Origin of the sequence: Micromonospora sp. NBC_00421 (assembly GCF_036017915.1) — a bacterium.
In the GTDB taxonomy this organism is placed as follows: domain Bacteria; phylum Actinomycetota; class Actinomycetes; order Mycobacteriales; family Micromonosporaceae; genus Micromonospora.
Map to the genome: position 1 here is coordinate 4,435,436 of NZ_CP107929.1, position 113,616 is coordinate 4,549,051.

General features: G+C 70.8%; 117 protein-coding genes, 4 tRNA genes and 5 pseudogenes (2 of these 126 only partly in view). 91 read left to right on the plus strand and 35 right to left on the minus strand.

The annotated features are described in order from the left end of the window. From OHQ87_RS18340 to OHQ87_RS18360, 5 genes and pseudogenes are all read right to left on the minus strand, one after another. Positions 1–1,961, minus strand: partial view of a type I polyketide synthase gene (locus tag OHQ87_RS18340; protein WP_328339422.1) — the start only. The gene continues 3,865 nt to the left of window position 1, outside the view; the window shows 1,961 of its 5,826 coding nt (coding positions 1–1,961); its start codon is at positions 1,959–1,961; its stop codon lies beyond the left edge, outside the window. Further along, on the minus strand, positions 1,958–11,677 hold the full coding sequence (locus OHQ87_RS18345) for an SDR family NAD(P)-dependent oxidoreductase (RefSeq protein WP_442930842.1): 9,720 nt from the start codon (positions 11,675–11,677) through the stop codon (positions 1,958–1,960). Before OHQ87_RS18345 ends, OHQ87_RS18340 begins: the two co-directional genes overlap by 4 nt. A gap of 27 nt (positions 11,678–11,704) precedes the next feature. Beyond that, positions 11,705–13,642 (minus strand): annotated as a pseudogene (locus tag OHQ87_RS31415) (beta-ketoacyl synthase N-terminal-like domain-containing protein); the annotation flags it as partial. After that, a complete protein-coding gene (locus OHQ87_RS18355; RefSeq protein ID WP_328339424.1) occupies positions 13,642–15,549 on the minus strand; it encodes a type I polyketide synthase in 1,908 nt (635 codons plus the stop codon). The pseudogene OHQ87_RS31415 and the gene OHQ87_RS18355, both read right to left, overlap by 1 nt. 216 nt (positions 15,550–15,765) lie before the next feature. Then, positions 15,766–16,974: a cytochrome P450 gene (locus OHQ87_RS18360; RefSeq protein ID WP_328339426.1), complete on the minus strand. Its 1,209-nt coding sequence runs from the start codon at positions 16,972–16,974 to the stop codon at positions 15,766–15,768. A 491-nt stretch (positions 16,975–17,465) separates the two neighbouring features. Here OHQ87_RS18360 and OHQ87_RS18365 point away from each other — a divergent pair, with 491 nt between their 5' ends. Next, positions 17,466–18,698 carry a cytochrome P450 gene (locus OHQ87_RS18365; protein WP_328339428.1) on the plus strand — a complete coding sequence of 411 codons (1,233 nt, stop codon included), beginning with the start codon at positions 17,466–17,468 and terminating at the stop codon, positions 18,696–18,698. Further along, entirely contained in the window at positions 18,695–19,837 is a 1,143-nt protein-coding gene (locus OHQ87_RS18370) for a DegT/DnrJ/EryC1/StrS family aminotransferase (RefSeq protein WP_328339430.1), read from the plus strand. Before OHQ87_RS18365 ends, OHQ87_RS18370 begins: the two co-directional genes overlap by 4 nt. 45 nt (positions 19,838–19,882) lie before the next feature. Here the strand turns inward: OHQ87_RS18370 and abc-f are convergent, their stop codons facing one another. Next, positions 19,883–21,559, minus strand: a complete 1,677-nt coding sequence (gene abc-f / locus OHQ87_RS18375) for a ribosomal protection-like ABC-F family protein (protein WP_328348906.1) — start codon at positions 21,557–21,559, stop codon at positions 19,883–19,885. A gap of 382 nt (positions 21,560–21,941) precedes the next feature. Between abc-f and OHQ87_RS18380 the strand changes: the two genes are divergently transcribed. Continuing rightward, positions 21,942–23,054 (plus strand): cellulose binding domain-containing protein, encoded by a 1,113-nt coding sequence (locus OHQ87_RS18380; RefSeq protein WP_328339431.1) that lies wholly within the window; start codon positions 21,942–21,944, stop codon positions 23,052–23,054. Between the two features lie 180 nt (positions 23,055–23,234). On the opposite strand, the gene OHQ87_RS18385 is transcribed toward OHQ87_RS18380, so the two are convergent. The 4 genes and pseudogenes from OHQ87_RS18385 to OHQ87_RS18400 all read right to left on the minus strand — a co-directional run bounded on the left by OHQ87_RS18385 (position 23,235) and on the right by OHQ87_RS18400 (position 26,155). Then, positions 23,235–23,675 (minus strand): VOC family protein, encoded by a 441-nt coding sequence (locus OHQ87_RS18385; protein WP_088643425.1) that lies wholly within the window; start codon positions 23,673–23,675, stop codon positions 23,235–23,237. Positions 23,676–23,786: 111 nt separating this feature from the next. Continuing rightward, positions 23,787–24,194 carry a nitroreductase family deazaflavin-dependent oxidoreductase gene (locus OHQ87_RS18390; RefSeq protein WP_328339437.1) on the minus strand — a complete coding sequence of 136 codons (408 nt, stop codon included), beginning with the start codon at positions 24,192–24,194 and terminating at the stop codon, positions 23,787–23,789. A gap of 490 nt (positions 24,195–24,684) precedes the next feature. Next, positions 24,685–24,834, minus strand: a pseudogene (locus tag OHQ87_RS18395) (IS5/IS1182 family transposase); the annotation flags it as partial. Positions 24,835–25,153: 319 nt separating this feature from the next. Beyond that, positions 25,154–26,155, minus strand: a complete 1,002-nt coding sequence (locus OHQ87_RS18400; protein WP_328339439.1) for an SAM-dependent methyltransferase — start codon at positions 26,153–26,155, stop codon at positions 25,154–25,156. A gap of 158 nt (positions 26,156–26,313) precedes the next feature. On the opposite strand from OHQ87_RS18400, the pseudogene OHQ87_RS18405 reads away from it, so the two are divergent. Then, positions 26,314–26,559: pseudogene (locus tag OHQ87_RS18405) on the plus strand (hypothetical protein); the annotation flags it as partial. Positions 26,560–26,586: 27 nt separating this feature from the next. Further along, on the plus strand, positions 26,587–27,150 hold the full coding sequence (locus OHQ87_RS18410; protein WP_328348907.1) for a flavoprotein: 564 nt from the start codon (positions 26,587–26,589) through the stop codon (positions 27,148–27,150). A gap of 730 nt (positions 27,151–27,880) precedes the next feature. Here OHQ87_RS18410 and OHQ87_RS18415 read toward each other — a convergent pair. From OHQ87_RS18415 to OHQ87_RS18425, 3 genes are all read right to left on the minus strand, one after another. Next, a complete protein-coding gene (locus OHQ87_RS18415) occupies positions 27,881–29,782 on the minus strand; it encodes a hypothetical protein (protein WP_328339441.1) in 1,902 nt (633 codons plus the stop codon). Between the two features lie 709 nt (positions 29,783–30,491). Next, positions 30,492–32,342, minus strand: coding sequence for an exonuclease domain-containing protein (locus tag OHQ87_RS18420; protein WP_328339443.1), 1,851 nt, complete (start codon positions 32,340–32,342; stop codon positions 30,492–30,494). Between the two features lie 152 nt (positions 32,343–32,494). Continuing rightward, positions 32,495–33,889 carry a DUF4041 domain-containing protein gene (locus tag OHQ87_RS18425; RefSeq protein ID WP_328339445.1) on the minus strand — a complete coding sequence of 465 codons (1,395 nt, stop codon included), beginning with the start codon at positions 33,887–33,889 and terminating at the stop codon, positions 32,495–32,497. A 388-nt stretch (positions 33,890–34,277) separates the two neighbouring features. Between OHQ87_RS18425 and OHQ87_RS18430 the strand changes: the two are divergent. After that, positions 34,278–35,076: pseudogene (locus OHQ87_RS18430) on the plus strand (IS5 family transposase). On the opposite strand, the gene OHQ87_RS18435 reads toward OHQ87_RS18430, so the two are convergent. Beyond that, complete coding sequence (locus OHQ87_RS18435; protein ID WP_328339447.1) at positions 35,073–35,645, minus strand: hypothetical protein; 573 nt, start codon at positions 35,643–35,645, stop codon at positions 35,073–35,075. The pseudogene OHQ87_RS18430 and the gene OHQ87_RS18435 sit on opposite strands and share 4 nt — an antisense overlap. 72 nt (positions 35,646–35,717) lie before the next feature. After that, positions 35,718–36,572 (minus strand): TIGR02391 family protein, encoded by an 855-nt coding sequence (locus tag OHQ87_RS18440; RefSeq protein WP_328339449.1) that lies wholly within the window; start codon positions 36,570–36,572, stop codon positions 35,718–35,720. Positions 36,573–36,699: 127 nt separating this feature from the next. Here OHQ87_RS18440 and OHQ87_RS18445 point away from each other — a divergent pair, with 127 nt between their 5' ends. Next, a complete protein-coding gene (locus OHQ87_RS18445) occupies positions 36,700–36,996 on the plus strand; it encodes a transposase (protein ID WP_442930520.1) in 297 nt (98 codons plus the stop codon). Here OHQ87_RS18445 and OHQ87_RS18450 read toward each other — a convergent pair. Together OHQ87_RS18450 and OHQ87_RS18455 are read right to left on the minus strand one after the other, a co-directional pair. Then, a pseudogene (locus tag OHQ87_RS18450) lies at positions 36,956–37,213 on the minus strand (NUDIX domain-containing protein); the annotation flags it as partial. The gene OHQ87_RS18445 and the pseudogene OHQ87_RS18450 sit on opposite strands and share 41 nt — an antisense overlap. A gap of 281 nt (positions 37,214–37,494) precedes the next feature. After that, positions 37,495–37,570, minus strand: a tRNA-Lys gene (locus OHQ87_RS18455). A 186-nt stretch (positions 37,571–37,756) separates the two neighbouring features. On the opposite strand from OHQ87_RS18455, the gene OHQ87_RS18460 reads away from it, so the two are divergent. Further along, the gene (locus OHQ87_RS18460; protein ID WP_328339451.1) at positions 37,757–39,034 is read left to right on the plus strand and encodes a L,D-transpeptidase; all 1,278 of its coding nucleotides are present in this window, start codon (positions 37,757–37,759) and stop codon (positions 39,032–39,034) included. Between the two features lie 174 nt (positions 39,035–39,208). After that, positions 39,209–40,504 (plus strand): L,D-transpeptidase, encoded by a 1,296-nt coding sequence (locus OHQ87_RS18465; protein WP_328339453.1) that lies wholly within the window; start codon positions 39,209–39,211, stop codon positions 40,502–40,504. Positions 40,505–40,816: 312 nt separating this feature from the next. Here the strand turns inward: OHQ87_RS18465 and OHQ87_RS18470 are convergent, their stop codons facing one another. Both OHQ87_RS18470 and OHQ87_RS18475 read right to left on the minus strand, forming a co-directional pair. Continuing rightward, a complete protein-coding gene (locus tag OHQ87_RS18470; RefSeq protein WP_328339455.1) occupies positions 40,817–42,007 on the minus strand; it encodes a tyrosine-type recombinase/integrase in 1,191 nt (396 codons plus the stop codon). A gap of 7 nt (positions 42,008–42,014) precedes the next feature. After that, on the minus strand, positions 42,015–42,428 hold the full coding sequence (locus OHQ87_RS18475) for a helix-turn-helix domain-containing protein (protein ID WP_328339457.1): 414 nt from the start codon (positions 42,426–42,428) through the stop codon (positions 42,015–42,017). 132 nt (positions 42,429–42,560) lie between these two features. On the opposite strand from OHQ87_RS18475, the gene OHQ87_RS18480 reads away from it, so the two are divergent. The 60 genes from OHQ87_RS18480 (at position 42,561) to OHQ87_RS18775 (ending at position 83,987) form a co-directional block, all read left to right on the plus strand. Then, positions 42,561–42,803 (plus strand): helix-turn-helix domain-containing protein, encoded by a 243-nt coding sequence (locus tag OHQ87_RS18480; RefSeq protein WP_328339459.1) that lies wholly within the window; start codon positions 42,561–42,563, stop codon positions 42,801–42,803. After that, positions 42,800–43,015 (plus strand): hypothetical protein, encoded by a 216-nt coding sequence (locus OHQ87_RS18485; protein WP_328339461.1) that lies wholly within the window; start codon positions 42,800–42,802, stop codon positions 43,013–43,015. Before OHQ87_RS18480 ends, OHQ87_RS18485 begins: the two co-directional genes overlap by 4 nt. Beyond that, positions 43,012–43,482, plus strand: coding sequence for an HNH endonuclease signature motif containing protein (locus tag OHQ87_RS18490; protein ID WP_328339463.1), 471 nt, complete (start codon positions 43,012–43,014; stop codon positions 43,480–43,482). The genes OHQ87_RS18485 and OHQ87_RS18490 overlap by 4 nt, the downstream gene beginning before the upstream one ends. Before the next feature lie 66 nt (positions 43,483–43,548). Then, positions 43,549–44,352, plus strand: coding sequence for a hypothetical protein (locus OHQ87_RS18495; protein WP_328339465.1), 804 nt, complete (start codon positions 43,549–43,551; stop codon positions 44,350–44,352). Continuing rightward, positions 44,349–44,747, plus strand: coding sequence for a hypothetical protein (locus OHQ87_RS18500; RefSeq protein WP_328339467.1), 399 nt, complete (start codon positions 44,349–44,351; stop codon positions 44,745–44,747). Before OHQ87_RS18495 ends, OHQ87_RS18500 begins: the two co-directional genes overlap by 4 nt. Further along, entirely contained in the window at positions 44,747–45,619 is an 873-nt protein-coding gene (locus tag OHQ87_RS18505; RefSeq protein ID WP_328339469.1) for a hypothetical protein, read from the plus strand. The genes OHQ87_RS18500 and OHQ87_RS18505 overlap by 1 nt, the downstream gene beginning before the upstream one ends. Then, positions 45,619–45,837 (plus strand): hypothetical protein, encoded by a 219-nt coding sequence (locus tag OHQ87_RS18510; protein ID WP_328339471.1) that lies wholly within the window; start codon positions 45,619–45,621, stop codon positions 45,835–45,837. The genes OHQ87_RS18505 and OHQ87_RS18510 overlap by 1 nt, the downstream gene beginning before the upstream one ends. Then, positions 45,837–45,971 (plus strand): hypothetical protein, encoded by a 135-nt coding sequence (locus OHQ87_RS18515; RefSeq protein ID WP_328339473.1) that lies wholly within the window; start codon positions 45,837–45,839, stop codon positions 45,969–45,971. The genes OHQ87_RS18510 and OHQ87_RS18515 overlap by 1 nt, the downstream gene beginning before the upstream one ends. Continuing rightward, the gene (locus OHQ87_RS18520) at positions 45,968–46,324 is read left to right on the plus strand and encodes a hypothetical protein (RefSeq protein ID WP_328339475.1); all 357 of its coding nucleotides are present in this window, start codon (positions 45,968–45,970) and stop codon (positions 46,322–46,324) included. Before OHQ87_RS18515 ends, OHQ87_RS18520 begins: the two co-directional genes overlap by 4 nt. Next, on the plus strand, positions 46,321–46,977 hold the full coding sequence (locus tag OHQ87_RS18525) for a hypothetical protein (protein WP_328339477.1): 657 nt from the start codon (positions 46,321–46,323) through the stop codon (positions 46,975–46,977). The genes OHQ87_RS18520 and OHQ87_RS18525 overlap by 4 nt, the downstream gene beginning before the upstream one ends. Beyond that, on the plus strand, positions 46,974–47,402 hold the full coding sequence (locus tag OHQ87_RS18530) for a hypothetical protein (protein WP_328339478.1): 429 nt from the start codon (positions 46,974–46,976) through the stop codon (positions 47,400–47,402). Before OHQ87_RS18525 ends, OHQ87_RS18530 begins: the two co-directional genes overlap by 4 nt. After that, positions 47,399–47,677, plus strand: coding sequence for a hypothetical protein (locus OHQ87_RS18535; RefSeq protein ID WP_328339479.1), 279 nt, complete (start codon positions 47,399–47,401; stop codon positions 47,675–47,677). Before OHQ87_RS18530 ends, OHQ87_RS18535 begins: the two co-directional genes overlap by 4 nt. Beyond that, complete coding sequence (locus OHQ87_RS18540) at positions 47,674–48,510, plus strand: PD-(D/E)XK nuclease-like domain-containing protein (RefSeq protein ID WP_328339480.1); 837 nt, start codon at positions 47,674–47,676, stop codon at positions 48,508–48,510. Before OHQ87_RS18535 ends, OHQ87_RS18540 begins: the two co-directional genes overlap by 4 nt. After that, entirely contained in the window at positions 48,510–48,836 is a 327-nt protein-coding gene (locus OHQ87_RS18545; protein ID WP_328339481.1) for a hypothetical protein, read from the plus strand. Before OHQ87_RS18540 ends, OHQ87_RS18545 begins: the two co-directional genes overlap by 1 nt. Then, positions 48,829–49,671 (plus strand): hypothetical protein, encoded by an 843-nt coding sequence (locus OHQ87_RS18550; protein ID WP_328339483.1) that lies wholly within the window; start codon positions 48,829–48,831, stop codon positions 49,669–49,671. Before OHQ87_RS18545 ends, OHQ87_RS18550 begins: the two co-directional genes overlap by 8 nt. Positions 49,672–49,769: 98 nt before the next feature. Further along, positions 49,770–50,258 (plus strand): hypothetical protein, encoded by a 489-nt coding sequence (locus tag OHQ87_RS18555; protein WP_328339485.1) that lies wholly within the window; start codon positions 49,770–49,772, stop codon positions 50,256–50,258. Continuing rightward, positions 50,255–52,000, plus strand: coding sequence for a hypothetical protein (locus tag OHQ87_RS18560; RefSeq protein ID WP_328339487.1), 1,746 nt, complete (start codon positions 50,255–50,257; stop codon positions 51,998–52,000). Before OHQ87_RS18555 ends, OHQ87_RS18560 begins: the two co-directional genes overlap by 4 nt. Positions 52,001–52,577: 577 nt before the next feature. Next, on the plus strand, positions 52,578–53,096 hold the full coding sequence (locus tag OHQ87_RS18565) for a hypothetical protein (protein WP_328339489.1): 519 nt from the start codon (positions 52,578–52,580) through the stop codon (positions 53,094–53,096). Positions 53,097–53,106: 10 nt separating this feature from the next. Further along, positions 53,107–54,279 carry a hypothetical protein gene (locus tag OHQ87_RS18570; protein WP_328339491.1) on the plus strand — a complete coding sequence of 391 codons (1,173 nt, stop codon included), beginning with the start codon at positions 53,107–53,109 and terminating at the stop codon, positions 54,277–54,279. Between the two features lie 3 nt (positions 54,280–54,282). After that, entirely contained in the window at positions 54,283–54,444 is a 162-nt protein-coding gene (locus OHQ87_RS18575; protein ID WP_328339493.1) for a hypothetical protein, read from the plus strand. Continuing rightward, positions 54,441–54,623 (plus strand): hypothetical protein, encoded by a 183-nt coding sequence (locus OHQ87_RS18580; protein WP_328339495.1) that lies wholly within the window; start codon positions 54,441–54,443, stop codon positions 54,621–54,623. The genes OHQ87_RS18575 and OHQ87_RS18580 overlap by 4 nt, the downstream gene beginning before the upstream one ends. Next, on the plus strand, positions 54,620–54,853 hold the full coding sequence (locus OHQ87_RS18585; RefSeq protein WP_328339498.1) for a helix-turn-helix domain-containing protein: 234 nt from the start codon (positions 54,620–54,622) through the stop codon (positions 54,851–54,853). Before OHQ87_RS18580 ends, OHQ87_RS18585 begins: the two co-directional genes overlap by 4 nt. A gap of 9 nt (positions 54,854–54,862) precedes the next feature. After that, positions 54,863–55,561 carry a hypothetical protein gene (locus tag OHQ87_RS18590; protein WP_328339501.1) on the plus strand — a complete coding sequence of 233 codons (699 nt, stop codon included), beginning with the start codon at positions 54,863–54,865 and terminating at the stop codon, positions 55,559–55,561. 22 nt (positions 55,562–55,583) lie between these two features. Continuing rightward, positions 55,584–55,853 carry a hypothetical protein gene (locus OHQ87_RS18595; RefSeq protein ID WP_328339503.1) on the plus strand — a complete coding sequence of 90 codons (270 nt, stop codon included), beginning with the start codon at positions 55,584–55,586 and terminating at the stop codon, positions 55,851–55,853. Between the two features lie 57 nt (positions 55,854–55,910). Continuing rightward, positions 55,911–56,255: a hypothetical protein gene (locus OHQ87_RS18600; RefSeq protein ID WP_328339505.1), complete on the plus strand. Its 345-nt coding sequence runs from the start codon at positions 55,911–55,913 to the stop codon at positions 56,253–56,255. Between the two features lie 198 nt (positions 56,256–56,453). After that, entirely contained in the window at positions 56,454–57,026 is a 573-nt protein-coding gene (locus tag OHQ87_RS18605; RefSeq protein WP_328339507.1) for a recombinase family protein, read from the plus strand. Between the two features lie 93 nt (positions 57,027–57,119). Beyond that, entirely contained in the window at positions 57,120–57,992 is an 873-nt protein-coding gene (locus OHQ87_RS18610) for a GIY-YIG nuclease family protein (protein ID WP_328339509.1), read from the plus strand. 144 nt (positions 57,993–58,136) lie between these two features. Continuing rightward, a tRNA-Met gene (locus tag OHQ87_RS18615) sits at positions 58,137–58,209 on the plus strand. Positions 58,210–58,227: 18 nt separating this feature from the next. After that, complete coding sequence (locus OHQ87_RS18620; RefSeq protein ID WP_328339511.1) at positions 58,228–58,554, plus strand: hypothetical protein; 327 nt, start codon at positions 58,228–58,230, stop codon at positions 58,552–58,554. Continuing rightward, positions 58,551–58,736 (plus strand): hypothetical protein, encoded by a 186-nt coding sequence (locus OHQ87_RS18625; protein WP_328339513.1) that lies wholly within the window; start codon positions 58,551–58,553, stop codon positions 58,734–58,736. The genes OHQ87_RS18620 and OHQ87_RS18625 overlap by 4 nt, the downstream gene beginning before the upstream one ends. A gap of 132 nt (positions 58,737–58,868) precedes the next feature. Then, entirely contained in the window at positions 58,869–59,288 is a 420-nt protein-coding gene (locus OHQ87_RS18630; protein ID WP_328339514.1) for a hypothetical protein, read from the plus strand. A 10-nt stretch (positions 59,289–59,298) separates the two neighbouring features. After that, on the plus strand, positions 59,299–60,873 hold the full coding sequence (locus OHQ87_RS18635) for a hypothetical protein (protein ID WP_328339516.1): 1,575 nt from the start codon (positions 59,299–59,301) through the stop codon (positions 60,871–60,873). 13 nt (positions 60,874–60,886) lie between these two features. Beyond that, positions 60,887–62,305, plus strand: a complete 1,419-nt coding sequence (locus OHQ87_RS18640) for a phage portal protein (RefSeq protein ID WP_328339518.1) — start codon at positions 60,887–60,889, stop codon at positions 62,303–62,305. Continuing rightward, positions 62,292–63,353, plus strand: coding sequence for a VG15 protein (locus tag OHQ87_RS18645; RefSeq protein ID WP_328339520.1), 1,062 nt, complete (start codon positions 62,292–62,294; stop codon positions 63,351–63,353). Before OHQ87_RS18640 ends, OHQ87_RS18645 begins: the two co-directional genes overlap by 14 nt. 43 nt (positions 63,354–63,396) lie before the next feature. Continuing rightward, the gene (locus OHQ87_RS18650; RefSeq protein WP_328339523.1) at positions 63,397–63,903 is read left to right on the plus strand and encodes a hypothetical protein; all 507 of its coding nucleotides are present in this window, start codon (positions 63,397–63,399) and stop codon (positions 63,901–63,903) included. A 22-nt stretch (positions 63,904–63,925) separates the two neighbouring features. Then, positions 63,926–64,630: a hypothetical protein gene (locus OHQ87_RS18655; protein WP_328339525.1), complete on the plus strand. Its 705-nt coding sequence runs from the start codon at positions 63,926–63,928 to the stop codon at positions 64,628–64,630. Positions 64,631–64,644: 14 nt separating this feature from the next. Continuing rightward, the gene (locus tag OHQ87_RS18660) at positions 64,645–65,685 is read left to right on the plus strand and encodes a major capsid protein (RefSeq protein WP_328339527.1); all 1,041 of its coding nucleotides are present in this window, start codon (positions 64,645–64,647) and stop codon (positions 65,683–65,685) included. Further along, positions 65,685–66,119: a hypothetical protein gene (locus OHQ87_RS18665; protein WP_328339529.1), complete on the plus strand. Its 435-nt coding sequence runs from the start codon at positions 65,685–65,687 to the stop codon at positions 66,117–66,119. Before OHQ87_RS18660 ends, OHQ87_RS18665 begins: the two co-directional genes overlap by 1 nt. Positions 66,120–66,180: 61 nt before the next feature. Next, positions 66,181–66,564 (plus strand): hypothetical protein, encoded by a 384-nt coding sequence (locus OHQ87_RS18670; RefSeq protein WP_328339531.1) that lies wholly within the window; start codon positions 66,181–66,183, stop codon positions 66,562–66,564. Positions 66,565–66,566: 2 nt separating this feature from the next. Further along, the gene (locus OHQ87_RS18675) at positions 66,567–66,980 is read left to right on the plus strand and encodes a hypothetical protein (protein ID WP_328339533.1); all 414 of its coding nucleotides are present in this window, start codon (positions 66,567–66,569) and stop codon (positions 66,978–66,980) included. Positions 66,981–66,992: 12 nt separating this feature from the next. Next, positions 66,993–68,225: a hypothetical protein gene (locus tag OHQ87_RS18680; RefSeq protein ID WP_328339535.1), complete on the plus strand. Its 1,233-nt coding sequence runs from the start codon at positions 66,993–66,995 to the stop codon at positions 68,223–68,225. A gap of 9 nt (positions 68,226–68,234) precedes the next feature. Continuing rightward, on the plus strand, positions 68,235–68,618 hold the full coding sequence (locus OHQ87_RS18685) for a DUF6093 family protein (RefSeq protein WP_328339537.1): 384 nt from the start codon (positions 68,235–68,237) through the stop codon (positions 68,616–68,618). Between the two features lie 17 nt (positions 68,619–68,635). Further along, positions 68,636–68,968, plus strand: coding sequence for a hypothetical protein (locus OHQ87_RS18690; protein ID WP_328339539.1), 333 nt, complete (start codon positions 68,636–68,638; stop codon positions 68,966–68,968). Beyond that, positions 68,965–69,399, plus strand: a complete 435-nt coding sequence (locus OHQ87_RS18695) for a hypothetical protein (RefSeq protein ID WP_328339541.1) — start codon at positions 68,965–68,967, stop codon at positions 69,397–69,399. Before OHQ87_RS18690 ends, OHQ87_RS18695 begins: the two co-directional genes overlap by 4 nt. Further along, entirely contained in the window at positions 69,396–69,623 is a 228-nt protein-coding gene (locus OHQ87_RS18700; protein WP_328339543.1) for a hypothetical protein, read from the plus strand. Before OHQ87_RS18695 ends, OHQ87_RS18700 begins: the two co-directional genes overlap by 4 nt. Then, the gene (locus tag OHQ87_RS18705) at positions 69,620–69,808 is read left to right on the plus strand and encodes a hypothetical protein (protein WP_328339544.1); all 189 of its coding nucleotides are present in this window, start codon (positions 69,620–69,622) and stop codon (positions 69,806–69,808) included. Before OHQ87_RS18700 ends, OHQ87_RS18705 begins: the two co-directional genes overlap by 4 nt. 5 nt (positions 69,809–69,813) lie before the next feature. Continuing rightward, positions 69,814–70,392, plus strand: a complete 579-nt coding sequence (locus OHQ87_RS18710) for a hypothetical protein (RefSeq protein ID WP_328339545.1) — start codon at positions 69,814–69,816, stop codon at positions 70,390–70,392. Between the two features lie 82 nt (positions 70,393–70,474). After that, entirely contained in the window at positions 70,475–70,873 is a 399-nt protein-coding gene (locus tag OHQ87_RS18715; protein WP_328339546.1) for a hypothetical protein, read from the plus strand. A gap of 26 nt (positions 70,874–70,899) precedes the next feature. Beyond that, the gene (locus tag OHQ87_RS18720; protein ID WP_328339548.1) at positions 70,900–71,229 is read left to right on the plus strand and encodes a hypothetical protein; all 330 of its coding nucleotides are present in this window, start codon (positions 70,900–70,902) and stop codon (positions 71,227–71,229) included. A 4-nt stretch (positions 71,230–71,233) separates the two neighbouring features. Beyond that, entirely contained in the window at positions 71,234–75,439 is a 4,206-nt protein-coding gene (locus OHQ87_RS18725; RefSeq protein WP_328339550.1) for a hypothetical protein, read from the plus strand. Further along, positions 75,436–75,804 (plus strand): hypothetical protein, encoded by a 369-nt coding sequence (locus tag OHQ87_RS18730; RefSeq protein WP_328339552.1) that lies wholly within the window; start codon positions 75,436–75,438, stop codon positions 75,802–75,804. Before OHQ87_RS18725 ends, OHQ87_RS18730 begins: the two co-directional genes overlap by 4 nt. Beyond that, positions 75,801–78,953 (plus strand): glycoside hydrolase family 78 protein, encoded by a 3,153-nt coding sequence (locus OHQ87_RS18735; protein ID WP_328339554.1) that lies wholly within the window; start codon positions 75,801–75,803, stop codon positions 78,951–78,953. Before OHQ87_RS18730 ends, OHQ87_RS18735 begins: the two co-directional genes overlap by 4 nt. A gap of 1 nt (position 78,954) precedes the next feature. Continuing rightward, positions 78,955–79,386, plus strand: a complete 432-nt coding sequence (locus OHQ87_RS18740; protein ID WP_328339556.1) for a hypothetical protein — start codon at positions 78,955–78,957, stop codon at positions 79,384–79,386. After that, complete coding sequence (locus OHQ87_RS18745) at positions 79,386–80,525, plus strand: hypothetical protein (protein WP_328339559.1); 1,140 nt, start codon at positions 79,386–79,388, stop codon at positions 80,523–80,525. Before OHQ87_RS18740 ends, OHQ87_RS18745 begins: the two co-directional genes overlap by 1 nt. Next, complete coding sequence (locus tag OHQ87_RS18750) at positions 80,522–81,214, plus strand: hypothetical protein (RefSeq protein WP_328339561.1); 693 nt, start codon at positions 80,522–80,524, stop codon at positions 81,212–81,214. Before OHQ87_RS18745 ends, OHQ87_RS18750 begins: the two co-directional genes overlap by 4 nt. 10 nt (positions 81,215–81,224) lie before the next feature. Continuing rightward, complete coding sequence (locus tag OHQ87_RS18755) at positions 81,225–81,479, plus strand: hypothetical protein (protein ID WP_328339562.1); 255 nt, start codon at positions 81,225–81,227, stop codon at positions 81,477–81,479. Beyond that, positions 81,479–82,438 (plus strand): hypothetical protein, encoded by a 960-nt coding sequence (locus tag OHQ87_RS18760; protein WP_328339563.1) that lies wholly within the window; start codon positions 81,479–81,481, stop codon positions 82,436–82,438. Before OHQ87_RS18755 ends, OHQ87_RS18760 begins: the two co-directional genes overlap by 1 nt. Before the next feature lie 28 nt (positions 82,439–82,466). After that, positions 82,467–82,676: a hypothetical protein gene (locus OHQ87_RS18765; RefSeq protein ID WP_328339564.1), complete on the plus strand. Its 210-nt coding sequence runs from the start codon at positions 82,467–82,469 to the stop codon at positions 82,674–82,676. Between the two features lie 94 nt (positions 82,677–82,770). Further along, entirely contained in the window at positions 82,771–83,109 is a 339-nt protein-coding gene (locus OHQ87_RS18770) for a hypothetical protein (RefSeq protein ID WP_328339566.1), read from the plus strand. A gap of 236 nt (positions 83,110–83,345) precedes the next feature. Continuing rightward, the gene (locus tag OHQ87_RS18775; protein WP_328339568.1) at positions 83,346–83,987 is read left to right on the plus strand and encodes a hypothetical protein; all 642 of its coding nucleotides are present in this window, start codon (positions 83,346–83,348) and stop codon (positions 83,985–83,987) included. 66 nt (positions 83,988–84,053) lie between these two features. Here OHQ87_RS18775 and OHQ87_RS18780 read toward each other — a convergent pair whose 3' ends face one another. The 3 genes from OHQ87_RS18780 to OHQ87_RS18790 form a co-directional block, all read right to left on the minus strand. Then, positions 84,054–84,650 (minus strand): hypothetical protein, encoded by a 597-nt coding sequence (locus tag OHQ87_RS18780; protein ID WP_328339569.1) that lies wholly within the window; start codon positions 84,648–84,650, stop codon positions 84,054–84,056. A gap of 89 nt (positions 84,651–84,739) precedes the next feature. Continuing rightward, the gene (locus tag OHQ87_RS18785; protein WP_328339570.1) at positions 84,740–84,913 is read right to left on the minus strand and encodes a hypothetical protein; all 174 of its coding nucleotides are present in this window, start codon (positions 84,911–84,913) and stop codon (positions 84,740–84,742) included. 132 nt (positions 84,914–85,045) lie between these two features. After that, entirely contained in the window at positions 85,046–85,267 is a 222-nt protein-coding gene (locus OHQ87_RS18790) for a hypothetical protein (protein ID WP_328339572.1), read from the minus strand. A 155-nt stretch (positions 85,268–85,422) separates the two neighbouring features. Between OHQ87_RS18790 and OHQ87_RS18795 the strand changes: the two genes are divergently transcribed. The 7 genes from OHQ87_RS18795 to OHQ87_RS18825 all read left to right on the plus strand — a co-directional run bounded on the left by OHQ87_RS18795 (position 85,423) and on the right by OHQ87_RS18825 (position 89,866). Next, positions 85,423–85,608 (plus strand): hypothetical protein, encoded by a 186-nt coding sequence (locus tag OHQ87_RS18795; RefSeq protein WP_328339574.1) that lies wholly within the window; start codon positions 85,423–85,425, stop codon positions 85,606–85,608. A 79-nt stretch (positions 85,609–85,687) separates the two neighbouring features. Continuing rightward, on the plus strand, positions 85,688–85,840 hold the full coding sequence (locus OHQ87_RS18800; RefSeq protein WP_328339576.1) for a hypothetical protein: 153 nt from the start codon (positions 85,688–85,690) through the stop codon (positions 85,838–85,840). Beyond that, on the plus strand, positions 85,840–86,034 hold the full coding sequence (locus OHQ87_RS18805; RefSeq protein ID WP_328339577.1) for a hypothetical protein: 195 nt from the start codon (positions 85,840–85,842) through the stop codon (positions 86,032–86,034). Before OHQ87_RS18800 ends, OHQ87_RS18805 begins: the two co-directional genes overlap by 1 nt. Continuing rightward, positions 86,031–86,204: a hypothetical protein gene (locus OHQ87_RS18810; protein ID WP_328339578.1), complete on the plus strand. Its 174-nt coding sequence runs from the start codon at positions 86,031–86,033 to the stop codon at positions 86,202–86,204. Before OHQ87_RS18805 ends, OHQ87_RS18810 begins: the two co-directional genes overlap by 4 nt. Further along, the gene (locus OHQ87_RS18815) at positions 86,201–87,529 is read left to right on the plus strand and encodes a hypothetical protein (RefSeq protein ID WP_328339579.1); all 1,329 of its coding nucleotides are present in this window, start codon (positions 86,201–86,203) and stop codon (positions 87,527–87,529) included. The genes OHQ87_RS18810 and OHQ87_RS18815 overlap by 4 nt, the downstream gene beginning before the upstream one ends. A gap of 2 nt (positions 87,530–87,531) precedes the next feature. Beyond that, entirely contained in the window at positions 87,532–87,693 is a 162-nt protein-coding gene (locus OHQ87_RS18820; RefSeq protein ID WP_328339581.1) for a hypothetical protein, read from the plus strand. A gap of 85 nt (positions 87,694–87,778) precedes the next feature. After that, positions 87,779–89,866 carry a hypothetical protein gene (locus OHQ87_RS18825; RefSeq protein WP_328339583.1) on the plus strand — a complete coding sequence of 696 codons (2,088 nt, stop codon included), beginning with the start codon at positions 87,779–87,781 and terminating at the stop codon, positions 89,864–89,866. Between the two features lie 514 nt (positions 89,867–90,380). Here the strand turns inward: OHQ87_RS18825 and OHQ87_RS18830 are convergent. Both OHQ87_RS18830 and OHQ87_RS18835 read right to left on the minus strand, forming a co-directional pair. Further along, the gene (locus OHQ87_RS18830) at positions 90,381–90,566 is read right to left on the minus strand and encodes a hypothetical protein (protein ID WP_328339584.1); all 186 of its coding nucleotides are present in this window, start codon (positions 90,564–90,566) and stop codon (positions 90,381–90,383) included. Further along, a complete protein-coding gene (locus OHQ87_RS18835) occupies positions 90,563–90,730 on the minus strand; it encodes a hypothetical protein (protein ID WP_328339585.1) in 168 nt (55 codons plus the stop codon). The genes OHQ87_RS18830 and OHQ87_RS18835 overlap by 4 nt, the downstream gene beginning before the upstream one ends. A gap of 214 nt (positions 90,731–90,944) precedes the next feature. On the opposite strand from OHQ87_RS18835, the gene OHQ87_RS18840 reads away from it, so the two are divergent. The 3 genes from OHQ87_RS18840 to OHQ87_RS18850 all read left to right on the plus strand — a co-directional run bounded on the left by OHQ87_RS18840 (position 90,945) and on the right by OHQ87_RS18850 (position 92,367). After that, complete coding sequence (locus tag OHQ87_RS18840; protein WP_328339587.1) at positions 90,945–91,163, plus strand: winged helix-turn-helix domain-containing protein; 219 nt, start codon at positions 90,945–90,947, stop codon at positions 91,161–91,163. A gap of 66 nt (positions 91,164–91,229) precedes the next feature. After that, the gene (locus OHQ87_RS18845) at positions 91,230–91,634 is read left to right on the plus strand and encodes a GntR family transcriptional regulator (protein ID WP_328339589.1); all 405 of its coding nucleotides are present in this window, start codon (positions 91,230–91,232) and stop codon (positions 91,632–91,634) included. A gap of 382 nt (positions 91,635–92,016) precedes the next feature. Beyond that, on the plus strand, positions 92,017–92,367 hold the full coding sequence (locus tag OHQ87_RS18850) for a hypothetical protein (protein ID WP_328339591.1): 351 nt from the start codon (positions 92,017–92,019) through the stop codon (positions 92,365–92,367). Between the two features lie 82 nt (positions 92,368–92,449). Here the strand turns inward: OHQ87_RS18850 and OHQ87_RS18855 are convergent. Together OHQ87_RS18855 and orn are read right to left on the minus strand one after the other, a co-directional pair. Next, a tRNA-His gene (locus tag OHQ87_RS18855) sits at positions 92,450–92,522 on the minus strand. Positions 92,523–92,622: 100 nt separating this feature from the next. Next, a complete protein-coding gene (orn, locus tag OHQ87_RS18860; protein WP_328339593.1) occupies positions 92,623–93,213 on the minus strand; it encodes an oligoribonuclease in 591 nt (196 codons plus the stop codon). Between the two features lie 73 nt (positions 93,214–93,286). Between orn and OHQ87_RS18865 the strand changes: the two genes are divergently transcribed. Further along, positions 93,287–94,567 carry a glycosyltransferase family 87 protein gene (locus OHQ87_RS18865; RefSeq protein WP_328339595.1) on the plus strand — a complete coding sequence of 427 codons (1,281 nt, stop codon included), beginning with the start codon at positions 93,287–93,289 and terminating at the stop codon, positions 94,565–94,567. Between the two features lie 172 nt (positions 94,568–94,739). On the opposite strand, the gene OHQ87_RS18870 is transcribed toward OHQ87_RS18865, so the two are convergent. Together OHQ87_RS18870 and OHQ87_RS18875 are read right to left on the minus strand one after the other, a co-directional pair. Next, a complete protein-coding gene (locus OHQ87_RS18870) occupies positions 94,740–95,471 on the minus strand; it encodes a YcnI family copper-binding membrane protein (RefSeq protein ID WP_328339597.1) in 732 nt (243 codons plus the stop codon). A gap of 16 nt (positions 95,472–95,487) precedes the next feature. Continuing rightward, on the minus strand, positions 95,488–97,143 hold the full coding sequence (locus OHQ87_RS18875; protein ID WP_328339599.1) for a copper resistance CopC/CopD family protein: 1,656 nt from the start codon (positions 97,141–97,143) through the stop codon (positions 95,488–95,490). A gap of 343 nt (positions 97,144–97,486) precedes the next feature. On the opposite strand from OHQ87_RS18875, the gene OHQ87_RS18880 reads away from it, so the two are divergent. Genes OHQ87_RS18880 through OHQ87_RS18890 form a run of 3 tightly spaced genes read left to right on the plus strand, consistent with a single transcriptional unit; the run spans position 97,487 to position 99,865 of the window. Next, positions 97,487–98,011, plus strand: a complete 525-nt coding sequence (locus OHQ87_RS18880) for a MauE/DoxX family redox-associated membrane protein (RefSeq protein ID WP_328339601.1) — start codon at positions 97,487–97,489, stop codon at positions 98,009–98,011. Next, the gene (locus OHQ87_RS18885) at positions 98,004–98,720 is read left to right on the plus strand and encodes a thioredoxin domain-containing protein (protein WP_328339603.1); all 717 of its coding nucleotides are present in this window, start codon (positions 98,004–98,006) and stop codon (positions 98,718–98,720) included. The genes OHQ87_RS18880 and OHQ87_RS18885 overlap by 8 nt, the downstream gene beginning before the upstream one ends. Further along, on the plus strand, positions 98,717–99,865 hold the full coding sequence (locus tag OHQ87_RS18890; RefSeq protein ID WP_328339605.1) for a hypothetical protein: 1,149 nt from the start codon (positions 98,717–98,719) through the stop codon (positions 99,863–99,865). Before OHQ87_RS18885 ends, OHQ87_RS18890 begins: the two co-directional genes overlap by 4 nt. Here the strand turns inward: OHQ87_RS18890 and OHQ87_RS18895 are convergent. Genes OHQ87_RS18895 through OHQ87_RS18910 form a run of 4 tightly spaced genes read right to left on the minus strand, consistent with a single transcriptional unit; the run spans position 99,792 to position 102,500 of the window. Next, complete coding sequence (locus tag OHQ87_RS18895) at positions 99,792–100,556, minus strand: energy-coupling factor ABC transporter ATP-binding protein (RefSeq protein ID WP_328339607.1); 765 nt, start codon at positions 100,554–100,556, stop codon at positions 99,792–99,794. The two genes, OHQ87_RS18890 and OHQ87_RS18895, sit on opposite strands and share 74 nt — an antisense overlap. Beyond that, a complete protein-coding gene (cbiQ, locus tag OHQ87_RS18900; protein WP_328339609.1) occupies positions 100,553–101,323 on the minus strand; it encodes a cobalt ECF transporter T component CbiQ in 771 nt (256 codons plus the stop codon). The genes OHQ87_RS18895 and cbiQ overlap by 4 nt, the downstream gene beginning before the upstream one ends. Positions 101,324–101,337: 14 nt before the next feature. After that, complete coding sequence (locus tag OHQ87_RS18905; RefSeq protein ID WP_328339610.1) at positions 101,338–101,784, minus strand: PDGLE domain-containing protein; 447 nt, start codon at positions 101,782–101,784, stop codon at positions 101,338–101,340. Beyond that, complete coding sequence (locus OHQ87_RS18910) at positions 101,781–102,500, minus strand: energy-coupling factor ABC transporter permease (protein ID WP_328339612.1); 720 nt, start codon at positions 102,498–102,500, stop codon at positions 101,781–101,783. The genes OHQ87_RS18905 and OHQ87_RS18910 overlap by 4 nt, the downstream gene beginning before the upstream one ends. A 138-nt stretch (positions 102,501–102,638) precedes the next feature. Here OHQ87_RS18910 and bcp point away from each other — a divergent pair, with 138 nt between their 5' ends. From bcp to OHQ87_RS18925, 3 genes are all read left to right on the plus strand, one after another. After that, the gene (gene bcp, locus OHQ87_RS18915; protein ID WP_328339614.1) at positions 102,639–103,115 is read left to right on the plus strand and encodes a thioredoxin-dependent thiol peroxidase; all 477 of its coding nucleotides are present in this window, start codon (positions 102,639–102,641) and stop codon (positions 103,113–103,115) included. A gap of 905 nt (positions 103,116–104,020) precedes the next feature. Then, positions 104,021–104,106: transfer RNA gene (locus tag OHQ87_RS18920), tRNA-Leu, on the plus strand. Positions 104,107–104,171: 65 nt separating this feature from the next. Then, positions 104,172–104,699: a GNAT family N-acetyltransferase gene (locus OHQ87_RS18925; RefSeq protein WP_328339615.1), complete on the plus strand. Its 528-nt coding sequence runs from the start codon at positions 104,172–104,174 to the stop codon at positions 104,697–104,699. Positions 104,700–104,861: 162 nt separating this feature from the next. Here the strand turns inward: OHQ87_RS18925 and OHQ87_RS18930 are convergent, their stop codons facing one another. The 3 genes from OHQ87_RS18930 to OHQ87_RS18940 all read right to left on the minus strand — a co-directional run bounded on the left by OHQ87_RS18930 (position 104,862) and on the right by OHQ87_RS18940 (position 107,382). Then, complete coding sequence (locus OHQ87_RS18930) at positions 104,862–105,998, minus strand: expansin EXLX1 family cellulose-binding protein (protein WP_328339617.1); 1,137 nt, start codon at positions 105,996–105,998, stop codon at positions 104,862–104,864. 54 nt (positions 105,999–106,052) lie between these two features. Beyond that, positions 106,053–106,379, minus strand: a complete 327-nt coding sequence (locus tag OHQ87_RS18935) for a hypothetical protein (RefSeq protein ID WP_328339619.1) — start codon at positions 106,377–106,379, stop codon at positions 106,053–106,055. 169 nt (positions 106,380–106,548) lie between these two features. Next, positions 106,549–107,382, minus strand: coding sequence for an O-methyltransferase (locus OHQ87_RS18940; protein ID WP_328339621.1), 834 nt, complete (start codon positions 107,380–107,382; stop codon positions 106,549–106,551). A 125-nt stretch (positions 107,383–107,507) separates the two neighbouring features. Between OHQ87_RS18940 and OHQ87_RS18945 the strand changes: the two genes are divergently transcribed. The 5 genes from OHQ87_RS18945 to OHQ87_RS18965 form a co-directional block, all read left to right on the plus strand. Beyond that, on the plus strand, positions 107,508–108,548 hold the full coding sequence (locus OHQ87_RS18945) for an LCP family protein (protein WP_328339623.1): 1,041 nt from the start codon (positions 107,508–107,510) through the stop codon (positions 108,546–108,548). 71 nt (positions 108,549–108,619) lie between these two features. Further along, entirely contained in the window at positions 108,620–109,471 is an 852-nt protein-coding gene (locus tag OHQ87_RS18950) for a MurR/RpiR family transcriptional regulator (protein WP_328339625.1), read from the plus strand. 12 nt (positions 109,472–109,483) lie between these two features. Next, positions 109,484–111,139 carry a urocanate hydratase gene (gene hutU, locus OHQ87_RS18955; protein ID WP_328339627.1) on the plus strand — a complete coding sequence of 552 codons (1,656 nt, stop codon included), beginning with the start codon at positions 109,484–109,486 and terminating at the stop codon, positions 111,137–111,139. 55 nt (positions 111,140–111,194) lie between these two features. Continuing rightward, entirely contained in the window at positions 111,195–112,436 is a 1,242-nt protein-coding gene (locus tag OHQ87_RS18960) for an allantoate amidohydrolase (protein ID WP_328339629.1), read from the plus strand. Continuing rightward, on the plus strand, positions 112,433–113,616 hold the 5' portion of the coding sequence (locus OHQ87_RS18965; protein WP_328348908.1) for a formimidoylglutamate deiminase. The gene runs 172 nt beyond the window's last position; the window shows 1,184 of its 1,356 coding nt (coding positions 1–1,184); it begins with the start codon at positions 112,433–112,435; its stop codon lies beyond the right edge, outside the window. Before OHQ87_RS18960 ends, OHQ87_RS18965 begins: the two co-directional genes overlap by 4 nt.

Here is a 113,616-nt window from a genome sequence, read left to right on the forward strand (position 1 = left end):
GGCTCGGCGAACATGACGTCGCGCAGCGGCCGGCCCAGGTGCCTGTCGAGTTCCGCGAGGACGCCGTCCAGGGACTGCGCGAAGGCGGGATGCCTGGCGTACAGCTCCCGGCCCGCGCCCGGTCGCTGACTGCCCTGACCGGTGAAGAGGAAGGCCACGCGCCGATCCGGCACGGCCCGCCCGGTGACGAGCCCCGGAGCGCTGTGGCCCTGCGCGAGCGCCTGGAGGCCGTCGAGCCGCGCGGTGTCGTCCCGGCCGAGCACGGCGGCCCGGTACGCGAACGCGGCACGGGACCGCACCAGGGCACGGGCCACGCTGTCGGCGGGCTCGGGCCGCGGCCGGGACGTCAGGTGGGTGTGTAGCAGCCGGGCCTGCGCGTGCAGGGCCGCCTCGGTCCGTCCGGACAGGACCCAGACCGGGTCGTCGCCGGCCGTCCCGACCGGTCCGGGGCCGGCGGGCTCCGTCGTCGCCGCGTCCGGGGCGGGTTCGTGACCGGCGGGTGCCGGCGTGGCCGCGAGGTCCGCTGCTCCGGCCGTCGCCTCGGGGACGCTCTCCAGGATGACGTGTGCGTTGGTGCCGCTGGCACCGAACGAGGAGACCGCCGCCCGGCGCGGCCGGTCGCCGTGGTCGGGCCAGGGCTGGCCTTCGGTCAGCAGCCGCACCGCACCCGACGACCAGTCCACCCGGGTCGAGGGGCGGTCGACGTGCAGGGTCCGGGGCAGCCGGGCGTGCCGCAACGCCAGCACCGTCTTGATCACCCCGGCGACCCCCGCGGCGGCCTGGGTGTGACCGATGTTGGACTTCAGGGATCCCAGCAGGAGCGGCCGGTCCGCCGGCCGGCCCTGGCCGTACGTCGCCAGCAGCGCCTGCGCCTCGATCGGATCACCCAGCCGGGTGCCGGTGCCGTGCGCCTCCACCGCGTCCACCTCGTCGGCGGCCAGCCCCGCATTGGTCAACGCCTGGCGGATGACCAGTTGCTGGGCCGTACCGTTCGGGGCGGTCAGGCCGTTGCTCGCCCCGTCCTGGTTGACCGCACAGCCCCGCACGACGGCCAGCACCCGGCGACGGTTGCGGACCGCGTCCGAGAGCCGCTCCAACAGCAGCATCCCCACGCCCTCGCCGAACCCGGTCCCGTCGGCGGCGTCCGCGAACGCCTTGCAGCGGCCGTCCAGCGCGAGACCACGCTGCCGGGCGAAGTCGACGAACATCGTCGGCGTGGCGAGCACCGTCACCCCGCCCGTCAGGGCCAGCTCGCACTCGCCCGACCGCAGCGCCTGCACGGCCAGGTGCAACGCGACGAGCGACGACGAGCAGGCCGTGTCGACGGTCACCGCCGGCCCCTGCAACCCCAGGGTGTACGCGATCCGACCCGACGCGACGCTGCCCGCGCTGCCGTTGACCAGGTAGCCCTCCAGGTCCTTGGGAACCTCGGACAGCCGGCTGCCGTAGTCGTCGTACATCACCCCGACGTAGACCCCGGTGCGGGTACCCCGGGCCGAGTCGGGGGCGATCCCCGCCCGCTCGAAGGTCTCCCAGGCGGTTTCCAGCAGTAACCGCTGCTGCGGGTCCATCGCCAGCGCTTCACGTGGCGAGACGGCGAAGAACTCCGGATCGAACTCGGCGCAGTCGTAGAGGAAACCACCCTCGCGCACGTAGCTCGTGCCCGTCGAGTCCGGATCCGGGTCGTAGAGCTTCCCGACGTCCCAACCCCGGTCGTCGGGGAAGCCCGAGATCGCGTCGGTACCCGCCTCGACCAGCCGCCACAGGTCCTCGGGCGTGCTCACCCCACCCGGCAACCGGCAGCTCATGCCCACGATGGCGATGGGCTCACGCGCGCTGTCCTCCAGCTCACGCAGGCGTCGCCGCGTCCCGGCCAGCTCGGCGGTGACCCGCTTGAGGTACTCACGGATCCGGTCCTCGTTCGCGGTCACCTGCCGGTCCTCTCCGCGGTCGGGGCTCACAGCTGCTCCTCGATCAGGGCGAAGAGTTCGTCGTCGGATGCCGAATCCAGTCGCTCGGCGACCGTGGCATCCACCAGCCCGCCGCCCGCCGACCCGGACCGTGGACCGCCGACCAGGGCGAGCATCTCCTCCAGCCGCCGGCGGACGATGTCCCGGCGGACGTCGTCCGTCCTCATTCCGCCGAGCGCCGAGGCCAGGGCGTCGAGCCCGTTCAGCGCCGCCGCGCCCTCGTCGACCACCCCCTCGGCGGCGAGGTGGTCGTCGAGGTGCTCGGCCACGGCCAACGGGGTCGGCTGGTCGAACACCAGGCTCGGCGCCAACCGCAGGCCGGTCGCCGAGCCCAGCCGGTTACGCAGTTCGACTGCGGTCAACGAGTCGAATCCGAACTCGCGGAACGGCCTGTCCGGGTCCACGACCGCCGCCCCCTCCGGCAGGGCGAGCACCCCGGCGACCTGGGTGCGTACCAGATCCAGCAGGTGCCGTACCCGCGCCTGGGCTTCCTTCCCGGCCAGTTGCCCGCGCAGCTCGTCCGCCTGCTGTGGCGCGGCGGCGGCGGGCGCGGGCACCCGGCCGGCAACGCTCGACGAGGCCGCGCGGCGGAGCGGGGCCGCCGGCACCAGGCCCCGCAGCAGGACCGGAACGGCGTCCGGTCCGTTGGCGGCCCGCTCCCGGCGCAGCGTCGCCAGGTCCAGGCGTGCCGGTACGAGCACCGGCTCGTCCCGGGCCCGGGCGAGAGCCAGGTCGAACAGTGCAAGGCCTTCCCCGGCGGTCATCGGGGCGATACCGGAGCGCCGCATGCGCCGCAGGTCCTGCTCGCCCAGATGGCCCGTCATGTCGCTGGCCAGCCCCCACAGGCCCCAGGCGAGGGAGACGCCGGGCAGGCCCCGGGCCCGCCGGTGCTGCGCCAGGGCGTCGAGGAAGGTGTTCGCCGCCGCGTAGTTGGCCTGGCCGGGCCGACCCAGGATCCCCGCTGCCCCGGAGAACAGCACGAACGCGGTAAGCGGCAGCCCTGCGGTCAGCTCGTGCAGGTGCAGTGCCGCGTCCACCTTCGGCCGTAGCACCGCGTCGACCCGCTCGGGGGTGAACGCCTGCACCGCCCCGTCGTCGAGTACGCCGGCCACGTGCACCACTGCGGTCAGCGGATGCTCGGCGGGGACGCCACCCAGCACGTCGGCCAACGCGGCGCGATCCGTGGTGTCGCAGGCGACCAGCGTCACGTCGGCGCCGAGCCCGGTCAGCTCCTCGGTCAACCGGTCGGCACCGGAGGCTCCCGGACCGCTACGGCTGACCAGCAGCAACCGGCGTACGCCACGGGTGGTCACCAGGTGCCGGGCGAGCAGCCCACCGAGCGTGCCGGTCGCACCGGTGAGCAGCACCGTGCCGTCGGGGTCCAGGACGGCACCCGGCCCGGTTCCGGCGCGCACCGGCTCGGGCCCGGCCTGCTCCGGCCCGGCCTGCTCCGGCCCGGCCTGCTCCGGCCCTGGCTCGGGTCCCGGTCTCACCAGCTCGATCTCGGGCAGCAGGATCTCGCCGGCCCGCACCGCCAGTTGGGGCGCGTCCATGGCGAGAGCCGACGGCAGCGCCGCGATCGACCTGTCGTCCCCGTCGACGTCCACCAGCACGAAGCGGTCCGGGTGCTCGGACTGAGCCGACCGCAGCAGGCCCCACAGCCCGGCGTGGACGAGGTCTGGCACGTCCTCGTCCGGCCCGACGGCAACGGCCCGTTCGGTGACCACCACGAGCCTCGCCGCGACGAACCGCTCGTCGGCCAGCCAGCGTTGCAGCAGATCCAGTCCGGCCCAGGTCTCCCCCCGGACGGCCCCGGCCCGGGCCTCGCCCACCGCGCCGCCGGCTACCACGCCGTCGCCCACCGCGCCGCCGGCACTGCGGCCGGCGGTGCTGCGGCCGGCGGTGCTGCGGCCGGCGGTGCTCCGGCCGGCGGTGCTCCGGAAGTCGGCGAGGACGACGGCGGGCAGGTCCTCGCCCGCGTCCAGGGCCATCCGCAGCGAGTCCACATCGGAGTGCACGTCGACGGTGGCGACCGGCCACCGGTGCAGTCCGGCCGCACCGTTCGCCTCAGCGTCGTCCGGCCCCACCACCGCCCACCGCTGGTCGGCTGACCCGGCAACGGCGGTCCCCCGGCGCCAGCCGACCCGGTACAGCGCTCCGGCTCCGGACCCGGCCGGCAGCCCGAGGCGTTCCCGGTCGAGCGGACGCAGCACCAGGGCGTCCAACGAGAGGACCGGAGCACCGGCCGGGTCCACCGCATGCAGGGAGACTGCCGAATCACCGGACCGGCCGATGCGCACCCGCAGCGTGTCGGCGCCGGTGGCGTGGAGCACGATGCCCTGCCAGGCGAAGGGCAGCAACACACGGCCCTCGGGCACGTCGACGAGGTCGCCCGCCAACCACCCTTGCAGGGCGGCGTCGAGCAGTGCGGGATGCAGTCCGAAGCGGATGGCCTCCGCGCCGACCCGGTCGGGCAGTCGTACCTCGGCGAACACCTCGCCGTCGCCCCGCCAGAGCCCCTGCAGCCCGACGAACGCCTCCCCGTACTCGTAGCCCAGCGTCGCGAACCGCTCGTACAGGTCGGCAACGTCGACCGGCGCGGTGCCCGGAGGTGGCCAGGCGTCGGTGTGCCAGAGCACAGCCGGTTCGGGCCGCGACCGCGAGGCCAGGACGCCCACCGCGTGCCGTGTCCAGGCGGACTCCGCAGTCACCGAGTCGTCCCGGGAGAACACCCGCACCGAACGCCGTTCGGATCCGTCGTCGAGCTCGTCCACGAGCACCTGGAGCCGTACCCCGCCCTTGGACGGCACCACCAGGGGAGTCTCCAGCCGCAGTTCCTCCACCTCAGTGCAGCCCGCCACAGAGGCGGCGTGCAGGGCCAGTTCCACGAAGGCCGTACCGGGTAGCAACACGGTGCCGGACACGGCATGGTCGGTCAGCCAGGCATGCGAGGCGAGCGACAACTGCCCGGCCAGAAGCAGGCTCCCGGACCCACCGACCGACAGCGCACCGCCGAGCAGGGGATGGTCCTCCCATTTCATGCCGAACCGAGCAGCTGCGGCCGTCCCGACGCCGGCGGGAGAGGTCTGGGCCCAGTAGTGGCGTCGTTGGAACGGATACGTCGGCAGATCCACCACCCGCGCACCCGAACCCGCAAACACACTCGCCCAATCCACCCCCACCCCACCGACGAACCCCTCACCCACCGACCGCAAGAACCGATCCCAACCACCCTCACCCCGCCGCAACGACCCCACCACCACCGGCCGCAACGCCGGGTCCACCGCAGCCACCGAATCCAATACCCCACCCACCAACACCGGATGAGCAGAGCACTCGACAAACCTGGAGAACCCATCACCCACCAACCGGCTCACCGTGTCAGAAAACAACACCCGCTCCCGCAAATTCCGATACCAATACCCACCATCCAAACCCGCCCCATCCACCAACCCACCCGACACCGACGAATAAAACGGCACCACCCCCGAAACAGGACACAACCCCTCAAGCAACACCCCCAACCGCGCCTCCACCGCCTCCACATGCACCGAATGCGACGCATAATCCACCGCCACCCGCCGCACCCACACCCCATCCCGCTCACACTCACCAACAAACCCCTCCACACCCTCCACATCCCCCGACACCACCACCGACGACGGACCATTCACCGCCGCCACACCCAACCGCCCACCCCACCCCACCAACCGACCCTCCACAACACCCACCGACAACCCCACCGACACCATCGCACCCCGACCAGCAAGCACCTCACCAACCACCCGCGACCGCACCACCACCACCCGCGCACCATCAACCACCGACAACACACCCCCCACCACCGCAGCCGCCACCTCACCCTGCGAATGCCCCACCACCGCATCCGGCACCACACCCAACGACATCCACAACCGCCCCAAAGACACCATCACCGCCCACGACACCGGCTGCACCACATCAACCCGACCCCACAACCCCTCACCCCCCACACCACACACCACCTCACGCAAATCCCAATCCACAAACCCCGCCAACGCCCGCCCACACTCCACCATCGACGCCGCAAACACCTCCGACTCCCCCCACAACACCGCACCCATCCCCACCCACTGCCACCCCTGCCCCGGAAACACAAACACCACCCCACCACCACCCGAACCCGAACCCGAACCCGAACCCGAACCCACCACCGAAGACCCCACACCCGACCCCTGAACCGAACCCGAACCCGACGTCCCGGAAACCGGCACCGCCACACCAGACGCCACCACATCCAAGCCCGCCACAACCTCCGCGACATCCCGACCCAACACCACCGCACGATGCTCAAACACCGACCGCGACGACACCAACGACCAACCCACATCCACCAACCCCGCACCAGACCCCGCACCAGCGCCCGCACCAGAGCCGGCATCGTCGCTGGTAAGACCCGCACACAACTCCCGCAACCGCGCCGCCTGCGCCCGCAACGCCCCCACCGACCGCCCCGACACCACCACCGGCACCACCGACATGGCCCCACCAGCACCACCTTCGCCACCACCAGCGGCATCGGCATCGGCATCGGTGGACCCAGCGGCCATGGCCTCATCAAACTCCGGAGCCTGCTCCAAAATCAGATGCGCATTCGTCCCCGAAATCCCGAACGCCGACACCCCCGCACGACGCACACGATCCACCACCGGCCAATCCCGAGTCTCCGTCACCACCTCCACCCCACCCGACGACCAATCCACCAACGGCGTCGGCACATCCACATGCAACGACCCCGGCACCACCCCCGCCCGCAACGCCATCACCATCTTGATCACACCCGCCACACCCGCAGCAGCCTGCGCATGACCAATATTCGACTTCAACGAACCCAACAACAACGACCCACCCACACGACCACGCCCATACACCCCCAACAACGCCCCCACCTCAATCGGATCACCCAACCGAGTCCCCGTCCCATGACCCTCCACCACATCCACCCCAGACGGCCCCAACCCCCCACTCGCCAACGCCGCACCAATCACCCGCTCCTGCGACGGACCCGACGGCGCCGTCAAACCATTCGACCCACCATCCTGATTCACCGCAGAACCCCGCACCACCGCCAACACCCGATGACCACGCTCCCGCGCCACCGACAACCGCTCCAACACCACCACCCCCACACCCTCCCCCCACCCCGTCCCATCCGCACCACCCGCAAACGCCCGACACCGCCCATCACCCGACAACCCACCCTGCCGAGAAAACTCCACAAACAACCCCGGCGCCGCAATCACCGTCACCCCACCCGCCAACGCCACATCACACTCACCCAACCGCAACCCCTGACACGCCAAATGCAACGCCACCAACGACGACGAACACGCCGTATCCACCGAAATCGACGGACCCTCCAACCCCAACACATACGACACACGACCCGATGCGACGCTCACCGACTTGCCGGTGAGCAGATAGCCTTCGAACTCCTGCGGAGCCTCGTGTAGTCGGGCGGCATACTCCTGGTGTGTCAGGCCGGCATACACGCCGGTCCGGCTGCCCCGCAGGCCCGCCGGATCGATCCCCGCGCGTTCCAACGCCTCCCACGACGTCTCCAGAAACAACCGCTGCTGCGGATCCATCGCCACCGCCTCACGCGGCGAAATACCAAAGAACTCCGCATCGAACATCCCCGCCTCATACACAAACCCCCCCTCCCGCACATACGACTTCCCCACGGCGCCCGGCACCGGATCGAAGAAGGAGTCCACGTCCCAGCCCCGGTCGTCGGGGGCTGGGCCGATGACGTCAGCCCCGTCCAGCAGGAGATCCCAGAGCTTCTCCGGAGTGTCGGCCCCGCCGGGGTAGCGGCAGGCCATGCCCACGATGGCGACAGGTTCGTCGGTGGGCACGGTCGCGGCAGCCACCAGGACTTCCTCGGCAGGAGCGCCGACGAGCACGCCCCCCACGAACTTCGCCAACGTGGACGGGGTGGAGTGGTCGAAGACCACCGTCGAGGGCAGGTTCAGGCCGGTCGTACTGTTCAAGCGGTTACGCAGTTCGAGTGCCGTGAGCGAGTCGAAGCCGGCATCTTTGAAGGCCCGGTTGGGCGCGACGGCATCCACCGTCTCGTGTCTCAGAACTGCCGCTGCCTCTGCCCGTACCGTCTGGAGAAGGACTCGCTGCCGATCCGCGTCGGACATCCCCGCCAACCGCTGTGCGAGGCCCTCCGTTGACGATTCGGCGTCCGCCCGCCGTGCATCGAGCGCACTCCTGGCTTCGGGCACACCGTCGAAGAGCCGTGCCGACCGCAGTTCGGCGAGGCGCGGCGCGAAGTCCGCCCATTCGACGTCGGCCACGGTGACTGACACGTCATCACGGTCGAGGGCCTGCTGCAGAGCGGCGATGCCGTGTTCCGGGTCCATGGCCGCGATGCCGCGACGGTTCAGGTTCTGCTCGCCGATCCCCTCGGCCATGCCACCGCCACCCCACAGTCCCCAGGCAATGGAGGTGGCGGGAAGACCCGCAGCACGACGCCGCTCCGCCAGGGCGTCCAGCGACGCGTTCGCCGCCGCGTACGCCGCTTGACCGCCGTTGCCCCAGACTCCGGTAACCGACGAGAAGAGGACGAAAGCCTCCAGATCCTGGTGCTGGGTGAGTTCGTCGAGTAGCAGCGCGGCGGCGGTCTTCGGGCGGAAGACCTCGTCGATGTGTTCGGAGGTGAGAGTGTCGATCACCCCGTCGTGCAGCACTCCGGCGGTGTGGAAGACCGCAGTCGGCGGATGCGCCGCCAGGACGTCGGACAGTGCAGCCCGCTTCGCAACGTCGCAGGCGACGATGGTCACCGTGGCACCGAGCGCACGAAGATCAGCTTCAAGTTCCGCCGCGCCGGGGGCATGGACACCCCGCCGACTGGTCAGAACGAGGTGCTGGGCACCGTTCCGAGCGAGCCACCGGGCCACCCGGCCACCCAGACTTCCCGTACCTCCGGTCACCAGGATGTTCCCGCGGGGGCGCCATGTCCGGCGCACAGTGCCCGCCGCTCGCGTCACCCGACGTCCATAGACCCCTGAACCGCGGATCGCGATCTGATCCTCGCCGTCCGCCGCGGCCAGAGTGGTGGCGAGCTGGTCCAGCATCCGGACGTCCGGTACGGACGGAACGTCGACCAGGCCGCCCCAGCGGTCCGGCAGTTCCAGGGCCGCCACCCGCCCGAACGCCCACACCTGAGCGCCGAACACCTCCGGCATCTCCTGGGGCGTCACCGCCGCCGCCTGGCGAGTCACGCTCCACAGGGGGGCCTCGATCCCGACGTCACCGATGGCCTGCACCAGCGCCAGCGACGCGACCAGACCCATGCCGATGGAGGGGTGTTCAGGATGTGCGTCCTGCATGAGCCCGAGGAGGGACACGGCACCGGACAGCGGCACCGACCCGTCCGTCGTGGTAGCGAGTAGTTCGACTATCCGGGCCCGGTCCGCGAGTGGGTCGACGGCCAGCAGCTCGACCTCGGCACCCCTACGTACGAGCGCTGCCTTGATGTCTGCGGCGAGTTCCGAGCCGGCGGTCTCCGGGTCGGCGACCAGGAGCCAGCGGTGGGTGAGGGGTCGGGGGTCGCCCGTCGGCAGCGGCTTCCACACGATCCGATACCGCAACTCCCCCACCGGGTCGGCACCCACGACCGTCGTGGTGGCGGAGCCGGTCGGAGTAGGTGCCCAATAGTGGCGTCGTTGGAACGGATACGTCGGCAGGTCCACCAACCGCGCGTTCGTGCCCGCGAACACCCCACCCCAGTCCACGTCCATGCCACCCACGAACGCCTCACCCACCGACGTGAGGAACCGACCCCACCCGCCATCGTCACGCCGCAGCGACCCCACCACCACCGGCCGCACACCCGCATCCACCACCGCCGCCGACTCCAACACCCCACCCGCCAGAACCGGATGCCCCGAACACTCCACAAACCCCGAGAACCCGTCCGCCACCAACCGCCCCACAGCATCCGCGAACAACACCCGCTCCCGCAGATTCCGATACCAATACCCACCATCCAGAGCATGACCGTCGACCAGACCACCCACCAGAGAGGAATAAAACGGCACACTGCCCTGCTGCGGGGACAAACCATCCAGAAGCCGCGACAGCTCCCCCTCCACCGCCTCCACATGCGCCGAATGCGACGCATAATCCACCGCCACCCGCCGCACCCACACACCATCACGCTCACAGTCGGCTATGAACCCCTCCGCCGCCTCCACGTCCCCCGACACCACCGTCAACGACGGACCATTCACCGCCGCCACACCCAACCGGCCGTGCCACCCCACCAACCGGCCCTCGACAGCAGCCACCGCAAGCGCCACCGACACCATCGCCCCACCACCGACCAACACCCCACCAATCACCCGCGACCGCAACGCCACCACCCGCGCACCATCAACCACGCTCAACACACCCGCCACCACCGCAGCCGCCACCTCACCCTGCGAATGCCCCACCACCGCATCCGGCACCACACCCACCGACACCCACAACCGCGCCAACGACACCATCACCGCCCACGACACCGGCTGCACCACATCAACCCGACCCCACAACCCCCCACCCGCACCGCCACGCACCACCTCCAACAAATCCCAATCCACAAACCCCGCCAACGCCCGCCCACACTCCACCATCGAACCGGCAAACACCTCCGACTCGTCCAACAACACCGCACCCATACCCACCCACTGCCACCCCTGACCCGGAAACACAAACACCACCCGACCACCACCAACCGCCACACCCGAACCCACCGAACCCACCACCACCGAACCCGAACCCGGCCGCTCCACCACCGAACCCGCCACCACCGAACCCGACGCCACCTCATCCAAACCAGCGACAACCTCCCCCACACCACCGCCGAACACGACCGCACGATGCTCGAACACCGACCGCGACGACACCAACGACCAACCCACATCCACCAGACCGGAACCACCGTCAGCCAGTCCCGCGCACACCTCACGCAACCGGGCCGCCTGCGCCCGCAACGCCCCCACCGACCGCCCCGACACCACCACCGGAACCACCGACATGGACCCACCAGCACCACCCTCGGCATCGGCATCGGCATCGGTGGACCCAGCGGCCATGGCCTCATCAAACTCCGGAGCCTGCTCCAAAATCAGATGCGCATTCGTCCCCGAAATACCGAACGCCGACACCCCCGCACGACGCACACGATCCACCACCGGCCAATCCCGAGTCTCCGTCACCACCTCCACCCCACCCGACGACCAATCCACCAACGGCGTCGGCACATCCACATGCAACGACCCCGGCACCACCCCCGCCCGCAACGCCATCACCATCTTGATCACACCCGCCACACCCGCAGCAGCCTGCGCATGACCAATATTCGACTTCAACGAACCCAACAACAACGACCCACCCACACGACCACGCCCATACACCCCCAACAACGCCCCCACCTCAATCGGATCACCCAACCGAGTCCCCGTCCCATGACCCTCCACCACATCCACCCCAGACGGCCCCAACCCCCCACTCGCCAACGCCGCACCAATCACCCGCTCCTGCGACGGACCCGACGGCGCCGTCAAACCATTCGACCCACCATCCTGATTCACCGCAGAACCCCGCACCACCGCCAACACCCGATGACCACGCTCCCGCGCCACCGACAACCGCTCCAACACCACCACCCCCACACCCTCCCCCCACCCCGTCCCATCCGCACCACCCGCAAACGCCCGACACCGCCCATCACCCGACAACCCACCCTGCCGAGAAAACTCCACAAACAACCCCGGCGCCGCAATCACCGTCACCCCACCCGCCAACGCCACATCACACTCACCCAACCGCAACCCCTGACACGCCAAATGCAACGCCACCAACGACGACGAACACGCCGTATCCACCGAAATCGACGGACCCTCCAACCCCAACACATACGACACACGACCCGACACCACACTCGGCGACGTCCCCGTCAACAAATAACCCTCAAACCCACCCCCCGACTCCACCAACCGCGGCCCATACTCCTGACCCATCACCCCCACATACACACCCGTCCGGCTGCCCCGCAAACCCACCGGATCAATCCCCGCGCGTTCCAACGCCTCCCACGACACCTCCAACAACAACCGCTGCTGCGGATCCATCGCCACCGCCTCACGCGGCGAAATACCAAAGAACTCCGCATCGAACATCCCCGCCTCATACACAAACCCCCCCTCCCGCACATACGACTTCCCCACCACCCCCCGCACCGGATCAAACAACCCCTCCACATCCCAACCCCGATCCACCGGAAACCCCGACACCGCATCCCCACCCCCCACCACCAAATCCCACAAACCCTCCGCCGACACCACACCACCCGGAAAACGACACCCCATCCCCACCACCACCACCGGATCATCCACAACAGCAACCGAAGTGACCTGCCGAACCTGCTCCGGCTGTCGGCCATGGAGTTCGTCCTGCAGTTTCCGGGCAACGGCCATCGGAGTGGGATGGTTGTAGACAAGCGAGGCTGGCACCCGGATTCCGGTGCTGTGGCTCAGATGGCCACACAGCTCGACCGCAGTGACAGACTCGAATCCCTGTTCCTTGAAGGTGCGCTCCGGATCGACCGCCTGGGCCGAGTCGAGTCCCAGGACGACGGCGGTGCCGGCGCGGACAACGGCCAGCAGTCGAATCAGCTGCTCGGGCTCGGCCAACGTCAGCAGTTCGGCGCGAAGCCCCGACTCTGATTCGGCTGGTTCGTGCTCCCGCTCTGCGTGGTCGTCCAGGACGGGAGCAGGTACGCCGTCGGTGTTCGGTGCCCAGTAGTGGCGTCGTTGGAACGGATACGTCGGCAGATCCACCACCCGCGCACCCGAACCCGCAAACACACTCGCCCAATCCACCCCCACCCCACCGACGAACCCCTCACCCACCGACCGCAAGAACCGATCCCAACCACCCTCACCCCGCCGCAACGACCCCACCACCACCGGCCGCAACGCCGGGTCCACCGCAGCCACCGAATCCAATACCCCACCCACCAACACCGGATGAGCAGAGCACTCGACAAACCTGGAGAACCCATCACCCACCAACCGGCTCACCGTGTCAGAAAACAACACCCGCTCCCGCAAATTCCGATACCAATACCCACCATCCAAACCCGCCCCATCCACCAACCCACCCGACACCGACGAATAAAACGGCACCACCCCCGAAACAGGACACAACCCCTCAAGCAACACCCCCAACCGCGCCTCCACCGCCTCCACATGCACCGAATGCGACGCATAATCCACCGCCACCCGCCGCACCCACACCCCATCCCGCTCACACTCACCAACAAACCCCTCCACACCCTCCACATCCCCCGACACCACCACCGACGACGGACCATTCACCGCCGCCACACCCAACCGCCCACCCCACCCCACCAACCGACCCTCCACAACACCCACCGACAACCCCACCGACACCATCGCACCCCGACCAGCAAGCACCTCACCAACCACCCGCGACCGCACCACCACCACCCGCGCACCATCAACCACCGACAACACACCCCCCACCACCGCAGCCGCCACCTCACCCTGCGAATGCCCCACCACCGCATCCGGCACCACACCCAACGACATCCACAACCGCCCCAAAGACACCATCACCGCCCACGACACCGGCTGCACCACATCAACCCGACCCCCCAACCCCCACCCCCCACACCACACACCACCTCACGCAAATCCCAATCCACAAACCCCGCCAACGCCCGCCCACACTCCACCATCGACGCCGCAAACACCTCCGACTCCCCCCACAACACCGCACCCATCCCCACCCACTGCCACCCCTGCCCCGGAAACACAAACACCACCCCACCACCACCACCACCCGAACCCGAACCCGAACCCACCGAACCCACCACCACGCCCGAACCCCCCACCACACCCGACACCAAACCCGAAACCGAACCCGACGTCCCGGAAACCGGCACCGCCACACCAGACGCCACCACATCCAAGCCCGCCACAACCTCCGCGACATCCCGACCCAACACCACCGCACGATGCTCAAACACCGACCGCGACGACACCAACGACCAACCCACATCCACCAACCCCGCACCAGACCCGGCACCAGACCCGGCACCAGCGCCCGCACCAGGGCCGGCATCGTCGCTGGTAAGACCCGCACACACCTCACGCAACCGCGCCGCCTGCGCCCGCAACGCCCCCACCGACCGCCCCGACACCACCACCGGCACCACCGACAAACCTCGATCACCCACACCGACAGCCGGCTTCTCCACCATCACGGGAGCCTGTTCGACAATCAGATGGGCATTCGTACCGCCCATGCCGAAGGAACTCACCCCGGCAGTACGCGGGCGGTCCGTCGCGTGGCCCGGCCACGGTTGCAGTTCCGTGTGGACCCGCAGGTTCAGCTCGTCGAGGGGGATGTCCGGGTTCGGCGTACGGAAATTGAGGCTCGGCGGCAACACTCCCTCGCGTACGCACAGCACGACCTTCAGCAGGCCGGTGATGCCGGCGGCACCCTCCAGGTGACCGATGTTGGTCTTGACCGATCCGACCGCGAGGGGGTTGTCGCAGTCGCGGCCGGCACCCAGCACCGCTCCGAGGGCCGCCGCCTCGACGGGGTCGCCGACCCTCGTCCCGGTGCCGTGCAGCTCGACGTAGTCCACGTGTCGGGGGGGCACCCCCGCCCGCTCGTACGCCCGGCGCAGCAGGGTCTCCTGTGCCTCCCGGTCGGGATGGGTAAGGCCGGGGCCACCGCCGTCGTTGTTGACGGCGCCGCCCCGGATGACGCAGTGCACCCGGTCGCCGTCCTCGACCGCGTGGGCCAGCGGCTTGAGGACCAGGGCCACACCACCCTCACCACGGACGTAGCCGTTGGCCCGGGCGTCGAAGGTGAAGCAGCGTCCGTCAGGGGACAGTGCGCCCATGCGTGCCATGCCGGCGGTGCTCTCGTCGGCCAGGATGAGACTCACCCCGCCGACGACGGCGACCGCGCTCTCGCCCCGCAGCAGGCTTTCGCACGCCAGGTGGACGGCGACCAGCGAGGACGACTGCGCCGAGTCGACGGTGAAGCTGGGGCCACGCAGACCCAGCAGGTAAGACAGGCGGTTCGCCGTGAGGCTACGGTTCAGGCCGGTCGCGGTGTGGCTGCCGATCGGCGTTCCGGAGCGGTGCAGCAGGGTGGCGTAGTCGTCGGCGGTGAGCCCCACGAAGACGCCGGTGTCGGAGCCCCTGAGGTCGGTCGGTCGGATGCGGGCGTGCTCCAGGGCCTCCCAGCCGAGTTCGAGCATCAGGCGCTGTTGCGGGTCTACGGCGGCCGCCTGGCGCGGGGACATCCCGAAGAACGCTGCGTCGGATTCGCCCTTTCCCTCCACCACCGCCCGCCAGCTGCCGTCGGACTGGCGGTCGACCGCGCTCCGACCGCCGCACAGCAACTCCCAGAACTCGTCGATTCCCGGTGCGTCAGGAAGGCGGCAGGACATTCCGATGACGGCGATGTCGCTGTGCCGCAACACGTCACCTTGCTCGGTCATGACGTCTCCTGGGTTCGAAAGAAACGATGCTCGGAAGCACACTCCCGGCCCGACCGGACGGCTACGCTGCGCTGCCTGCGTCTCCGCCCACAACTCGCGTTGTCCCGGCGGGCACGTACGACGACGGGTTTCGGTTCCACCGGGCCGGCGTCAGCTCCGGGCCGGCCGTGCCGGTGCGTTGACCCGATCGTCACCTGATCCGGCGCCCAGGCCGGGTCACCACGTCACCGGCAGGGCCACGAGGCTGCGTACCATCATTCCGCGGTTCCATTCGAGTTCGCTTTCCTCGACGGCCAGGCGGAGACCGGGAAGTCGCCTGACCAAGGCACCGACGGCGGCCTGTATCTCCCATCTGGCCAGTGCCGCCCCGATGCAGTAATGGGGCCCGTGCCCGAACGCGATGTGCGGGTTCGGGTCACGGTCGAGCACGATGTCGGCGGCCTTCGCGAAAGCGTCGTCATCCTGGTTGGCGGAGGCCAGTGAGAAGACGACGGCGTCGCCGGCCCGGATGGTCGTCCCGTTCAGTTCCAGGTCCTCGGTGGCGATACGGGTGGGGCCGACCGAGGCCCAGAGCGGGGCCGCCCGCAGCAGTTCCTCGACTGCCGTGGGGATCAGCTCCGGGCGGGCGTGGAGTTGCGCATACCGGGTGCGGTCGCGCAGCAGGAGGAAGACCTGCGAGGCGATCTGGCTGGCGGTGGTCTCGTGCCCACCGACGAGCAGCCCGCCGGTGAGCATGACGAGTTCCTCCTCGGTGAGCCGGTCACCGTCGTCCCGCGCCTCGACCAGGGCACCGAGAAGGTCGTCGGTGCGGTGCGCGCGACGCTGTGCAAGGAGGCCGCCCAGGTACTCGACGAAATCCTGTACCGCGCGGTCGACCTGGTCGGCCGTGTATCGGGTGGAGGACATCAGGGCGTCGCTGAAGGCACGGAACAGGTGCTGCTCGTCGTACCCGATGCCCATCATGTCGCAGATGATCATCACCGGCAGGGGGAGCGCGAGCTGCTGCACGAGGTCGGCCGGCGGCCCGGTCTCGACCATGTCGTCGAGGATCTGGTCGGCGAGTTGGACGACGCGCGGGGCGATGTCCCGTACGCGCTTCGGCGTGAACGCCGTGGCGACGAGTCTGCGCAGGCGGGCGTGCGCGTCGGGGGGTAGGCCCATCAGCCCGTCGGGTTCCTGGAGACGGGGAGAGGCACGGGGTACGTCCCGCCCGGCGCCGGCGGCGATGCTGAGCCGGGGGTCGGAGAGTCCCTTCCTGACGTCGGCGTGCCGGGTGACCAGCCAGGCATCCCCGCCGTAGGGCATCCGGACACGGGCGACCGGCTCTTTTACGCGCAGTTCGCCATAGGTGGGATCGATATCCAGGTCGGTGCGGTCACTGAAGGGGTAGGACCTGCTGGAACCGGCCGTTACTGGGTGCTCCATGGCAGCTCTCCTCCAGGCAGGGGTGCACTTTTGCATTGATCAAGGTCAGGGTCCAGGAATTGATCTTGACAACGCCACCCTCAAACAGCGCGCCCCTTTCACTGATTCAGCCAACACCGATCGATGACCATTGTCACGAAGCCGCAGAAGACTATGTCAGGTCTCGACCAGAAACCGGTCCGAGCATTGCCAACAATGACCGTGATCGACCAATAAAAGGGGTGGCCCGAGCGTTGTAGATGGCACTATGTCAGGTCCAGTCTTGCGGCCGTCACGACTGGGACCGAAACTTACGACGCCCGAGCGAATCACGGCACGCCCCGCCCGCCACCACAGCCCGGACTCGCCGCCCGGCACGATGCCGAGTCCACGACGACACGTCCCGCACCTCGTGATCTCCACAGCAGTTCCGATTCCGCGTCACCCTCGCGAACCAAGGTTCTCTTTCCCTCCGGCCCGACGGCCGAGCCCACCGAGGAGATGAGCACGCCATGACGCAGACCCCGAACGCTCCGGCGGGACCGATCGACCTGCCCAAGGGCGCTGACGCCCAGGGGCTGTTGGACTGGTTCGCGTACATGCGGAAGAACTGGCCCGTGTCCTGGGACGAGACCCGCCAGGCCTGGCACGTGTTCTCCTACCGGGACTACCAGACCGTCACCACGAACCCGCTGATCTTCTCCTCGGACTTCACCTCGGTCTTTCCCGTACCGTCGGAGCTGGCCCTGCTGATGGGCCCCGGCACCATCGGCGGCATCGACCCACCGCGGCACGCGCCGCTACGCAAGCTGGTGAGCCAGGCCTTCACCCCCCGCCGGATCGCCCAACTGGAGCTGCGGATCGGGCAGATCACCGCCGACGTGCTGGACCGGGTACGCGACCAGGACACGATCGACATCGCCAGCGACCTCGCGTACCCGCTACCGGTGACGGTCATCGCCGAGTTGCTCGGCATTCCGACCGAGGACCACGAGAAGTTCCGCGACTGGGTGGACATCATCCTCAGCAACGAGGGCCTGGAGTACCCCAACCTGCCCGACGACTTCACCGAGACGGTGGGGCCGGCCATCGAGGAGTGGTCCGAGTTCCTGTACGCGCAGATCGCCCAGAAGCGTGCCGCACCGAAGGACGACCTGATCAGCGGCCTCTGTGAGGCGGAGGTCGACGGGCGTAAGCTGACCGACGAGGAAGTCGTCAACATCGTCGCGCTGCTGCTCACCGCCGGGCACATCTCCAGCGCCACGCTGCTCAGCAACCTGTTCCTGGTGCTGGAGGAGCACCCGGAGGCACAGGCGGCGGCACGCGCGGACCGCAGTCTCGTGCCGGCCGTCATCGAGGAGACGCTGCGCTACCGGTCCCCGTTCAACTGCATCTTCCGAATTCTGAACGAGGACACCGACATCTTCGGCCACCCCATGCGCAAGGGCCAGATGGTCATCGCCTGGATCGCCTCCGCGAACCGCGACACCGAGGTGTTCACGGACCCGGACGCCTTCGACATCCGACGCGAGTCCAACAAGCACCTGGCGTTCGGCCACGGCATCCACCACTGCCTGGGCGCGTTCCTGGCACGGCTGGAGGCGAAGGTCTTCCTCAACCAGACACTCGACCAGTTCACCGAGTTCCGGATCGACCATGACGGGGTCGAGTTCTACGACGCCGACCAGCTCACCGCACGACGACTCCCCGTCCAGGTAGTGCGCGACGGACAGCATCCGAGGTGAGGGCAGTCGTTCCCTTCCTGGATCTGAACGCCGGCAACGACGAGGTACGGGCCGACCTGGACGCCGCGTACGCCCGGGTGTCCGCCTCCGGCTGGTACCTGCTCGGGCCGGAACTGGACGCGTTCGAGGCGGAGTTCGCCGCGTACTGCTCGGCGCGCCACTGCGTCGGGGTGGGCAACGGACTGGACGCCCTGGTGCTGGCCCTGCGGGCGCTGGACGTCGGCCCCGGCGACGAGGTGATCGTGCCGGCGCACACGTTCATCGCGACCTGGCTGGCGGTCTCGGCCACCGGGGCCCGGCCGGTGCCGGTGGAGCCCGACGAACGCACCTACGGCATCTGCCCGGACAGATTGGCCGCGGCGTTCACCCCCAGGGTCAAGGCGGTCCTCGTCGTGCACCTGTACGGGCACCCGGTCGACCTGGACCCGGTACGGGCGGTCGCCGACCGGCACGGCGTACCCGTGGTGGAGGACGCGGCGCAGGCGCACGGTGCCGCCTACCGGGGACGGCCCGTCGGTGCCGGCGGCGTCGTCGCCTTCAGCTTCTATCCGGCGAAGAACCTCGGCGCGCTCGGCGACGGTGGGGCCGTCGTCACCGACGACCACCGGGTCGCCGAGCGGGTCCGGCTGCTGCGTAACTACGGCTCGGTCCGGAAGTACGACCACCAGGTGCAGGGCTACAACTCGCGGCTGGACGAGTTCCAGGCCGCGGTGCTGCGGGCCAAGCTGCCCCGCCTCGACGAGTGGACCGAGCGGCGGGCCCGGGTCGCCCGACGTTACACGGAGGCGCTGGCCGGTCTACCGGATCTCGTCCCGCCCTCCGTCGCGCCCTGGGCGACGTCCGCGTGGCACCTGTACGTGGTACGCACCCCGCACCGCGAGGCGCTGCGGGCCCGGCTGGCCGCCGCCGGGGTGGCGACGCTTGTGCACTACCCGGTCCCGGTGCACCGTTCCGGGGCGTACCGGGACACCGAGGACGTGCGTCGGGCCGGGCCGCTGCCGATCAGCGAGCGGCTGGCCGAGGAGGTCCTGAGTCTGCCGATCGGTCCTCACCTGCCCGACGAGGGCGTCGACACGGTGGTGGCTGCCCTGCGCGACATCATGGCCGACCTCCACGGCGCTGGGCACCTTCCCCGGTGAGATCCGCACCGCCCCGGGCGTGACCAGGGGATCCCGGGCGGATCGTCACGCCCGGCCCGCCCCGATGGCCACGCCCTGGCGCAGGTCCAACCGGGCCCCGATGAAGGTGCTCCGCATCCGCCGGTCGTGCGTCACCACGACCAGCGCTCCGGCATAGCCGTCCAGCGCCTGCTCCAACTCCTCCACGAGCAGGGGTGCGAAGTGGTTGGTGGGCTCGTCCAACAGCAGCAGGTCGGCCGGGCGGCTGACCAGCCGGGCCAGGTCGATGCGGCGGCGCTGCCCGACGGAGAGCGCCCCGACCGGCATGCGCAGGTCCTCGGAGCGGAACAGACCGAGGTCGAGCAGCTCGTCCGCGTACTCGTCGGGGTGCCCCGGCCGACCCGACGCGTACGCCTCCAGCAGGGAGCGCCCCGGCTGCCCGACCGTCACGTCCTGGCGCAGGTGACCGACCCGGGCCGGCAGTCGCACCGTCCCGCCGTCGGGGACGAGTTCCCCGGCGAGCACCCGCATCAGCGTGCTCTTGCCCGCGCCGTTGGGGCCGGTGACCAGCAACCGTTCGGCGGGACCGATGATCAGCTCGGGTACGTGCAGGCGGCGGCCCACCCGGACGTCGGTCAACTCGACGCGGCGGGTGTCGACGTCCATGGTGTCCGAGGCGACCGACGCGGTGAAACGCAACGGGTCGGCGGGGCGCGGTACCGGATTCTCCCGCAGGCGGTGCAGTCGCTCGTTGGCGTTGCGGGCCTTCCGTGACGTCGCCGTCGACGAGGAACGGGAGCGGTGGGCGCCGGCCCCGCTGAACGCCGCCGGTCCCTTGCGGGAGATCGACCGGAGCATCGTCCCGGCCCGCTCCGCGAGCTGGGACTGTCGCTCGATCTCGGCCAGCCAGTCCGCGTACGCGCGCTCCCGGCCCGCCCGGAGAGCGGCCTTCGCCCGGAGGTAGCTGCTGTAGCCGTCGCCGTACCGGTGCACGCCCCGGGTGTCGGTGTCGACCTCGATGATGGTGGGGGTGACCGACTCCAGGAACATCCGGTCGTGGGTGACCACGACGACGGTGCCCCGGTGCGACCGCAGGTGGTCCTCCAGCCACTCCACGGCCTCGGTGTCGAGGTCGTTGGTGGGCTCGTCGAGCAGCAGCAGTTCCGGGTCGGCGGCCAGGGTCGCCGCGAGCGCGAGCCGGGACCGTTCCCCGCCGGAGAGCGTGTCGACGTCCCGGTCGCGATCGAGTTCGGCCAGGCCGAGACCGTGCAGGGCGGCGTCCACCCGGGCGTCGGCCTGGTAGCCGCCGCGGGCCTCGAACTCGGTGAGCAACGTGCCGTAGGTGTCCAGCTGTTCGGGCGTGGCGGTGGCCAGGTCCGCCTCGGCAGCGCGCAACCGCGCCTCCAGGTCGCGCAGGTCGGCCAGCGCGTGGTCCACCACGTCCCGTACGGCGCTGCCGCCGGCCGGCAGGCGAAGCCGCTGGGCGAGGTAGCCGATCCCGCCGGGCGCCGAGACGGTCAGCTCGCCGTTGTCCGGAGTCTCCAACCCGGCGACGAGCCGCAGCAGGGTCGACTTCCCCGACCCGTTCTCGCCGATGACACCGACCCTCTCCCCCGGCTTGACGGAGAGCGAGACCCGGTCCAGGACGACCCGTTCGGCGTAATGCTTGGTGACCTCGTGCAGGACGAGCTGCGAATGAGCTGACGGCGGGCTGTTCTGCAAACGGGCCTCCTGTGTCGCCATTGGCACGTCGGAAACGGTCACGGACCGGAACCGCCTGAAGGAGGCTCCTCGCACCAATGTCCGTTTTCCACCCCAGTCAACCATGTGAGCGTCCGCCCCGCCCCCGCACCGGCCCGGAACACCGGTCGCCACCGTCCCACGCCGCACCGTTGGACGTCCCAACCACCGAACGACACCTTGACGTACATCGATTTGTAGCGACATCGTCCATACATGGTGGACGCGAGTCCCGGCTCGTTGTTCCGTCACATGTCGCCGGCCGTCGTGGTCACGGCCACGATCAGACTCCCGTCGGCGGGTTCATCGCCAGCAACACCGCGCCACCGCGCTTCGCGCTCAACGGCGCGTCCTGTGCCACCGCCTGACGAGAGAGGAGCAGCCTGTGTACGGGGGCTCTCTGTTCCGCCGCCTGTGGCCGGCCTTGGTGGCCGCCGCCACCCTGCCGGTCACGGTGCTGGGTGTGGGTCTGGTAACCACACCCGCGGCCGGTGCCGACACCGTGTCGACGCTGGCCAGCACCGTTCCGCCATCGACCCCGCCCGTCACACCGGCGCCACCGGCCCCGCCCACGCTACTCAGGGCCACCCAGGTGACCTCCACGTCGGTCACCCTGAGCTGGACCGCCGCCGTCCCCGGCTGCTGCGACATCACCGGATACACGATCGGTTACTTCCAGGCGTTCTACGACCTGGGGGAAACCGCCCGGGTCGGCAACGTCACCACGGCCACGATCACCCTCAAGCCGGCCACGCAGTATCGCTTCTACGTGCAGGCCAGTGACTCGGGCGGGCACAGTTCACCGTCGTCGAACCCACTCACCATCGTCACCCCGGCGACCGACGCCGGCCCCGACACCGTGCCGCCGAGCGCCCCGGGGACGCTGACCGTCAGCGACGTGACCGCCACGTCCGCCACGCTGAACTGGACGCCTTCGACGGACAACGTCGCAGTGACCGGCTACAACGTCTACCGCTGGGACGGTGTCTTCGTCTCGACGCTGGTGGCCACCGTGCCGGGCACCAGCCACACGCTGTCACTCGCGCCGTCCGTGCCCAACCGCTACTACGTACGGGCCCGGGACGCGGCAGGCAACGTGTCGATCGCGACAAACGACGTCCGGATCGACCCGCCGACCGGCCCGACCACCTCGCCCCCTGGCCCCACCACCTCACCGCCCGGCCCCACCTGCGCGGTGACCTACCAGAAGCAGTCGGAATGGCCCGGCGGATTCGTCGCCAACGTCACGGTCAAGAACACCGCCACGACCGCCGTCACCGGCTGGACCCTGGCCTTCACGTTCCCGGGCGACCAGCGGATCACCACGCTCTGGAGCGCCACCTACACCCAGTCCGGCTCCGCCGTCACGATCCGCAACGCCGGCTGGAACGGCACCATCGCGGCCGGTGCCAGCGTCTCGTTCGGCTTCCAGGCCACGTGGAGCGGCAGCAACGCGACCCCCACCAACTTCTCCCTGAACGACACCCCCTGCCGATGAGGAACGGCCCCCTGCTACCGCTTTCCGGGCGGCAGGGGGTTCTTCCTCACCTCCGGGCCGCTCGTGGGTTCCTCAGGGGCTACCGGGCCCCGCGCCGACGACGCGCGCGCTCGAACTCCGCGACCTCCGACACCCAGGGACCATGCTGTTCGAGTACGGGCGATCCGGGCGCGGGGCGGCTCAGCCGATCCGCTCGGCCAGCGAGACGACGATCCCCTCCGGCCCCCGGACGTAGGCCATCCGCCACGCGCCCTCGTACTCGCCGATGCCACCGACCAGTCCGTAACCCTCGCCTGCGGCCCAGTCGACGACCGCCCGCACGTCGTCGACCTCGAACGACACGTTACGCAATCCCAACTCGTTGGCCATGGCCGCCGGCGAGCCCGGCACGGCATCCGGCCGGACGAATCTCGCAAGCTCCAGACGGGCACCACCGTCGGGCGACCTCAACATGACGATCTCGGTACGGGAGTCGGGAATGCCGCACACCGTCTCCAGGAACTCCCCCTCGACGAACGCCCTCCCCTCGACCTCCAGGCCGAGCGCCACGAAGAAGGCCGTCACGACATCAAGATCCGCCACCGTGATGCCGACGTGGTCGAAGCGTCGCACATGTGCCATGGACCGTGCCCCCGTCGTATCGATCAGGCTTCCGTCCCGCTGACGCTACCCGCCCCGACCGCCGGTGATCTGCGACGCGCGGTCCACGACAGGAGCGGAGCCAGCCTCCACCTACGGAGCGGGTTCCAGCACGACGACGGGGATCTGGCGGGCGGTCTTCCGCTCGTAGTCGGCGAAACCCGGGTACGCGGCCTTCTGCGCGTCCCAGATCCCTTCCCGCTCCTCCCCGGCGGCGACCCTGGCGACCAACTCGACCGTGTCCGTACCGATCTCCGCTCGGACATGCGGATGGACGAGCAGGTTGTGGTACCAGTCGGGATTGGTGGGCGCACCGGCCTTGGAAGCGAACACGGCGTAGCCGCCGTCCACCTCCTGGTACATCATCGGGTTCACCCGGGGCTGACCGCTCCTGGCACCGACGGTGTGCAACAGCAGCAGCGGGGCACCGGCGAACTGGCCACCCACCTGTCCACCGTTCGCGCGGAACTCGGAAATGATCTTGTCGTTCCAGTCACTCATCGACTACTCCTCGCCCCGAACGGCCGCTTTCCGTACCGCCATCCTGCCAGCTCCCGCCAGGACGAGACGACCAGAGCTTCGACAGCGTCAGGAAGCCCGGAGCTACTTTGACGTCCGTCAAGCTCGACCGTCGCTGCCGAGAGTGCATTGCTGGCTCTGCGAAGCGGCACGCGAACGCCTTCCGGTAGCCGTTGCCGGGTGAAGGAACAAAGGCCGGTGCACCCAGATGCCGCGCTCCACCGCACGCGTACCCCTTGGATGACGATCACGCCCTAACCATGGCCCGCTGACCGCACGCCTCGCCAGCCGATATCCGCCATGCCTCGAAACGCCCGCTCCGCGTCGTCACGGTCGGCCGCACAGGGCGCTCGGCTACTGTGCCACGCGTGCCCGTGGCCGTGGACCTGGCGAGTCCGGCTCCGCGCCGGGAAGCACTCCGGATGGTGGACGTCGGTGACCCCGTCCCCACCACAGGATGCTGCGGGAGATTCTGGGTGCAGGTGTCGCCGTTGCGCGGATGGGCCAGGAGGAGTAGGGCCTGTCGGCCTGGGTTCAGTCGCCGCCAGCGGGATCGGCGCTGCAGGCGGTGGGCGCGGCTGCGGTCGGCGAGGTGGTTCAGGGTCCGGTTGGACAACGGGATCGTGGCGGGTAGGACAGCATGGCGACACTCCCGGTCGGGGGCATCGGGCTTTGGTCGATCTGCTGTCCTACCTGGAGCCTCGCGCCCGTCGATCACCTGGTCCGCCACACCCGCCGAGCTGCAAGATCAGCTTGAAAGGCTCATTGGATGGAAGACCGTCCGCTGATGCGGTACGCCGCCATTCGTCTGGCTCGACGACGAGATCGCCGACACCGATTGCCGGTGGGGCGCCACGCACCACCGGCTTCCCGCGTTGCTGCGCCGTGTCGTTCCGCAGCACGGGTCGACGGGCGCTGATCTCGACACCGTTCATCAGCAGCTACGTAGTGATCCTGCCGAGCGCGCCGTAGCCGAGCTGCCGCGACGGCGTCTGGGCATCCACGTCCAGACCCGGGTCCGGACGCCAGTCCGCCATCAGGGTCACCCCCGGATCAATCAGTTCCATACCTTCGAACCAGGACGCGAACGTCGCCTTGTCCCGCACGTGCAGGGCCGCACCGACCCCGGCTTGGTAGGCGGCGACCATTCGGTCTACCTGCGCTCTTGTTTCCGCGTCCACCGTGTCGGCGGTGAGGTGGGAGATCGCGAGGTAACTGCCAGGCGCCAGGGCGTCCCGGTACGCCGCGATGAGCCCCTTCGGATCATCCTCGTCGGAGATGAACACGAGCAGCCCACCCATGATGATCCCCACCGGCTGAGACAGATCGATCAACTCACGGATTGCTGGGTGCGCCCATACCTGCTCAGGGTGCCTCCCATCGGCTTCCGCCATGGCGGCGAGCGGCTCCTTCGCGAGGATTTCCTCGCCGTGGATGACGGTCGATGGGTCGTTGTCCACGTAAATCACCCGCGCGCGGGGGTTGAGGGCGTGCGCCACCTCGTGCGTGTTGTTGGCAGTCGGCAGACCCGCCGCGATGTCGATGAACTGCTCCACCCCCTGCGCCACCAGATACCGCACGGATCGGCGCAGCCAGTCCCGGTTACCGCGAGCCAGCAGGTCGACGCTGGGTAGCGTCAGCTTGATGCGCTCCGCTTTCTGCCGGTCGATGGCGAAGTTGTAGAGGCCTCCCAGATAGTAATCGTAAATCCGTGCGATATTGGCGTTTTCCAGGTCAGCTACCGCCCTATCCGGGCGGTTGGCGATTGCCGTCATTCGAGCCCTTTCGGAGGTTTCTACGGCGCGGAACCGGCTCGCCGTTCCGCCACATGATAATCCGACAACCATGGACATCGGAATGCTGCGTCCACCATGGATTCGACCGTGCGGACGTTGTGACGGCAGTCGCCGCTGGTGGTCGTTGCTGAACTTCGTGGTTGTCATGAGCCGATGGGCTCCATCCAGGGCCCTGACGCGCGGCGCACCCGGGAACCCAAGGTGCCGGGTCCTCCAAGCCGGGGCCTGGATTGGAGACGGCGTTGACAGGTCGGCTCCCCTCGGATCATGGCAGGATACGGCGGCATGACGAGGCTCCCGGCCGAGAGCAGAGCACCCGCGCCGCCGCGACGAGTCAGGACCCGGTCGCCGTCGCCGCGAGCGCACGGATCATGACCCACGCCCTGATGAGCAACAACCACGACGACCAGGCCGTGACCCTCGCCGCATCCGCAGCCGGCGTGCTCGACCGGGACACCCGCCTCGCGTCGACCGACGCGGTCGCCGTGTACGGCGCCCTCGTCCTACGCGGTGCCGTCGCCGCAGCCCGCCGCGACGACCGGGACACCGCATTTCACCCAGACAGCCGGGATCCCCCGGTGACCGCAGGGCACCTCCAGATCGTCGTCTGCGCCGCCGGCCCCGCACCCGACGTCACCACCCTGATCAACACCGCACACCAACGGTCCTGGACCACGACGGTCACCGCCACACCCCACGCGATGGACTTCATCGACATCCCAGCCATCGAAAAACTGACCGGCACACCCGTGCGATCCGACTACCGGGCATCCCCGGGCGTCCGCCGCCCGCTACCCACCACCGACGCACTGGTCATCGCACCCGCGACCTACAACTCGATCAACAAGATCGCCCTCGGCCTCGCCGACAACTACGCCATGACCACCATCGCCGAACTCATCGGACGACACATACCCACAGTCATCGTCCCCTTCGTCAACACCGCCCTCGCCACCCGACACCCCTACCGCCGCGCCGTCACCAGCCTCCGCGACGAAGGCGTACACATCCTCCTCGGACCCGAACACAACTGGGAACTACACCCACCCGGCACCGGCAACGACCGCCGGCTCACCTTCCCCTGGACCACGGCGTTCCACGCAGCCGCCGCACTCGCTGAGGAGAAACAGCCGCGGAATTAAGCAGCCCGGGGTCAAACCCGATCACATCCGTCGACCGACGGCCCGGTGCCCATACCACCCGGGCATGCAGCAAGATCATCAGACGACGGCCGGAAGAACGCATAGGCGAGGCTGGGCGGCTCCGACGTCCACCCACATGCCGTTCGTCCACCGGAAGCCGTAGCGGTCCAACGGCTCCCGAGCACCCACCGAGACACCGAACCACCAACAGCAACGCCAAAAGGCTCCGACCCAGGGTGAAACCCCAGGTCAGAACCTTTTTGATGGTGCGCCGCCAGGGACTCGAACCCCGAACCCGCGGATTAAGAGGTTGATCTTGGTCGAGTCATTCGGTCCGACAGAGGGACGTGAGTCCATCTGCTCGCGGTCAGGCCCCAGTTTCAGCGGACGGCTTCCCGGATCAGTCCATCGCGCGCCCGCCTCGTCTATCCCGCCGGAGCACCGACGGAGCACCCCACGAGACGCCACGCGGATGATGACCCGCCGCCGACCATCGGGGCACGGTCAGCCCCTGGCCAGCTGGCGCTGGCCCCCTCTCCGTGGACAGCGCCCACTCTCGGTCACCGATCGGTGGGCTACACGCAACTGAACGTCCCGCAACGACAGTCGGTCGAGCCATGTCTCACCGCCTGGGCGACACCTAGAGTGTTGCGGCGCTGACCCTCGGCGTCGATCTCGCAGCGGCGGACGTGCGCACGGCGATGGCCACCATCGCATGGCTGTCGGACCGCTACTGCGTTGACGCCGAGGCGAATTGTCGCCACCGCATCACAGTCTCTGCGTTCCAGCTAAGCCGATCTGCGATATATGAGGCATGCAGATCCTCGACAGTCTGGTCGAGGATCGCCCGATCGAGGTGCGCGCCGAGATTGGTCATCAGCTCGATCTCGCGATCGGGTGTCAAGGCAAAGTTGTCGATATCGGTGAATATTTCCAGGACATCGCGCCAGAATATGGCAGGGTCGATGCCGGAGGCACGCCAGTCGAGGTGGCTGAAACGCAGAACTATCTCAGAGATCGCCTCGCCAACATCGCCATAGGAGTCGTTGCAGGCGCGAGGGAGCAGTGAGGCGATGGTAAGCCCGGCTCGCCGAACTGCCAGGAGTCGACGCGGGTCATCACTGTTTCCGGCATCGAGCATTGCCAACTCTTGCAATATCGGGTCAATGTCGCGATATTCCCACGCTGAGTCTTCCACGTCGAACGGCGCGGCTGCGACCAGTTGTTGGTAATAGGGTTGGGGCGAGACCGGGTAGCGGTTCCAGGCGCCGAAGCGTGCGCGGTGTAGGAATCGTTCACTCGGCAGGTCGCGCATGGCGGGCGATAGATGCTTGTCGTTGACACCGGTGTGCTCGACGACCTTGGCACGAGCCTTGGCCAACGTTTTGCGGTGGCGAACCAGATCACCGACGAGTTCGGCGGCACTCAACCCGGAAGCGTCGAGGCGCCGTCGAAGGTCGAGAATCTGACACCACAATGCCTCTCCGAAAGCTCTGTCGGAAATCCTATGGGTTACCGCAGCATCCAGACGATCCCAGTCACCGCCGTGATCGGCGACGCAGAGAACACAAAGCCACAGATCCCAGCAGATCCAGTCCGTACCCCCGACCGTGTCCCACACCTCCGGCCCGTACGCGGTGAAACCGCACGGTTGGGCCTGCGTGGGTCGCTTTCCCGGCATCGCCAAGGGCTTACCGGCGGCAACGAAGCTGACGAGGGCAAGGCTGTCGGCATCAGCTGGCGATGAGCGGTACACCTTGTATCCGTTCTGTTTGACGACCTCCCAGCCTGCTCGTGCCGGTTCGGTGGACTCGATGTAGTCGAGGCGCCAGCCGTCGGGCAGGCCTACGCAGAAAGGACTCGCCAACTCGGCCAGGTTCCGATCCGGGCAGGTTGGACCGTTCGGCGTCACCTTCCAACCTGGCCTCTCGACAGTGCCCGCCGATTCACCGCCCGCGCGGGCGGGCATGCTCGTCGCCACGATCACACAGTCTCGCCGGTGCTCCACGGTCGCGTTAGCCAGCACGACCGGCCTGTGCGCCTCGCTCGCCGGGACGGTCAGCGCACGGTACTCGGCGCGGGCGGTGTCCGGGTCGGCACCACTCAGCAACAGGCTGGCAAGGTCAGCGACGGGCCAGGTCATCAAGGTGCCCGACGACGCGAGATAGATCCCGAGCCTGCGGATGCGGTAGACATCGGCGATGTCGAGCCAGGCGTACGCGACGAGGCGGCGGAGCCGGTCGGCCATATCGGACCGGCCGCCGAGGCTTACCGAGACCAAGGTGTCGCCGATGACCAAGTCACCCTCCGCGCAATCGGCAACGAACACGGGATCGGCCACGCCAAGCGACGACGACGCCTCGGCCAGTAGGTCGCCCAGGGCACTGGGCAGCTTCGCGACGAGACCTGCCAGCTCATGTACCTCGTCGTCGGGGACGCTTCGGTGGATACCCTCAACGGTCAGGATGTTGCGGTAGATACTCCCATCAATTGCACCCTGCCCGGGTACGAGCCCCGCCTCGAACCGAGCGAGCAGCAGGCACAGCCGTGACAGTCCCGCCTCGACGCCGGCGCGCCCGATGACACCCACAGTCGAGTGCTCGGTGAAGTAGCGACGGATCCGCTCCAACAACTCAGACAGGACATCGTCGAGCGGTCGATGGGAGGACGCGCTGCCGATAGAAGCGAGGGGATCTGGTACCGGTCGTCGCGGAGCTATGTCGACCCACTTTCCCGCAACAGGACGCAAGTCGACAGCCTTGCCTCGGAACGGCAACGTCAGACCGCCATGCGACTCGTAGCGCCGCGCCATCCGGTCAGCCCAGCTATCCGGGACAACCGGCTGGAGGCCACGCAATGCCCGGTACGGTGGCGCGTCCTGCACGACGGCGCACATTCTCAGCGCCAGAGCCCGCCGCATGTGCGTCGAATAAGCTTGATTGGGGCCCATCGGTAGTCGTTCGGCCAATACTGTAGCTCCGCATATGGCTCGCGCATACCAATCCTCGAGCACGCTCTCGATTCTCGAAACCGATGTAACGGCCATCCGCATCCTCCAAAACAGCAGCATCACCGAACCGGCGACAGGCGGAGTCTCTACTGATCGACTCCTCCAGGATGACAGCGCGGCACGGGAGCCTCAACCGGTGGAGAACTCGTCGCCGACGCGGCAGGCGCGGGCACTTCCCGACCGATCAGGCCGCGATGAAGGTCCTCCACCTCGTCGTCTACAACCTCGATCACACCACAGGCCCATACACGGAAATCGACGCACTCCCACGGGAGTCCGGCTGCCTACGCGCCGCCGGCGGCGAGGACCGAAGACTCTTGCCGGCCCGGGTTCAAGCGTCGCCATCAAGATGATTGCTGGGTGCAGTGGCGGTGGCCTGGTGCCGCCTGCGAAGGCGATCGAGGAGTCTGGCAGGCGTGGCCCCGGGAGCATGTTTCTGTCGGGCGAATCGTTCGAGCACGGCAACTTCGGCGGCGGAGTCGCCCAGCCGGGCGAAGATGATGGCGGCCCTTTCGTAGTACCAGGGAGCCACCCCGTATCCGTTGGTACGTGAGTCGTTCTCCACCGCGTCGATGCATCGAACGGTCAGAAGCAGTGCCGTGTGGACGTCGATCTTCTGCGTCGACATGATCTGGTCCGTGAGGGTGTGTGGCTGATGGCCGTCGACCAGGCCATCCGTCGTGGGTGTACACCACAGCGGCAGGCCGGTGCTGTCCGACCACGTACGGCCGTCCCCGGCGCTGACCTTCTCGGTCCAGTGTTGGCCGTCCCAAAAGCGGTAGGTCCACCGCCCCGACGGGTCCAGGTACCAGCCAGCGATGACCTGCGGCACTCGTTCAGTGGGCACGGGCGCCACGGCGACCGGCATCGGCTCGGAACGGGGCCCGGTCAATTCTACGTCGCCGACGGCTGTGCTGGCGGGTTGCTGCGATACCGGGGAAGACGTGGCGACGGTCCCCAGCATGTCGTCGAGGGCCAGTTCGGAGCGGATCGGTATGGAGAGTTCGCGTGCTCGCGCGACTTTCGTGGTGTCCTGGTCAGCGGTGGCGACAACGGCGGTGACGACGTTGCGGGTCAGGTTCAACGCTATGACGAAGCCGGCCTGGGTGAGGCGGTCACGGACGTCGGCGGACACGGATGGGCTGCACCAGACGCGTTGCCCCTTCTGCTTGGCGGCCGGGATACGGCACGTGGTCTCTACTCCTGGCGCGAAGAGATCCGCGAAGTAGTCCGGATCCCCGAGCAGTCGTGCGGCGGTAACGAGCTGTCGGTACTCGGTGCTGGTCAGGATGTCATCGGCGAGTGCGGCGTCCCGCAGTCCGTCGAGGTAGCGGTGGTGCAGGGCCCGTACCTGCTGGGCGCCCATGCCGGCCTGTCCGGCCAGTCGCGCCAGCACCTTGGCTTCGGCACCGGTCAGTTTGCCGTCGCTGAGCGCGCTCCCGACGGCAGCGAGGTACGCCTCGGTAGCGGCGGGCTCGGCGTCGCCGGTGGAGTAGGGCAGTTTCCCCAGCAGCGAATGGATCCAGCCGTCCGCGCCCTTGCGTAGGCCGGTGACCCGGGTACGGGGTTGGGCGAGGCGCGGATACCGCGGCAGCGGGACAGGGGCGGAGGGGAACCGCAGGGCGGGCGCGTTCGCCAGGAGCCTGGTGAGGAGCTGAGCGGTGGCCCGGGTGTCACCGAGAGCGGTGTGGGCGTCGTGCAACTCGATACCGCACACGGTGCAGCAGGACACGAGCTGGAAGTTCGGCGCGGCCAGGACCTGTCGGGCCAGCCGCTGGGTGCACACCGCCGGCAGGGGGGCGGTGCTGATGCCGACCCGGGCGAACTCCTGCGCGATGAATCCCTCCTCGAAGCGGGCGTTGTGCGCCACCGCCACGGCACCGTCGAGCCTCGACAGGATCTCACCCGCCGCGTCGGCGAACGTGGGCGCTCCGGACAGCATGTCCGCAGTGATGTGATGGATGAAGGTTGGCCCGGGGTCGCGGCCGGGGTCGACGAGCGTGGCCCACTCGTCGACCACCCGGCCCCCTTCGACGCGAACCAGGGCGATCTCCACGATCCGGTCGGACGTCGGCGACAGCCCTGTCGTCTCCACGTCCACTGCGACGAACGGCACCTCACCCAGGTCGACACCTGCGTTTCCGCCCGCTGACCCGTAGGCGAACAGTCCGACCGACGACATACGAATCTCTCCATCCCGACTATCCCGGTTGATCTTGACCGAAGCGGCTGGCCGGCGACCGTTGCTGCTGACAGTTGTCAGAACGGCTGCGGGCGCGACTGATCCGTTGGACCCGCCGGCTCAGCAGGTGCCCGCCGCCCCACCTCTGCATTTCATGTGGTCTTTACCGGCTTCTCCTGGGCCTGGGTGAGGCTCTGCCGGTACTCCAGGGCTTCCGGGACCTGCTCGTACTGCAGCAGGCTGCCAGTCAACGCCAGCAGGTGTTCCTTGGCCTCCTCCGGCGTGGCGTAGAAGAACTCGCGACGGTGGTTGACCAGGTTGACCCGCCGGTCAGCCAGCCGTGCGTGCATCTGCGCCTCGATACCGACAGCGTCGTCGGAGAAGAACAGGGCGTGCACATCGAAGTTGAAGGGCACCGAGGCGTCACTGAGTTCGCGCACCCGGTCCAGCGGGTCTAGGCGACGGGTCATGCCGACCTTGACCATCTTCTCGCCGAACGCGCCGAGGTTGGAGATCACGTACACGTAGCCCGCCCGGACGTTGGCGGCCCGATGGTCCACGTCCTGGATCGCGGTGTCGATCTGGGCCAACCGGTCCTGCATCTGGGCGGCCCCATCGGCATCACCCTTGGCCTGCAAAGCGGCCAGGGCGTTGGCGTAGTGCTGGCGTTCCTTGTCGAGCCGGGCGCGTTCGCGTTCGATCTCCTGCTGCGCGCGTCGCTCCTCGCGCAGCCGGGCCTTCTCCTCCCGGTCCCGCTCCTTCTCCTCGGCCAACTTCTCCTGGTAGTCGGCGGTGAGTTCCAACTCCTTGACCCGCAGGCGGTGGTACTCCCCGGCAATCCGGATCTGCATCGTCTTACCGAGCTTGGCAATGGTGACCGTCACCTTCCCCAGCCGGTCCACAGCCGAGTCGAGCTTGTACGGCTTCAACCCGCGAACCAGATTGTCCGCCTCGGCGTTGTAGGCACGGAGCATCAGCTTGGAGAAATCCCGGACCATGACCCGCCCCTCGGCGGCCGAGCCGTTGACCGTCCATCCGGTGGCGGCCTTGACCGCGCCCCCGTCCTTCTTGGTCATCGCCTTGATCTGGTCCTGAAGCCGGCTGAGCTGACTCTGATAGGCGACCGCGTCCGACAGGGGATGCCGATACCGATAGACACCGGCTTCCTGCAGCAGTGCCGTCTCCTCAGTAACCACAATCTGCTGCCGGAGCTCGCGCAGATGCCGATCGAGCTCGACCTTCCGCGCCCCGCCCTTGGCTGTCAGGTCGGCAACCTCACGGGTCAGCCGGTCCCGGTGCTGCTCCAACTCCATCGCTGACAGCACACCGAGCCGTGACATCTCCGCCCTCAAGCCCGTCAGCTCGACGCGCAACTGGTCCAGCTCGCTGCGGAGCTGCGCATTCTCCACGGCCAGTTCACGCGCCTTGCCCCGAGCACCGAACAGAGGAATATCCGGACTCCCGTTACGCTGCGGCGGGACGACGGCAGGAGCACCAGCATCCTGCGCGGCGGCCGTAAAGGATGCCGCCTGTGCCGGAGCCGGCAAGTCCGGAATCCACAGCTGCCACCCCGACGGCGGAGGGCCCCAGGCAGGATCCGGAGTCCAACCCGTAGGCGGCATCCACCCAGCAGGCGGCGTCGGCCAGTTCGGCGGCGCGTTGAAGCGATATCCCATTGCTCTCCCCAGGCATCATGACTGCCCGACGAAAGTAGCGCCGTAGCCGCTGACCGGACATCGACGACTCAGATCAGCAGAGCAACCATCCAGCCAACCACGGATACCCGAGCGAGGACTTCAGTCTGGTTGCCGACAGAAATTGGCAGTTCACCTCCGGCCGTTCCTAACTACTCCTAACTCAATGAGGTTGGGCGTTACCAGGCGGACGTGAGGATCGTTCTGTCTGAACGTGAGGAGGGGTGCGCAGCCGCCGTGGATCGTCTCGGACGAGTTGCGGGCCGAGGTCGAACCGCTGCTGCCACCCCGCCCGCCTCGCCGGTACCGCTACCCCGGGCGGAAGCCCTTGGACCATCGCCAGGTGCTCTGCGGGATCCTGTTCGTGCTCTACACCGCGATTCCATGGGAGTACCCGCCCCAGGAACTCGGCTTCGGCTCAGGGATGACCTGCTGGCGCAGGTTGCGAGACTGGAACGACGCCGGCGTGTGGCAGCAATTGCACGAGATCCTGCTCGGCAAGCTCGGGGCCACCGGGCAACTGGACATGTCCCGGGCGGTGATCGACGGCTCCCACGTCCGGGCGCTCAAGGGCGGCCCAAAACCGGTCCGAGCCCGGTCGACCGCCGCAAACCAGGCTCGAAACACCACGTCATCACCGACGCGGGCGGCATCCCCCTCGCCACGGCGCTGACCGGCGGCAACCGCCACGACGTCACCCAGCTCTGCCCCTGGTCGACAAGATCCCACCGGTCAGAGGCACCCGAGGCCGACCACGACAGCGGCCGGCGCGGCTCTACGCCGACCGCGGCTACGACTACGACTGCTACCGCCGCCAACTCCGCGCCAAGGGCATTACACCGGTCATCGGCCGACGCGGCACGGGACACGGCTCCGGACTCGGCACCCGACGCTGGGTCGTCGAGCAGACCATCGCTCTACTGCACTGGTTCCGCCGCCTCCGCATCCGCTGGGAGATCCGCGACGACATTCACGGAGCCTTCCTCACCCTCGCCTGCGCCATCATCTGCTGGCGCCGACTCCAACGCTCAAAGAGTTAGGAGCAGTTACTCGGCTTCCGTTTGGCGAGAATTTCGATCCGGTCGTGGGTCTTGATCCGCCGACGGTTCCCGCCGGGACTGCGCGTACTGGCCGTCTGTGGAACGCCCTGTGCGGTCAGTAGTTCCTCGACGACGACCCGGAGCCTGTTCGCGGCATCAGACGGATCGACCCACACGATCTCCGCAGCGGCGCGGCAGGCCGTCGTCACAGGGTCGGGTGTACCGAGCGGGCGATTAACCAGGGTCAGCGCCGGCCGCGCGTAGGTCAACCGCACCACGTCAAGGTATGGGCCCGTCCCGTCCGGAGGCATCGCGACGCGCCAGGCACCGGTGACGGCAACCCTCTCTTGGCAGGTGTCGCGTGGGCACTTCAAGATCCCGGTGAAAACGCTGGTGATCCAGTCAGGGTCGAAGTCATCAGCTCCCTGGCGCTGTGCCTCGGTCGTCGCTGCGTCTCCGCCGGTCACCCACTGCTTCGGTGCGGTCAGATGCCCGATCCGGCACGTCGGGCAGATCAGATCCGGCAGGTCGACGAACTCATCGGCCAGGGCCAGCAGCGGGTGAGGCATGCCGGGTACCGTACCGACCCCCACCGAACATCCGCGTACCGATTTGCACGGTCCTTTAGGGCAGACGCTGGCCTATTCGCCGCTTTCTTGAGGTGCGGCCTCGATCAAGTCGCATTCGTCGACCCATCGAGCCAGCAGACTCAGCGCGGCGAGCCGCTCTACTGCGGCTTGTTCCCCGAGCTGCCCCACACCGTGGGAGACGGTATTGCGGATGGTCATCTGTACGCCCGGCGCGAAGAACCGCAGGCCGCTGTTCATGGTGCCGACGTCACGGCTCTCCGGATCTCCTGGCCAGCGCAGTCGGGGCTTGCCGGGCTCGGGTTCCTTGTTTGAGAACGCCTCCTGCCACAGCGCGGCCTCGGCGATGTCGTTGCGCCGGGTCCGGGTCTTAACCATCAGGACAACCGCCTCTGCCGCTGCCGCCACGGCCTCCCGAAAATGGCCGTCCCGCCACAGCCGTGAGGCAGAACCCCACACCAGTGGGTGCATCGCCTCGGCACCGACGGCCGGAGGACGCTCCGCCTCCGCCTGCAGGACCAAGCCCTCCAGCCGCCCGAGGGCCTGATCGCAGGCGTCCAAGACGTCAACCGCTTCCAGAAGCGGCTTGGGGCGCGTGATCGTCTGCCAAGCGGAGATCGGATCGACCGCGCCGAAGCCCTGCACCATGACAGCCACGTGCGTCAGCGGCACAGCAGCGGCGGCAAGCCCTGCGGCCCGGGAAACACGGGAATGGCGCCGAGCGATCTCTTGCGGGTCCGCACCGTCACGTCGCAGTACAGCCGGGGCAACGCCCCGCGCTACACCACCGAGCCCACCAGGCTCGCCATTGCTCACGTGGAGTTCCAGAAACGCCACCAGCGCTTCGCGGAAGTCGGTAACCGCCGCCACCAGGGCCTTCAGGTACTCCGGGTTCTTGCGCGCCTCCATGCGTAGATCGTTTCATCGCTCGACCTTCCACGTGCCGGTGGGTGCTGGGGGCCGGCGATGAGATCCAGCCAGTATGCCGAGGGCAACCCACGACCACCTTGAGCACCGTTGCGGTCACGAGCGTTGTATGACGCCCCTCGCATGCGGGCTGCTGGACATCGACCGGTTGCGTACCGCTGTCGCCGGGGTGCCGCTGCCGCAGGCGGCTGACGGGCGTCTCGTGCTGGCGGTCGACATCACCCTGCTGGCTGCGGCCGGACACACACATACCTCGCCGCAGCGGATCCTGTGCCACACCTATGGGCGCGGGAAGGACCAGATGGTCATGGCCCCGGGCTGGCCGTACGCGATGGTCGTGGCCTTGGAGTCGGGCCGCAGTTCAAGAAGTGCTGGACGAAAACGCCCTCACCAGCGGAGGCGGTGAACAGGAACACGTGGGTGAACGGGTCCGCCTCGGCACCGAGTTCCTCGTGCAACTCGCGGCGAAGCGCCGCCTCCAGGGAGACATCCGTCGACTCCAGACCGCCACCTGGCGTCGTCCAGTACGTCACCTGGCCGAGCTTGATTCGCTTGATCAACACGAGACGGTCGTCCTCATCCAGCAGAACAGCCCGCACCGACCTACGTACGATCTGACGCACGACTTGCCCCTGTCGGCACCCAAGATCACTAATAGTCACGAAAAGTACCCGGTTGCGGTTTTAGCCGCACAACGAGGTACCTGGCAAGCCGGACCCGCCGACGCAGACATGACCGACGCCACCCGCCAGGCAGTTGATCCATCTCTCCACTGACGCCACCCGTCTAGCGGAAGCCGGAACGGTCCAACGGCTCCCGAGCACCCACCGAGACACCGAACCACCGGCAGAAACGCCAAAAGGCTCCGAACCAGGGTGAAACCCCAGGTCAGAGCCTTCTTTGGTGGTGCGCCGCCAGGGACTCGAACCCCGAACCCGCGGATTAAGAGTCCGCTGCTCTGCCAGTTGAGCTAGCGGCGCTCGTTGGCAACGGAGAGAACCTTAGCACGGGCCATGAGCGGGGTTCCAATCCGCTACCCGGCTCCCCTCTTCGGTCGAGCTTAACGGGCAAAAGCTACCAACTCTCCCACTGAACGCCGCGCGGGATCGAGCCGGTGGCCGGGATGGGGCACGATGTCCGCCAGGTACGCGAGAACAGAGGTGGGGATGGGCAGGTTAACGCGGGGCGGGGCGATGGCGGGCGCTCTAGTCCTGGCGGCGTCGCTGGCACTGGCCGGGTGCGGCGGCGACCCGAATAAGAAGGAAGCCGAGTTCGTCGGCGGCACCGAGACCTCGTCGAGCGCCGAGGCGGTGACCCCGACGCAGTCCGACGGGACGACGTCATCGACGCCGACGGCCGCCGACCTGGCGGTCAGCCCGGCCGACGGCGCGAAGAGCAGGCCGGTCAGCACCGAGATCAGCGCCAGCCTTCCGGGCGGCGGGAAGGTCTCCTCGGTCACCCTCACCACGGGTGACGGCAAGCAGGTCGACGGCAGGATGCGGCTGGACGGCAGTTCCTGGGTGCCGTCGTCGGCCCTGAAGTACAGCACCAAGTACAAGGCCACGGTGACCGGCACCGGCGCGGACGGCCAGCCCCGGCAGGGGGTGAGCACGTTCACCACGATGGCCAAGCCGAGCTCGATGATCGGCTCCGGCCTGTATCTCTTCGACGACCGGACGTACGGCGTGGCCATGCCGGTGGTGGCCGAGTTCAGTCCGGGCATCCCGAAGAAGGACCGGGCGGCCGTCCAGAAGCGGATGTTCGTCAAGACGGACCCGCCGCAGCCGGGGGCCTGGCACTGGGTCTCCAGTGGCACCCAGGCGTACTACCGGGCGCCGGAGTACTGGCAGCCGGGGACGACGTTGAGCGTCCGGATCGCGCTGGCCGGGATTCCGTTGAGCAACGGCCGGTACGGCAACGTCGACCGGTCGGCGACCGCCAAGATCGGGCGGTCCTTCGAGATGAAGGTGGACAACGCCACCAAGCAGATGCAGGTCTTCCAGGGCGGCCAGTTGGTCAAGACGCTGCCGGTCAGCCTGGGGAAGAAGAGCACTCCCTCGTCCAGCGGCACGATGGTGGTGATGGAGAAGAAGGAGAAGACCGTCTTCGACACCATGGACGAGCCGGACCCGGCGAACCAGTACCGCACCGAGATCGATTTCGCCCAGCGGCTGACCTGGGGTGGCGAGTACATCCACGCGGCTCCGTGGTCGGAGGGGGTGCAGGGCCGGCGGAACGTCTCGCACGGCTGCGTCAACGTCTCGATGGCGATGGGCCGGTGGCTCTTCGCGCAGACGAAGGTCGGTGACCCGATCACGGTCACGGGCACCCCCCGCAAGCTCGAAGCGGGCAATGGCTGGACGGCGTGGAGCCTGACCTGGGCGGAGTTCGTCAAGGGCAGCGCGTCGCCGGTTCCGCAGGGCGGCTCGGGCCCACTGGTCTGACCGTCGGTCCGGGGCGGCGCGGTCCGCGCCGCCCCGGACCGACGTGGGCCGGTGACGCGCCGTCGTCGTACCCCGCTCGGCGGCGTGTTTCAGTTCACCCTTCGCAACCGACGGGCGTTGCGGCGCGTCAGTGAGGGACGATGGGATATCGGGGACCACGACTGTGAGGGAATCATGCGAGTTGTCCAGGACCACCTGACCGGGCGTACCGGTCGCCGCCGGGTGCTCGCGGCGGGGGTCCTCGCCGCGGCGCTGGCCCTCACCTCCGCCTGCACCGGCTCCGGCGGCGACAAGCCGTCGAGCTGGCACGGCGGCGGCGAGGAGAGCGCGCCGAAGGCCACCGCGACGATCACCGAACCGAAGGCCGACGCCACCGACGTCCCGGCCTCCACCGGCATCGTCTTCACCGCCAAGGACGCCAAGGACACCACCGTCGCGCTCACCGACGCTGCTGGTAAGGCCGTCGAGGGCAGGCTCGCCGCGGACGGCGCGAGCTGGCTGCCCGCCACCGCCCTGGAGTACGGCGGGAAGTACACCGCGACCGTGACGGCGACCGGCGACGACGGCAAGGCGGCGACGGCGACCAGCGCCTTCACCGTGATGGCCAAGCCGGACAAACAGGTACGGGTCACCAGCTTCCTGGGCGACAACCAGGTGGTCGGCGTGGGCATGCCGCTGATCGTGAAGTTCGGCCGGGACATCCCGGAGGACTACCGCGACGACGTGCAGCGCCGGATGACTGTCACCAGCACCCCGGCCCAGGAGGGCGTGTGGCACTGGGTCAGCCCCACCGAGGTCCGCTACCGGCCGAAGGAGTTCTGGAAGTCGGGCACCACTGTGTCGTACCGGGTGCAGGCCGCCGGGGTGCCGATGGGCGGCGGCTGGTACGGCCGGTCCGACCTCAGCGTGGACATCAAGATCGGCCCGGCGGTGGTGATGCAGGTCGACAACAAGACGAAGAAGATGACTGTCACCAGGGACGGCAAGGTCGTCAAGACCGTCCTGGTCAGCCTGGGCAAGAAGAGCACCCCCTCGTCCAGCGGCACGATGGTGGTGATCGAGAAGCTCCGCAAGACGGTTTTCGACACCATGGCGGAGCTGGGCCCCGAGGAGGGCTACCGCACCAAGATCGACTATGCCCAGCGGCTCACCTGGGGTGGCGAGTTCATCCACGCCGCCCCCTGGTCGGAGGGGCAGCAGGGCACCACGAACGTCTCGCACGGCTGCGTGAACGTGTCGATGAAGGACGGTGCCTGGCTGTTCGCCAACACGAAGATCGGTGACCCGATCACGGTCAAGGGCACCGAACGCAAGCTCCAGAACGGCAACGGCTGGACCGACTGGAACATGAGCTGGGACGAGTACGTCAAGGGCAGCGCCCTGCCGTACGACCCGGACGCCGGGCAGCCGGACGCCGACGCCAGCCCCGACGACGCCTCCGGGACGCCGAGCGCCGAGCCGACGACCTGACCCCTCCGGGACGCTCCGACAGACCACCTGACGACGCTCCGAAAGACCATCCAACCGGCCCTCGCCACCTGGCGGGGGCCGGTGTGCGTCTGGGGTGGCGCAGGCCCGAGTCACCCCAGACCCGGCCCCGGAAACGACTCAGGCCCCCTCGGAAGAGGAGGCCTGAGTGCGGCGGAAGAGATCCACCAAACGGGTGACTGATGGGAATTGAACTCGCCTGGGCAGCCTGGTCAGGGGGCCGACACCGCTGCTGACCTGCACGGGAGGGGGTGCGTTGGGTATCAGCGGGTATCGCGGGGTAGACCGTTTCCCCTACCTCTCCCCTACGTCCCCAGCCTCCTCCGTCAGGATCTCGCCCGCGGTCTCTTCGCTCATCTCCGCCGCAAGCGCGTCCGGGTCGATGTGCTCCAGCGCCTCTGCGACCGCTCTCAGGATTCCGGCGTCGACCTGCGGTAGCAGGTGGCCGTAGATCCCGTCCGTGACCGCGATGGAGCTGTGCCCGAGGCGCTGGGAGATGGCCGACAGCGGCACGTTCGCCGAGATCAACCACGCCGCCTGGGTGTGCCGCAGGTCGTGGATGCGCAACCCGCCGAACCCGGCCGCCGACGTCCATTCCAGCCAGCCCCGCCGGAAGTTCCGTGACCGCACCGGCTTGCCCGTCGGCGTGGCGAATACCAACTCGTCGCGCCCCTTGTCGACGACCAGCGGCGCCAGCGCCTGCGCGACCTTCGGTGTGAACGTCACCGTTCGTCGGCCCCTCGCGGTCTTCGGCGTGCCGAAGATGAGCGACCCGTCGGACATCTCGTGCATCGCCCGGACGACGGTCAGCCGACCGCCGAGCACGTCAAGGTTCTTGAGCTGCAGTCCCACTGCCTCGCCCCACCGCAGCCCGGTCGACACGAGCAGCAGCACCAGGGGCCGCCAGTGCTCCGGCACCGCGGCGTGCAGCCGGCCCACCTCGGGCTCGGTCAGGAACCGCATCTCCCGGGGCACCAGCTCGGGCAGCTTCGTGTCCCCGCACGGATTGGTGCGGATCTTCCTGGCCTGCACGGCCGCCTTCATCAGGCTGTGTAGCAGTCCGTGGCACGACCGGGTGGTCTTCGCCGACAGCGGGCGGCGCGCCCACTTGCCCGGCCGTTCGAGATCCGGCAAGCCGGCCATCAGCTTGCTGATCCACGCTTGGATGGCCAGGTTGTCAACCTCGTCCAGGGCGAGGTGTCCGAGCAGCGGCACGATGTGCATGCGCACCCGGGAGCCCTCCGACTGGCGGCTGGTCGGCTTAAGCCCGGTCTCGTGGCCCGGCCACCACTGCCCCACCCACTCGGCAACAGTGAGCTTCCCGGCCCGAGGGTCGATGAAGTCGCCGCGTAACCGGTCGGCTTGCAGAGTGGTAAGCCGCTTCTTGGCCGAGGTCTTGTTGGGCCACCCCTTCTCCAGGGTGACCTTCTTGCCTCCCACCAGGTCCCTGATGCGGTAGGTCGGGCCGTTCTTCTCGATCCACACGCTGCGGTCAGCCTCGTCGGAACAGGTCGATCATCCGTCGAGTGTCCTCCAGGGCTGCGGCCTTGTCGCGCTCTCGACGTTCGAGGATGAGCGCGATGATCCTCTCGCGCATCTCCTCGGTGAGCTGAGGGTCCGTCCGCACAAGATGGATCTCCTCATCGAGGATGACCGGGTCTGCCGGCTCGGTGGTCGGCTCGCCTCCAGCCAGGATCGCGTCGATGCTCCCTGGCTGCCAGCCGAGTGCGCGCTCGATACCGGCGTAGTTGTGCTCGGCGGTGCGGCGGGCACCTGTTTCCGCGTTAGACCAGGTAGCCCTGTCTATACCTGCTGCCTGAGCGGCCTTGCTGGCACTGAGACCGCGCTCCAGACGTCTGGTCCTGATCAGATTCGCCAGCCGTTCGCGCTGACCCAGTTCATCCATGCGGCACAGTGTGCCAGCGGAATCCGGCTGATCATAGCCGTACGTTGCACGACACCTGACCGTTCGACCGAATTCAGCAGAGTTCAGCATCATGCGTTGCGGAACCCTGCTGAATGTGGCTAGAGTTGCCGCATGATGAACCCACGGCCCGCCGCCGTCGAAATCGACGGCGCGAAGCTCAGAGAGCTTCGCCAGCTCAGGGGCGAAACGCTGGCCGAGTTCGCCGCGAGCTGCGATATCAGCCTCCAATACCTGTCCCAGGTCGAGCGGGGTGACCGCCCCCGCGTCTCCCCGCCCGTGTACGCCCGGATCTGCCGGACGCTCCGGCTCACCGGTCCCCGGCAGCGCCGAACCCTGCTGAAGGCTGCGGCATGAGCGGGCAGGCGTTCCTCAACATGCAGCAGCTCGCCGACCGGTACGGCGTGTCCAAGGAGTGGGTGAAGATCCGCGTCAAGCGGCGCGAGATCCCGTTCACCCGACTGCCCGGCGGTCGGCTCGTCCGGTTCACCGCCGAGCAGGTTGCACAGATCGATCAGCTCGCCACTCCCGAACCGGCCCTCAATGGTCCGTTGGGGCGTGCGGCGTGATCACCATCGACCGGCGCCGGCTTCGCGCCTTCATCACCCAGGTCGACAGCACGGCCGGCCCCGAGGGCTGCTGGCTCTGGCGCGGCAGCAGCGACCAGGACGGCTACGGCCGGTTCGGCAAGCAGGCCGAGGGTGCCCACCGGGTGGCCTACGAGCTGATGGTCCGGCCGATCCCCGAGGGCCTGCACGTCGACCACACCTGCCACAACGCCGACACGACCTGCCCCGGTGGGGTCGGCTGCCGGCACCGGCTGTGCGTCAACCCGGCGCACCTGGAGGCGGTGACGCAGCGGGACAACCTGCTGCGCAGCCGCCACACGATGCCGCACCACAACGCGGCGAAGACCTGCTGCCCGCAGGGCCACGAGTACACGCCGGCGAACACATACACCCGGCGGACCGCGAAGGGCTACGCGCGGCGCGAATGCAAGACGTGCCGGCGCGACCGGGTCGCTGCCGCCGCCTGACACACGACAGAGCCCCTACCGCACCACCGGCAGGGGCCCCACGCAACGGACAACAGAGGAGTCCAGATGCACCCCGAAAGCTACACGACCACCCCGGCGGCCGAGCCGGCCCGGGACCTGACCGCCGCCACCGGCCTGATCCGCCGCCTGTACGCCGCAGGCTGGGAGGGCGACTACGTCACCCCCGTGCACCTCGGCACCGAGTACGCCGTGCATCACGGCACGGGCCGGCGGCTGACCGCGCTGGTCGACCGCGACGGCCAGGTGGCGGAGCTGCGCATCGCCGGCGGCCTGACCCTCGACCAGGCGGTCGGCGCGGTGGACGCCGCCGGCTTTGCCCCGACCGCCGACCCGCAGCCGTCCGGCCGCCTGCTGGCCGCTGTCCGCGAGGTGATCGCCGCCGGGCACCTGGATCCGGCGGACGGCGGTGACGTCGAGGCCGTCCAGGGTGAGGCGCACGCCCGGCTGGTCGCCGCGTACGAGGCGGTCACCGGCGGGGCGGCCGACACGTCGCCGGACTACTGGACGGGGCTCGCCGCCGACGTGCACGCCGCCGCCGACCGGATCGCCGCCCTCGCCGGCACCAGTCGCCAGCCGACCAGCGTCACGCTGGACATCACGGTCACGGACCCCGACAACACCGACCTCACCGCCGTCGCCCTGGGTGAGCGCCTCGCCGAGGGCTTCGCGGGCGGCCAGCTGACCGTCGAAACCGTGAGCCTCTCCTCGGGAGGCCGGGTCCACCAGGTGCGGACCAGGGTCGGCGCGCTGCGGGTGGAGGCCGACACGTACCTGCCGGGCGAGCTGGCCGCCGCGCAGGCCCGGATCGCCGAGCTGGAGGCGCAGCTCGCCGCCGGGGGCACCCGGTGAGCCCGGCGCAGTTGGCCGCCGACCCGACGCCCGACCCGGACCTGCCGCCGGTGCGCCCCCTCGGCCCGATCCCGGGCACCGGCGGTCGGCCCGGCCCCGACTACGCCGACCCGACCGGGCTGCGCTACGACCGCGCCGACACCGTCGACACCGTGCCGACCGAGGTGCCGGCCGGGGTCGACGGCTGGACCGTCACCGGCCGCACCGACCCCCCGCCCACCCTGGCCGACCTCGGCCTCACCGCCGACCCGGTCGCCCTCGTGGTGTCGCTGCGGAAGCAGATCGACGCGTTGACCGCCGACGCCGACGCACTGATCGCCGGCATGACGGCCGAGGAGCGGGCCGACCTGGCCCAGTACGACCGGCCCACCCGGCACCTGAGGAGCGCCGCCTGATGCTCAAGCTGCTGTCCCTCGGCGCCGGTGTGCAGTCCACCGTCCTGGCCCTGATGACCGCCGACGGCACCCTGCCCCGGGTCGACGCCGCGATCTTCGCTGACACCGGGTGGGAACCCGCCACGGTCTACCGGCACCTGGACCGGCTCGCGGTGGTGCTCGACGCGGCCGGCATCCCGCTGCACCGGGTCAGCAACGGCAACCTCCGTGCCGACAGCCTCGACCCCGCCCACCGGTACGCCAGCATCCCGTACTTCGTCCGGAACCCGGACGGCTCCGACGGCATGGGCCGTCGGCAGTGCACCGCCGAGTACAAGCTGGCCCCGATCGGCCGGAAAGCCCGGGAGCTGCTCGGTGCTCAGCCCCCGCACTTCCGCAGGGTGCCGAAGGGTGCGGTCGCCGAGCAGTGGATCGGTTTCTCCACCGACGAGATCAGTCGGGTGTCCGACCGGGACGGCGTGTCCTACATCCGGCGGCGGTACCCGCTGCTGGAGCTGGGCATGTCCCGCAAGGACTGCCAGCGGTGGCTGACGGCTCGGGGGTGGGGGAACACCGCCAAGAGCGCCTGTGTCGGTTGTCCGTTCCACGGCAACGCCCAGTGGCGGGACCTTCGCGACAACCACCCCAGCGAGTGGGCTGACGCGGTCGCGTTCGACGAGGCGATCCGCAAGGGCGGAGCACGGGGGCTGCCGCTCAACGGTGAGGCGTTCCTGCACCGCTCGCGGGTGCCGCTGTCGGCCGCCCCGATCGACCGGGTGACCCGACGGGAGTGGGCTGACCGGTCGCCGGACATCTTCGACGCGCTTGCCGAGCTGGGCGACCCCGACGGCTGCTCGCCGTACGGCTGCCGCTCAGGAACGGCGGTGGCGTGATGCCGAGCCTCGACCGCCTCGACGCCGGCATGCACACCGCCCGGGTGTCCGCCGCCGAGCAGGACCGCATCCACCGCGAGCAGCGGCAGGCCGACGCCCGCCGGTGGCTGCTCGACCGCGGCCACGCCGACATCGCCGAGATCCTCGGCCTGACCGAGCCGGCCGTCCCCGTCAAGCGGGGGCGGTCCCGGGTCGGCGGCAGCAGGCGGGCCGCCTGATGGCCGACGACCTGCGCACCCTCGCCGCCCTCACCGCCATCGTCACCGTCTGCCTGGCCCTCTGGGCGCTGGCCTACCTGGTGCTGGACGTGGTGTGGACCTTCCTCCTCTTCCTGATGGGAGCAGCAGCATGACCGACCTGACCCCCCGCGACATCCACGAGCTCGACCAGACCGCCGTCGCCGCGTTCGCCGACGTCGACGCCCTCGCCGCCGACCCGGAGACCGCCCGCCGGCTCGCCGAACGGGGGGAGGCCGTCTACGGCTTCGAGCTGACCCGCGATCTCCACAACACCCTCGACGGGCGTCCGATGAGCCTCGCCGGGTGGGCGGCGCTCGCCACCATCCGCCTGGTCCAGGCCCGCGCCGAGCTGGCCGAGGTGCGCGCCGAGCGGGACGCCATCCGGGCCGAGTTCGCCGAGTGGTGCGCGCTCACCACCGTCCGCCTCGTCGGCGGCGACGGCGACGCCGAGGCGGTGACCCGATGAGCCAGATCGTCACCACCACCGGCAGCCTCGCCAAGATCCTCGGGGCCGTCACCCCCTTCGTCAGCCGCGACGTCACCCTGCCCGCCCTCAACTGCGTGCAGCTCCGGGCCGGCGACGGCATCCTCACCGCCAGCGGCACCGACCGGTACGTCATCGGCCACGCCCGCCAGCCCGCCACCGGCCAGCCTGTCGGCCCCCTGCACCTGGCCCGGTGGGACGCCAAGCGGCTGCGCCACGAGCTGGCCGCCTTCATCGAGGACCGGGAAACCGCCGCCGACGAGGCCACCATCACCCAGGACGGCGAGTTCCTCACGGTTACCTTCCGGGGCGTCACCATGCACCTCCGGCAGGTCGAGGGCAAGAACTACCCCGACCTGGGGAAGATCCTCTCCGCGCTGCCCACCCGCGACGCGGAAGGGCTGCATGCGCCGGTTGGTCTGACCCACCGAGTCATCCGCCCGCTGCTGAAGGCCGCCGAGCTGGACCCGTTCAACTCGCCACGGTGGACCTTCGACGGCCCTCGTAAGCCGGTCCGCGTCGAGATCGGCGACTGGTTCATCGCCGTGCTGATGCCGGTGAAGTTGCAGGGGGACGAGCAGCCGGTCTCCGTGGAGATGCCCGGCCACGCCGCAGCCGAGGCGGTGGCCCGGTGACGACCACCGACCCGAGCCCCGTCACCGCCTGGCATGCCCGCCCGCCGATTCACCGTCGCATCGCCGCCTGGCTCACCGGCCAGCAGCCGGCCGCCGACACCGTCGAGCACCGGGACGCCGACGAGACGTGGTCACCCATCGCCGACCTCAACGACACCGCCCCGGTCGGCCGGCACCACCCGGAAACCGTCCAGCGCGTCGACCGCAGCTACCGGCTGTCCCCGGCCGCCCTCCAGGCCGTTACCCGGGAAACCGCGCTCATCCCCGGCGGGCCGGGCGACGCCACCGGGCTGCTCAACACGCCCAACGTCGTGCGCCCCGCCCCGCCGCAGTGGCCCGGACCGGCCGGCGACACCAGCACGGTGCTCGCCGACCTGCGGGCCGCCCTGGGCGGGCCCGACGACACCACCGGCGGGCCCCGGTGACGACCCCGCTGCTCTCCACGGAGTGCACCCAGTGGCGGGCCGGCCAACCGTGCCGGTCCACCACCGGGGTCCGCCCCTACCTCACCGGCGCCGCCTGCCGCACGTGCCGGCCCGCCGGAGACCCGGCACCGCTGGCCCTGTGCCCGGTGTGCGGCGGCTACCTCGACCCCGCCGCCCGCGCCGGCCAGGACGGCACCCCCGACGTGTTCGACCGGCACCCCGGGTGCGAGGCCGGCGGACAGCAACTGCGACTCATTCAGGGAGGACGGCGGTGAGGTTCACCGACACGCCGGTCGTCGTCACCGAACCCGGCCTGCACCCGGCGATGCCCGACGCGGTGTACCACGCCGACCCGGTGCCCGCCGGCAGCCTGTCGTCGTCCGGCGCCAGGAAGCTGCTCGCCACCTGCCCGGCCCGGTTCGACTACGACCGCCGCAACCCGCCCGCGCCGTCCAAGGCGTTCGACGTGGGGCACGCCGCGCACCAGATGGTCCTCGGCACCGGCCCGCACCTGGAGGTCGTGCCGGGCGACCGGTGGGACACCAAGGTCGCCAAGGAGCACGTGAAGGCGGTCCGGGAGGCCGGCGGCATCCCCCTCAAGCAGGACACCTACGACCAGGTCACCGCGATGGCCGACGCGATCGCCGACCACCCACTCGCCAGCGCGCTGCTGACCAAGGGCGAGCCGGAGCAGTCCCTGTTCTGGGTCGACGACCGCACCGGCGTGTGGCGGCGGGCCCGCGCCGACTGGCTCCGGTCGGACGCCATCGTCGACCTCAAGACCTGCGAAGAGGCCGACGCCGACCACATCACTCGGGCCGTCACCCGGTACGGCTACCACGGCCAAGCCGACTGGTACCAGGCCGGCACCGCCGCTCTCGGTCTCGGCGACCTGCCGTTCGTCTTCGTCTTCGTCGAGAAGGCCGCCCCGCACCTCATCCACGTCGTGCAGCTCGGCGAGGACGAGCTGGCCGCCGGCCGCCGCATCAACGACCGGGCCATCGACCTGTTCGCCGAGTGCACCAGCACCGGCGACTGGCCGGGCTACCCGGCCGACATCACCACCATCTTCCTTCCCCCCTACGCCCTCCGCGACCAGGAGTTCTGATGACCCGAGGTCGAACCGTCCACGGCTACGTCCAGTTCCGGGACGGCAGCCGCATCCCCTACCCGGTCCCGCCTAACACCTTCGACCCGCGGTACATCGCCTGCACCCAGCACCGAGTCGCCTGCGACTGCCGCGAGGCGGAGCTGGCCGAGGACCGCGCGGACCTCAACGCCGAGCTGAAGAGCCTCCGGGAGGTGTTCCGGCGGGTGCTCGGCGACCACCCGAACGGCTGCATGTGCACCGGCTGTCAGGTCTTCCGCGAGTCCCGCCTGCACTTCCTCATCGACGACACCCTGCCCGGACCCATGGAGAAGACCAATGTCTGACATCGCCATCCGCACCGACCAGCAGTTGCAGGTGCCCGCCGCCGGCCAGCCCGGCACCGCCGCCCTCGCCGAGTGGGCCGTGGCCGCCGACGCCGCGTACCGGCTCGCCGAGGGTCTCTGCTCCACCCAGTTCGCCCCCGTCGCGTACAAGGGCAAGCCTCAGGAGGCCGCCGCGGCGATCCTCGCCGGTGCCGAGGTCGGCCTGTCCCCGCTCGCCTCCCTGCGGGCGTTCGACAACATCCAGGGCACCCCCGCCCCGAAGGCGCTCACCCTGCGGGCCATCGCCCAGGGCCTCGGCCACGAGGTGAAGATCCTCGAATCCACGAACGAGCGGGCCGTCGTCGCCGGCCGCCGCCGCGGTGACACCGACTGGCAGACGTCCACCTGGGACCTCGACCGGGCCCGCGCCATGGGACTGCTCGGCAAGGACCAGTGGAAGCGGCAACCCGCCGCGATGCTGGTCGCCCGCGGCACCGCCGAGGTGTGCCGGTGGATCGCCTCCGACGCGATCATGGGCATGCCGTACACCGCCGAGGAGATCCGCGACCAAGGCGTCACCGCCGTCGCCGGCCGGCCCGCGCCCCGGATCGTGTCCGCCGCTGATTTCCTGCCCGCCGACGAGCCGGCGCCGGCCGCCATCGAGGCCACCGCCGAACCGGCCGACCCGCAGCCCGGCGAACCGCTCACCGTCGACGACGTCCTCGCCGAGATCGACGCCGCCGACACCCAGGCCCGCCTCGACGAGATCAAGGCCCTCTGCCTGGGGGCCCGCATCCGCGACCCGCAGGTCACCGCCGCCTGGTCCGCCCGCTCCCACCAGATCGCCCAGGCCTGATGGCCGGCCCTGACACCGGAACCGGCCGGGACACCCGCGCTCACGTCGCGGCAGGGCGCCACCCACACGACCAGGACACGCACAACCAGGGGGACCTGATGCACCAGACGCACAGCACCAACGAGGTCCACGCCCTGCCCTACGCCGACGCCGCCCAGCGGGCCGTCGCAGCCCTCACCGGTGGCCAGGAGACGTTCACCCGGGACCAGGTCGCCTACCTCACCGCCCTGGCCTTCCAGATGGGTGTCGCCGCCGCCGAGCCCCAGCCCGCCCCGGCCGTCGAGGACATGGCCTATCAGGCGGGCTACACCGACGGCGTCAACGACGGCCATGAAGGTGCGCTCGGCGAAGTGTGGGAAGACCTCCGGTTCGCGTTCAGCGGGCCACGCCGGAAGGCCCGCAGGGGCACCCGCGGCAACCTCACCGCCGCCGACGCCCTCTGGTGGCACCACCGGGCCGTCGACCAGCGGGACGCCCGCCGCGCCGCCGACCGGGCTCGGCCGAACGTCCACGACCATCCCGGCGGCCCGGTGGATTGGGAGACCGGTCGGCCTATCCCCACCCAGCAGCTCCGGAGCGTCGCGTGACCAGCGAACGACAGCAGCACCTGACGGTCGTCGGCAAGGCCGAGAGCGACACCGCCCGACGCGCCCGCGAAACCCACGAACGGCACCTCGCCAAGCAGGCTGAGAAGGTCGAGAGGGCGAAGAAGGCCGAGAACCGCCGCGCCGAGATCAAGGCTCGCGCCGACCAGCTCGCCGCCAACGGCCAGCCGCGGGTGCACCTCGACACCGACCCGGCGGCCATCCGCGCCATCGCCACCGCCATCGACGACGGTGCCATCCCCGACACCTACGTCCGCGCCGGCACCGTCGTCGTCGTCGAAAGCCCGTCCGGGGCCATCGCCACCGACGACGACCCCACGCAGATCATCACCATCGTCGACCAGACCCGCCTCGCCCGGCTGCTCGCCGACCACACCTTCACCTACGAGTTGGTCAAGGAGAAGCTCGCCGACGGCGACACCGAACTGGTCGAGACCGAAGCCACCCCGAAGGGGCACGTCGCCGCCGCAGCCCTGTCGTCGGCGCACTGGCCGAAGCTGGCCCCGCTCAACGGCATCGTCACCACCCCCGTGTTCCGGCCCGACGACGGCAGCCTCGTCCAGACCCCCGGCTATGACCCGGCCACCGGCCTGATCTACGCGCCGAAGCTGCCCCTTCAGGTGGTCCCGGACAGGCCCACCAGCGAGCAGCTCACCGCCGCCCGACGGTTCATCATCGACGAGCTGCTCGCTGACTTCCCCTGGGTCGGGCCGTCCCGCGCCAACTACCTCGGGATGCTCGTCGCCCCTCTGCTGCGCCCGTTCCTCGGCGGGGTGCCGGTGCCCCTGGCTGCGGTCGACGCCACCTCACCGGCGACCGGCAAGAGCCTGCTCACCACCATCATGACCAAGGTCTTCTCCGGGTATACCCGGCCCTGGGTCGGCGACGACGTCGAGCTGCGGAAGGTCATCACCTCAATCCTCGTCGACAAGGGCGGGGCGGTCGTCTGCCTCGACAACGTGGGCAAGGCCGAGAACGTGGACCAGCCGACCCTCGCCGCGCTGCTGACCGCCACCGTGTGGTCTGACCGCATCCTTGGCGTGTCCACCACTGTGCGGGTGCCCAACGACCGGGTCTGGTTCGTCACCGGCAACAGCCTGTCCATCGGCGGCGACATCGCCTCCCGGACCGTGCTGATCCGCCTCGACGCGCAGATGCCCAACCCGGCGATGCGCCCACCGAGCAAGTTCGTCCTCGGCGACCTTGAGGAGTGGCTCGGCGACCCGGTCAACCGGGCAACGGTCCTGTACCACCTGCTGGTCCTGGTCCGCGGCTGGATCGTCGCCGGCGCCCACCGGGTGGAGACGCCGATGCGGACGTTCACCCCCTGGGCGTCGGCGACCGCCGGGTTCCTGGACTGGCTGCGGGAGCCGGGGTTCATGACGAACAGCGGCAGCTTGCACGAGGTCGACGAGGAAGAGGCCCAGTACGGGGCGTTCTACTCCCGCTGGCACGAGCTGTTCGGCGACGAGCAGCTCACCTCCAAGCGGCTGCACGACTCCACGACACCGGGGATCGACGGCCGGGAGTGGAAGGGCACCTTCCTGGTGCGGCGGAAGGACGGCCAGGTCCCGTCGGCGGTGGGCCTGGGGAAGATGCTCTCCGCCGAGCGGGGCCGCTACCGGGGCGGGTTCCGGCTCAACGGCTTCTACGACACCGACACGAAGGTGTGGTCGTACTCGGTGACGCCGATGGCCGCCGGGGTGCCGGAGGGGGCGCAGTGACGCCGCGCCGGGGTTCACGGGGGATAGGCGAGACCTACCCCCCGGGATCTGACACCCAACCCCCGTACGTCCCGGGGGATAGAACGGACACCTTTTCCTACCACCCGGAAAGGTCAACTTATGTTATGCCTGCTCACGGGCACAAATCCATCGACGTTACGGGTGATCCGGGTGATAGAACGCTGATTTCAACCCCCCGGGACGTGCGCGAAGAAAAAACTCACACCCAAGACGCACCCTGTGACCCCATGTGTCCACGTTTAGACCGTGCACTTTTTTCTACGCACCACGAGAAGGGTCTGAAACTACCCCCGGATCACCCGGAACCCCCGGCCCATCGATGCATTTGCCGCCCTGAGCAGCACATCGACCCGGCAAGCGCGCCGAACCTACCCCCCGGCGAGCCCGGAACTATCCCCCGGGAGCCCGAACCCGTCGGCCCTCTTGCCGCCAAGTACCTGGACCACCTCGCAGCGCAACAGGCCGACGACGACCTCGCCGCCCGGCGCCGCGCCGTTCTCGGCCGCCTCGCCCGCGCCCACCACAGCAGCCCCCTCACCCCCGAGGAGCACAAGCCGTGACCCAGCCCCGCGTCGTCGGACTCGACCTTTCCATGACCGCAACCGGCATCGCCTGGTGCGACAACACCACCTACACCGTCACGTCGAAGACCACCGGCGACCGGCGGCTCGTCGCCATCGTCGACGAGGTCGTCCGCGCCGTCGACGGCCGGAACATCGACCTGGTCGTCATCGAAGACCTGCCCACCCACGCCAAGGCCGCCGGCATCACCGGCATGGTCCACGGGGCCGTCCGCGGCTACCTGCTGCGCCTCGGCGTCCCCTACGCCCTCATTACCCCGGCCAGCCTCAAGAAGTACGCCACCGGCCGGGGCAACGCCGGCAAGCCCGAGATGGCCGTCGCCCTCTACAAGCGCCTCGGCCGCGAACTCGGCGACGACAACCAGGTCGACGCCCTCTGGCTTCGCGCCGCCGGCCTCGACCACCTCGGCCACCCACTCGTCGCCATGCCCGCCGCCCAGCGCGCCGCCCTCGACGCCGTCACCTGGCCCGCCACCCAGCCCACGACCGCCTGAGGAGATCGCCGTGCCCGCCGCCGACCGGACCCTGCAGCTCATCGCCGACACCCTCGCCGCCACGGAGGCCCCCATGCCCGACCAGCCCCGCACCGACGACCGCATCCCGCTGCGAACCACCGAGCTGTCCACCGCCGGCCTGCTCGACCACGTCACCCGCGACCGCGACGAAGCACGCACCGACCTCGGCCAGGCCCTCGCGCAGCTCACCGACGCCTGGGCCGCCCTCAACGCCGCCGGCTACGCCCACCCCGTCGCCTCGGTGGCCGACCTGATCCGGCAGTGCGCCGCCGACCGGGACGCCGCAGTCAGCCGGCTCAACCACACTCGCACCACCGCCCACAAGCTGGAGGTCGAGCGCGACGACCTGCGCATCCAGCTCGGCCGCGCCGAGGGCGACAACCGGGCCATGATGCGCGACCGCGACGAGGTGATCGCCGAGCGCGACAAGGCCCGCGCCCAGCTGGCCGACGCCCGCGCCGACACCCACCGCGACATCGCCCGCCAGATCCGCATCCTCGCCGACGACCCCACCGTGCTCCGCTGGTGGCTCGACACCTGCGACCCGACCCCGACCGGGTTCGGAGAGCTGCTCGGCCACCTCGCCGAGAAGATCGGCAGAGGCGACACCACGCCGTCCCCCGGTTCCGGCCCGACCCGCGTGCACGAGCTGCCCGCCCTGGTCTTCAACGCCATCAGCCGCGCCTTGCAGGACGTCTGGCCGATCAGTGTGCCGCTGCCCGTGGTGCGGGAGCGGTGCACGGCAGCTGTCCTGGCGGCCTTGGACGCCGAGCCGACTCGGGCCGCACCGGAGCAGCCCGGCCACGACGACCAGTGCACCCCGCCCCTGTGCGCCGCCTGCGGCTGCTGGTGCCACGGCGTCGAGCAGGCCGTGGCGCAGATCGCCGCCGAAGCCGCCCAGCACCAGGCCGACGTGGCCGCCGGGCGCGTCGACGACCACCTCGGCGGCCCGCCCGCCGGCTACCACATCACCCGAGGCGCCGGACCCACCGACCTGGAGGCTGGCTGCCCCTGCGGCAAGGCACCCTGCGGCAGCGTCGACACCCGGCGGACCGACCCGGCGTGCGAGCAGCACCCGGCGGACCGGGCCCGGACGATGCGGCAGATGCACCTCGCCGACCAGTGCCCGGCCAACAACCCGGCCAACACGCGGGAGGGCTGACCGGTGCCGCGCAACAACCGCTACGACCACCGCTGCGACTACTGCGGCCGGTACATGCCCTGGGCGTGGGTGTCGACCTGGAACTGCTTCGCCGGCTACGCCAAGGGCTGGTGCCAGCGCCTCGCCTGCGGTCGGGCCGCCGACCGGGACCAGGGCCTCGCGTGATCCGCCGCCTGCTGGCCGTCCTCGCCGCCGCACTGGTGGCGGGGACGGCCGCCACCCTCGGCCTCGCCGCAGCCGCCGACGCCTGGACCCAAGACGGCGCGGTCGTCCTCGTCGCCCTCGCCGCTGTGTGGCTGCCCTGCACCATCGTCGCCACCCTCACCACCCGGAGGACCCGGTGACCGGCCTGCTCACCAGCGACCAGGCCGCCGCCCTCATCGGCATCAGCCGCCACCACGTGCCCGCCTGGACCGCCGCCCGACGCATCCACCGGGTAGCGGACGGCCGCCGCTACCTGTACCCCGCCGCTGCCATCCGCGCCGCACTCGCACCCCGGCCCGCACTCGCCGCCGAGGTGCAGGCCGTCCGCTTCACGCGCTTCGTCCGCAACCCGCTCAACCGCGTCGCCTGAGGAGCCCCGTTGACCCCGCACCACCTGCACGCCACCGCCGCCGCCGACTCCCTCGCGGACGCCCTCGCCCGCCTGGAGGCCCGCGCCAAGGCTGCCCTCGCCGCCGCCCGCGACGGCGACCGAGGCAGCATCGAGATCAGCATCCCCAGCCAGGTGTTCGGCCGCCGTCACGGCCTCGGCGGGCACGGCGACCCGGTTGCCGACCTGGCCATCGGCGCGTGGGCCCCGCGCCGGCCCGACCCCAACGCCGCAGCCCTCGGGGACCTCCTCCGCGCCCTGGACCCCGTCGCCGGCACGCTCCCCGGTGCGCCCGGCATGGACCCGGTCACCCGCATCCGCCGAGCCATCCCCGGCATGAGCCCCCACGCCGCCCAGCGGACCGCTGAGGCCCTCACGGTGCTCGACCAGTCCGCACGGAGGGTCCTCGGCATCGGGGCCGCCCGCGCGCCCCTCAGCGGCTCCGTCCCGCCCCGCTGCCCCGCCTGCCACGCCCGCACCCTCACCGTCCAGACCGCCGGCCCCGAGGACGCCTGGACCGTCGTGTGCGACGGCACCCGGCCGCCCGGCGGACCCCACCGGCCGTGCCTGTGCACCGGCACCGGATGCCCGTGCGGGATGCCCGGGGCTGTGGAGGGCGTGGCGCACATCTGGCCCCGGGCCGCCGTCCTCGGTGCGGCCGCGGGGGCCGTGCCGAGCCCGACCAACTGACCACCGACCGAAGGAGAGATCCGTGCCCACCGAAGTCCCGACCGGCTCCGACTACGTCCGCGCCGTCGCACAAGCACTCATCGCCCGAGGCGTCGCCCTCAACCTCGCCGAGGCCGACCTCGATGAGGAGCAGTGCAACATCCCCACCGCCCACGGTGAATGGCTGCGCTGGCTCGACGACCCCGAGCACGGCTGGCACACCACCGACGACCGGGGCCGCCGCACCGCACCGATCTGCGCCCCGGACACCCCGGTCGAGGAGGCCGCCCGGATCCTCGCCAGCTACGTCTGACCCGTCCGGCCCGGGGTGCACGCGCGCCCCGGGCCACCCGACCCGAGAGGACCGACCGTGACCGACCTGCCCGCCCACGTAGGCCGCCGCACCGACGACGAGACCGGCTACGCCCTCGTCTGCAACGCCACCCCCGACGGCAACCCGCACACCGACCCGATCTGCGGCCAGCCCGCCACACACCACCTCCGGTGGGAGGAGCGCACGACCGAGAACGGCTTCGCCTGCGACGAGCACCTCGGCTTCGCGCTCAACTTCGGGCCGTACGACGTCCACGGAGTGGAGGACTCGGCGTGCGGCATGCCCGGAGCCCACTGGGTCACCGGCCGGCCGTCGCACTGCGCCATGACGGTGCTCGACGAAGAGCCGGCCCTGGTCGGTGCCGCCGAGGCATGTCGCTGACGGACGGACCAGATAACTGCCACTATCGGCCGATTCCAGGGCTGTGCCACTTCCAACGAAGTGGCACGGGCACGCAGAGCACGGAGCCACACACGCTCTGACCGCCCGAACATCGGGCCACAAGTGGGGCCACAACTACAGGGCCAAAACCACATCACAGAACGGGATAGAGACACAGTGAGCGAACCACACGTCGGCATGGAACTCGGCTACGCCCGCGTCTCCACCACCAAGCAGCACCTCGACCGACAGATCGACGCCCTGGAGCAAGCCGGCATCCCCACCGACCGCATCTACGTCGACAAGAAGACCGGCTCCACCGTCGACCGCGACGGCCTCAAGAAGCTCCTCGCCTACGTCCGCCCCGGCGACACCATCGTGGTCTACACCCTCGACCGCCTCGGCCGTAACCTGCGCGAAGTGCTCAACCTCGTCCACGACCTCAACGACCGGGGCGTCCGCGTCCGCTCCCTGGCTGACCCGATGCCCATCGACACCAACGCCACCGGCATGGGCCGCATCGCCTACCTGCTGCTGGTGATGATCGCCGAGATGGAACGCATCTTCACCGCCGAGCGCGCCGCGCACGCCCGCGCCGTCGCCCAGGCGCAAGGCCGCCAGGTCGGCCGACCAATGGCACACAGCCCCGCGCAGATCGAGCACGCCCGGCTGCTGCGAAAGAAGGGCGACAGCTTGTCTCAGATCACGACGAAGACCGGAATTCCGAAGTCCTCACTGCGTCGATACCTCGCCAGCGAAACCGTGAAGTGACAGCCGAACCTGTCGCACCCGCCTGGGATCATGAAGGACCCCGGCGGGTGCTCGAACACCCCCGGGGCGTGGCCAACCTGATGAGAGGTCGACATGGAAGAGCCTAACCCGAGCTACATGGTCATCGCCGGGGTCCAGTACGTCACCACCGACGAAGCCGCCAAGCGCCTCGGCGACGACGTCACCCCCGACATGATCCGAGACTGGACGAAGCGCGGACTCCTCAAGCCCGTCGGACGGTACGGCGGCCGAGCCAACATCTACCGGCTCGCCGACGTCGCCCACGCCGAGATGCGCACCCGCACCGCCCGACACGGCCGGGCGCGGAAGGCCGGAGAGTTGCAGAAGGCGGCTGAGTGGGGGCACAATCTCCCAGCAGATGAGCAGGCGGACTCTGCCCAGAAGCCGGTGAAGGTGCCCCGGTGCAGCGTTGTTCACGAGAGTTCCCGCGAATGCAACCGCTTCGCCGTCCCCGGCATCCCGTTCCGCATATGCCGGGAACACGCGCACGAGGCGTACCTGCACTGGAAGGACCACCACCCTGAAGCGCCTCGCGTCGAGGTAGTCATCCAGGGCCCCGAGTGCATCTCCAGGGGGGAGTGCATCTCCAAGATCGAGAAGCGGCAGCTTGTCCCCAGGATCGAAACGCGCCAACCGTACGTCTACTACATCCGCTTCGGCGACCGCATCAAGATCGGCTACTCGCGCAACCTCTCCGGCCGCCTCGCCAACCTTCCGCACGACGAAGTTATGGCGATCGAACCCGGACCGATCGAGCTGGAGCAGATGCGGCACCGACAGTTTGCCGTGCATCGGATCACCAGCAGGGGCGAGTGGTTTCACATGCACCCGGACCTACTCGCGCACATCGAGATGCTGGTCCAACACTTCGGCACCGCCGACGCCCAGATCGTCGCCATGAACATGGGGCCGAGCGGGCAGGTGCCGACCAAGCACCCCGCCTGATTCCAGGCGAGGTGTGCCCACAGCCCGGCAGGTCGACCACTCAGGTCCCGCCGGGCTGTCGTGTGTCCGGGGACGGGACGTGCGTGGGGCGCGGGGAGAGCGGGCCGGGCACTGGCGGCGGTGCCCGGCCCGCACACCCGACGGCGCGACGTGGAGCAGCTGGTAGCTCGCCTGGCTCATACCCAGGAGGACGCGGGTTCGAGTCCCGCCGTCGCCACGAACAGGCGAGGTAGCCATGCCGCGCGCACTGAAGGTCTGTGCCAGCCCCGGCTGCCCGGAGCTCGTCCGCACCGGCCGGTGCCCCACCCACACGCGGGCCACCGACCGGGCGCGCGGCACCCGGCAGCAGCGCGGGTACGGCCCTGCCCACGAGCAGGAGCGGGAACGCTGGCGGCCGGCTGTCGAGCGCGGCGAGGTGGACTGCGCTGCCCCGACCTGCGTCATGCCCGAACGGCGCATCAAGGTCGGGCAGCTGTGGGACCTCGGGCACACCGACGACCGCACCACCTGGCGCGGACCCGAACATCAACTGTGCAACCGAGGATGGAGGCGCGACCGATGACCAGCGATGACATCCGCCGCCTCGCCGACTTCCTCGCGATACTCAACGACGCCACCACCAAGCACGGCATCGAAGTCGGCGCGTACGGTCCGGCCGACCTCCGCATCGACGAGGACACCGTGATGCAGATCAGGTGGGACGAAGAACGCGGCGAGTACCTCGCTGCACCGCAGACCGCCTGACCAACCCTCACGCTGAGTCACCGGGGGTGGGGGGAGTCCCCCATGGACCCCTAGGTCAGAGGACCGCCGGGGAGGTGGCTCGCTGTCCAGACCCCTGAGTTCTTCTACGGCTCCGATCGGAGGTGACCTAGCGTGACGAAGGCTCCGGCCGGACTGGGTGCCGGCGGCCGGCAGTTGTGGCGTTCGATCGCCGACGATTACGAGTTGGACGCGGTGCAGCAGGTGCAACTGCTGGAGGCGTGCCGGGCGAAGGACCGGCTCGACAAGCTCGACGGTCTGCTGCGCGGGAATGTCGATGTGTGGGTGCGGCTGACGCACCGGCTCCAGACGGAGGACTACGAGCTGAAGGTCGACGCGGCGCTTACACAGGCGAACGCGACGGCGAACCTGATGAAGCAGCTGTTGGCCGCGTTGCGGCTGCCGGATGCGAAGACGGGCAAGCGCCCGCAGTACCGGGGCCCTCGGGGTGCTCAGGCACCGTCGGTGCCGGGCGGGAAGGGCCCGGGGACGGTGACGGCGTTGGAGAAGTTCCGCCAGGCGTCCGGGGGCTGACGTGCCGTGGGTGCCGCTGTTCGACGGGCACGTTCCGTCGTTGGGCTACGAGGTGGCCGACTGGATCACCGCGTACTGCTGCCACGGCCCGGGTGACATCGCCGGAGAGCCGATTGAGCTGGACCGAGAGTGGCTGAGGTTCCTGGTCGAGGCGTACCGGATCGACCCGGTGACCGGGCGTCGGCTGTACGACGAGGCGGTGTTGTCGCGGCCGAAGGGCCGGGCGAAGTCGGAGCTGGCGGGCTGGATCGGGGTGGCCGAGGCGCTGGGCCCGGTGCGATTCGACGGGTGGTCCGCTGATGGTCAGCCGGTCGGCCGCCCGGTGCGGACCCCGTTGCTGAAGTGCCTGGCGACTGAAGAAAGCCAGGCCGGGAACACCTTCGAGAACATTGCGTGGATCTGCGGTGAGTGGGGCAAGGACAACCACCCCGAGGTCTACACGGGAATTTCCGGCGCCCGCCAGTACCAGTCGGCGACGGCGCTGTACCTGCCGCAGGGTGGCGAGATTCGGGCGTGCACGTCGGGCTCGGCCAGTAAGGATGGCGGCAAGGAAACGTGGGTGTGCGCGGACGAGACGCACCTCTACGTGTTGCGCGAGCTGAAGAGCATGTACGGCACGGTGAGCCGGAACCTGGGCAAGCGGGACCAGCCCTGGTTGATGCAGACGTCAACGGCATACCGGCCGGGTGAGCAGTCGGTGTTCGAGGACACCTTGACCGCCTGGCGCAAGGGCGAGCTGTCGTCCTCGGTGCTGATGGATCACCGGGAGGCCAAGGGCCGCATCGACCTGGACGACGAGGCCCACACGAAGGCGCAGTTGCGGCAGGTCTACGGCGACGCGGCCAGTTGGTTGGACCTGGACCGGATCTACCGGAACATGCGGGACCCGCGGATCTGCCGGGACGAGGCGGAGGCCGCCCGGTACTACCTGAACCGGCCGCTGTCGACGAAGGACGCGTGGATTCCGCTGGACGTGGTGGAGCGGCAGGCCCGCCCGGAGCCGGTTGCTGCTGGCGAGGCGATCGCGTTGGGGTTCGATGGTTCGCTGCGGGACGACGCGACGGTGCTGATCGGGTCCCGGATGTCCGACGGGTTCCTGTTCCCGGTGGGGATCTGGGCGAAGCCGTCGGGCCCGGAGGGTGCGTGGTGGGAGGTTCCCCGCTCGGATGTGCTGGCCGCTGTGCGGGAGGCGTTCACCCGGTACCGGGTGGCCCGGCTGTATGCCGACCCGCACGAGTGGCGGTCGGACGTTGACACGCTCGCCGAGCAGTTGGGCGCTGAGCGGGTCCTGTCGTGGGAGACGCGACGCGACGTGCAGATGGCCGCCGCCTTGGACCGGTTGCGTACGGACCTGGTGACCGGGGCGGTGTGGCACTCCGGGGATGCGGTGTTCGTGGAGCACTTCGGTAACGCGTACGTGCGTCGCAAGGGCGGGCACCGGCTGGTGCGCAAGGAGCACGACCAGTCGAACCGGAAGATCGACAGCGTGGTGGGTGCCGCGCTGGCGTACGAGGCCCGAGCTGACGCGATTGCTGCCGGCTGGTCTGCTGCGCCTCCTGATACGACCGTGCTGGTCTTCCGATGACCGAGGAGGGGTAGTGGCTCTGACCGACGACGAGCGCCACCTCCTCGGTCGCCTCCTGATCAAGGTGGGTCGCACCAGGAACCGCAATCGGGTGCTGGAGGCGTACTACGAGGGTGAGCAGCGGGTCGAGCAACTGGGCCTGGCGATCCCCCCGGAGTTGCGCCGGTTCCTGACGATCGCGGCCTGGCCGGGGACGTACGCCGACGAGATCGCCGCCCGCACCACCCTGGAGGGGTTCGAGCTGCCGGACGCCACGGAGGCGGACGAGGAGTTGTGGCGGATCTGGCAGGCGAACGGGCTCGACGCCGAGTCGAAGCTGGGCCAGTTGGACGCGATCGTGCGGGGCGGCAGCTTCCTGACGATCGGTGCTGGCGACGCGGATACCCCGGACGCCCCGTCGCCGGAGGGTGGTGACGACGACCGGGAACGCACGGCGGAGATTCCGCTGATCACGGTGGAGTCGTCCGACGAGATGGCGGTGGAGCTGTCGCCGAGGACGCGGCTGCCGATCGCCGCGGCGAAGTTCTACACCGACGACGACGTTGCCCACGCGACGCTGTACCAGCCGGGCGAGACGATCTGGCTGGAGCGACGCAACGCGACCTGGTCCGAGGTTGACCGAGACGTGCATGACCTGGGTGTGGTGCCGGTGGTGCCGCTGGTCCGGGGTGCCCGGTTGGCGAAGCGCGACGGGCGGTCGATCTTCACGCGGATCATTGGTCTGACGGACGCGGCTGCCAGGGCGCTGACGAACGGGCAGGTGGCCACGGAGGCGCTCGCGGTTCCGCAGCGGTGGGCGGCTGGGTTGACGCCGGCTGACTTCCGGGATCCGAAGACGGGTGAGACGCTGCCGACGTGGGAGGCGTACTTCGGTGCGTTGTGGGCGTCGGCGAACCCGGAGGCCAAGTTCGGGGCGTTCTCGGCGGCTGACCTGGCGAACTTCGACACCATCGTCAGCCTGTACGCGAAGCTGGTGTCCGGGGTGTCGGGGCTGCCGCTGAGGTACCTCGGCCAGGCGACGACGAATCCGCCGTCGGCGGAGGGCATCCTGGCTGACGAATCGCGGGTCATCAAGCAGGTCGAGAACTTCCAGACCGAGTCGGAGGCGGCGTACGAGCGGGCCATGAGGATCGCGGTCCGCATCCGGGATGGCCGATGGGATCCGCGGATGGAGCGGCTGGAGACGCAGTGGCGTTCGGCGGCGACGCCGACCCGGGCGCAGGCCGCCGACGCGGCGGTGAAGCTCGTACAGCAGAAGATCATTCCGCGTGAGGCCGCCTGGGTGGATCTCGGCTACTCGGCGGCTCGGCGGAAGAAGCTCGCTGAACTGTTCGCGGCCGAGGAGGCCCGGGACCCGGTGGCGGAGATCGCCCGCGGGTTGGCCGGCAACGTGCCCCCACCGGCGCCGACTGACGCCGATGTCGGCGGCTGAGGTCGCCCAGGATCACTCGGCGGCCCGCCGTCGGCTCGCTCTGGCGGTCGCCGCCGAGGCCGGCCGGTTGTGGGCGCTGGTGGACCCGGTGAGGATCGGCGATTCTTGGCTGGAGTCGCTGGCCCGGCTGCTGGTGCTGCTGACGGGGGCGCAGGTCGCCGCGGCGGGCCGGGCGGACGGGTACCTCGACGAGGTGCTCGACGCGCAGGGTGTCGTGTCGTCGGCGGCTGGCCGGGTGTCGCCGCAGGCTCTGGCGGGTGTCGCGTCGGACGGCCGCGACCTGGGTGACCTGCTGTATCAGCCGGTGGTCACCACGCTGGTCGGTATCAAGGCGGGAGCGCCAGCGGATCAGGCGCTGGCCGGTGGTGCGGCGACCCTGGACATGATCGTGCGGACGCAGGTCGCGGATGCGGGTCGGGTTGCGGACCAGGTGGCGATGGTGGTGCGGGATGTGCCCGGCTACCGGCGGATGCTGGTGGGCCGGTCCTGTGCCCGGTGCGTGGTCTTGGCGGGCCGCTTCTACCGGTACAACGCCGGGTTCAACAGGCACCCGCGCTGTGACTGCGTGCACGTGCCGGCCCGGGAGGACACGGCGGAGGAGATCCGCACCGACCCGAAGAAGTTCTTCGCCAGCCTGTCCCGCGCCGAGCAGGACCGGGTGTTCACCGCAGCCGGCGCGGAGGCGATCCGGCTCGGCGCGGACATCTCACAGGTCGTCAACGCACGCAAGGGTGCTCGCGGGCTGACGCCGGCCGGGGCGCGGATCACGGCCGCTGAGGCGCGGATGCTGCGCGGTGGTCGGGACCGCGGCCGGCTGGAGGCGGTCGACGTGTACGGCCGGCAGCTGTACATCACCTCGGAGGGTGTGACGACCCGCGGGCTCGCCGGTGTGCGGCTGGGTGCGAAGCAGACCGGGGTGAAGCTGGAGGGCCAGCGGTACCGGTCGGCGAAGACGCCCAGGCTGATGCCGGAGAGCATTCTGCAGATCGCCGGAGGCACCCGCGACGAGGCGATTCGCCTGCTCAAGCGGTTCGGCTACCTGCTCTGACGTTCCCGCCGTGAGGGCGGGCGAATGCAAGGAGACGGCCGCGATGGCGACCACCGAGGCGACCGAGAGGGCCGCCGACGACACCACCACCGACACCACGGAGCAGCCGGGCGGCGAGAGGCCGCAGGACGTGCCACCGGAGGTGAAGCGGGCACTGAGCAAGGCCAACAAGGAGGCGGAGACGCTCCGGCTGAAGCTCAAGGAGTACGAGGACCGCGACAAGTCGGAGGCGGAGAAGACCGCCGAGCGGCTCACCGCAGCCGAGCAGCGCGCCGAGCAGGCGGAGCTGCGGGCGTTGCGCCTGGAGGTGGCCGCCGAGAAGGGGCTGACGCCGGCGCAGGCGAAGCGCCTGGTCGGTGGCAGCCGCGAGGAGTTGGAGGCGGACGCGGACGAGATCCGTGAGGCGTTCCCGGCCGCTGCGGCGGCGGAGCGTAGGACGCCGAGGCCGGACCCTTCCCAAGGCGTCCGCGGCGGCAAGCCGATGTCGGGGGCTGAGGCCGGCCGGGCAGAGGCGCAGAAGCGGTTCGGTACGAAGCCGACCGTCACCTGACGAGACCAGAGAGGGACCATCCATGACCGACATCTCGGTGGCGACGGTCAACTACCAGGTCGACAAGCGTGCGTGGCTGCTCAGCCCGCATGGCACCGACCCGGGGACCACGCCCAGCATCACCCTGGACGTGTCGGCGTTCACGCCGTCCGTTCACTACCCGAACGGCTACTTCCTCTCGGGGACGCCGCTCGGAAAGATCACCGCCACCGGGCTGTACGGTCCGTACAGCGTCACCGACGAGGTGCAGACCCTCACGCAGGGCGGCTCCGGGCTGACCTCGTACACGCTGACCTTCTCGGGGCAGACAACCGCGTCGATCGCCCAGGCGGCGACGGCCGCGCAGGTGCAGGCCGCGCTGGAGGCGCTGTCGAACATCGGCGCCGGGAACGTGGTCGTGACCGGCTCGCCGGGCGGCCCGTACACGGTCACGTTCCAGGGCGCGCTGGCCGACACGAACACCGCGCAGATGACGTCGACGCCGACCGGCGGCACCGGCACCGTCACCATCGCCACCGTGACCGGCGGCGGCACCGAGGGGTCGGGTGGCCTGGAGGTCGCGGCCGGGCTGCTGTTCGCCGCGGTGAAGGTCCCGAACACCGCCGACACCAGCAAGGACGTCGGCGCGGCGATGCTCGTGCACGGCTTCGTGAAGCTGTCGAAGCTGCCGTTCACCCTCGACGCGAACGGCCAGGCCGACCTCAAGCTCATCCACTTCGTGGCCTGACCGGAAGGATCATCATGGCTATCGTTTTCGACGGTCCGGTCACGCCGGATGCGCTCAGCGCGTTCGTGCGGGAGGTGCCGACCCCGGCCGACCAGGTACTGAACCAGATCCTGCCGGACCGGTACTTCGACCGGAACACGATCGACCTGGCGGAGATCACCCGCACGAACCGGACGGCCCGGTTCCGGGCGTGGGACGGCCGGCTGCACGTCTCCGAGCGGGACGCGGCGGTGACGAAGCAGGTGAAGCTGCCGCCGCTGTCGACGTCGCTGAGCATGGGTGAGCTGGAGCGACTTCAGCTGGAGTTCGCCCGCTCTGGCGGTGGGAACACCGCGGCGATCCTGGCGGCGACCTACAACGACGCCACGAACCTGACCCGTGAGGTGCAGACCCGCATGGAGCAGGCCCGAGGTGACGTGCTCACCGACGGGAAGTTCACCCTGGCCGGTGAGGGTGGCCTGTTCATGGAGGCCGACTACGGTGTCCCGGCCAACCACTTCGTGTCGCCGGGCACCTCGTGGTCGACGGTGGCGTCGGCGACGATCGTGGCGAACGAGACCGCCTGGGTGACGACCTACGTCGCGACGAACGGGTTCCGGCCGGGCGGCCAGATCGTGTCGACCGACGTGCTGAACTACATGCTCCAGAACGCGGAGATCCGCACCCTGGCGTCGTCGCTGGCCGGCTCCCCTGGTCTGGTGACCCGACCGGCCCTGGATGCGGCCTTGAACGCGTTCGGGCTGCCGCCGATCGTGATGGTGTACGACTCGCTGGTCGACGTGGACGGCACGCCGACGCGGGTGCTGCCGAACGACCGGGTCATCTTCGTGCCGCCGAACGTGCAGAACCTGGGCTACACCGCCTGGGGGACGACGGCGACGGCGCTGGAGCTGGTGAACTCGAACGTGGCGGAGATGTCGTTCGAGCAGGCCCCGGGCATCGTCGCGGTGGTGGAGAAGGTGGGCCCCCCGTACCGGGAGTTCATCTTCGTCGACGCCTGCGGCATGCCGGTGCTGGAGCAGCCGAAGCAGCTCATGATCGCGGACGTGTTCTGATGGGTGCCCCGCGGCTGAGCACCTACGTGCACGTGGTGGAGATGGTCACGAACGACGAGGGCAAGCAGGTGCCCGGCCGGTCCGGCGTGTTCGGTCCGGGCGACTCGTTGCCGGACTGGGCGGTGGCGGCGATCAGCAACCCGGACGTGTGGGACGGCGACCCGCCGCCTCGGCTGGAGCCGACCACCCCGGCCGAGTCCCGGGAGCAGAAGCGGGCTCGTCTGCTGGCGCAGCTCGCCGAGCTGGGCGACGACGGCACACAGGCCGGCGAACCGGGCCAGGGCGACGACGGTCCGCCGCCGAAGAGCGGCCCCGGTTCGGGCGCTCCGGTGTGGCGGGCGTACGCGGCCAAGCGGCAGGTCGAGGTGCCGGCGGATGCGGGCCGGGAGGCCGTGATCGCGGCTCTCGACGCGGCCGGTGTGCCGACCGAGTGAGACTCCGGCCGGGTCGGGGGCCACGACCCGGCCCGGCCGGACCATGCAGGGGAGGTGAGCGGTGGCTGATCTGTTCGAGCTGACACAACTCGCCTCGTACATGCAGCAGGACCTGGACCAGGCGTCCGCCGAGCTGGCCCGTGCGCTGACCACCGCACTGATCCGCGCCGAACTCGGTGCTGCCCGGTATGACGCGCTGACCGACCTGTCGCCGTTCCTGCCGGTGGCGTTGGAGGTGGCGCGGCGGGTGCTGCTCAACCCGTCCGGCATCCGGTCGGAGAGCATCGACGACTACCAGGTGACGTACGCGGCCGAGGTGCTCGGTGGTGCGGCGCTGACGGAGTCGGAGCGGGCGCAGGTACTCGCTGCGGCGGGCATCCGGGTGTCGGGTGCGTTCACGATCCGCCCGGCCGGCACGCCGGACCGATACTGCTGGAGGGGTTGACCATGGCCGAGTCGTACCCGAACCGGGGCAAGTGGCGGGTCGCGAAGACCGGGGTAGACAACCTGGCGGTCCGGGCGTGCCTGATCACGGGCACGCAGACCGGGGTGCACAACGTCGACCTGAACACGGTCGCGGACCTGGACGCCGTGTCGGGGGTGAACATCCACACCGAGCGGATCACCCCAGGCAGCATCACGGTCACGCAGGACGACGCCAATGACCGGGTGGCGATCGACTGCGCCAACCTCAGCTTCGCTGCCGCGCCGGGGGTGATCGCGCAGGGCCTGGCGTTCTACCACGAGGTGTCGGCCGCCGACAGCTCGCGGGAGCTGCTGAGCGTGCACACCACCGGGTTCCCGCAGCCAGTCGACGGCGGCCTGGCCGTGACCGTCAACGACTTCCTGCGCATCGGCTGACCCGGGCCCGCTGTGGCGACCCGGATCTACCTGCCACGCTGGGACGGCCGGCAGGCACCGGTCACGGCCGGGGTCGGTGCGGCGTGGGACCGCACGACGAACGCGTGGCGGCTGCTGGCGGCCGTCACGAAGGGCGCGACGGCACCGCTATCCACGGTCGGCACCGACTACACCAAGGACGCCGCGGCGGCCGGCTACAACGTGCTCACCGCGCAGTTCGTGTCGGCGCCGCTGGCCGCACAGACCATCTCGGGCAGCTTCAGCGCGGTCGTGCGTGCGGGCGAGTCCGCATCGGCGGCCGACGCCACCCTCCAGGTGGTCATCCGGGCGGTGTCCGCCGACGGGGCAACGGAGCGCGGGGTGCTCTACCCGGGGCACGCGGCGGCGCTGAACACCACGGCGGACGCCATCGGGCAGGAGATGGGCACCGCTGCGGCAACCCGGGTCTTCCCGGCGTCCACGGCACTGTCGTCGTTGGCGGTGTTGGCAGGTGACCGCCTGGTCGTTGAGGTGGGGGCCCGATTCCATGGCATAAATACGGGCGTCAACGCGTTCATGCAGCTCGGCGATGCCACGGCGACCGCCGACCACACCCTGGCATCGGGGGCGACGACGTCGCTGTGCCCGTGGGTGGAGTTGTCGGCTGACCTGACGTTCGGCCCGGTCCCGGTCACCCTGACCCCAGCGGTGGCCTCGACGGCTGCTGTGGCGGTCGCTGCGGCCCCGGGTCCGGTCACCGTGGCACTCGCCCCGGCTACGGCAGCCGGGGCAGCCGTAGGGCTCATGGCGACCCCCGGCGTCGTGTCGGTGACGGCCACACCCGCCCAAGGGACAGGGGTGGCCTTGCCAGTCGCGCCGGCGGCGGGTCTGGTGACGGTGGTGCTGTTGCCGGCCGAGGGCTCGGGCGGGGCAGTCGCTCTGGACCCGGTGCCCGGTCCGGTCGCGGTGGACCTCGCACCGGCTGCCGGAGTGGGCGCGGCCACGATCGTCGCCTCGATGCCCGGCCCGGTGGCGGTCAACCTGCTGCCATCGGCGGCGGCCGGCGAGGCGATCCCGCTGGACGTGACCCCCGAGGCGGTGCTGGTCGCCCTGGTGGCGGCTGCCGGTGCGGGTGAGGCGGTGGCGGTGACACCGGTGCCGCACGTGCGCGGCCAACTGATGCTCCGCCCGTACACCGGGGTGGTGGTGCGTGCTGCCGGCGGCACGGTGGTGCGCCCGGCTGCTGGTGTGGTGGTCCGACCGTAGGAGGTGGCGATGGGGCGTGAGGCGGTGCTGGCCCGGGGCCGGGCGGCGGCGGAGCGGGGCATGAGGGACACCTGCCAGATCCGGCGGGAGGTCACCGACCCGGACAGCGGCGCGGTGGTCTCTACCTGGTCCGACGTCTACACCGGGCGGTGCCGGGTGCAGCAGCGGACCCCGGACGGGCAGCCGCTGGACTCCGGGCAGGACTACGTGCTGCTCCAGCGCCTGGAGGTGCAGTTGCCGATGTCGGTGGTCGGGCTGCGGGTGGGTGACGAGATCACCATCACCGCGTCGGTGGACCCGGACCTCGTCGGCCGGGTGATCGTCGTGCAGGACCTGCCGCACAAGACCGACGCCACCGCCCGCCGGGTCGGCGTCACCGACCGCACCAGCTGACCTGAAGGGGGTGGACCGTGGCCCGCGACTTCGAGTTCGACGCCGACTTCGACGAGCAGTTGCACAGCATGGTCGAGCACCAGGTCATCCGCCCGTGGGCGGAGGCGGTGCGGGAGGACGCGCAGCGGGGTGCACCGCACGAGAGCGGTGACCTGGCTGGCGATGTCGAGGTGGTGGTCCTGGACTGGGATCACGCCCGCATCGGCTCGGATCAGGAGTACGCGGCCGCGACCGAGGTGGGTGCGCACCCGCACACCATTCCGAAGCCGGACGGCCGTCAGGTTCACCACCCGGGTGTTGCCGCCCAGCCCTACCTACGGCCAGCCCTCTACCGGGAGCGGGAGCTGTGACCGTCGCCCTGGCCCCCACCAACAAGCTCGTCAGCCTGGCGTGGCTGCGGGGCATCCCCCAACTGGCCGGCGTGCCCGTCGGGACCAAGCTGCCGACCGACGCCAGCGGATGGGGGTCGACCGGGTACGTGCAGGCGCGAGTCGTCGGCGGGCCCGCCGACAAGTATCTGCCGGTCGGGCGGCCGGTGGTGCAGGTCGACTGCTGGGCGGCGCTGTCGCTGTCGGCGGTGGCCGACCTGCTCGCTCAGCACATCATCGCCGCCACCCGCGACGACCCGGCCCTGCGCCGGCCCCTGGTCCTGCCGGACGGGTACCCGACGGCGCAGCTGCTGGAGGTGTACGCGTTGACCGAGCCAGTGCAGGACGACTCCGATCCGGTGCTCTACGCCCGGTGCCGGCTCGACCTTCAGTTCCACTGGATCGCGACGTGAGCTCGGCCCAGTACGCCTACGTCGGGCCGGTCAGCGGGGAGCTGCTGTCGCTCGGGGGCGCGGTGCTGGTGCACGACGACCCGGCCGAGATGGCATGGCTGATGCCCACCATGCGCGTGATCCGGCTGCCGAAGGCCGACATGGGCCGGCCCTTGATGCGACTGCGTGACCACCCTGACCTGGCCGCCGTGTCCTGGCCACTGAACCGTGAGGAGTTTCGATGAGCACCACCAGCAGCAACGGCCGCCGCAAGGTGCGGGTGAGCCAGTGGCCCGACCGGGAGATCGAGGTCGACGACGCCGAGTACGCCGACCTACTCGCCCAGGGGCTGCTCGTCACCGCCAAGGGCGAGCCCACCGCCGAGCAGCGCGCCGCCCAGGCCGCCGCCACCCCACAGAAGGAGGCCTGACCAGCATGGGCGTCACCACGACCAACCTCGCGATGGGGCCGGCGACGGTCAATGTCGGCGCGTTCGGCGCGACCGAGCCCGCCGATACCGCCATCGCCATGGCCGCCGATCCGCCGACCCCGGACTACACGAACGTGGGCGGCACTATGGGCGGCGTCACGATCACGATCACTCAGCAGTGGAAAGAGTTCGAGGTCGATCAGATCGTCGAGGTGCCCGAGCGAAGGGTGACCCGACGCGAGATCGCGGCGAAGACGCAGCTCGCCGAGGTGACCCTCGACAACCTGATCCTGGCCCTGGCGTCCGGGACGAAGACCACCGGGACCAGCGGTGCCCCGGACACATTCGAGCCGTCCAACACCGACTCGGGTGCCTCCCCGAACTACAAGTCGGTCATCCTCGACGGCGCGGGTGCCGGCGGCCGCAAACGGCGCGTGATCATCCGCAAGGTGCTGTCCACCGAGAACGTCGACATCGCCTCATCGAAGGACAGCCAGCAGAGCTACCCGGTCACGTTCACCGGCCACTACGTGTCCCCGTCGATCAAGTCGTACAAGATCCTGCAGATTCCGCCGGCGGCCTGACGCCGCTCCCACCTCTCCCGGGGACGCACGTTGATGGCCGTGCGTCCCCGGGTCATGCCATCACCCTGATCGGAGGACCTTCGTGTCCGGTAAGTCTCAGCAGCTCAAGCGTGACCGTGCCCGTGCTGCCGCCGCTGCGGCGGTGGACCTGGACGGCTATGAGCCGGTCATCATCCGCCCCCGCGAGGAGGAGGCGGAGCTGCTGCACCTGTTCTCGGTGTTCGACGACAAGGGCGAAGAGCAGCAGTTCTTCATCCCCCGGAAGGTGCGGTTCAACGTCACCCTGGCGACGACCAAGATCCTGGCCGAGCGCGGTGAGTACGCCGCCGGTGAGCACATGATCCGCACCGTCCTCGGAGACGACGCGTGGGATGAGCTGATCGCCTGTGACGACCTCCAGGAAGAGGACTTCGAGCGGATCATGGAGACGGCGCGGACCGTGGTCCTGGGCCCGCCGGAGCGCCGGGGAAAGGGCCGCTGACCGATCGTCTCGACGAGATCGGGTGGGTGGCCCACCACGTCGATGACGTGTGGGCCGACGTCCTGCACTACTACGGCCGTGACATCTGGCAGATGGACGGCGCGGCCGTCATGAAGCTGGCCTGGCGGCTGATCGACATCGTCGACGTCGACACGGCGGTGTCGCCGGCGCGGTACCGCAGCTCGGTGATCGCGGCGCTCACCGCCGCCACCGGCCCGGCCGGCCCGGCCGCCGACGAGACGGTGGATCCGGACGAGGTCACCGAGGCGACGATCGCCCGGCTCGGTCTGGACGACGTGATCGAGATCGTCACCGTCACCGACCCCGGCGAGGAACCAGCAGCAGAGGAGGTGTGACGCGGTGGCCCGGTTCGTGATGGGTAGTGCCTGGGTGGACGTGCACGCCGACACCCGGCAGCTGCGCCCCGAGGTGCGCCGGGCCGCCGCTGACCTCTCCCGCGACACCCAGATCAGCGTCCGGACCACCCTGGACACCTCCGGCGCGGACGGCGACCGGGCCCGCCTCAAGGCCAAGATCGACCGTACGGGCGCGCAGATGCGGGTCGGCGTCGACGACCGGGACGTCGGCCCCGGGGTGGACCGGGCCGGCAGCAGGATCAAGTCGGCGTTCGAGCGGGTCGGTGCCGACGTCGGGCAGGTGCTGTCCCGGGCCGTGTCGGGCGGCATGGAGTCCGGGGCGGCGGCAGCCACGAGCGGCGGCGGCGCCCTGCTCGGCATCCTCGGGTCCCTCGCCGCCGGGGCGGCCACGCTGACCGTCAGCGCCCTCGCCCTGGTGCCCGCTCTCCAGATGGTGGCCGGCGGGTTCGGTGTCGCTCTCGGTGGTGGCATCGCCCTGGTGTCCCTGCTCGGCACCGTGGTCCTCGCTTTCGGCGGGGTCTTCGAGGCGTTGCAGGCGCACTCGGCGATGCAGGACCAGGCGGTGGCGTCCGGGGCCCGGCTGGCCTCACAGGAGCTGTCCAACTCCATCGCCATTCGCAACGCCACCGAGGCGATCGGCGACGCCCGGCGCCGGCAGGCCCGGACCGTCGCCGACGTGGCCGACCGGATCGCCGACAGCGAGCGCCGGGTCGCCGAGGCGGCCGCCCGGGCCAGCGATGCCCAGCAGCGCCTCAACGACGTCCGCGCTGAGGCCGTCAAGCGGATCAACGACCTGGCCAAGGCGGCCCGGGACGCGGCCGGCGACGAGTCCCAGGCGGAGCTGGACCTGGCCGGCGCGAAGGAGCGGCTGCGGGTCATCGAGTCGCACCTGGCCATGGGCGACGGCGTTTACACCGACCTGCAACGGCAGCAGGCCCTGCTCGACATCAAGCGAGCCACCGACGAGCTGACCGACGCGCAGGAGACTGCGGCGAGCAGCCAGGCGGCGGCCACCGCGGCCGCGAAGGCCGGCGTCGAGGGCGACAAGCAGGTGGTGGCCGCGCGCAAGGCGGCCGAGGCTGCGGCCCAGGACGCGGTCGATGCGGAGCGGGCCCTGACCCGCGCCAAGCGCGACGGCGCGCGGGCCCAGGAAGACGCCAACATCGCCGTGGCCAGAGCGGTCCGGGGCCTGTCGGACCTGCAACGGCAGCAGGCCGAGCAGGCCCGCTCGTCGACCCAGGCGAGCGCGGCGGCCACCAAGTGGGCGCAGGCCTACGGCGAGCTGACCCCCGCCGGCCGCCGGTTCGTCGACCAGCTCATCTCCATGCAGGGCCACCTCGACGACCTCAAGGCCACCGCGCAGGACGCTACCCTCCCCGGGGTCACCTCGTTCCTGCGCGACGCCGACACCCGGTTCCCGCAGGTCAACAAGCACATCGCGGCGATGGGCGGCATCGTCGGCGGGATCTTCCGCCGCCTCGGCCAGTACATCCGCACGCCCCTGTTCGGCGAGCAGTTCACCCGGATCCTCGGTTCCGTCGAGCGTTTCACCGCCAGTCTGGGCAACGCGACCACCACGGCGCTGCCGGCCCTGATCACCCTCACCGACGAGGCGTCTCCGCTACTGGAGGCGTTCGGCGGGTGGATCGAGCGGGGAGCCACGAAGTTCGCCGACTGGATCGAGTCGGCCCGCAAGTCGGGTGCCCTGACGGATTTCTTCCGCGATGTCCGGAAGACCTTCGCCGATGTGTCCGACATCGGCGGCTTGGTCTTCGGCATCATCGGCGACCTGATCGGGATCGTCTGGGACCCGAGCAAGGACGCCAACAGCTCCGTCCTGGGCGGCGTGAAGTCGATGCTCACCGATATCAAGGTGTGGCTCGACGACGACGGCAACAAGGACAAACTCCGGGGCTGGATTACCGACATCAAGGGCACCGCGGGGGACCTCGCCCACGACGTGCTGCCCGCGCTGCGCACCGCCGCCGGACTCGTCTCGGATGCGATCCAGTGGGTGGGTGACCACCCGGCCGCGACCGCCGCCCTGATCTCCGTGCTGGCCGGCTACAAGGCACTGTCCGGGCTGACTGGGCTGAAGCTGCCCGACCTGGCCAAGGCCGCCCTGGGGGCGCTGCTGCAACGAGGCAACACCCGGGCGAGGCCGCTGTTCGTCGAGGTCGTCGGCGGCATGCCGGGCCCCGGTGGTGGGCCGGGCCCGGACGGTGATCCGCCCGGCGGCCGGCGGGTGCAGACCGCCCTGGAGGTGCTCGGCGGCATCACCGCGGCGTCCCTGGCCGTGGACACCATCCTCGGCAAGCCCGGTGCGAGCCTCGGCGGTTTCAAGGCACTGCTGATGGGGCCCGAGTCTTACAGCGAATGGAGCAAAGAAAACGCTCCGGCATTCCAGCGATTCTTTTCTATGACGTTGCCGGGCTGGCTCACGGCCGGCGGTGAACGCGGGTGGTCCAGCTTCAAAGACGCGTTTATCAATACGTTCGGCGACGAGGCCGCGCATTGGTTCAGCATCACCCTGCCGAACTCGATCAACCTCGGCGAGGGCCAGGGGGGCTGGGCCGGCCTGGCCAACAACCTGGGCAGGTGGTTCGGCGAAACCCTGCCAGGCAGCCTGTCCCCTGGGGAGGGCAAGGGCTGGTCCGGCCTGGTCGGCGACACCGAACGCTGGTTCAGCCATACCCTGCCCGACGCGATCAACCTGGGTGAGGGCTCCGGCTGGTCCGGGCTGAAAGAAGACCTCGGGAACTGGTTCGGGCAGACACTGCCGGACGCGTTGTCGCCCGGCTCCGGTGGCGGGTGGAAGGGTGCCGGGAAGAGATGGCGGGACCAATCGAAGGATCTGCTCGGTATCAACCTCGCCGCCGGCCTCTGGGACGGATTCACCAGCAAATGGGAGTCGCTGTACAAGAGCGTCGACAGCTTCATCGTCGACAACATCGGCGGACGCTTCCGCAGCGGATTCGGCCGCATGGCGACCGGCGTGCGGAACGCGTTCACCAACCCGTTCAGCCTGCTGCCGAACGCCCTGATGTCGCCGATGGAGTCGCTGCGCAGCTTCTTCAACACGGTGATCGGAAAAATCAATCTGATCATTCCTGACCAGTTCGATATCAAGTCCATCCCCAAGTTCGAGAGCAACACCTTGACGCCGTTCGCATCCGGCGGTCGGGTCGTCGGGCCCGGGACGGGCACCTCGGATGACGTGCCGATCCTGGCGTCGAACGGCGAGTACGTGCTGCGTGCCGCCGCGGTGTCCAGGCTCGGCCTGCCGTTCGTCGACCGGATGAACCAGGCCGACCGGGTCGACATCGGCGGTGACCCGTCGGCGATGCGGCTCCGCTTCGCTGACGGCGGGCTGATCAGCAAGACGCAGCAGTTCATTCGCGGCACCGATCCGCTGCCGTACGTGTGGGGCAACGTGGGCCCTGGCTCGTACGACTGCTCGGGGCTGGTGGGCGAGGTGTGGGCGAGATTGACCGGTCACCCGTCGTACCGCAGGTACTTCACCACGGCGAACGTTGCTGGCGGTGGGTTCGGGTGGCGGCCGGGCCATGGCACGTACACCATCGGCCTGTCCGACTCGCACGTCGTCGGGAACCTGGCCGGGTTGGCGTTCGAGGCCGCCAGCTCCCGGTCCGGTATCAAGGTCGGCGCGAACGCCCGATCGGTCGACGCCATGCCTCGGCAGTACTTCCTGCCGGAGATGGGCGGGAGCTTCGTCGGCGGGGGCGGCGGTAGCGACGGCGGATGGTGGGCCCGGACCGCCCGGACGGCCCTCAACACGGCGCTGCGTCCGCTGGGGGTGCTGCTGGACCGGGTGCTGCCGGATGACCAGAGCGTCAACCGGGCCGGCCGGGGCGTGGCCCTCGCCAGCAAGGACGCGCTGGTCGACCGGGTCGCCTCGTACGACTCCGGCGGCCCGCTGTATCCGGGGTGGACGCTCGCCCACAACGGCACCGGCCGCACCGAGACGGTGCGGACGTCCGGCCAGGAGGCCGACCTCGAGGTCGGCGGCTACCAGGTGCACTACCACCTGGCCGAGGGCGCGATCCGGATCACCATCGACCCGGCCGGGCTGCGGGAGATCGAGGACGTGCACGCGCTGCTCAGCGACGTGCAGCGCATCGCCCGCGCCACTGTCGGCAGCAGGGCTGTGAGAGGGGGCAGGCGATGATCGACATCGACGGCGACGGCCAGTTGTCGCGGGCGCAGCAGGTCCGTGACGCCGCCGCCGAGCAGCTCGTCGACGGGCAGCCGGCTGTGGTGGCCACCCCGTGCGGCGACGTCGAAATCGTCGAGGTCACCTACTACGGCGACCCGACCGACGAGGACGGCGACTGGATCGAGGTCCGCACCGGCGCCAACGAGGCTGGTGACCCGCACTTCCGAATCGTGAACCCGCCGATCTACGCGCAGGACCCGGCCGGGGACGTCGAGATCGGCGGCCGCCGCTACCGGGCCGACCCGGTAGCGGCCCTCGCCGAGGCGATCGGCTCGTTCGGCGGTGCGCGGGTAGAGCGGAGGCGGCAGCCCTCATGACCACGACCATCGTCTACGGGGCAACCGCCGACGGGTACCTCACCTCCAGCAACGCGTCGTACGCGACCGCCCGCGCCGGCTCCGGGTTGGCCGTGGTCGGCGCAGCCAGCAGCAACATCTTCTACGGCCAGAACAACAACAGCGGGTACACGCTGTTCCAGGCGTTCATCGGGTTCGCCTGGTCGCTGCCAGCCGGGGAGCGGCCGGTGTCCGCCGCCGTGCGGGTACGGCACGCCACCATGGCCGGTGCCGCCGTCGCCCGGGACCTGGAGCTGCGCGCCTACGACTGGGGCAGCACGGTCGACACCGGCGACTGGCGCACCCCCACCGCCCTGGCCGCCCTGCCGCTGTACGCGCAGGTCAAGGCCGCGAACACGGCCGGGACCAGCAAATACTGCTACGCGGGCTCGGATGCGCTGCTCGCCGCAGTGGCCACCTCGGGCAACGTGCGGATGGTGGTGGTGTCGTCGCGGCAGCGCGTCGGCACTCTCCCCACCTCGGACGAGGGGGCGTCGATCTGGGCGGCGGAGGTCGCCGACGGGCCGGCCCTGGTCGTCACGTCCGCCCCGGCGTACTCGCAACTGCGGGTCGCGGCCGCCCAGGCGCAGCTGCCCGACGGCGGGTGGGCGGTCCTGGAGGCATCCGACGGTGGCGCGACCCCCACGATCACCCTGAGGTACGTGTCCACCGCCGGGGTGGCCACCCCGGTGGCGACCGTGCCCACCGGCACCACCGCCACCACCTTCGGCACGCCTGCCGGTGGGCGGGCCATGGACCTCGTCGCCGGCCCGACGGGCACCCTGTGGGTGCTGGGCCGCGCCGGCGACGCCCCGGGCAGCCTCGCCGTCCAGCGGTACTCCAAGGGCGTCGGGGCGACGTGGACGGCCGGGCAGGTGGTCACCGCGCCGCTGCCCGCGCACCCGTCGGGCATCAACCTTGTCGCGGGCGCGTACCACGCGGCGGGTGGCGTCTCCGGCACCATCATGGTGTGCGTCCGGCACACCGCCGGTCCCGCCGACTCGGCCGCGATCGGCACCAATCAAGCCGTCTACGCGCTGGTCAACGCTGGCTTCGTCGAGCTGTCGGAGGGGCGGGGCACTACCGGGCTGCTGCGCGCCGCCGGCGAGGACCTCGGCGCGTACGTCGCCCCCGACACCGCGGTGTTCGCCGCCCCGGCCAACGAGGTCGGCGCGTCGTTGGACGTGGTTGCCACCACCGCGACGCAGGGCCTGATCGTGTCCGTCGACCGCGCCCAGGTGGTCGGGGAGAACGATCCGGTCACCTACACCTGGTACACCCTCGCCGCCGACGGCTCCTCCCTGGTGTCGACGACGGCCGGGAGGTCGACCGACGTGTGGGCCGTCAAGGACGCCGCCGCCCGGGTGCGGGCGGTGCGGGTCAGCGACAGCGAGGCGGTGATCGTCACCGCCGACGAGGCCAGCGGATACGGCCTCAGCCTCCTGTCCCAGCAACGATTCGGCACCGGCACCGTGGCGAAGCTCGGCAACGCCGTGCTGGACGGGGCGACCGCGTCCATGCCCGGACCGGCGGCCCTGTCACGCACCGCCCTCTGGGACGCCGTCTACTGCCCCGTCGACGGCAAGGTGTGGGTCTACTACTTCGACGTGGCTGACTCCCGCCGGCTGCTCCGGACGGCGTTCTCGACGGACACGTACCTGCCCACTGGTGAGGTGGTGCAGGTGGCTGCCGCTGCGGTGACCGCCCCGGCGACGGTCAAGGCCATCCGGGTGCAGCGCGGCTCCGGCACCGACCGGTGGGGTCTGGTCACCGTGTTCGGCGCGACCGGCGGCGGGACGGCTCAGACCACGTACCTGGTCGACAGCTTCAACGTGCCCCCGCAGCAACCGATCCTGACCACCCGGGCGCCGTTCGACGCGACCGCCGCCGCCGTGTTCGCCTGGACGTTCGTGGACCCCTGGTCCGGGGACAGCCAGTCGGCGTACCGGATCGAGATCGTCAACACCAGCACCGGCATCACCGTCTACGACTCCGGCAAGACCGCCTCGACGACCCAGTCGCACACGCTGACCGCCGGCACCCTCAGCAACGCCGTCACCTACCAGTGGCGGGTCACCACCTGGGACGCCGCCGACGCGGCCGGCCCGGCCTCCGGGTACGGCACCGTCACCACCGCCGCCGGCGGGACCGTCACCATCACCGCCCCGGCCGTCGACAACCCGACCGGCGTGATCGACGACGCGTACGCGGTGCAGTGGTCGGTGGCCGGCACCACCCAGGCCGCCTACCGGGTCCGGCTCATCCGGGTGTCCGACAGCACCGTCATGAGCGACAGCGGGTACGTGACCAGCACGGCGACGACCGCCACGGTGTCCGGGATGGTGTCCGGCACCGTGTACCGGATCGAGGTCACCGTCCGCAACGCGGCGCTGGTGGTGTCCAACACCGCCAGCAGGTTGATCACCCCCGACTACGGCAGCCCCGAACGGCCGCAGATCACCGTCACCCCGGCCAGCGAGGGCGGCTACGTCCTCGTGCAGATCACCAACCCCGTGCCCGGCTCGGTCAGCCTGGGCACCAGCGTGGTGACGTTCGACGTCGACGTTTCCGGCTGGGCGGCGACCGCCGGCACCCTGGCCTACTCCACCGCCCAGGCCCACGCCGGGGCCGGGTCGGCGCTGCTCACCACCACCGGCACCCCGACGCAGACCATCGCCCGGCCCGCCGCCGCGGTGACGGTCGTCGGCGGCCGCCGGTACACCGCCCGCGGCTGGGCCTACAGTCCGACCTCCCGGCCCACGTCCATGTCGATCGACTGGCAGGGGGTGAGCGGGTACCTGTCGACCAGTTCGGCCCAGATCACCCCGGCAGCCGGGGTGTGGACGGAGATCACCGTCACCGGCACCGCCCCGCTCAACGCGACCGGGGCGAAGTACGGGCCGACGATCGCCTCGAACCCGTCGACGGGCACGCAGCTGTGGTTCGACGACCTCATCCTCGTTGACGCCAATGACTTGCCGGAGGTCCTCACCAACCTGGTCTACCGGCGGGTCGTCGGCGAGACGGTCTGGCAGCAGCTGGGCACCGTGCCGGCCCCGGGCGGCAGCTACCGCGACTACACCGCCGCCGCCGGCACCGTCTACGAGTACATGGTCCGGGGGGTGAGCTGACGTGGCTTTCAGCGACAGCGACATCGTGTCCGCGGCCCTGGACCTGGTCGGGGTGTGGATCCACGACCCGGCCGACCCGGCCGGCACCGCCCGCCAGTTCCCCTACGGCAAGGCATCCCGGGGCACCGCCCTGGACGTGGAATCCGGGGCGCTGCAGTTCGCCGGCCGGGTCTACCCCGTCGTCGACTTCGGCGAGGGCAAAGGCCAGGTGTACACCGTGCGCGTCGACGTCGCCCACGGCCCCGACTGGTCCACCCAGCTCGCCACCCTGGAGGCGTTCGCGCTCGCGAGCCGCACCCTGATGCTGCGCGACAACCGGGGCCGCTGCGCCTACGGCACCATGTCCGGCTACCGCGAGGACGACCAGGACTGGGGCACCCAGGTCGCCTTCACCTTCACCCGGGGCGACTACGTGAGGGAGCTGATCCGCTGATGCAGACCCTCGCCCCACCCGCCGGCGGCCCGGACAACCCGGCCGGGCACACCGCCGACGAGGTCCGCGCCGCCCTCGTCGGCCGCACCGGCGCCCGCCGGTTCACCTTCCGGTACGCGCTGCTCAGCGCCACCAACCAGTACCTCTACGACTTGGACGACGTCACTTCCTGCACGGTGCAGCAGGACTGGCTGGCCGACATCAAGCGCACCGCCACCCTCCAGATCCGCGACACCGGGTCGATCAACTACCTGTCTGACCGGATCCAGCCCTGGGTGAGGCTGCACCTGCCCCCGTACGGTCCGGACGACTGGGTGCAGTGGCCGCAAGGGGTGTTCATCTTGTCGACGCCCACCCGGACCCACAACAAGGCCGGGCAGGTGCTGCGCGACGTCGACGCCTACGACCTGGCGCAGGTCCTCGCCGACGACGCGGTGACCAGCCGCTACACCGTCGCCGCCAACGCCAACTACATCAGCGTGGCGTCGGTGCTGCTCGGTGTCGGCAGCAAGGTCGTCATCCCGTCCAGCCCGACAGCGCCGGTCGGGAAGGAGTGGGAGCCGGGCACCAGCAAGCTCCAGATCATCAACGACTTGTTGGCGGCGGTGAACTACAACAGCGTCTCCTACGACGAGTCCGGGACCGCCGTGGTCCGGCCGTACACCGCGCCCGACCAGCGGCCCGACGAGTGGACCTACGCCGACGACCAGGACAGCGTCATCCTCCCCGAGGTCGACCAGACGTACGACCTGGTTGGCGTGCCCAACCGGTGGACCATGGTGGTCTCCGACCCGGACCGGGTGGCCCTGACCTCGACGTACACCAACAGCAACCCCGCCTCGCCCACGTCGACGGTCCGCCGAGGGCGGGTCATCGTCGACTTCGAGTCCGGCGTCGACGCCGCCGACCAGGCCACGCTCGACGCCCTGGTCGCCCGCAAGGCCTTCGAGGCCAGCCAGGTGTACGAGCAGATCGAGTTCAGCACCGGTCTGATGCCGATCCACTCCGGAAACGACGTCTACCGGATCGGCTTCGGCCGCCTGGCCCTGGGCGCGTCCTACGCCGAGACGTCCTGGCAGATGCCCCTCAAAGCCGGCGCGCAGATGCGCCACACCGCACGGAGGGTGGTGCCGGTATGAGGCGTCTGGACCCCAAGACGCTGCTCGACACGATGTCCGGCTACACCCAGGCCCAGGCCGCCGGCCCAGCCACCCGGCCGTCCCGGCTCGCCACCGTCGACCCCTCGTACTCGCCGACCAGCGGCAACCTGCCCAAGGTCGTGTTCGAGGGTGAGGCCACGTTGTCCGGCAAGGGCTACGCCAGCACGGTGCCGGTGCGCGCCGGCGACCGGGTCGTCCTGACGCCCGTCGGCACCACCTACCTCATCACCGGCGTCATCTCCGCCCGCTCCCCGGCGTCGTTCCAGCTCCAGCTCGGCTCGGTCTACACCCTGACGTCGACTCCCACCGACCTGACGCTGACCAACGTCACCCCCGGCTACTCCTCCGGCCAGGTCAGCTACACCGTCCCCGACGGGCTCATGGTCGGCCTGGCCGTGTGGACAGGCGACTTCCAGATCACCGGCGCTGCCACCATCACGGGCACCGTCGACCTGACCATCAACGGCAGCGTCCCCACGGGCGCACCACAGGCCATCTGGGACCCCGGCAACGTCACCCGAGGCCGCGACACCGACGCCGCCCACTGGCCGCTGGCCCTGACCGGCGGCACCTACACCTTCGGCCTCCGGGCCTCCGCCATCGTGTCGTCCGGCACCGGCCGACTCAACGCCAAGCACACCGCGCTGTCCGTTTTGCTGCACCCCTGAGGAGGCTCCAGTGCCACTGACCGGCGAGACCCGCACCAACACCACCAAGCTGACCCTGACCATCGCGGACGCCGACGCCGCCGAGACCACCATCGACGTGCCCACGCCGGTGCCGGCCGAGCTGGGCATCACCGACGACGAGATCCAGGCGTTCTACGGCAAAGTCCTCGCCGCGTTCGAGGCCAGCCCGGACCTCACCCTCACCCGCGCCGAGCTGGTGGGCGAGCAGCGCCTGACCGTCACCCTCGACGAAGCCAGCGCCTGATGCCGACCGAGGCCCAGCTGAAGGCCGAGCCGTACTGGGGGCGGGAGTTCGTTACGCCCGAGGTGGACTGGCTCGGCGACGAGCTGTGCCGCCGCACCGGCCGGCCCCGCGTCGCGTTCGGCAGCAAGGGCGACAACGCGCACCTGCGCGGCGCTCACCGCTCCCAGGAGTGGATCAAGAGGTCGCGGTACTGCACCAACCGTACCTACACGGTGCAGTCCGGGCTCACCGTCGAGCAGGAACGGCACATCGCGGGCGTCGACTTCACGCCCGGGTCGGCCGCCGCCATGATCGCCCAGTGCAAGCGGATCCTGGCCGCCATGAAGGCCGGCAAGTTGGACGAGGTCCGCGAGTTCTACGGCAACGTCGACGGCGACCAGGTCGTCGACGGGTGGGACAACGTTCGCGACCAGGCTGCCAGTTCCGACAGCTCCCACCTGTGGCACTGGCATCTTTCGCTCGACCGGCGGCACTGCCGGAACCGACAGCTGATGGAGCGGATCCTGGCGATCGCGCTCGGAACCCCCGAGGAGGCACCCGACATGACCCCAGAGCAGGGCAAGCAGCTCGACCGCATCGAGACGATGCTGAAGCGCCCCGACGGTCGAGAGGCAGTCGGCGCGCTCTACCAGCGCACGACGCGCGGCTACGACGACAACGGCGTGAAGGCGACGCACCCATCCCTGACCAGTCTCGGCACCCAGTTGGCCACCATGCAGGCGGCGCTACTCGGGGCCATCAAAGGACTCGACACCCCGGCCATCCTCGCCCGGATCGACGCCGTGGCCACCGAGGAGCGCAAGCGCGACGCCCAGGCCGCCGCCGAGCGGGCGGAGCTGGCGGCCCAGCTCGACGGCCTAGAGGACCTGGTGCGACGGATGGAATCCGGGGAGCTGACCGCCGAACAGGTGCTGACCGCGCTGCGCGACCTGCTGCCCGCCGCACCGGCGCAGGGCTGAACCATCACGACGAACTACGGGGAGCAGCATGTCGACCTGGCTCCGAAACCTGGTGATGTTGGTCGGGCTGGGTACCTGGGTGGGCGTGGTCATCGCCTACCTGGCCCAGGGAAAGCTCCCCGACGCCGCGCTGCTCGGCGTCCCCGCCTTCCTGGTCCTGGCACTGGCCCCACCGAAGCTGCCCGGCCGGGGCGGCAGCACCGAAACGCCGACCCCCGTTGAGGAGACCACCTCGTGAGCTACGGCCTGCAAGTCCTCGTGTCCCTGGGGGTGGCCGCCGGGCTGGGCCTGGCGCTGCGACCCCTGCTCAACAAGATCGGCGGTGGTGACCGGTGACCCCGATGGTGCGCGCCTTGAACTCCTCGGCGGCGGACATCGCGGTGAAGATCGTCGCGGTGCTGGCGCTGGGCCTGTCGGTGTTCATCGGTGTGCAGCACGCCCAGTTGACGCAGTGCGTGGCCGACTACAACGACGCCAGCAACCGCAGCCAGGCCGCCCGGTACGCGGCGGCCGAGCAGGACCGGCAGGCGCAAGACGAGCTGTTCCGGTCGATCGCAGGTGACCCCCGGTCGGGGATCGAGGCGCTGCGCCGCTACAACGAGCAGCGCGCCCAGGCCGACGAGCAGCGGCGGCAGAACCCGCTGCCCGCACCACCGTCTCAGCGCTGCTGACGACTCACTCGGGCGGCTGACCGCCACCCCGGTGCTGATGCCGGTGCTGCGTGGTCTGCCCGCACTCGGGCCGCCGGCACCGCCACTGCCGGCCCATCTCCCAGCAGCCTGCCACCAGGCACGCACCCCACGCGGGGACCGTGTCCGGGCGCCCGGCCGGGCACGGCTCGGGGATTTCCGCCAGCCCGCCTGGCGTCCACCTGTACCGCTGCACACCCTCACCCTAGGAGCACCTCGTGAAGATCTTCGGACGTGAGCCGGCACTGTGGCTGGCTCTCATCGGCGCGGTCCTGACCTGGGCCGCCGGCCTCGGGCTCGACTTCCTCACCGCCGGCCAGGCGGTGGCGATCACCACCGCACTGACCGGCATCGTCATCGCCGTGACGACCCGGCCGATCGCGCCGGGCCTCTACGTCGCGGCCGTGGGCCTGATCGCCGCGCTGTTCGCCGAGTACGGCCTGCACTGGTCGGACGCGGCAGTCACCGGCCTGGGCGGGATCATCCTCGCCGGGTTCGCCCTGTTCGGCATCCGCCCGCAGGTGTCGCCGGCCAGCGAGCCGGCCCGGCGCAGCTACCCGGCATCCGTCGGTGGTGGCAGCGCTGCGGCCGTCATCGGCGCCCTGGCCATCATCGCCCTCGGGGTGGCCACCCTGCCGGCGTACGCCGCGGCCGGGCCGGGGCCGGCCCGGCCGGGTGAGCGGGCGGCCAAGCCGATCGCCACCGCCCCGTCGCCGTCGCAGCTACGGTGCACCACCGTGACGGAGGTGCCCGCCCAGATCCGCCTGGAGCGGTGCACGTCCGGCGGCGTGTTCGCCGGGTACCGGCCGTTCATGTGGGACGGTGTGACCGGTGGGTGGGTGCAGCTCGCCACCGCCTGACCAGCCCCAACGACAGCGCCCCCGTCTGGCCTCACGGCCGGGCGGGGGCGCTTCGTCGTTGGTCGCCTACAGCGACGCGGGGCGGGTTGCCTTGACCGCCACCCGCTGCCCGTCGTGCAGCTGCACCGCCTGCACCTCGGCATCGTCGGGCACCTCCCACGCGCCGAACGAGTATCCGACCTGGCGCGGGTTGAGGCCCTCGTAGGCGTCCCTACCCTCGACCGGCGTCATCCCGTCCAAGGCTCTCCGGGCGACACCGCTAGACGCGAATTCGCCGGCCGACGTGATGAGCCGGGCAGTGTTCGCCCGGTACGACCCCGGCTCCATCCCGGTGTTCGTCACCTTCAGCTTCACCACGCACAGCCGGCTACCCGGGGCTGGCTTCGCGTCGGCACCGTCCAGGACCTTCGGCACCCGCAGCGCACACCGGGCCCACATCACGTCGACCGCCATCGTGGCGGCCGAGTCGATCGCCACAGTGGCCACGGTCGCCCCGAGCGGTGCTGGGGCCGGCTCAGTGGGGGTGGCCTCCGGCGTGACGTCCACGGTGGGCGCAACGCTCGTCGCCGACGGCGTGGGCGCGGCGGCCGGCTCGGGGTCGCCGCCGCAGCCGGCCAGCACGACGGCGGCCAGGGCGAGCGCGGTGAGATGGCGGGGGGTCATGCCGGGCACCGTACCGGCGGCCGTCCACGGTGCTGGGTGATCGTCGGGGATCTGACGGTGGGGGCCGGGTGGCTGGCCCCCGTCCCGGGTCAGCTGATGGGGTCGTAGCCGAGCTTGGCGACGATCCGGTTGTAGCGGCGGAGCGCACCGGCCCGGAGAGGACTCTCGGGGGTGAGGTGCTTGAACATTCGGGCGGCCCGTTCGGCGGCGGCGATGAGGTTGAGTTCCTGCTCGGTGGCGCCGTTCTTGATGGTGACCTTCATGGCTGGCTCCCTCGCTAGTTCCTGTCTCAATTGAGACATTACCTAGACCGGGATCGTGTGTCAAGTGAGACGCGAAGCGGCCCCAGCTACCTCCGCAAGGGGGTGGCTGGGGCCGCTTTCTGCGTGTCGCCGTCAGGCGGGCCGGGGGCCGTACTTCCTGTTCAGCGTGGCACGGCTGCGCCCGGTCTGCTCGCACAGCACGGTGTCGAGCACGCCCGCGTCGCGCGCCGCCTTGATGGCCTGCCAGGCACGCTCCTCGGCCTCGTCGGCGGTGCGTGCCGCCTTCACTGCTGCCGCAAGGAGGGCGCGTTGCTCGTCGGTGTGCTGCGTCTTGGGCCGAATCACGTCGGTCACGGTATCAGTCCTGTCTCAGTTGACACACGGGGATGGTGGGGTTAGCGTCTCACCAGAGACACGAACTCCGCAAGCCGCCCCAGAAACAGGGCGACCCCCGGGAGGCGACTGCAACGCCGACCGGGGGCCTTGATCGGACACGGGAGGTCCAACCCATGAGCATCTTCCACCGCAAGGGCGCACCGCCGCAGCCCCCCGAGTACGACCCGGCGATCGGGACGGTCGCCTACGGCCAGGCCCGGACGGTCAACGACCCGCGCGCCACGTACGAGATGGCGCACCGGGTGCAGGACGCGAAGCTCGCCGGCATCGGCCGCCGCGTCGCCAAGACCAAGCGCTGACACCTCACGCCCGGCGGCGACTTCCCCTCGCCGCCGGGCCCCCTCAGCCTGCCCACCTCTCCCCGAGGAGTCCCCCGTCATGGGTGCCCGAATCAACCGCCTGGTCCACCGCACCGTCGCCGTGTGCGCCGTGCTGGCGGCCCTGGCCTTCCACCACAACCACGTGACGCAGCCGTGCGGCGCCGAGCTGGGTGCCGGCGGCATGTGCGTCTCGATCTCCCTGGAGTCCTGATGAACCACCTGCTGCTGATCCTGCTCGGCGGTCCCGTCGCCATCGGAGGCCCGCTGCTGGTGGCCCGCCGCCTGGTCGAGGGCCACGCCGACCAGGCGGCTGCCGCGATCCGCGCCCAGCACGGCGAGCCGACGCCCGCCCCGGCGCAGCGCCCGGCCACCACCATCCGCGCGAAGGAGCTGACCGCCCGATGACCGCCCACGAGCCGAAGCGCACCCGCAAGTCCCGGTCGACCAGCCCGGACCTCTTCAAGTCCTCCGATGGCCTCACCCGCTCGGCGAAGGCCGGCCGCACTTACTTCGTCAGCGAGCACCGGCCGTTCGGTGGCCAGCCGACGCAGCCGAAGAAGGGCGGCAAGCGGTGAGCCTTTTCCGACGTGCCGTCGACCCGGAGCTGGAGGCGGCCCGCATCGCCGCCCAGCGGGAGCAGGCCCGGTTCGAGCTGGAGCGTGCCCGTGTTGAGGCGCAGCTCGCCCGGGAGCAGCAGGAGGCGCAGGCGGAGTTCGCCCGCCGGCAGGCCATCGCCGACGAGCAGGAACGCCGCCGCCGCGACACCGTCCGCCGTGCGGAGCGGGCGGAGCGACGCGACCGCAACGCCAAGGCCCGTGCCGCGTTCGCCGCGAAGCTGCGCCCGGTCCTGCCGCTGCTGCTCATCAACGGGGGCGCGGCCTACGCCCAGGCCGCCTACGCCTACTCCGAGATCGCACCCGCCACGTGGAACGGGCCGTCTCGGGTGGCGTTCGCGGTGGCGTTCTCCGCCGCCCTGGAGTCCATCGCCGTGTACGTGCAGTGGCACGCCCACGACGCGCTCATGCTCAAGGCTCACGGCACGGCGACGTCGCTGCGCCGCGCGTCGTGGGGTGTTGCCGGCCTGGTCGCCGCGATCAACTACGCGCACTTCGCCGGTGAGGGCGGTGCGCCCACGGCTGCGGCGGTGGCGTTCGCCCTGCTGTCGCTGCTGTCGCCGTGGCTGTGGGGGCTGCACACTCGCCGCGCCCAGCACGTGCAGCTGCTCGCCGAGGACGCGTCGCTGATCGACGAGAGCGGCGTCGACTTCTCCCCGCAGCGGATCCGCGCGTTCCCGATCCGGGCGTGGCAGGCGAAGCGGTGGAGCATCGACCACTACGAGACGGACCCGCGCCGGGCGTGGGAGGGCTACAACGCCGAGCGGCTCGCGCGCCGGGCCGAGCGGGAGGATCGCAAGCGCCACGCTGCGGAGGACCGGCCGGTCCGGAAGGGCGGCCGGCTGCCGGTCGACGATGACCTGGACGTGGCGTTGGAGATCGCCGCCCCGACGGTCGACGAGCCGCCCGCGCCCGCCCCGGTGCCGATCGTCTACCGGCCACGGTGGCGGCCACCTACTGCGCGCCGGCCCCGCCGGATGGGCCGGCCGGCACCGGCCATCGCGGTAACCGTCGTGGCCCCCGAGCGCCCGGCGAGACCGGCCAAGGAACCGGCCAACGGTGGCCGCCCGGTGGCCGGTGGGAAGGCGGCCAAGGAACCGGCCAGCACTGAGCAGAAGGTGGCCGCCCTGATCGCAAAGAAACCGGCCATGACGCAAGCCGACGTGGCCGCCACCCTCCAGATCGGTGAGCGCACCGTCCGCCGCTACTGGCCCAAGCCGACCGCCGCCGTCAACGGCCACAACCACCGCCAGACCACCTGGCCGCCCCGAAGGACGGAGAGCTGACCATGCCGAAGCAGACCGACATCCGACGCCTGGAGCGGGACCTGATCACCGCGAAGGGCGACCCGCAGAAGCACGCCGCGGTGCGCGACCAGATCCGGGCCGCCGGCCTGCCGCACCTCGCCGACGAGCTGGACCGCATCGCCGCCACCGACCCGCAGGACTGACCGATTCGCGGTGCCCGGCCACCAGCGTCCAGCCCGGCCGGGCACCGCATCCCCACCCAGCAGCACCAGCCGCAAGGAGAGCACCATGACCGACACCGCAGCACCCCTGGGGGAGGTACTCCCGTTCCCCCGCCAGCCCAGCATCGAGGCGGCCCCGACGGCGCCCGCGTCGCAGCCCACCCGCCCAGACCTGGTTGAGGGCGACGTCTACGCGCAGACGCCCGAAGGCGAGTGGGGTCCGGTGCTGCCCGACTGGGCGAAGTCCCGCATCGCCCTCGGCGGCCAGGTCCGCGCCGTCGGCCGGCGACTGTCGTACCGCTCCAGGTGGCACCTCGCACGCTCCCCGAAGTATGGGGTGCGGGTGGTGTTCCGCACGGTGCGCGGCGCCGGGCGGGGCGCGTACCGGTTCGGCCGGTGGATCACCGCCGGGGAGTACGCGAAGGTCATCGAGGACGCCACCCTGAACGCTCAGTGGACCGACGTCCGCGACAACACCCTGGAGCGCGGGAAAGTCGCCGTACGGCGAGTCAAGCGGCTCGGCTACAGCAGCGCCGGTGGAGCCTTCGCCCTCACCATCACCACCGTCTTCGTCGGCCACGAGGTGCTCTACGGTCTCGGCGTGGTCCTCACCGCCGCCGCTACAGCCGCCGGATGGAAGGGGACTTCCGGCCCGGCGATCCTCGACTCGCCGCACCCGGACGCCACCCAGGACCTGAACATGCAGATCCTCAACGAGGCGTTTCGGGCCGCCGGGCTACTCAAGGGCGAGGTTGAGCTGCGCCGGGTCGCCCCGATCATGCGCGATGGGCGCGGCTGGGCTGCTGTGATCGACATGCCCCGAGGTGGGGGCAAGACGGCCGCCGACGCCATCGGCAAGCGCGACGTGCTCGCCGCCGAGCTGGGCGTCGACGAGATTCAGGTCCTGATGGGTCGGGTCCGCGCCAACTCCGGCGGGCACGCCGGCCGGCTGAAGATCTGGGTGGCCGACGACGACCCGTACCTTGGGCCGAACACCCCGTCGCCGCTGGCCAAGGCCGACCAGTGGAGCATCTGGGATCCGATCCCGTTCGGCCGCGACGCCCGCGGTGAGCGCGTCGAACTGTCCCTGCTGGAGCACAGCCTGTTCTTCGGTGGTCTGCCCGGTCGGGGTAAGTCGTCGGCCCAGCGCATCCCCAGCGCGGCCGGGATGCTCGACCCGTCGGTGCGGCACATGGTGGCCGACGGGAAGGGCGGCGCGGACTGGCGGGCCATGCGGGCCGTTGCGTACCGCCTGGTCCTCGGTGCCGAACCGGACGCCCTGGAGGCGTTCCTGGACATGCTCGGCGAAATCCTCGCCGACATGGAACGCCGGTTCGCGATCCTCGGGTCGCTGCCACCGAGCATCTGCCCGGACGGCAAGCTGACCCCACACATCAGCGCCAAGTACAAGCTGCCCGTCACCATGGTGACCGTCGACGAGCTGCAAGAGTTCCTGACCGCCATGGACAAGGACGACCGGGAGGAGGCGGTCAACCGGATGGCGCGGATCGTGCGGCGCGGTCGGGCCGCCGGCTACATCCCGAACTTCGCCAGCCAGCGACCCGACGCCGAGTCGGTGCCGACGAAGCTGCGGGAGGTCATCGACTACCGGTTCTGCACCCAGGTCACCGATAAGCCCAGCTCCGACATGGTCCTCGGCAAGGGCAAGGCCGCCATGGGCGCTGACGCATCGGTGCTGGAGGAGTACCACAAGGGCGTCGGGGTGCTTCTGACTGGCCCCGGCTCGTACGTGACGGTGCGCTGCGACTACATCGACATGCCAGGCTTCCTGGAGATCGGCCAGCGGGGGCGTGAGCTGCGGCAGGCTGCCGGGACGCTGGAGGGTGACGCCGCCAGTGACGTGCTGGAGGCTGCCGACGACGCCGGGTATCGGGTGCCGCGGATCCTCGCCGACGTCCTGGACGTGATGCGGCACAGCGACCGAATGCACACGAGCGACGTGTTGGCCGGGCTGGTCAACGTCGATGAGGAGATGTACGGCTCGTACTCACCGGACCAGTTGGCCATCGAGCTGGCGGAGGCCGGCGTGAAGCGGTCCACGACGCAGGTGAAGATCGGCAGCGTCAACCGGAACGGCTGGTACAAGTCGGACCTGCTGGGTGCATTGCCGGTGGACTTTCTCAGCCAGCCGTAGACCCCACCCCTCTACGATTCGTCTTTTTTGCCCCCATCCGGCCTTCCCTCTACCGGGGGGCCGGATGGGGCGGAAAGTAGACCACCCCTCTACCAGAGTAGGTAGAGGGGTAGGGCGCTCTGACCTGCGCTGTAGGCCCCGGTAGAGGGATCGGCGCGGCAATCGACCCAACCCCCTTGAAACCCTCGTCTGGAGGCCCCCATGCACGTCCTGTCGTCCGGCCCTCTGCCCCCTGGCACAGGGTCGGTAGTCCTGGTCGTTATCGGACTCACCGCCTTGTACATGGCCGAGTGCATGATCTGGCCGAACGGCCGCTGCACCCGCTGTAAGGGGGGCGGGATCCACATGGGCCCTGACGAGCAGCACTGGCGCGACTGCCGGGCCTGCGAGGGCAGCGGCAAGCGTCGCCGGCTCGGGCGCCGCCTGATCGCCCTGATGGGCCGCCGACGCACCTGACCCCTTGACGCAGGGCAGCCCCCGACCGTGCTGGTCGGGGGCTGCCGCGCGTCCAGGGTCAGGGAGTCGGCACCGTCGGGCGCGGCCGGTGCAGCTGGTCGTGCGTCAGCAGCTGCCCGAACGCCTCGGCCCGCTCCCAGCACCGGCGCGGCGTGCGGCAGACCGGGCAGAGGCCGCCCCGCTGCCGGTGCTCGTCCATCACCCGCCACCACCCGGCGACCTGCTCGTCGCTGGGCCCGGTCACCGCTGCCACCACCCGGCAATGCCGGCGGCCATCAGCACCAGGACCACGGCGGCGATCACCCAGCCGGGCCAGCGGGACGGGACGGGCGCCCGGGGCGGTCGGGGGATCTGGTCGCCGTCGGGGCAGCGCCCACCGGGCCAGGTGTGCCGGTGCGGGTCGGTCATGGTGCCTCCAGCCGGTGGTGCGGCGAGGTGCCGGGCCGAGGTGGCACGGGGGTCCACCCGGCCCGGCTGGGGGCCAACCCGGCGCCAACCAGGGACGGCCCACCGGTCAACCTAGGTCACTGTGTGACCACTACGCAATGACAGACCGAGGTTACCGGCGCGTCGTGGTCTACTGGCCAGGCCAACCAGGGACCGGACCATCCGGAGATCCACCATGCCCATCCCCATGTCCTCACGACAGATCGCCGACGACCTGACCGCCCGCATCCGCACCGGCGAGTACCCGCCAGGTGCCAAGCTGCCCGCGCTGCGGGAGCTGGCCGACCTGTACTCAGTCAGCGTGTCCACCATCCAGCGGGCGCTGGAGCTGACCCGAGACCGGGGGCTGACGGTGGGCCGGGCCGGCGCCGGGGTGTACGTGGCCGACGAGTAGAGCGCCGCGAACGTTCGAACGTTGCGCGGGGCGAACGTCCACCTGGCCGCTCCTAGCGTCCGCCCTGTGATCAGCCCGCACACCCGGGTGCCCGTCGCCCACCAGCTCGCCGCAGTGCTGCGCACCGGCATCCTGGACGGCACCTACCCTGCGGGTGGGCTGCTGCCCAGCGAGACGCGCCTGAGTCAGGAGCACGGGGTGGGCCGGGGCACGGTGCGACGGGCCGTCGCCGAGCTGCGCGCTGAGGGCCTGGTCGACGCGGCGTCGGGTCGGGGCACACGCGTGCGGGAGGTGGCCGAGCGGGAGATCGTCTCGGTGCCCCGGGGCGCACTGGTCAGCGCGCGGATGCCGACCCCGGCTGAGCGCGAAGAGCTGGACATCCCGGAGGGCGTGCCGGTGCTGATGGTCACGATGGGCGGCCGGCTGCGCGGGGTGTACCCGTCGGACCGGGTGACGCTGCGACCCCGGTAGCGCTCCCATGGTTGGCGATCATGGCGCGGCTGTCCGACCCGTCCGGCTGGTCACGATGTGCGTATCGTGTCGTCGCGGATCTGACACCTAAGCGCCCGCCATGCGGTGATACGTCCGGAACGCCATAGGTAATTGCCTATGCGCAACTACGGGCCGGTTGTCGTCCCCACACGCCCCGTGCATAGCCGCTGGTCGCTGACCCGCCAAACAGCGGATACGTCCCACGCGTGGGCGACCCATCTCGTACAGTGGTTCGATCCCCGGCCGGTCGACCTGCATCAATCCCGTTACGCAGTCCCGACCACCGGACCAGCACCAGCCACCTGCCCACCGGCCGGACCGCACCCGACCTTCGATCCCTCCCCCGTCTCACCGATCGGAGATGCTCATGCACCGCCTCGGCGCCACCGCCGCTATCACCACCGCCCTGTTACTGCTCGCCGGCATCGTCGCCTACGCCGTCACCACCACCGACCCGGTCCTGCCGGAGCTGATCGCCGCCGCGACCACCGACCTGGTGCTCTGGATGATCGCCGGCAACCTGATCACTGCGCGCCCGAGCGGGCCTGGAGGCGGGGTCGACGCCGCGAGCAACGACGAAGCCCTGCGCGAGGAGGTCGCCCAGCTGGTCGCGGAGGAGTTGGGGAACCGTCAGTCCGTGCTCTCGCAGGGATACGCGGAGGGGTACGTCGATGGGATCGCCCGCCGGCAGGAGGGGACCGCGCGGAACTGAGTTCCCCTACCTCTCCCCTACAACGACTCAGGCCCCCTCCGATGAGGGGGCCTGAGCTGCGGTGGAGAAGATCCACCAAACGGGTGACTGATGGGAATTGAACCCACGACAACCGGGACCACAACCCGGTGCTCTGCCAACTGAGCTACAGCCACCATGCCTTCCGCGTCGGTCTCCCGGGCGGGTGCGGACTAATAATAGCCACACCCGGCCGGGGCCCGTCCACCGGGTTGCGCCCCCGGCGCGCGGACCGGGCTAGAGCTGCGCGGCGATCGCCCTGGCCGTCTCCACGTCCGGGCCCGGCAGCGGCACGAACAGGGTGCGCCGGTAGTACTCCAACTCCCGGATGCTCTCCCGGACGTCGGCGAGTGCCCGGTGCGCCAGCCCCTTCTGCGGCTGACCGAAGTACACCCGCGGGTACCAGCGCCGGCACAACTCCTTGATCGACGACACGTCGATCATGCGGTAGTGCAGGTGGGCGTCGAGGCGGGTCATGTCCCGGGCGATGAAGCCGCGGTCGGTGGCGATCGAGTTGCCGCACAGCGGCGCGGTACGCGGGTCCTTCACGTGGCTGGTGACGTACTCCAGGACCATGTCCTCGGCCTCGGCGAGGGTCACCGTGGAGCGGCGTACCTCCTCGGTGAGGCCGGACTTGGCGTGCATGGTGCGGACGATCTCCGGCATCGCCTCCAGGGCCGCCTCGTCGGCGTGGATGACCACGTCCACACCCTCCCCCAACACGTTGAGGTCGGGGTCGGTGACCAACGCGGCGACCTCGATCAGCTTGTCGCTGCCGAGGTCGAGCCCGGTCATCTCACAGTCGATCCAGACGAGAAGGTCAGCCACCGGGACAGACTACGCGCAGCCCAGGTCCCCGCGCCTCGGCACCGTCGCGGGGTGGGACCGCTAGGGTTTCCCCGTGCCCGCCGAATCCGTCGCTTCCACCGTCACCGCCCCGGAGGACCAGCGAAGCCGTACGGTCCGCCGGGTCGTCACGGTGTTGGCGCTGGCCGCCGTGCTGCCGGCGCTCTACCTGCCGGGCCTGGTGCACGACTTCTTCGACCTGAAGATCTACATGCGGGCGATGGACTGGTGGGCGTCGGGGCATCCGCTCTACGACTACGTGCAGCCCGACCGGGTGCAGGGTGAGCTCTATTTCACGTACCCACCGTTCAGCGCGCTGCTGCTGCGGCCGTTCGGGGTGCTGCCGCTGGGCCTGACCATCGTCGTCTTCACCGCGCTGACCTGCGTCGGTGTCGTAGTCACCACCAGGTGGCTGGTGCTGCCGGTGATCGACCGGCACGGTCTGCACCGGACGTTCGCGCTCACCGTGGCGGTGCTGCTGGTCTTCGCGGTGGAGAGCACCCGGGAGACGATCACCTTCGGTCAGATCAACATGCTGCTGGTGGTGCTGATCCTGGCCGACCTGCTCTTCGCCGTACCGCAGGCACGACGCTGGGCCGGGGTGGGCATCGGGCTGGCCACGGCACTCAAGCTCTTTCCGGGCATCTTCATCGTCTACCTGCTGGTGACCCGGCGGTGGCGGGCGGCAGTGGTGGCAAGTGTCACCGCGGCGGCGGCGACGCTGCTGGCCGCGGCGGTGGCGCCCCGCGACTCGTGGCGGTTCTGGACCCACGAACTGTGGGCCACCGACCGGGTCGGGCGTACCGACTACACAGGCAACCAGTCGCTGTTCGGCCTGCTCAGCCGGATCGACGCCCCGGAGGAACCGAACCGGCTGCTCTGGGGAGTCCTGGTCGTCGCCATTCTCGGGTACGGGTTGCACCGGGCGGCCCGGGCCGCCCGGGCCGGCGACTGGTTGACCGGCCTCACCCTCACCGGGCTGATCGGCGGGCTGGTCAGCCCGATCACCTGGACCCACCACATCTACTGGTTCGTTCCGGCGGTGGTGGTGCTGGTGGACGCCGCGCTCGACGCGGACCGGAAGACCGAGGCGGGGGCGCGGCGTCGCCGTCGGTTGCTCACCCTGGCCACCGGCACCGGCCTGGTCATCGTGTACGGGGTGGTCTCGTTCCACGATTGGGGGGTGGCACCCGCCCGGACGGACACCCCCTGGGAGTTCCTGCTCCGCAACGCGTACGTGCTGCTGGCACTGCTGTTGCTGGTGCTGCTCCCGGTCCGCCGGGAACCACTCCCGACCCACCGGGCGAGCGAAACAAAGGGACAGACGACACCTTGACCGACTTTCCACGCTAATCTGGTATCAGCCGGTCACGGCTCACCGCGCACCGATCCCCCGGTGAGACGGCCCTCCGCGTCGGCAGCGCGGAGGGCCGTCACCGCGTCCGGCCACCGGAAAGGCGGTACCGGCCCGCCGGACGGATCCGACGGGCCGGTAGTGGCAGCGCAGGTCAGGACTTCGGCGTCGACTCCCGCCGGGTCCGGGCGAAGGCCAGCCCGCCGAGGGCCAACCCGCCGAGCCCGGCCAGCAGACCGGCGACGCCCAGCACGATCGCCGTCGAACCCGAGTCGTCGTCATCGTCGTCGTCCTTCGCCGCCGGCGCGGCGGCCGCCGGAGCCGCCGAAGGAGACCCGGCCGCCGCCGTCAGGGTCAGCACCGGCGCCGGGTTCTCCGGCTCCTCCGCACCCGGCGTGGGCTCCTCGATCCAGCGCGACACGTTGCCGTCGGAGTAGGTCTGGAGCGTCTTGAGGACCATCTTGTCCACCTGCGGCAGCGGACCCAACGAGATCGGGAACTCCTGGAACTCGCCCGGCTTGACGCCCCCACCGGCGGCGGCCGTCCAGGTCAGCTTGGACACCGCCTCGGTGAGCTGGCTGCCGTGCACCTCGATTGGCGGGTCGACCTTGCGCTTCTCCACCGCCACCGTCCACCCCGGCACCGGCATCGTGGAGACCGAACCGACCGGGGCGTTCTCCGGCAGGTTCACCTCGATCTTCACGGTGGAGGCGGTGTCGCTCTCGTTGGGCACCCGCAGGGCGAACCGGCCGTAGCCACCCTGGGTCGCCTCCTTCGGGTTGACCGTGACGTGCGCGGCGGCCGGCCCGGCGAAGCCGAGCAGCGTGGCGGCGACGGCGGTGAGAGTGAGCGCGGCGGCGGATGCGGTGCGCCGGAGACGGATCATCTGGGACGGGCCCTTCTTACTTGATCGGCACGGTGGCGGTCACCGTGGCCTGGTCGATGTCGGACGTACGGACGGTGAAGCGCAGCTGCCACTCCCCCGCCGACGGGAAGCTGAACTCCCCTGTCGCGTGGTTGTCGGTGAGCCGCAGCATCGGAATGTCGATCGGTTCCACCCCGGCCGAGGGCAGCGCGGCGGTGGCCTTCCACTCGACCACCGGCTGCGGCCGGTTGTCAGGCGTGTAGGCGTACAGGTGCATCGAGTTGTTGCCCCGCTCGGCCGGGTCCAGCTCCACCTGGAGCGAGTAGATCGGGCTGGTCAGCGTGGTCGAGTAGTAGCCGCTCTGCGCGCCCGCCCCACCGTCCACGGCGGTCCGGGCCGGCGGGGTCTGCACCAGGACCGCGGTGACCCCCAGGATCACCGCGGTGACCGCCAACTCCACCCAGACCGCGCGCCGCACCGGCATCGGCCGGGCCGCCGCGGTCCGTCGCCGCACCAACTGCCGGGAGTACGCGGCCACCCCCACCACCAGCGCGAACAGCCCGATCTTGGCGAGCAGCAACCGGCCGTACGTGGTGCCGGTGAGGGCCTGGAGGGTGGCCACCTCGATCAGCCCCTGCACGACACCGGCCAGCAGCAGGGCCGCCACCGCCAGCGCCGCCCAGCGGGACCAGATCGGCAGGATCGCCCCCAGCTCCCGCTCGTCGGCACGGCGCAGCAGGAACCCGGCAAGCATCACCAGGCCGCCCAGCCAGACCGCCATGCTGCCCAGGTGCACCGCGTCGACGAGCACCGAGACCGCCGGTGCCGGGGAGGCCGCCGGGTGCCCGGCCAGCGGCCAGGTGAACAGCCCGGCCACCCCGAGCCCGGTCAGGATGAACCCGTCGGTACGCCCCACCGGCCCCCGGGTCAGCGGCCGGAGCAGGAACACCGCGGCCGCCAGCAGGCCCAGCCGGATCAGGTGCGCGGTGCCGTACCCGCTGCCCAGCACCTCGGCCAGCCCTTCCCCGGTGACGTCGAACAACCCGCCACCGGCGGTGTACGGCACCTGCAACCACACCTCGGCCACGGTCGCGGCGGCGAGCAGCCCGGTGCCGGCCCACAACAGCCGGGCCGGCCCCTTCCGGGACAGCCGCAGCGGCCAGAGCGCGGCCAGCACCAGCGTCGGACCCACCACCAGCAGCAGGCCCGCGTACCCCAGATATCTGGCCACCTTCACGCCCACGCCGACCACCGGGTCGGCCCGGCTGTCCGAGCCGGAGTCGGTGGGTGGCGCCGACGGCGCCCCCACCGAGTAGGTGAACGCACCGGAGACCGGGTGGCTGTCGGCGGAGATCACCCGGTAACTGACCAGGTAGGTGCCCTGCGGCCCGGCCGGGTCCACCCCGATGGTCACCACCGACCCCTCGAACCGGGGCTCGCCGCGGTCCGCGCGGGAGCCGTCCGGGGCGATGACCCGCACCTTGTCGGGGACCTTGCGGACCGACTCGGAGAAGGTCAGCACCACCTCCGACGGGGCGCTCGGCACCACGGCCGAAGCCACCGGACTACTGCTGGAGAGCACGGCGTGGGCGCTCGCCGGCCCGGCCGGGGCGAGCAGCAGGGCGACGAGGGTGACCAGCAGGCCGGCAGCGGCGCCCATCCGGGCGAGCCAGCGACGATCGACTGCGTTCATCCCGCCATGCTCGCTGACCGGGGCGCGGTGCGCCCACCCGGCCACCCCGGGACGGCACGGGGCGACCACGGCGGCGAGGGCGCCTGCCGTAGGTGGTGGCACGTCATGAGCAGGTAGTCGGATGGCAGGAGGAAAAAGTTCCCGACGTGAGCGGGACCATGCAAAGGGCCGAAGGACCCTGCCCGCCACAGCCACGCCGCGTAGCCTGGCTTGTCGTGATCCCCGCTCACCGCGCCCCCGCCGCGACCGTCCGCCACGGCTCGCCGACCGCCCCCACCCGGTCCCGGCCGGCCCGCCGGGGGTCGGCCCGGCCAGGGAACCCGAGGACCGGACGGTACGACCAATGGGCGTGACCGCAGCGCGTACCCCGGCCGGACGCTGGCCGGTCGTCCGGCCCTGGCTCGGCGTCGCCGTCCGGCTCGGCCTGGCCGCCGTCTGGCTGTTCGCCGGTGGGGCCAAGGTCGGTGACCTGGCCGCCTCCGGGCGGGCCGTCAACGCCTACCAGGTGATGCCGTACGAGGTGGCGACGGCGGTCGGCGCCGCGCTGCCCTTCGTGGAACTGGCACTGGGCCTGCTGCTGCTCGTCGGGTTGGCGACCCGGCTGAGCGCCGGGATCTCCGCCGCTCTGCTGCTCGTCTTCATCGCCGGCATCGCCTCGGCCTGGGCCCGGGGCCTGGCCATCGACTGCGGGTGCTTCGGCAGTGGCGGGCAGCTCGCCGCCGGCCAGGCCCCGAGCTACCTCCCGGAGATCCTCCGGGACCTGGGATTTCTGGCGTTGGCCGGATTCCTGCTGATCTGGCCCCGCACCCCGTTCTCGGTGGACGGCTGGCTCGCGGGCGACCCACCCGTGGAGGACGACGATGAGTAGTCGCAAGGGACGCAACGAGGCCGCGCGGGTGGTCCGCGAACAGCTCGCCCGGGAGAAGCGCCGCAAACGGACCCTCTGGACGTCCGTCGGCGCGGTGGTGCTGCTGGTGATCGCCGGCCTGATCGGGTGGAGCGTCTACTCCGGCCAGAAGTCGGACACCTTCACCGCCCCGCCCGGGGCCAACGACGCCGGCACCGGCATCGTGCTCGGGACCGGGCCGGTCACCATCGACCTGTACGAGGACTACCTCTGCCCGGCCTGCAAGCAGTTCCAGCAGACCAGCGGCGAGACCGTCGACCAGCTCGTCTCCTCGGGCAAGGCCAGGGTGGTCTTCCACCCGGTCGCCTACCTCAACCGGTTCTCCACCACCGAATACTCGACCCGCGCCTCGGCCGCGTCGGGCTGCGCGGCCAAGGGTGGCAAGTTCAAGGAGTTCACCGACGCGCTCTTCGCCCAGCAGCCCGCCGAGGGCAGTGCCGGGCTGAGCAACGACCAGCTGATCGACATCGGCGCGGGCGTCGGGTTGGCCAAGGACGACTTCGGTTCCTGCGTCAGGGACGGGACGTACAAGGCGTGGACCGAGCACGTCACCGACGACGCCAGCAAGGCAGGGGTCACCGGCACCCCGACCATCAAGGTGAACGGCACCGCCGTGGAGGACCGCAGCCCGGCCGGCATCACCGCAGCCGTGGAGGCGGCCGGCAAGTGACCCCGGCACCCCTGCGGCGGGCCGTCCTGCTGGTCACCGCCGCACTGCTCGGCCTGCTCGGCACCGCCGCACCGGCGTACGCCCACGGGGCGGACGCCCCCGACGGCACCGACTACCGCACCATCGTGACCGGGATCACCCCTGCCCGGCCGGGGCTGACCGTCCGGGCCGTCGAGGCGGGCGCCCGACTGGAACTGGTCAACCACACCGGCCGGGACGTCGAGGTGACCGGTTACTCCGGTGAGCCGTACCTGCGGGTCGGGCCGGGCGGGGCGTACGAGAACGCCCGCTCCCCCGCCACCTACCTGAACCGCACCCTGGCCGGGGACACCGCGCTGCCCGCCACCGCCGACCCGGCCGCCGCACCGCAGTGGCGCAGGATCAGCGACGACCAGCGGGTCCGCTGGCACGACCAGCGCGCCCTGTGGCGGGAGTCCGGAGTGCCGGCCCAGGTGGCCGCCGACCCGGGCCGGGAACACCGGGTCCGCGAGTGGACCGTGCCGCTGCGCGCCGGCGACGAACCGGTGGAGCTGCACGGCACGCTCGACTGGGTGCCGCCGCCGGACCCGTACCCGTGGTGGGTGGCCGCCACCCTCGGTGCCCTGCTGGTCGGCGCGGCGGGGCTGCTGCCGGCCGGTACCGGGGCGGGCAGTCGGGCGCTGCGCGGTGTCGGCGCGGTGCTCGCCCTCGGTGGTGCCGCCGCCGTCTCCCTGGTGCTTGGCCGCGAGCTGGACGCCGGCGCGCAGGGCGTCGGCGGGGTGCTGCTCGGGCTGCTCGCCGGGCAGCTCTGGCCGCTGCTGACCGGGCTGGGCGCGATGGCGGCCGGCGGCTGGGCGCTGGCCCGACGACCCGCCGCCGACTTCGTGCTCGCGCTGGCCGGCGCGTGCCTGACCCTCTTCGTCGGCGTCGCCAACCTGACAGTGCTGTCCCGCGCGGTCGCCCCGGTGCCCTGGTCGGGCGGCACCGCCCGGGTGCTGCTCACCGGGGTGCTGATCGGCGGGGTGGGCGCGGTCGGGGCCGGTCTGCTCCGGCTGCACGCCGCCGCCCGCGCCGCCACCCCAGCCGGCGGGATCAACGCAGACGCTGCGGCTGGAAGCCGTGGGGCAGTTCCAGGCGGTGCCGGGCCAGCAGGGCCGAGTCGGTGAGCAGGTCGACGGTGGGGGCGTCGGCGACGATCCGCCCGGCGTCCAGGATGACCGCCCGTTCGCACAGCTCCGCCGCGTAGGGCAGGTCGTGGGTGACCATCAGCAGGGTCACCGGCAGGGCGCGCAGGATCTCGGCGAGCTCGCGGCGGGCCGCCGGGTCCAGGTTGGACGACGGCTCGTCGAGGACCAGGATCTCCGGGCGCATCGCCAACACGGTGGCCACCGCCACCCGGCGACGTTGCCCGAACGACAGGTGGTGCGGGGCCCGGTCCCGGTGCTCGGCCATCCCCACCGCGGTCAACGCCTCGTCCACCCGGGTGGCCAGCTCGGCACCGCGCAGCCCCAGGTTCGCCGGGCCGAACGCCACGTCCTCGGCCACCGTGGGCAGGAAGAGCTGATCGTCCGGGTCCTGGAAGACGATGCCCACCCGGCGACGGATCTCGGCCAGCGTGTCCCGGTCCCGGGACACCGTCAGCCCGCCCACGCTCACCACCCCCTCGGTCGGGGTGAGGATGCCGTTGAGGTGCAGCACCAGCGTGGTCTTGCCGGCGCCGTTCGGGCCGAGCAGGGCCACCCGCTCGCCGCGCGGCACGGCCAGGTCCACCCCGGCCAGGGCGACGTGGCCGTCCGGGTACGCGTACCGGACGCCACGCACGTCCAGGGAGACAGCGGTCTGCACGTACCCGATCATGTCAGGACGACGGCGGTCGCGGCGATGGCCACCGCCACGACCGGCACGGTGGCCGCCGCCACCCACTGCCCGGCGGTCGCCGCGCCGGCACCCTGCCAGACCGCCGGCATCCGCCCGGTGTAACCCCGGGAGAGCATCGCCAGGTAGACCCGCTCGCCCCGTTCGAAGGCCCGCAGGAACAGCGCGCCCACCCCGGCGGCGAAGCCGCGCAACTGCCACAGGAAGCGCGGGTCGTCACCCCGGGAGACCCGGGCCACCCGCATCCGGCGGGCCTCACCGACCAGCACGTCGAGATAGCGCAGCATGAACGTGGCGATCTGGGTGATGATCTGCGGGCAGCGCAGCCGGTCCAGGCCGACGATCAGGTCCCGGGTGGTGGTCGTCGCGGCCAGCAGCAGCGACGCGAGCACCCCCAGGGTGCCCTTGGCGACGATGTTCCACGCCCCGTGCAGGCCGTCCACCGACAGGCTCAGCCCGGCGAACCCGGTGCGCTCACCGGCCCCGAGGAACGGCAGGGCGACGGCGAAGAGCACGAACGGCAGCTCGATCGTGGCCCGCAACAACAGCCAGCGCGGGCCCACCCGGGCCAGCACGGCGACGACGGCGACCAGCACGGCGTACCCGCCGAAGGCCCAGAACGCCTCGCGCGGGGTGGCCACCACGGCCAGGGTGAACAGCACCATCGCGGCGATCTTCACCTCTGGGGGCAGCCGGTGCACCCGGGAGGGGGTGTCCCGGTAGAGCACGTGCGCGTGTCCGGCACCCACGTCGTACCGCCCGGTCAGCCGGCGGTGCCGGCTGCGGGCTGCCGGTCGTCGGCGGAGTGCTGGCCGTCGGTGTCGACGGACCGGCGGCCGTCGGCGTCGACGGACCGCCCGTCGCCGGTGTCGGCCGGGCCGCGGCGGCGCAGCAACCAGAAGACGCCGCCGCCGACGGCGAAGGTGAGCAGCACCCCGACCACCCCGGACAGGCCGGTGGAGAGGAAGCCGTTGTCCACGCCCCGGATGCCGTAGTCGGCGAGCGGGCTGTCGGCCAACTCGTGGTCCTTGGACTGCTGGGCCGGGCAGGAACCGCCGGTGATCTCGTCGTCGGCGTTCACCGTGCAGCCCTTGAGCAGTGACGAGTCCAGGCCGTCCGGGTGCGACGAGGCGTAGTTGCTGACCACTCCGGCCAGCACCAGGGCGACAAGCAGACCGACCGCCACGAAACCCCAGGAACGCTTCCTCACCGGACACCTCCGACAGCCGGAACGGGCACCGGCGCGGTCGCCGGCTTCAGCGCGCGCAACGCGTACACCAGGTCGGGCCGGACCTTGGCGACGGTGGCGACGGTGGTCGCGGTGATCAGCCCCTCACCGATGCCGATCAGCAGGTGCACGCCGGCCATCGTGCCGGCCAGGCCGGTCAGGTTGCCGCCCAGGTCGGTGGTGCCGCCGAGCCAGTACTGGACGACGAACCCCTGGGACGCGACCACCACGCTGACCAGCGCCGAGACGAACGCGGTCACCGCCAGGCCGGTGGGGGTGCGGGGCAGCACCCGCAGCAGGCCGGCGATCAGCAGGTACGCCGCCGCGGTGCCGAGCAGCGCCATGTTGGTGATGTTCAGGCCGAGCATGGCGACGCCGCCGTCGCCGAAGACCAGGGCCTGCACGATCAGCACCACCGACACGCAGAGCGCGCCGACCCACGGGCCGACCAGCAGCGCGGCGAGCGCGCCGCCGAGCAGGTGACCGGAGACCCCGGCCGTGAAGATCGGGAAGTTGAGCATCTGCACGGCGAAGATGAACGCGGCGACCAGGCCGGCCATCGGCGCCAACCGGTCGTCCAGGTCGCGCCGGCCGCGCAGCACGCAGAAGGTCAGGGCGGCCAGCGCGACGGCCGCGAAGACGCCCGCGACGGGACCGTTGATGATCCCGTTCGAGATGTGCATCGCCAGAGTTTCCACGTGACCTCCCAGTCGGCCGGCGGGCTCAGCCTATTTCCCGAAGACTGTTGTTGCCAAGATGCGGCAACAAGGCATGGCCTTGCTCACCGCCGGCGGGGCTGGGCTGGGGCGTCGCACCCCGGCGGTAGGGTCGTCGCCATGACCGCGCCCGACCGCCTCGCCCCCGGTGACCCCGCCCCCGACTTCACCCTCCCCACCGACACCGGCGAGACGCTCTCCCTGGCCGCGCTGCGCGGTCGCCGGGTCATCCTGTACGCCTACCCGGCGGCGATGACCCCCGGCTGCACCAAGCAGGCCTGCGACTTCCGCGACTCGCTCGCCTCGCTCCGGGCCGCCGGCTACCAGGTGGTCGGCATCTCCCCCGACAAGCCCGCCAAGCTGGCGAAGTTCCGCGAGCGCGACGCGATCACCTTCCCGCTGGTCGCCGACGTCGACAAGGCGGTGCTCACCGCGTACGGCGCCTTCGGCGAGAAGCAGCTCTACGGCCGTACGGTGACCGGGGTGATCCGGTCCACCTTCGTGATCGACCCGGACGGAAAGGTCGAGCACGCGTTCTACAACGTGAAGGCCACCGGCCACGTCGCCAAGCTGCGCCGCGACCTCGGCCTCGACTGAGCGCGTCACACCCGGCCACTACGCTCGGCGTGTGGTCCGGTACCGATATCCACCCCAGGTGCTCGCCGAGGCAGCCGCCGCCGCCCACTCCGTCACCGGCGTGCTGCGGCTGCTCGGCGTACGCCTCAACGGTGGCTCACACGCCCATATCAGCCGGCAGTTGCGCCGCTTCGGCATCGACACCTCCCACTTCACCCGCCGCCCGGCGAGCAGCGGACCGCCCGGACGACGCACCCCGTCGGCCCAGGTGCTGCGTCCGCTCCCGGACGGTTCCCGACGCGTCCCGGGGGCCCGGCTCAAGGGCGCGCTACGCGACATCGGCGTACCGGACGAGTGCGAGGAGTGCGGCACCGGGCCGGTCTGGCGGGGCGGCCCGGTGACCCTGCATGTCGACCACCTCAACGGTGACTTCCTCGACAACCGGCCACCGAACCTGCGCCTGCTCTGCCCCAACTGCCACAGTCAGACCCCCACCTACGCCGGGCGCAACCGGTCAGCTCCGGCGCTTGTCGCATCCCACCCGCCCGTACCGCCACCGCGTCACGAACCGGTCGACGCAGAGCAGATCGCAGAGATGATCCGGCAGGTGGAGGTGGGTGCCGTCGGGCCGAGCGAGGCGGCCCGACGAATCGGTTGCCACCGTAACCACATCTCCCGGCTCCGGCACGGCTCGCCACCACCGGCAGCGTCACCGCCCCGCGCCGTGAGCCGGGCGGTTCCCCGCACCACCAGACCGTCATCCGGTATGCGCTGGCCCGTCCAGAGCTTGGCCCTCGGAAACTCGCCGAGTTCGTCCGACAGGCGACGGACGGCAGCTGCGTCGTCAGTCACGGGACGGTCTCGAACATTCTGCGCCGGGCCGGGCTCTCCACCGTTTCCGCCCGACGCTCTAAACTCTGACCCGAGCGGGAGTGGCGGAATGGCAGACGCGGTAGGTTTAGGTCCTATTGTCCGAAAGGACGTGGGGGTTCAAGTCCCCCCTCCCGCACCACCCGACCCTGTCAGGAGGGTCACGATCGGGGGCTCAGGTCGGGTCGGGGCGGCAGGATCGGCAGGGTGAGCCTGCGCTTCGTCCTCGACCCCGACCTCACCTCCGAGCTGCGTGAACAGGTCGTCGACCTCTGGGTCGACGCCACCAACGCCGGTGGTGCGGTCGGTTTCGTCGCCCCGGTCACCGTCACCGACGTACGCCCCGTCGCCGAGGCCGCCTTCGCCGCCGTCACCGACGGCCCGGACCGGCTGCTGGTCGGGTACGAGGGCGACCGGCCGGTCGCGGTGCTGTTCCTCACCGACAACCGGTTCCGGTTGAAGGCGCACTGGGGCGTCCTCAAGCGGGTGATGGTCCACCCGGACACCCAGGGGCGCGGCTACGGGCGGGCCCTGATGCGGGAGGCCGCCCGGCGCGCACCCGGGCTGGGCTGGCGGGCGCTGCACGTGACGGTGCGCGGCGGGCTGGGCCTGGAGGGGTTCTACGACCGGCTCGGCTACCGCGAGGTGGGCCGGCTGCCTGGCGCGCTGCGGGTGGCGCCCGGCGACGATCGTGACGAGATCCTCATGTGGCTCGACCTGGACACCCCAGCCTGACCACCCCCGCTCTGCCGCCCGATCAACCCAGGGTCGGCGACGCGGTGGCGTCGGCTGATTCCGCCACCGCAACCTCCCCGAGGTGGTGGCGCGGGCCGAGCCGACCCGCGAGGCGAGACAGCGCGAGGGCCGGGCAGCGCGAGGTGGGCGGCCGGCGGGCCGTCAGCCCCGCGAGGCGCAGCCGACCGGCCGGCCGGCGCCCGGCGCCGACGATGCGGCGAGAGCGGGCACGCCGGTCCCGTCCTGCGGGGCGGGTGCGGCGGCGGACGCGACCGCCGACGGGCTGGCGGTGGTCCGGCTCGCGGTGACGCTGGGGCGTGGCGAGGACGACCGGGTGGACGGGGTGGACGGGGTCGCCCGCGCAGCCGGGGCGCTGCCGCCGCCGTACATCTTCACGGTGCTGCGTTGCACCCGGCCGGGGGACATGGTGATGCCGGTGGCGGTGACCCGGTGGCCGTACACGTCGGTGACCCGGACGGCGTACGGCCCGGGACCGGCCCCGGAGTCGACCAGCCAGTAGTTGTAGTCCTGCCGGGCGGTGGTACGCCAGGCGCCGGAGCCCTGTCGTACCTCGACGGTGCGCAGCGGGTTGCCGTGCTCGGCGACCAGCACGGCGAACCAGTACTGCGAGGCGCCCTCCTTGATCCGGAAGGTGAGCGGGCCGGCCAGCGGCGGGTCGACCGCCGCACGGTAGCTGACGGTGACGATGCCCTGCACCGGGTCGGCGATCCGGGCGAACGCCTCGCGGGAGAGGTCGATGTGCCCGGCGGCGCACTCCGGGCACTGGTCCATGATCAGGACCCGGACGGTGCCCCGGGGGCCGGTGACGTCGAGGTAGCCGCCACAGGCCGCGCCGGCGCTGTACTCGGTGGGACCGAGCGCCACGTAGAGCCGGTTCGCCGGGGCGGACGGATAGGAGCAGTTCCCGCCGGCACCCTTCGAGTCGTAGAAGGTGGCCTTCCCCTTGTGGACCGTACCCCCGGTGGGTGGAGCCGCCAGCGGAATCTGCCCGGCGGCCAGGGCAACCGGCGCGACGCCGGCCGCCGCGGCGAACCCGGCCGGCGCGGCAAGCCCGCCCGGTGGGGCGGCGCAGGCCGGGGCGGCGCCGGAGCGCAGCGCCAGGCTGAGCCCGAGCACTGTGGCGAGCGCGGCGACGCCTCCGGCGACCAGCCAGCGGCGACGTCCGACGCCCCGGGCGCGGCGACGCCCCGGCCCGGGACGGCCGGCGGACCCGTCAGGGGCGCTGCGGACCGGCCCGGGGCCGCCTGTGGGTTCCTCGGACACGCTGCCATCGGTCACGCCGACCGATGCTGCCGGAGCGGGCGTCCCGGGGACAAGCCGCCTAAGCGAAAGCTAAGCCGGTCGACCGGTCTGGTCGCGGTAGAGCCCCGAAGCGATCACGGTGAGCGACCGCAGTGGCTCGGCGGTCTCCGGTCGGGTGCGCAGCAGGTCCTCCAGGCGGACCCGCCAACGGCCGGCTTCGACGGCGGCGGCGTCGGGGGTGGTCCGGGCCCACGGCCGCAGCCGCTGCTGGGTGTCCCGCAGGGACCGCGCGTGGTCGGGGCCGAGCAGCGCGCCGACCTCGTCGCACAACCAGTCGAAGAGCCGGTCGTCGGGGACGGCCGAAACGATCAGCCGGGCCATGTCCCAGGCCACGCGGGGCTGGTGGAGAACCTGCATCTCGACTCCTCCGTCGGTGGTGGTGGTTCGGCAATCATCGATCCATGACCGACCCGGGGCAACCCCCGGCCGGCGGAGTGCGCCTCGACCGTCCGGCACCGCCCCTGCCGCAGGGTGCCGTCCCCCGCCCGGCCCCGCCGGCCAGGCCCGGGTCACAGTCGGTCGGGCCTCACCAGGCGACGCCGATGCCGTCGCCGGGGTACCAGTGGTCGAGCGGGGTCTCCCGGTAGGCGAGAAACCGGCGGTCGGTGCGCTCGGCATGCTCGGCCAGCACGCCGGTGGTGGTGACGTTGTCGGTGAGCAGGATCGCGCCGGAGGCCAGCTTCGGCTCGACCGCGTCGAACTCGCGGCGCTCGTGGGCGTGGCTGTGGTCGCTGTCGTGCAGGAACAGGTCGACCGGCCGGTCCAGGGCGGCGATCGCGGTGACCGAGTCGCCGACCACCAGGTCGATCACGTCGGACCAGGGCGCGCTGCGGGCCAGGTAGCCGGCCTCCGGGTTGACGTCCAGCGAGGTGAGCCGGCCGGGGTGCCCCTCGGCGGCGTTGCGCAGCAGGGCGGCGGCGAGCACGCAGCTACCGAGCCCCTTGTCGGTGCCGGTCTCGACGACGTGGGCGGGGCGGGTGGCCCGGACGATCGCGTACCAGCCGACCCTGCGCGCGTAGCGGACCCGACGGTCGGCCAGGCCGCGTCGAGCGGACCGGGCGGTGGCCTGTTCGATGTGCCGGCGCAGCGCCGCGTCACCGGTGATCTCGGCGAGGTACCCCCGGACCCGGGCCACCGGGACGTCGCAGACCACGCTGACGAACCAGGTGAGGTGCTGTCGGCTGAGCTGGGTCAACTCGTAGGTGTAGTTGTGGTGCTCCCGGGAGGTGGCCAGCCACCTGGCCGAGGTGCGCAGCACCTTCACGTCGTAGCGGGCGACCCGGGCGAGCCGTCCGGGGAAGGCGGCCACCGGTGCCAGCGGGGTACGGGCGATGGCCCGGCGCAGTTTCGTCGCGTCCACGGCGAGGTTCTACCAGCCGCAGGTGACAGGCGACTGAACGTCCAGCGTCCGGCAGACCTTCGGCCCTCGTCCCCTCGGGCGTACGCGGGCTGCCCGACGGGGTGACGACTCAGTAACATGCGGCCATGCCAGCAGGCGAGCAGGTTTCGGATTCCGCCCCGGTCACCTCCACCGAGGGCCCCGGGTCACCGCCGAAGCGACGGCGGGGCTGGCGGATCGCGCTGGTGGTCGTGCTGGCGCTGGCCCTGCTCGGAGCGGGTGGCGTCGCGGCGGGCGCGCTCTATCTGCGCTCGGTGGAGAAGGACGTCGAGCGGGTGGACGCCTTCACCGGGGTGCCGACGGAGAACCGGCCGCCGGTGGTGGCCCGGGACGCCACGAACATCATGATCCTGGGCAGCGACTCCCGGGATCCGGAGCGGACCGAGGGGTCGCGTACCGACACGATCATCCTGGCCCACCTGCCGAAGGACCGGAAGAGCGCCCAGTTCGTCTCGATCCCCCGGGACACCTGGGTCCGGGTGCCCCGGTCGACCGACGGCCGGAACGGCGGTCGGACCGCGAAGATCAACGCGGCGTACGCCTGGGGCGGGATTCCGCTGATGGTGCAGACCGTCGAGGAGTTCACCAGGGTGCACGTCGACCACGTGGCGGTGGTCGACTTCGCCGGCTTCCAGGAGATCGTCGACGCGCTGGGCGGGGTGGACATCACCGTCGACCACCGCTTCACCTCGATCCACCCGCCGTTGCGCACCTTCGCCGCCGGTCGGCAGACGATGGACGGCGAGACGGCGCTTGACTACTCCCGGCAGCGCAAGCAGTTCCCGGACGGTGACTTCGCCCGGATCCGGCACCAGCAGCAGGTGATCCGGGCGATCCTCGACAAGGCGGCCACCGGGGGCATCCTGACCAGCCCGGGGAAGCTCGACGACTTCGTCCGGGCCGCCTCGGCGTCGGTCTCCGTCGACCGGGAGATGTCGCTGCTGGACCTGGCGACCGAGCTGCGCGGCCTGCGGGGCGGCAACCTGACCTTCGTCACCAGCCCGTCCCGGGGCACCGGCCGGGTGGGCACCGAGAGTGTGGTCTTCGCCGACGAGCAGAAGTCCGAGGCGTTCTACGACGCGGTCCGCCGGGACGCCACCGCCGAGATCGTCCGCGCCGCCCGCTGACAGGCGCAGCCGGCACGACGCGGGAACGGGCGACGCTTGCCCCTGAAATATTTCATGCATAGAGTCTCGGCATGAATGAAGGAGCCGTCGCCGCGCCGCCGGACCGGCTGCTCGGCCTGTTCCACGGGGTCCGGCTCACCCCCACCCAGCGGCGCATCGCGCACTGCCTGGTGCAGCACGCCGCCACCGTGGCCTACCTGTCGGCGGCCGAGGTGGCCGAGCTGGCCGGGGTCAGCCAGCCGTCGGTGACCCGGTTCGCCGTGGCGCTCGGCCACGACGGCTACCCGGCGCTGCGCCGCCGGCTGCGCGAGCTGACCGCCGCCGGCCCCGACGGCCGCCCCGACGACGGCAACGAACTGCAAGCCGCGGTACGTGCCGAGATGGCCAACCTGGAACGGCTGGCCGGCGAGTTGGCCGACCGGGACAAGATCGCCACCGCCGGCCGGCTGCTCGCGGCGAGCCGCCCGCTGCCGGTGCTCGGCCTGCGCGCCGCCGCCCCGCTGGCCGCCTACTTCGCCTACTTCGCCGCCAAGGTGCTTCCCGACGTCCGGGTCCTCGACGACGGCGGCAGCCTGCTCACCGACCGGCTCGAACAGGCCGCCTCGGCCGGGGCGGACGCGCTGCTCGCCTTCGTGCTGCCCCGCTACCCCCGGGAGACCCTCGACGCGCTGCGGGCGGCCCGCGAAGCCGGCCTCACCGTCGTCGCGATCACCGACTCCCCGGTCAGCCCCGCCACCGAGTACGCCGCACTGGTGCTCCCCGCCGCCGTCGGCACCGACCTCGTCTTCGACCTGCACACCGCCCCGATGACGCTGGCGATGGTGGTGCTCCAGGCGATCTGCGACGCCGCACCGCTCCAGACCCAACGCCGTCTGGAGGCGTTCGAGTCGTCCGCCGCCCGTCGTCAGTTGTTCCTCGGCTGAGAGGAGTACGCCATGCACCAGCCCGTCCGCGCCGCCCGTGGCACCACCCGTACCGCGAAGGGGTGGCCGCAGGAGGCCGCCCTGCGGATGCTGATGAACAACCTCGACCCGGAGGTGGCCGAACGCCCCGACGACCTGGTGGTCTACGGCGGCACCGGGAAGGCGGCCCGGGACTGGCCGTCGTACCACGCGCTGGTGCGCACGCTCACCGAGCTGCGCGACGACGAGACGATGCTGGTGCAGTCGGGCCGCCCGGTCGGGGTGGTGCGGACCCACGAGTGGGCCCCCCGGGTGCTGCTTGCCAACTCCAACCTGGTCGGCGACTGGGCCACCTGGCCCGAGTTCCGCCGCCTGGAGTCGCTCGGCCTGACCATGTACGGGCAGATGACCGCCGGTTCGTGGATCTACATCGGCACCCAGGGCATCCTCCAGGGCACCTACGAGACGTTCGCCGCGGTCGCCGCGAAGTGCTTCGGCGGCAGCCTCGCCGGGACGCTGACGCTCACCGCCGGCTGCGGCGGGATGGGCGGGGCGCAACCCCTCGCGGTCACCATGAACGACGGGGTCTGCCTGATCGTCGACGTGGACCGGACCCGGCTCGACCGGCGGGTGCACGACCGCTACCTCGACGAGGTGGCCGACGACCTGGACGACGCGGTCGCCCGGGTGCTGGCCGCGAAGCGGGACCGGCGGGCGTTGAGCGTCGGCGTTGTCGGCAACGCCGCCACCGTCTTCCCCGAACTGCTCCGCCGGGGCGTCGCGGTCGACGTGGTGACCGACCAGACCAGCGCGCACGACCCGCTGTCGTACCTGCCGGAGGGGGTGGAGCTGGCCGACGCCCGGGACTACGCGCAGGCCAAGCCGGCCGAGTTCACCGACCGGGCGCGGGCGTCGATGGCCAGGCACGTCGAGGCGATGGTCGGCTTCCTCGACGCGGGCGCGGAGGTGTTCGACTACGGCAACTCGATCCGGGGCGAGGCGCAGCTCGGCGGGTACCCGCGGGCGTTCGACTTTCCCGGTTTCGTGCCGGCGTACATCAGGCCGTTGTTCTGCGAGGGTAGGGGGCCGTTCCGCTGGGCGGCGCTCTCCGGCGACCCGGCCGACATCGCCGCCACCGACCGGGCCGTGCTCGACCTGTTCCCGGAGAACGAGTCGCTGGCCCGGTGGATGCGGATGGCCGCCGACCGGGTCGCCTTCCAGGGTCTGCCGGCCCGGATCTGCTGGCTGGGCTACGGCGAGCGGGACGTCGCCGGGGTTCGGTTCAACGAGATGGTCGCCGCCGGTGAGCTGTCCGCACCCGTGGTGATCGGCCGGGACCACCTGGACTGCGGCAGCGTCGCCAGCCCCTACCGGGAGACCGAGGCGATGGCCGACGGCTCCGACGCGATCGCCGACTGGCCCCTGCTCAACGCGCTTGTCAACACCGCCAGCGGCGCGTCCTGGGTGTCCATCCACCACGGCGGTGGGGTGGGCATCGGCCGGTCCATCCACGCCGGTCAGGTCTGTGTCGCCGACGGCACCGCGCTGGCCGGGCAGAAGATCGAACGGGTGCTCAGCAACGACCCGGCGATGGGCGTCATCAGGCACGTCGACGCCGGCTACGACTCCGCCCGCGACGTCGCCGCCCGCACCGACGTCCGCATCCCCATGGCGGAGGGCACCGCGTGAGCGCGAGGAGCGCAGCGAAGCGGAGCACCGCAGTCGCGAACAACGGAGGCACCGCGTGAGCAGTCTTGCCGGGCGGTTCCGGGAGTTGTGGGACGAGATCGCGCCGGTCGGCCGGGACGCCGACAGCGGCGGCTACCTGCGGTACGCGCTGACCGCGCCGGAGCTGCGGCTGCGGGAGTGGTTCCGGGCACAGGCCGACCTCCGGGGCATGCCGGTCAGCGAGGACGGCAACGGCAACCTCTTCGCCTGGTGGGGTGACCCGGGCGGCACCCCGCCCACCGGCACCCGGGACAGCGACGGCCCGACCGGAGGCGGGGCGGTGCTCACCGGCAGCCACTTCGACTCGGTGCCGCACGGCGGGGCGTACGACGGGCCGCTCGGCATCGTCAGCGCGTTCCTCGCCGTGGACGAGCTGCGGGCCTCCGGAGCCGTCCCGGTCCGGCCGGTGGTGGTGGCCGCGTTCGTCGAGGAGGAGGGTGCCCGGTTCGGCGTACCGTGTCTGGGATCGCGGCTGCTCACCGGCGAGATCGACGTCGACCGCGCGGCCGGGCTGCGCGACGCGGCCGGGGTGAGCTTCGCCGAGGCGCTGGGTGACCGGCCGGCGGGGGCCGACCCGGCGCTGCTCGGCCGGTTCGCCGCCTTCGTGGAGCTGCACGTGGAGCAGGGGCGGGTGCTTGTCGACGCCGACGCGCCGGTCGCGGTGGCGAGCGCCATCTGGCCGCACGGCCGGTGGCGCTTCGAACTGCGCGGCGAGGGCAATCACGCCGGTACGACCCGGATGGCCGACCGCCGCGACCCGATGCTCACCTACGCGTTCACCGTGCTGGCGGCGAACAAGGAGGCCCGGCTGCGCGACGCGCACGCCACAGTCGGCCGGGTGGCGGTGGAACCGAACGCCACCAACGCGGTCCCGTCGAAGGTGACCGGCTGGCTCGACGCCCGGGCCGCCGAGGCGGAGACCCTGCACGGCCTGGTCGAGGCGGTGCAGGCCAAGGCGGCCGAGCGGGCCCGGCGGGACGGCACCGAGCTGACCGTGACCCAGGAGTCGGCCACCCCGCTTGTCGCCTTCGACCGTGAGTTGGCCGACCGGTTGGCGGGACTGCTTGCCGCGCCGGTGCTGCCCACCGGGGCCGGGCACGACGCCGGGGTGCTCGCCGCGCACCTGCCCACCGCGATGCTGTTCGTCCGCAACCCGACCGGGGTGTCGCACTCCCCCGCCGAGTCGGCCACCGACGCCGACTGTGCGGCCGGGGTGGTCGCGCTGGCCCGGGTGCTGGAGGAGCTGGCATGCCACTGACCCGTTGGCTGGCCGAACAGGCGTGGCTGCCCGACCGTGCCGCACCGACCCCGGACGTGCTGATCGAGGCCGAGGACGGCCGGTTCACCGCCGTCACCCCGCTGGCCCGGGACACCGCACCGGACGCCGGGGTCGAGGTGCTGGCCGAGGCGGTACGACTGCCCGGGCTCACCCTGCCCGGCCTGGCCAACGCCCACTCGCACGCCTTCCACCGGGCGCTGCGCGGGCGTACCCACGGCGGTCGGGGCGACTTCTGGAGCTGGCGGGACGTGATGTACGCCGTCGCCGGCCGGCTCGATCCCGACTCCTACCTGGCCCTGGCCCGGGCCGCGTACGCCGAGATGGCGCTGGCCGGGGTCACCTGCGTCGGCGAGTTCCACTACCTGCACCACGGCCCCGACGGCCACCCGTACGACGACCCGAACGCGATGGGCGCGGCGCTGGTCGAGGCGGCGGCGCAGGCCGGTATCAGGATCACCCTGCTGGACGCCTGCTACCTGACCGCCTCGGTGGCCGGCGAGCCGTTGGCCGGGGTGCAGCGGCGCTTCGGCGACGGGGACGTGCGGCGCTGGGCGGAACGGGTCGACGGGTTCCGCCCAGCCGGGGCGCACGCGCTGCGCGGGGCGGCGATCCACTCGGTGCGCGCGGTGCCGGCGGACCAGCTCGCCACCGTCGCCGGCTGGGCGTACCGGCAGGGTGCCCCGCTGCACGTGCACCTGTCGGAGCAGCCCGCCGAGAACGACGCCTGCCGGACGGTGCACGGGCGTACCCCGACCGGGCTGCTCGCCGACCGCGGAGTGCTCGGCCCGGACGTCACCGCCGTGCACGCCACCCATCCGACCAGCGCCGACCTGACCCTGCTGGCCGAACACCGGACCGGGGTGTGTCTCTGCCCCACCACGGAACGGGACCTGGCCGACGGGATCGGCCCGGCCCGGCTGATGGCCGACGCCGGTATTCCGCTCAGCCTGGGCAGCGACAGTCACGCCGTGGTCGACCTGTTCGAGGAGGCCCGCGCGGTGGAGCTCGACGAGCGGCTGCGTACCCGGCGACGCGGGCACTTCGCCGCCGCCGCGCTGCGCGACGCGGCCACCGTCACCGGGCACGCCGCGCTGGGCTGGGCCGACGCCGGGCGGATCGCCGTCGGCGAACGCGCCGACCTGGTCACGGTCCGGCTGGA

Excerpts from the sequence above, each read along its gene's own strand:
- OHQ87_RS18355 (WP_328339424.1), bottom strand. The coding sequence starts at position 15,549 with ATGACCGAGCAAGGTGACGTGTTGCGGCACAGCGACATCGCCGTCATC.
- OHQ87_RS18360 (WP_328339426.1), bottom strand. The coding sequence starts at position 16,974 with ATGGAGCACCCAGTAACGGCCGGTTCCAGCAGGTCCTACCCCTTCAGT.
- OHQ87_RS18365 (WP_328339428.1), top strand. The coding sequence starts at position 17,466 with ATGACGCAGACCCCGAACGCTCCGGCGGGACCGATCGACCTGCCCAAG.
- abc-f (WP_328348906.1), bottom strand. The coding sequence starts at position 21,559 with ATGGCGACACAGGAGGCCCGTTTGCAGAACAGCCCGCCGTCAGCTCAT.
- OHQ87_RS18385 (WP_088643425.1), bottom strand. The coding sequence starts at position 23,675 with ATGGCACATGTGCGACGCTTCGACCACGTCGGCATCACGGTGGCGGAT.
- OHQ87_RS18390 (WP_328339437.1), bottom strand. The coding sequence starts at position 24,194 with ATGAGTGACTGGAACGACAAGATCATTTCCGAGTTCCGCGCGAACGGT.
- OHQ87_RS18400 (WP_328339439.1), bottom strand. The coding sequence starts at position 26,155 with ATGACAACCACGAAGTTCAGCAACGACCACCAGCGGCGACTGCCGTCA.
- OHQ87_RS18420 (WP_328339443.1), bottom strand. The coding sequence starts at position 32,342 with ATGTCGTCGGTCGGACTGTTCGCCTACGGGTCAGCGGGCGGAAACGCA.
- OHQ87_RS18435 (WP_328339447.1), bottom strand. The coding sequence starts at position 35,645 with ATGCCTCACCCGCTGCTGGCCCTGGCCGATGAGTTCGTCGACCTGCCG.
- OHQ87_RS18440 (WP_328339449.1), bottom strand. The coding sequence starts at position 36,572 with ATGGAGGCGCGCAAGAACCCGGAGTACCTGAAGGCCCTGGTGGCGGCG.
- OHQ87_RS18445 (WP_442930520.1), top strand. The coding sequence starts at position 36,700 with ATGACGCCCCTCGCATGCGGGCTGCTGGACATCGACCGGTTGCGTACC.
- OHQ87_RS18460 (WP_328339451.1), top strand. The coding sequence starts at position 37,757 with ATGGGCAGGTTAACGCGGGGCGGGGCGATGGCGGGCGCTCTAGTCCTG.
- OHQ87_RS18465 (WP_328339453.1), top strand. The coding sequence starts at position 39,209 with ATGCGAGTTGTCCAGGACCACCTGACCGGGCGTACCGGTCGCCGCCGG.
- OHQ87_RS18475 (WP_328339457.1), bottom strand. The coding sequence starts at position 42,428 with ATGGATGAACTGGGTCAGCGCGAACGGCTGGCGAATCTGATCAGGACC.
- OHQ87_RS18480 (WP_328339459.1), top strand. The coding sequence starts at position 42,561 with ATGATGAACCCACGGCCCGCCGCCGTCGAAATCGACGGCGCGAAGCTC.
- OHQ87_RS18485 (WP_328339461.1), top strand. The coding sequence starts at position 42,800 with ATGAGCGGGCAGGCGTTCCTCAACATGCAGCAGCTCGCCGACCGGTAC.
- OHQ87_RS18495 (WP_328339465.1), top strand. The coding sequence starts at position 43,549 with ATGCACCCCGAAAGCTACACGACCACCCCGGCGGCCGAGCCGGCCCGG.
- OHQ87_RS18505 (WP_328339469.1), top strand. The coding sequence starts at position 44,747 with ATGCTCAAGCTGCTGTCCCTCGGCGCCGGTGTGCAGTCCACCGTCCTG.
- OHQ87_RS18510 (WP_328339471.1), top strand. The coding sequence starts at position 45,619 with ATGCCGAGCCTCGACCGCCTCGACGCCGGCATGCACACCGCCCGGGTG.
- OHQ87_RS18515 (WP_328339473.1), top strand. The coding sequence starts at position 45,837 with ATGGCCGACGACCTGCGCACCCTCGCCGCCCTCACCGCCATCGTCACC.
- OHQ87_RS18520 (WP_328339475.1), top strand. The coding sequence starts at position 45,968 with ATGACCGACCTGACCCCCCGCGACATCCACGAGCTCGACCAGACCGCC.
- OHQ87_RS18525 (WP_328339477.1), top strand. The coding sequence starts at position 46,321 with ATGAGCCAGATCGTCACCACCACCGGCAGCCTCGCCAAGATCCTCGGG.
- OHQ87_RS18545 (WP_328339481.1), top strand. The coding sequence starts at position 48,510 with ATGACCCGAGGTCGAACCGTCCACGGCTACGTCCAGTTCCGGGACGGC.
- OHQ87_RS18550 (WP_328339483.1), top strand. The coding sequence starts at position 48,829 with ATGTCTGACATCGCCATCCGCACCGACCAGCAGTTGCAGGTGCCCGCC.
- OHQ87_RS18555 (WP_328339485.1), top strand. The coding sequence starts at position 49,770 with ATGCACCAGACGCACAGCACCAACGAGGTCCACGCCCTGCCCTACGCC.
- OHQ87_RS18605 (WP_328339507.1), top strand. The coding sequence starts at position 56,454 with ATGGAACTCGGCTACGCCCGCGTCTCCACCACCAAGCAGCACCTCGAC.
- OHQ87_RS18610 (WP_328339509.1), top strand. The coding sequence starts at position 57,120 with ATGGAAGAGCCTAACCCGAGCTACATGGTCATCGCCGGGGTCCAGTAC.
- OHQ87_RS18620 (WP_328339511.1), top strand. The coding sequence starts at position 58,228 with ATGCCGCGCGCACTGAAGGTCTGTGCCAGCCCCGGCTGCCCGGAGCTC.
- OHQ87_RS18625 (WP_328339513.1), top strand. The coding sequence starts at position 58,551 with ATGACCAGCGATGACATCCGCCGCCTCGCCGACTTCCTCGCGATACTC.
- OHQ87_RS18645 (WP_328339520.1), top strand. The coding sequence starts at position 62,292 with ATGTCGGCGGCTGAGGTCGCCCAGGATCACTCGGCGGCCCGCCGTCGG.
- OHQ87_RS18650 (WP_328339523.1), top strand. The coding sequence starts at position 63,397 with ATGGCGACCACCGAGGCGACCGAGAGGGCCGCCGACGACACCACCACC.
- OHQ87_RS18655 (WP_328339525.1), top strand. The coding sequence starts at position 63,926 with ATGACCGACATCTCGGTGGCGACGGTCAACTACCAGGTCGACAAGCGT.
- OHQ87_RS18660 (WP_328339527.1), top strand. The coding sequence starts at position 64,645 with ATGGCTATCGTTTTCGACGGTCCGGTCACGCCGGATGCGCTCAGCGCG.
- OHQ87_RS18665 (WP_328339529.1), top strand. The coding sequence starts at position 65,685 with ATGGGTGCCCCGCGGCTGAGCACCTACGTGCACGTGGTGGAGATGGTC.
- OHQ87_RS18675 (WP_328339533.1), top strand. The coding sequence starts at position 66,567 with ATGGCCGAGTCGTACCCGAACCGGGGCAAGTGGCGGGTCGCGAAGACC.
- OHQ87_RS18685 (WP_328339537.1), top strand. The coding sequence starts at position 68,235 with ATGGGGCGTGAGGCGGTGCTGGCCCGGGGCCGGGCGGCGGCGGAGCGG.
- OHQ87_RS18705 (WP_328339544.1), top strand. The coding sequence starts at position 69,620 with ATGAGCACCACCAGCAGCAACGGCCGCCGCAAGGTGCGGGTGAGCCAG.
- OHQ87_RS18710 (WP_328339545.1), top strand. The coding sequence starts at position 69,814 with ATGGGCGTCACCACGACCAACCTCGCGATGGGGCCGGCGACGGTCAAT.
- OHQ87_RS18730 (WP_328339552.1), top strand. The coding sequence starts at position 75,436 with ATGATCGACATCGACGGCGACGGCCAGTTGTCGCGGGCGCAGCAGGTC.
- OHQ87_RS18735 (WP_328339554.1), top strand. The coding sequence starts at position 75,801 with ATGACCACGACCATCGTCTACGGGGCAACCGCCGACGGGTACCTCACC.
- OHQ87_RS18745 (WP_328339559.1), top strand. The coding sequence starts at position 79,386 with ATGCAGACCCTCGCCCCACCCGCCGGCGGCCCGGACAACCCGGCCGGG.
- OHQ87_RS18750 (WP_328339561.1), top strand. The coding sequence starts at position 80,522 with ATGAGGCGTCTGGACCCCAAGACGCTGCTCGACACGATGTCCGGCTAC.
- OHQ87_RS18760 (WP_328339563.1), top strand. The coding sequence starts at position 81,479 with ATGCCGACCGAGGCCCAGCTGAAGGCCGAGCCGTACTGGGGGCGGGAG.
- OHQ87_RS18765 (WP_328339564.1), top strand. The coding sequence starts at position 82,467 with ATGTCGACCTGGCTCCGAAACCTGGTGATGTTGGTCGGGCTGGGTACC.
- OHQ87_RS18780 (WP_328339569.1), bottom strand. The coding sequence starts at position 84,650 with ATGACCCCCCGCCATCTCACCGCGCTCGCCCTGGCCGCCGTCGTGCTG.
- OHQ87_RS18785 (WP_328339570.1), bottom strand. The coding sequence starts at position 84,913 with ATGAAGGTCACCATCAAGAACGGCGCCACCGAGCAGGAACTCAACCTC.
- OHQ87_RS18795 (WP_328339574.1), top strand. The coding sequence starts at position 85,423 with ATGAGCATCTTCCACCGCAAGGGCGCACCGCCGCAGCCCCCCGAGTAC.
- OHQ87_RS18800 (WP_328339576.1), top strand. The coding sequence starts at position 85,688 with ATGGGTGCCCGAATCAACCGCCTGGTCCACCGCACCGTCGCCGTGTGC.
- OHQ87_RS18805 (WP_328339577.1), top strand. The coding sequence starts at position 85,840 with ATGAACCACCTGCTGCTGATCCTGCTCGGCGGTCCCGTCGCCATCGGA.
- OHQ87_RS18810 (WP_328339578.1), top strand. The coding sequence starts at position 86,031 with ATGACCGCCCACGAGCCGAAGCGCACCCGCAAGTCCCGGTCGACCAGC.
- OHQ87_RS18820 (WP_328339581.1), top strand. The coding sequence starts at position 87,532 with ATGCCGAAGCAGACCGACATCCGACGCCTGGAGCGGGACCTGATCACC.
- OHQ87_RS18825 (WP_328339583.1), top strand. The coding sequence starts at position 87,779 with ATGACCGACACCGCAGCACCCCTGGGGGAGGTACTCCCGTTCCCCCGC.
- OHQ87_RS18835 (WP_328339585.1), bottom strand. The coding sequence starts at position 90,730 with ATGACCGACCCGCACCGGCACACCTGGCCCGGTGGGCGCTGCCCCGAC.
- OHQ87_RS18840 (WP_328339587.1), top strand. The coding sequence starts at position 90,945 with ATGCCCATCCCCATGTCCTCACGACAGATCGCCGACGACCTGACCGCC.
- OHQ87_RS18850 (WP_328339591.1), top strand. The coding sequence starts at position 92,017 with ATGCTCATGCACCGCCTCGGCGCCACCGCCGCTATCACCACCGCCCTG.
- OHQ87_RS18870 (WP_328339597.1), bottom strand. The coding sequence starts at position 95,471 with ATGATCCGTCTCCGGCGCACCGCATCCGCCGCCGCGCTCACTCTCACC.
- OHQ87_RS18875 (WP_328339599.1), bottom strand. The coding sequence starts at position 97,143 with ATGAACGCAGTCGATCGTCGCTGGCTCGCCCGGATGGGCGCCGCTGCC.
- OHQ87_RS18880 (WP_328339601.1), top strand. The coding sequence starts at position 97,487 with ATGGGCGTGACCGCAGCGCGTACCCCGGCCGGACGCTGGCCGGTCGTC.
- OHQ87_RS18885 (WP_328339603.1), top strand. The coding sequence starts at position 98,004 with ATGAGTAGTCGCAAGGGACGCAACGAGGCCGCGCGGGTGGTCCGCGAA.
- OHQ87_RS18895 (WP_328339607.1), bottom strand. The coding sequence starts at position 100,556 with ATGATCGGGTACGTGCAGACCGCTGTCTCCCTGGACGTGCGTGGCGTC.
- bcp (WP_328339614.1), top strand. The coding sequence starts at position 102,639 with ATGACCGCGCCCGACCGCCTCGCCCCCGGTGACCCCGCCCCCGACTTC.
- OHQ87_RS18935 (WP_328339619.1), bottom strand. The coding sequence starts at position 106,379 with ATGCAGGTTCTCCACCAGCCCCGCGTGGCCTGGGACATGGCCCGGCTG.
- OHQ87_RS18945 (WP_328339623.1), top strand. The coding sequence starts at position 107,508 with ATGCCAGCAGGCGAGCAGGTTTCGGATTCCGCCCCGGTCACCTCCACC.
- OHQ87_RS18950 (WP_328339625.1), top strand. The coding sequence starts at position 108,620 with ATGAATGAAGGAGCCGTCGCCGCGCCGCCGGACCGGCTGCTCGGCCTG.
- hutU (WP_328339627.1), top strand. The coding sequence starts at position 109,484 with ATGCACCAGCCCGTCCGCGCCGCCCGTGGCACCACCCGTACCGCGAAG.